The organism is Thermoplasma volcanium GSS1 (genome assembly GCF_000011185.1).
Classification (GTDB): domain Archaea; phylum Thermoplasmatota; class Thermoplasmata; order Thermoplasmatales; family Thermoplasmataceae; genus Thermoplasma; species Thermoplasma volcanium.
Window position 1 is genome coordinate 862,391 of sequence record NC_002689.2, and the last position, 115,343, is coordinate 977,733.

The window sequence follows — 115,343 nt, forward strand, 5'->3', positions numbered from 1 at the left end:
TTGCTAAGGAGATCGGCAAAGTACCTATAAAGGTAGCAGACGTACCTGGTTTCTACACTACAAGGTTTATAGAAGGGTGGCTTTTGTCTGCTATAAGATCCGCTGAACAGGGCGTAGCAACAAGAAAGGATATAGATGCTATGACAAAGATGGCATTCGGCTTCCCTATGGGGCCCTTTGAACTTATGGACATCATTGGGATAGATACTGTATACCATATTGCGACGTACCTTTACGAAGAAACAGGCGATCCGCAGTTCATCCCGCCAATAAGCTTGAAGCAAATGGTGCTAAATGGCTATATTGGAGACAAGAAGGTAAAATTCGGAAGCAAAGGCGGATGGTTCGATCTCTACGGACATGAGTGAAACGGTGAATTCCTAGATGGAAGATGTATGGAAAGACATAAGCGAAATGAATTCAGATCTCATTGGCTGTGAGAAATGCCCTAGGCTGGTTACTTTTAGGAAAGAGGTTGCTAAGAGGGACAAAAAGTTTCGTGGGCAGGAATATTGGTCTAGGCCGGTTCCAGGCTATGGGGATATCTCTGGCCGCCTATTAATTGTAGGGCTGGCCCCTGCAGCTACTGGCGGGAATAGAACCGGAAGGGTTTTTACAGGCGATAAGAGTTCTGATTTCCTTGTGTCTTGCCTATTCGAAGCAGGCATAACGAACCAGCCGACATCAGTTAGTAGGGGCGATGGCCTCGTTTACATTGATTCGTACATTACCGCAGCGGTTAAATGCGTACCTCCAGACAATAAGCCTACCATGGATGAAATAAAGAATTGTATGCCGTACCTCATTTTCGAGGTGAAGCAGATGAAGAACCTAAAGGTAGTCCTTGCACTTGGAAAGATTGCATTTGATTCGGTACTCGATGTGCTGAGAAGCTTTGGAACCAATACGAAGGGGATGAAGTTCGTGCATGGAAACGTATACGATACGGGTACTTTTAAGCTGGTTCCCTCTTACCATCCAAGCCCTCGGAATGTCAATACAGGGAAGTTAAAAAGGGAAGATTTTGTTTCATTGCTGCAAAAGGTCAAGGCTTTAATTTCAGAATGATGATTCGTTAAATTGAAGTTATTATGCTGTATAGCCCGGCTATCTCTATTATAGCGAGTGTAAACCAAAATAGTGCCATATAACGCTTCGATAGTCTGTGCCCGTTCATTATTTTTTGATCTGATACAAGCAAGCCTAGGAGTACACCGACCGGTGCCAGCACTAGAACAAAGACTATCATGAGATCTATGACCAGTGGAAGAAGATAGGCAGAAAACGAGAGTGCTATTGCTGCTGCGGGTATGCTCTCTCCCATGTATAAATAGATGAATTTTCTTCTATCGCAGTCCGATCTTTCTTCTGTTAGACCTTTCATTTGCGCCTTATGCATACCACGGCGCCTGCCCGAGTAAAGTTTCCAGCCGAGAGCTTCTGCAATCCCCCATGAGGATGCCAGTGATATGACAATGAGTGCGAGGAATCCTGCAGTTACGAAGCCAGCTGCAGTGATGTAATATGCATAGGTGCCGAAGGGGAGCAATGCAGCCGCAAGCATCTTTGGTTCAGTTGCGTATCCGCCTATGAATGTTCCAGCGATAACGATCATAACCATAAGCACCTCGCTTACGATTGAACCTATTGCGGTTTCATTCCTGCTTATTTTTATGTCTTGGTCCAACAATGATTTCTGTACGCTCGCCCCAGCTTGATAAAATATCATAAACGGCATTATTATGGCCCCTAGGTTCGCTATTATCATAATGTCAAAATCATGGTTTCCGTACGGTTGTATGGGATTTAACCCCGTAAGTATAACAGAATGCCATGACGGTTTCATAAGCGCAACGCTGACTATTATAAAAAGGACGAGGCCCACTGACACGATCATGAGTATACTCTCTATTCTTCCGTACCTCCTCATTAGCACTATCAAATTATGTATAACGAAAACAACAGGTACGGATATATAAGGGGAGACGCCCACCATGTATAGCCCGATAGCTATACCGCTATACTCGGCTATGTAAGAAAGTATGTCTGTCGAGGCCATAGGTATAGCAGCAAGCAGTGCAAGTCTCCGCCCGTACCTCTGCCTTATCGCTTCCCCGACGCCCATTCCCGAATATATGCCAAGGTAACCTGCGGCGTTCTGTACTATGAAAAGAGGCGGGATAAGGATAAGCATTACGAATATCATGTGGAATCCAAATTCTGCGCCAGATTGAAGTCCAGTTATTATGCTTGCTACATCTACATCAGCCATCATTACAATCCATGCGGGACCGATTTTAGATAAGACATGAAATACTTTGTGTGTGGTTCCAATATTTATATCCATTTGAACACCGTAAGGATATCCTTACATCAATACAAAGTACTTAAACAGTTGCTCTAAATATCGATAGTCCCAACCTTCTAAAGGAATAAATAGGTAGAAATATTAACGAAAGGAATGCAAGCTCAAAGGTATAGGCTTATCGAACAGGGTAACACTATAATGGATATCGACAACGAAATTCTTAGATATTGGAATGATCACGCAATAAATGAGAAGATTTTCAAAAAAGAAGGTACGAAGAAATTTGTCTTTCTTGAAGGGCCGCCAACAGCTAACGGAAGACCTCACATAGGGCACGCAATGACGAGAACGATCAAGGATATAGTCCTCCGGTATAATACCATGACTGGTCACAAGATATACAGGCGTTATGGAGGATGGGACTGCCACGGTCTACCCGTTGAACTCGAAGCTGAGAAGTATTTCGGATTTAAGACAAAATCCGATATAATAAACTATGGCGTCGAGAAGTTCAATAGCTATTGCAGGGATAGCGTATTTAGGTACATAGATGAGTGGAAAACCGTAGACCAGATCATCGGATTTTCAATAGACCATAGCGGCGACTACATAACGTTGAGGAATGAATACATAGAGAGTGAGTGGTATGTCCTCAAATATATATACGAAAATGGCCTACTCTACAAAGATTATACTGTTGTGCCTTACTGCCCACGTTGTGAAACGAGCCTCAGTTCTCATGAGGTTGCCCAAGGGTATAAGGATGTTAAAGATCCTTCGGTTTACGTAAGATTTAAGGAGAAGGGATCTGAGAATACTTACTTCGTGGCATGGACTACCACTCCATGGACGCTGCCGTCTAATGAATTCCTCGTTGTTAATCCTGACATTGAATATTCCTTAATAGAATACAATAATGCAAAGTATTACGTAGCGAGTTCCAGAGCTCAATACATATTTAAAGACTTCAAGGTCTTAAAGAAGATGAAGGGCTTCGAACTAGCAGGTAAGGGTTACGAACAGCTCCTGCCTTTCCTCGATCCACCTGCAGGTGCACTCCGCGTCGTAACTGGTGACTTCGTTACGGATATCGATGGATCTGGCATAGTGCATGCTGCGCCTGCTTTTGGTTCCGACGATTACCAGATAGGAAAAAGGGAAAACGTACCCATATTGAATCCAGTAGACAAGAACGGAAGGTTCTCCGATGAAAGGCTCCCATGGTATGGAAAGAAAGTTAGGGAGGCAAATGAAGACATAATAGTTTACCTTAAGAATAACGGTTTGCTTATCAAGAGCGAGAAGTACGAACACAGCTATCCGTTTTGCTACCGTTGCGATACTCCTTTACTTTATTATCCGCTGGATGCTTGGTTTATTAGGGTATCATCTGTAAGGGATAAACTAGTAGAAAATAACGAAAAGATAAGATGGAAGCCAGATTACTTGAAGCACGGAAGGTTTGGCAATTTCCTCGATGAAGCCAAAGACTGGAACCTGAGCAGAGATAGATTTTGGGGAACACCATTGCCAGTATGGCGTTGCCGCAACAACCATGTACGATTCATAGGAAGCAGAAAGGAAATAGAGGAGATGGGAGCTACTGTACCTCAGGATCTTCATCGGCCGTATATAGACGAAGTCAAATTCGTATGCCCTGATTGCGGAGAAGAGATGAGGAGAGAACCATACGTTATAGATACGTGGTTCGATTCAGGAAGCGCTACATACGCAGCTATGCACTATCCATTTGAAGATAACTTCGATCCATCCTCCGATCTGCCAGTATCATTCATAACTGAGGCCATCGACCAGACCAGGGGGTGGTTTTACGTTTTGCACGTAATTTCAACCATAATGTTCAACAAGAATGCGTATGACAGCGCATTGTCTATAAGCTTTATCCTGGATGAGCAAGGCAGAAAGATGAGCAAAAGCAAAGGCAACTCAGTTTTTGCTCTGGACTATTTGAAGCAAGTGGCACCAGATTCACTCAGACTCTTTTTCCTCTACGGAGCCCCGTGGAAATCTAAAAACCTTGACAGGAAGATTATAGATGAGGTCTCAAGGCGTGTGATATCTACATTATTGAACGTTTACTCATTCTTTGCATACAATGCAAATATTGATGGCTTTGAGTTCAAAGGCATCTTAGAAGCTAAGGATACTCTTGATAAATGGCTCATATCTAAGATCAACACATTCATAATCGAGTCTAGAAGAGCATACGATGACCTCGATTTCCACGAAGTTGTAAGGTTATCGATGGATTTCGTGGATAACCTCTCAAACTTTTACCTTAGGCTGTCGAGGAGGAGATTTTGGGCTGAAGATGTGACTGAAGATAAGTTAGCAGCTTATTCAACACTCTATACAGCTATAATGACATGTTCGAAGGTTCTAGCGCCCATTGTTCCTTTTGTTTCTGACTACTTATACCTTAGCCTCCACGGCCCTTACGAAAGCATACACCTGGATTCGTTCCCAGAGCCTGATACATCAAAGATAGACCATGATCTAGAAAAAAGAATGGATCAGGCATACTCTGTCATTGAAACTGTTAGGAGGATAAGACAGGAGATAAATATAAAGGGAAGACAGCCAGTGAAGGAAATACTGCTGTCCGGCAATATAGACCCTGAGATAATACCAGTAGTATCGCAGGAGGTTAACGCAAAGGAGATAAGGATCGTAAGTTCAGAGCAAAGGCCATTAAAGTATACCGTTGATCTTAAGATGGAGACAGCTGCTCCAATCCTTAGGTCTTCAGTAAACTCAGTGAGGGAGGCTTTAAAGTCCATAGATGGAAAGGCTGCATTTGATGCTGTGCAGAACGGGGGAAAGCTTAGGGTGCTGGACCACGAGCTAACTGGCGAAATGCTAAACATTTCGACAATACCAGACCCTGACTATGGATATTCTAGAGATGAAAAAAATGGCATAGATGTGTTCGTAAACAAAAGGATAGACAGGAACGAATACTTGGAAGGCCTCGCCAGAGAGATAGTAAGGAGAATACAATTAATGAGAAAGGAGATGAACCTTGACTACACAGACAGAATAAACGTATGGATAGATCCTGTTGGAGATTTTTCTGACGCTATCGACAAGTTCGAATCGTACATAAAAGCCGAGACTCAGTGCGATTCCCTCAATGTCGGCCATACAGATGATCTAAGAAAATGGGAAATAGGAGACGAAACGATTGGAATAAGAATAGAAAAAGTGGTTCCTAAGTAGTAATCATAAAAACTACATAATATCTTTAAATTATTATTTCATGTTTATGAGTGAAAGTGCTAAGGGAAGATGAGGAAAGCGAGATAGTAAAACAGTTTCTGGATGACAATAATTCGGTTATTGTGGATTTTGATCCTATTGATTTATATGAAGCTGTGCATCCTCCTTTCTCAATAAGACTATCGATTGATCGTATTTCTGCAATGCCCCTCTCCATATTAAGGAGGCGCGCAGCAGCTTTTGTTTCTGATCCCCAAACATTATCGAAGCTGCTGAATAATGATATCGCTGGAAAATTTGATTTCATATATGATAATTCCAACAGATCGTGGCAGAAATATTATCCTTTTAGCTATTACAGATCTATAAATGCCGCCGATCTGTATGAAAATATTAAGGCTTACACTGTTTTAGACGTTAGAGAGCCATTTGAGCTGATCTTTGGTTCTATTGCTAACTCCATAAATATACCTATATCTGAATTGCGCGAGAAGTGGAAGATACTCGAGCGCGATAAAAAGTACGCAGTGATTTGTGCGCACGGAAATAGAAGTGCAGCTGCGGTGGAATTCCTTAGCCAGCTTGGTCTTAACATCGTAGATGTTGAAGGTGGCATTCAGTCATGGATCGAAGAGGGATATCCCGTTGTGTATGGAAGGGAGAGTGCCGAAGATTGAAACCGTAGGGTTCAACATTTCTGCGGAAAAATAAAATTGGCAAAAACTCCATAATAACCTTGTTACGATCCCATAATCGAAACGGATAAATCACATCGTAATGAGAAACGCAAAGTAGAGGTATTTAAGCAAGAAAGCCATGATCCATGTATGGAAGATATTGATTCGTATTTGAATTACGTCAACAGCATATGGGTCAAGATCAATGAAAAGTTCAAGAACCAGGACGAGAACGTTAAAATAGCCATTCTACAGCTTGCTGCTAGACCTTACTATTATTGGATCCAGGAGAATTTATCACCGCCTCCAAAAAAAGAGGGCCAAGAGACAGGCAAACTCGAGAATATAGTTAGCAAGTACGGTGACTCCATACAGATAGAAAACGATACTGTAAAGATAGTTAAGAGGCTTGGTACCACAGAGTTTGCGGCTCTTCGTGACTCGCTAAGGGAGATTGGGTATCAGTACGATGCACAAAGCAGAGGATTTAAGAAGAAGCAGTGATATAATGAAGAAAGTGTACCTGGTCAGGCATGCAAAGACTATTATGAATTATACGAATAGATGGCAGGGAAGGAGCGATAGCGATATATTGCCGGGTGCCATAGAAAAACTTTTATCTTCGATCAAAAGCATCGAAAACGAAGGCATAAACAAAATTTATTCAAGCTGTATAGGGAGGGCTATAAAATCCGCGGCTGCCGCTGCAAATGTCTTAGGTCTAAATTCAATATTTTTAGATTGCAGGTTTAATGAGAGAGATCTAGGGTTACTGGAGGGTAAAACTGTGGATGAAATACGCACAAAATTTGGCATCGAGTTCTTATACATAACCTCTAGAGACATCGAAAAGCTGCCGTATGTTGAAAGCTGGCCTGACTTTGTTTCGAGGGTTTTCTCTGGCTTAGAGTCTTTGCCAGACGGCCGTACGCTTTTAATAACTCACGGTGGAGTCCTTAGGGCCGTTTACAATACCTTATCTCATTCAGACGAAAGGAGAGTGATATTCGACAACGGTGATATCCTAGTTTTGAATAAAACTGATTCATGGGATATAGAAAGGATAATCAAATAGGGCAGTTATCCTTAAATTTAGTTATTACTAAGCTATAAGTGGTATTCTTTATAGCAGTCTAATATTTAAAATGAACTATTGCTTCAATTATAATAAATAAACATTGATATAGATCAAAATAAAACTATTCAAATATAACCTATTTTTACGTTATTGGTAATTACTCATAGATCTGTTGATTTTTTCTGAATGGATATAATTAAATAACCGGGAAAAGGTATAGTTATTATCAGGAATAATTAAATATTAGCAGAGGAAATTCAGAATTGATAGCTATGTATGAAATAAGGTTCCATGGAAGAGGTGGTCAGGGGGCGGTTACAGCGAGCAGAATTCTTGCTGCGGCAGCCTTTCTGGAAGGTAAATACGCCGTATCGTTCCCATTCTTTGGTACTGAGAGGAGAGGCGCTCCTGTTACTGCCTTTACCAGGATAGACGAAAATGAGATATATGTCAAGTCGCAGATATATGATCCAGACATAATAGTTGTTCTGGATACATACGTACTGCGAACATCCAATGTTACCGATGGCCTCAAAAGTGGAGGTATAGCTGTAATAAATTCACCTTTGCCGCCTGAGAGTTTCAACCTAAATGCCAAGGTTGCAACCGTTGACGCTGTTGGAATAGCAGTAAAGCACGGCCTTGGGAGCAGGGCCAATCCAGTCATAAACACATCTATGATCGGTGCATTCGCCAAGGCAACTGGTCTTGTATCACTGGAGAGTGTATTGAAATCAACGGAAACCAACGTGCCAGGGAAGGTCAAGGAGAACCTTGATGCAGTAAAGGAAGCGTATGAAAGCGTAAAGGTGGGGTGGTAAAGACGGTGATGGTACCTGTTGCCGAGGTTTCTACAAGGAATCACCCAACGGATAGTTGGAGGATCCAGAAACCGACTATACAATACGATAAGTGCATTAGGTGCATGATTTGCTGGAAGTATTGTCCAGACAACGCTATAGAGATAAAGACTGGAGATGAGAAGGCCCCAAATGAAAGGGTAGCAAAGATGGAGTTTCCAGCCATAGACTACAAATTCTGCAAGGGATGCGGAATATGCGCTAATGAATGCCCGGAAAAATGCATAGACATGGAGTTTGAGGTGATACAATGAAGTCTATGCAGGATTATCGAACAATAATGACAGGAAACGACGCCGTTGCTTACGGTGCAAAGCTTGCAAGAGTCAAACTGATCTCTGCATATCCGATAACCCCGCAGACGACCATAGTCGAAAAGCTTGCCTCTATGATTGCTAATGACGAGCTCGATGCTAAGTATGTGAAGGTTGAAAGTGAACACAGCGCACTTGCAACTGTAGTTTCCTCCGAACTCGCCGGCGTAAGATCCTATACTGCCACTAGCTCTCACGGGCTTCTATACATGCACGAAATGCTGCACTGGGCATCCGGCCAAAGGCTTCCAATAGTTATGAGCGTAGTCAACAGGGCAATTGGCCCGCCTTGGAACATATGGGCGGATCAAAGTGATACCATGAACCAAAAGGATACAGGATGGATGCAGGTGTACTGCGAATCAAACCAGGAAGCCTTAGATACCATAATAATGGGATACAAGATCGCAGAGAACAAAGATGTACTGCTTCCGCTCATGAGTATGGAAGATGCTTTCATTCTCTCGCATACATCAGAGCCGGTAACGATTAGGGATCAGGAGTCTGTAAACGAATATCTCCCGGACCTCGATCTGCCATTTAAGATAAACGAGGAGCACCCAATGGGCTACGGTTCTTATGATACGCCAGATGGCAGCTTTATGGAGCTCAAAAAGGATATGGTAGATTCAATGCAAAAGGCAAAACGCATAATAGAGGATGAAACAAGGAAGTTCAACGAAATGTTTGGTACGGAATATGGCGGGTTGATTGAAAAGTATAGGATGGAGGACGCTGATTACGCTATCATCGCAACTGGAACTATAGCATCTACGGCAAGGTACGTCGTCGATATTCTAAGGAAAAAAGGGGAAAAAGTCGGTCTCATAAGGATACGATACTTCAGGCCGTTCCCCTATGAAGAGATCTTGTCATCTCTCAAGTATGTAAAAGCTGCAGGCGTGATCGACCGTTCAGTTTCATTCAGCAGTGGCGGCCCTACTTACGTCGAGATAGTCCAGGGCCTATACGGAAAGCTAAATGTGCCATTAAGCAGCTTCATAGCTGGAATTGGTGGCAGAGACGTAAGGATTCAAGACATAGAAAATATTTACGAAATGTTGAAGTCAGGCAATTCCGGCACATATTGGATAAACGTTAAGGAGGTGAGATAATGCCAATATCGATACCAAAGCAGGAGCTTATGGAGCCTGGCCATACAGCTTGTCATGGATGCGGTGCAACCCTTGCCATGCGATACGTGCTTAAGGCCCTGGGAACAAAAACTGTCGTGTCCGTTCCCGCTTCGTGTTGGGCAGTTATACCTGGCGCGATGCCCTACCGTACACTCGACGTACCTATGGTATATACCCCATTTGCAGCTACGGGAGCAAGCATATCTGGACTCCGGGAAGCCTTAGACATCCAGGGCAAGGAGGACTATAATGTAGTTGGCTTCGCTGGGGACGGAGGTACAGCAGACATAGGCCTCCAAGGGCTGAGCGGGGCCATGGAACGGGGGCATAACGTATTCTACATAATGTACGACAACGAAGGTTACATGAACACCGGAGTACAGAGGTCAGGGAGTACGCCTTACGGTGCCAAGACAACAACTACGCCAGTAGGTAAGGAAAGGGACTTCAAAAGGGAAAACAAAAAGGTAGTAGCTGATATGATGATTGCACAGAACGTTCCATACGTGGCCACAGCTACAGTCGCGTATCCGGAGGACATAATAAAGAAGATAGAAAGAGCTAGGGAGATCAATGGCCCGAAGTTCATCCAGATACTCGCCCCATGCCCGACAGGGTGGTACTATCCGCCTGAAAAGACTATAGAGATATCAAGGCTGGCTGTGCAATCGAGAATGTTCCCTCTCTACGAATTCGTAGAAGGAAAATTTTACCTAAATAAGAGCTTCAAACAGGTCGATGTTACCGATTACATAAAGGCACAGGACAGGTTCAGGCACCTTAATGACGAAGAAATAGAACAGCTCAGGCGGTATATTGAAGAGAGGTGGAATATGCTGCTTGAGTGGGAAAAACTTTATCGTTAATTTATATTATTTTTCAAATTTTCTTAAATATTAACCCGTAATGATGAGGGCCCGCTTCTATCTCGGATTCGATGTCAAAGTTATGCGATGCTATCTCTAGCATAGCTTCCTTTTTATCTATGCGTATATCAATCGGCGGGCCACGCGTGGTCTCTTCCTTTTTCCAATCTATATCTACCAAGAATCTACCAGCTCTTAATATTCTGTATATTTCCGAAAGCACTTCATCTCTATCATCAAAGTCATGATAGGCGTTTGCTATGAATACCAAATCGGCGGATAAATCAGGGAGAGGAATTTTCTCCGCTGGTGCCTTTATCGTTACTATGTTCGATCTCCCGTCTATTCTCTGTTTTAGGGCGTCTATCATCTCCTGCGATGCGTCTATGGCGTAAACCTTCCCATCCGTTGTCTCGGAGAGTGGAAGCGTAAAAAAACCAGGTCCGCAGCCAAGATCTACAATGTCGAAATTTGGCTGGATTGGTATCTGCGACACTATCTTTTCTGGATCTTCCCACTCCTTTCTTAATGAGGGCAGCATGAAATCTACGTTGTGCTTGCCAAAGTGCAAACAATCACCTTTATCCCTATCTTATTCATACTATTTATAAAAACGTTAGTGCTTTTGTGAAATTCAGGATGCTAACGATCCTTTAACTTTAGAATGTATTTTTGACGTTTCATTAACATCCAACTGTTATGCTTGTTCAAATACTTTTAGTGTTAAGTTGCTTAGCGAATTCCAGAACTTTAAAATTGATTAACGCCGTATATATGCTATTGGGTAATGCTATTAATCAGGTCGAGATACACAGTGCATGATGGGTTATAATTTCAATGAGAAGCCACTCCTCATCTTTTGGGAAACAACGAAGGCATGCGGTTTGAAATGTGAACACTGCCGGGCTTCTGCAATTCTCGAAGCTCTTCCAGATGAAATGAATTACGATGAGTCCATAGACTTCCTTTCACACATAAAGGAGTTTGGCAAGCCTTATCCAATAGTCATATTGACTGGCGGTGATATGCTCAGGAAGCGGCGAATAAACGATATAATGAAGTACCTAAAGGATGCCGAGATACCGTTTTCTGTCAGCCCTGCGGTCACTGAAATGCTTACTGATGAACGGATTAAGTCATTTCTGGAATTTGGCGTATCTTCAGTTTCAATAAGCCTCGACGGCATGAAGGATGTTCACGAGAAGGTCCGAGGCGTGCCCGGGGTCTTCGACGACACTGTCAGGGTAGTAGAAAAATTAATCAAAGAAGGCATACCTATGCAGATAAACACTGTCGTTATGAGATCAACAGTTAATGATCTTCCGAAGGTACTCAAGCTTATCCTTGATAAGTCGGTTAAAGTGTGGGAGGTATTCTTTTTGATAAAAACAGGCCGCGGCATCGACAGGGAAGATCTAAGCCCTGAGGAATACGAGGATGTAAACAAGTATCTGCTCTACGCAACGGGTTACGGTATTAGGATTCGGACTGTAGAATCGCCCATATTCAGGCGCATCACATTGCAGAGCGGATCAACGGGAAGAATTGAAGGCGGGCCTCTTTACCAAAAGCTCGTATCGGAGACGGAAAAAATAATAGGAAAAAAGCCGTCTGCTATTGCAAAGTCCGTTATTCCTACACGAGATGGCTACGGCATAATATTTGTTGGCCACAACGGAGACGTATACCCTAGCGGATTTTTACCATACAAAGTTGGGAACGTTAAGAATCAAAGCATCGTAGATATCTATAGGAAAAGCGAACTTCTGAGAAAGATAAGGGATCCTGACAACCTTGTTGGAAAGTGCGGCTTCTGCGAATACAGATCGGTTTGCGGCGGTTCACGGGCAAGGGCATTTGCCTATAGCTCGGATCCATTCGGAACAGATCCAAGCTGTTCATACATGCCCAAGTCCGTTGTTAGTGCATAGATATCTTTCCTCTTAAGCACTCTATACTTCTCTTTATATTTTCGTCCGTTACTTCTTTTATTTTTTCGCTCCCCATAGCCTTTAGTATAAGCCCGTAATCGATAGCTGCGCTCCATGTTACTTTAGCATGTTCGTTGCTGCCTTCAACGAAAACTTTGACGTTCATCGATACAGAAGAGCCTGCTATCCTTCCGCTTCCATTTACCGAAATACCATTGTCCCTCTCTGGCACAAATAGAAACTTCATCTTTCCTGAGATATGCTTCAAATACGAATTGGATAATGAAGAAATATCTAGCCTAATCCTGCACTCAAACTCGTTTCCATTGTTCGTATAGCTGTCAATGCCTGGCAGACACGCGACTACATTCTCAAAATTTGATATAAACTGCTTAACCTCCGCGGGATCTCGATCTACGTAAAATGAACCGGAATAATCCATTCAGCTCCCCTCTATTATTGTGGAAATAGCATAAGCTACGCTCCTCATTGCATTCTCTTCATCGATGGTGCCAATGCGGCTCATTGCCTTAGCTATGTACTTATCGTCTCTGCCGTACTTCTCTATAAACCTTTCATAAGTAGAATTCAGGTCAGGATTCTCTATCCTTATGGTAGCGCCTGTTTCTTTAGATATCTCCTTCGCAACATGCTCTCCTATCAGCCTCCCTGTTGTAAATTTCCCGCCAACCACAGTGAATACGCCTTCGCCATTTTTTATTATGCGGAAACTCCTGGATGCTTTCCTAGCATCGTCGCCTTCGTCTTCAAGGAGCGGCCTCACCGAATAATAAGTTCTGGAATAGTTCACATTCCGGATTAAAGGGATTAAAGAGGACATGTCCTCTATCATTGCTTCAACATCCTCGCTATCTATGGAAAAGTTTTCCGGATCATCAACGATAACGGCTGATGTCCCGAGTATCGAGAGGCCATCGTAAGGAACCATTATGTCAGCATCTGAAGGCTCCCTCATCCTATTTATTATTGATCTCACTATAGGTTTACTGAACACTACCATTATGCCGGCTGACGGCATAACTGGAGACCCGCCATAACCAGCAAGCTTAAGAAATTCGCCTGAAAATGGGCCTGTTGCGTTAACGATCAAATCAAAATGTTCGTAATGCAAAGATCCGTTTCTCTCAATACCTAGTACATATTTGCCTCCCTTCTCGCTTACTGAGGCTACTGGCGAATAGAGCCTGAACTTCGTTCCGTTCATGAAGGCTTCTGCTGCCACTGCAGCTGAAAATTCGTAGGCCCTAATGACCTTGTCTGGAACATGTATAACTCGATCCACATTCTTTACATTTGGTTCTATTTTCTTGAATTCATCTACATCGATATCATAGTTCGGGATGCCAGCATCATTGCATGCCTTAGTTAACGTATCTCCATAGTCTGACTCTTCACGATTAGAAGATACGAAGTATCCACCTGTGTCGTTGATGAACCATCTGGCGAAGCTGCTTATGGTATTATTCTCCGAAATACATTCCGATGCGGATACCTTGTCCGTAACTGCATACCTGGCACCACTATGAAGCATACCGTGGAACTTGCCAGACGTCCCCGAGGCGATGTCTCCTTTATCGAACACCTCCACATCGAAACCGCTTGCGGAGAGGTAGTATGCAGTAAATAATCCTGTTATGCCGGCGCCAACCACAGCTATTTTTTCCATATTTTTAAATCACCCGTGCAGTGTTAAACTTTTCTCGTGCCTCAAAGCGCATCATTTTATAGCACTAAGCATTCTGTCCCCCACATTCGTTATTATACCTTTGCATCCAAGCTTCTTCAGCTTATTCGCTAATTCGACATCGTCGACAGTCCAAGGAATAACCGGCTTTCGTAGATTCCTGCAGAAATCCTGGCTGATGAGGAAGTAGTGTGGAAGCAGTACACCATATTTACTTTGGGCGTCCTCAAGCAAGCCAGGATCATCAAAGTCTAGACCGGATCTAATGTCTGGATAATGCTCTGTAAGGTAATCTATGGCTTCTCCGCTAAAAGATATAACAATCGACCTGTCGATCAACCTTGATGCATAGATATTATTTGCAACCAAATCTACTAGTCTTGCTGCTTTGTTATCGAAGTGTTCTACTTTGATCTCGATAAAATAGTTCATGGAAGAATATCTTTCTAATACTTCCGAAAGGCTAGGTATGGGGCCTCCACTAATCAGTTTCACCTCCGATATATCGCTATACTTCATCTGACTGGGCCTGGCATTTAGACCTGCAAGCCTGATAAGATCAAACTGACCTCCTTCCCGCCCTAAAGGGTGAAGGTTCCCTTGTGGCGATTCATTGGTTTGCAGTTTACCGCCTTCATTTTCATCACTTCATAGCTAGTGGGTGAGGACACCCACCCCGCTCCATTCGTCCAGCGGTAGACCGCGGGCTGGGTCTTCAGCCCATTACCCCTATCCCTCACTGTGAGTTGCCCTCTGCTCCCAGCTCCTAGGGACTCGGGGATATGTAGGATATTTATTGCACCATTCAGGTCTGCGTTTATTACCTTCCCTATGCGGAGACACCTATAGAGACCACGCTTAATACGCCCATCATCATGGGCTTCCCCACATAGGGAGCAGGTCTTAGAAGTCCACGCCTCGTCTACCTTAACCACTTTAACACCTAACTCCTCACCAACCCCCTCAAAACGTCTAATGATGTAACCGTAGTTCCAGAAGTTAACCGTGAGTTTGTTTCCATGATCCTTGCTTATCTCTTTAGGATAGCCTATGGCGATCTCACCTACGCCTTTATTCTTAAACTCCTCCATTATCTTCCTTACCATACTGTTAAGGGCGTGCTTCAGAAACCTCTTCCTTTTTTCATGTAATAATTTCATCTCCCTACTCCTTCCCTGCTTATGCCTAGCCAGGGTTTTCTGTGCGACACTTATTCTTTTGCTATAATACTCGTACTGAGAGAGAACACTACCACCTTTGAAAATATACCAAGACCCGTCCTCAACGTAGACAGTTGCTAAGTTAATTATCCCTAGGTCTATGGAAGCCTTTAGTTTGTCTTCAGCTTTCACGTCATTCTGGACTTCCACTGGTATATATGCATACCAACTCCTCCTAGCCTCATTATAAATTATTTCCAGCCTACCTTGTTTCCCGCGCCACTTCAACTTTCCATTAAAACTCAGAGAGAGTTTGAAGTCCTTCAAATAGATGATCCTCTTTTCCTCATCAATTTCGTAGCGGTCGTTTCTAATGATTATTAACATCTTGTATTTTCCACTTTTATCCTTCCAGTACCCTGGGGGTCTAGGTTTAAACCATTTGGGCAATTTACCCTTCTTCTCTTCGATTAATGAGAAGAAGCTCCTCCAGCTCTCAGCGTTCTTCCTAGCAACCTGTTGTGTGTTAACCTTTAATATTTGCTTGTACTTCTCATACACCTCCTTTTCTGTTTTAGAGAAATCGACCCTCTCCCCTTCCTTAAACTGTTGCATTCTTAACCAGTTCACTTCGTTCCAGCATTTTGCAGCAACGATAGCGAGTTCTTTGAGCTTCTCGTGCGTCTCCTTACCTACGATTAGTTTAACCGCGTTAGCCCTCTTCACCTTCCTTCACCCACTGTTCCTCAATGTACTTCTTTATGGTCTCACTGGACACATTGCCAGCTGTCGATACAAAATAACTTCTAGACCAGAGCTTTTTGTACCTCCTTAGCTCTGGGGATTTCTTCAGTATTAGTCTAGCAGACTTCCCCTTGAAGTAGTTTGTTAGATATGATGGCGAATATCTTGGTGGGCAGTTTACGAAGAGGTGTATGTGGTCTGGCATGACTTCTAAGGCTATAATCTCACATCCCAGCTCCTTTGCTATTGATTTTAAAACCTCTTTAGTGTATTCAGCTACCTCGTTAGTTAGTATAGCTCTTCGATATTTTGGGATCCATAGGTAGTGGTAGTTGCACAGATATTTTACGTGTCTCGTCGATTTTAGCTCCACAACGCTTAGAGTATTCCAGAGTTTAAAAAACTTATCCCGCCCCTAGAAGGGGCGAGGCTTGTCTCTCGTTTTTGTCAAAGCGTGTATGTTGAATAGAGGGCCGATAAATAGCAGAGCGGGCCCGATAACTAGCAGATCGTATCCGTCTAGGAAGTAGCCCATGTCAGAAAGTATCGTAATAAAATAGTGGTACCTTCTGACATCTATATTATCTAGAGTCTTAAGCAATGCGTTCTGTTTCACATATACTTTTAAGATAATGGTCTTAAAAATTTTTTCGATGTAAAATATATATAAAAAATAAACGCGTTAATATCTATGGAACATCTTCATCGGTCGTAGAGAGCTGCCTTATCCTGGATATGCCATCTATCTCGCGTATTACTTCTACAACTGGCTCCGGCACATTTTGTTCCCAATTCTCTCCCTTTATCATCTTTTCTCTTATCTTTGTGCCTGTCCACTCGCTTCTATTGACCATGGGCAATGATCTAACTTCGTAGTGCTTCTCTGTGAAGAGACGCCGGACAAGCGGGTTGTTCGTATATACTACATCGAATTTAGGGGCTAGGGCCTCTACATGCGATACCCATAAGGAGTTTGCGTTTACATCTTCTATTGGCACAAGATAATAATTGTAAACGTGTTCCCGCTCAAGTGTGCGGGATATCATAAGATGCCTTTCACCTGCAGTAAAAGGATTTACAGTAGTGTGCGAATATTGGGCTGACCCAATTCCAATTATAATGGAATCATTTTCACGGAGTATCCTCTTTACTATCTCGAGGTGGCCGAGATGGAAAGGCTGGAATCTCCCTATCAGGAACGCTCTATGTTCCTTCGTACTCTGCATGACATGGTTTAGAATTAGGCGAGATATAATCTTAATGCGTACCATTGTATATTTGAGTTTAGAAATTAGATATATTTGCTAAAAATAACTGACAATATATGATCAGAAGCATTGACGGATTGCCTATAAACTTTACCTGTTTTCGTTGATTGATTTCGATATTCTGTCTACATTTTCGATCAAAAACATATTTTAATACGAAGGTAATAACCATAGTTGATAGAAAATGGACTTCAATATACTTATCGGCGGGCCGCAAGGTGGCGGTATTGATACAGCCGCAAACCTTGTAGGCAAAGCAGTTGCAACTTCTGGTTATGGTGTTCTCAGTGTGAGGGAATACCACTCCAACATTAAGGGAAGGCACAGTTACACACACATGCGTGTCAAGGAAGACCAGCCGAGGTCGTTAAAGTACCCGGTCAATATTTTTGTAGCACTCGACCCTGACACAATATTTGAGCACTTAGATGATGTCTCGGAAGCCTCAATCGTTATATACGATAAAACCACTGAAGATTACGATCTTCAGGCTGCAAGGATGATCATGAGGGATACATCCGCTAAAATCAGAAGCATCCTTCAAGAAAATGGTTTTGAAACAACTATTAGAGGCGCCCTGAAGTATATGCAAAAGCGCGGCGCCAAGTTGCTGCCTGTGCCATTTGCAGATATAGCCACCCAGGCTGTTCCAAATGGCACACCGAGCAGGTACTTCAACACAATAGGTGCCGCTATAGCGCTGGCAATCATTGGCATCGATGAGAAATTCGCCAAGGATAGCATATCTTATATATTTAGAGGAAAGCAGCAGGTAGTTGAAGAGAATGTTAAGGTTGTTGAACAATCCTATAAATTCGCCACGGATAGCGGAGTAGCTGGAAAGACGCTGCCAGCAAAGCCTACGCCCAGAAAACTTCTCTTAACTGGGAACGATGCCTCTGCTCTAGGCAAGCTTCTCGGCGGATTAAGGTTCCAGACGTACTATCCGATAACGCCAGCAAGCGATGAGAGTACAACTTTAGAGGAGCACCAGAACATAAAATGGCTTAAAAACGAAGCTGAAAGCCTAAAGAAAGGCGGTGTAGTTATAGTACAAACTGAAGATGAGCTTTCCGCCATAAATATGGCCATAGGTGGTGCACTAACTGGCGCCAGATCAGCGACTGCCACAAGCGGCCCTGGATTCTCATTAATGGCTGAAGGCTTATCGTTCGCAGGCATGGATGAAGTTCCCCTTGTCGTAACTTTCTACGAGCGAGGCGGTCCTAGCACCGGCCTACCGACTAGGAACGGTCAGTCTGATCTTCTCTTTGCATTGAACGCCGGCCACGGCGAGTATCCAAGGATTGTATTTTCGTCCGGAACCGTGGACGAATGCATATATGATGCCGTTAAGGCTTTAAACTATGCAGCAAAGTACCAAATGCCCGTAATACACCTTATCGATAAGAATCTTGCCAACACGCTTGACCTAATATCAAAGATCGATCTTGACAAGGTAAAGATTGAGAAGGTGGAATTAGCAAAGGAAGGAGACGATGTAAAGCGTTACGATCTCAACACCCAGAATGGCGTTTCTCCATACGCTGTTATGGGTCGCAACATATTCTGGATGACCGGTGATGAGCATGATGAGCTTGGCCATGTTACCGAAGATTCAGACATTAGGGACAGGATGATGGAGAAGAGATTCAAGAAACTGGAAACAGCTGACAAAGAAATACCGGTGGATGAGAAAGCCCAGCTTATCGGTCCAGAAGATGCTGACATAACATTTGTGACATGGGGAAGCCAGAAGGGCCCGATATTAGATGTGATCGAGGATCTGAAACAAGATGACATAACTGCCAACCTGCTCTACCTTAAGATGTTCTCTCCGTTCCCAACTGAGTTCGTGAAATCCATACTTTCAAAGGCGCACTTAGTGATAGATGTAGAGAGTAACTTTACAGCACAGGCCGCACAGATGATCAAGCTGTATACTGGCATAGAAATAGAGAATAAGATCCTAAAGTACAATGGTAGGCATATGACGGAGGACGAGATACTGAACTCCGCGAAGAATATATTGAATAAGAAAAGTTTAATGGTGGTGCTTGAAGATGGTTCATAACTTTAGAAACGACATAACTGTGGATTGGTGTCCAGGTTGTGGAGATTTTGGTATACTGACTGCTCTCACTTCAGCGTTGTCCGAGCTTAACCTCGGATCGCATGATGTTGCTATTATCTCTGGTATAGGGTGCTCAGGTAAGACTCCTCACTACGTTAACGCTGCTGGTGCTCACACGCTGCATGGCAGAGCGATACCTGTGGCTGTAGGAGTCAAGCTTACGAATCCGCACTTGAAGGTCATCGTCACCGGCGGTGATGGGGACCTAATGAGCATAGGTGCCGGCCACTTGGTAGCGGAAGGCAGGAGGAATAGCGGTATAACCGTTCTCATGTATGATAACGCCGTATATGGGCTAACTAAGGGGCAGGCTGCGCCTACTCTAAAGCTTGGCGTACAAACAAAGAGTCTTGCAAGGCCGAACATATACGATGCAATCAACCCGATAATGCTTGCTATTTCATCAGGCTATTCATTCGTGGCTAGAGGTTTCAGCTTTGAGATTGCACATTTAAAGAATATCATAAAGCAGGCGATAATGTTTCCAGGATCTTCATTTATAGACATACTGCAGCCATGCCCGACATACAACAACATAAACACCATGGACTGGTACAAGAAGCGTGTCTACAAACTAGACGATGACAAGTCATGGGATCCAGTTATAACGGAAAACGATCCGAAGGCTGAAGAGAAGTACAATAAGGCCATAGAGAAGAGCTTTGAGTGGGGAGATAAGATACCTATCGGCGTATTCTACGTTAACAAGAAGGTTCCGCCTTTCACAGAGCGTCTTAAGCAGTACGTCGACAACTATGAACAGATACCGCCGGCCGTCCAGGATGTATCAACGGAGGATGGCAAGCCTATACTAGATCCGTTCGAAACCTTCAAAGACAAGATAATAGTCTAAAATTTTTATATATTTTATTCAAATTTTTCAATTAATTCTGACGCTTCCCTTACATGTTCTGTGTCAGCACTGAATGCGAACCTTATATATCCGTCTCCTGCAGGCCCGAACACTGGTCCTGGAGATGATCCGACACCTGTCTTGTCGAGAAGATAGTACGTCATATCCCAGGAATCCTTTACTTCTTTCGGATATTCCTTTATCTTTGCCCAAAGATAAAAAGTCCCGCCAGGCTTTACGGGTTCGAGGTACCTGGATTTTGAAACGGCATTGAATATAATATCGCGCCTCTTCTGGTATTCGCTCCTCATTTGCCCTACAAATTCCTGCGGGCCTGTGAGAGCAGCTACAGCACCGTACTGTGTTGCTGAATTCACACCGTTTATAGTGCATCTCAGCAGTTTTTTCATCCTGTCATAAAGTATTTCACTGTTGGTATGGGCGTAGCCTATGCGCAGGCCGCTCATAGCGTACGTTTTTGACATTGAGAATAACGAAATTGTGTTGTCGTACTTTGAACCTGGGCTCACGTGTTCGCGACCATCGAATATGACATCCTCGTAAGCTTCATCGCTGACTATGAAAATGCCCTTTGATTCAGCAAATGAGATGATCCCATCTATCTGCTTGGGTGTGAAGACAAGGCCAGTAGGGTTATGCGGGCTATTTACGAATACAGCTTTCACTTTATCGTCATCCTCATATTTTTGCATTTCCTCTATATAATTTTCAACCGGCAATCTTATAGGTACGCCTTCAGCTAATTTTATTATCTCGGCGATCTCAGTCCACATTGGATCTGGTATTATTACTTCATCGCCGGGGCTAAGGAGTGAACGGAATGTAACGTAGAGTGCATTCATCCCGCCGTTTGAAACTATTACGTTCTCCGGCGTCGCATCTTTGATCTTGTTCTTTCTCACCAGCTTCTCTGCAATAGCCTTTCTAAGTTCTGGGATTCCTGTAGAATCCGTATAGTGAGTTTTATTATTCTCTATGGCCTGCTTTATGGCCTCCTTAACATGCGGTGGGAGCGAAAATGACGGGTCTCCGGATTCAAGCCTGTATACCTTTTTGCCTTGCCTCTGCATCTCGAGCAGTTGATCCCTTATCTTTACTATGGCGCCAAATGAAATCTCGTCTACTATGTTCCTTCCTATGGTTGATTGTTTCATACGGCAGTTCATTTATTATCATGATATAAAACATTACTTCAATCGTTTGACAATTTGACTTTTTTCAATACCTAGCTGAAGAAAATAACTTTGCGTGCTGAAGAGAACAATAAAATAATATTCTGCGATGGCCAATTAAAATGGAGTACAGTAAAGCCTGCTGCAAGCCAGTCTTGAAGTGGGCGGGCGGAAAGAGGCAGCTTATTCCATATATAATGCGCTACGTTCCTGAGAGGTTCAAAACGTACTACGAACCTTTCCTTGGAGGCGCAGCTGTACTAATCCACCTGTACTCTAAGGGAAGGATATCAAAGGCAGTCGTATCGGATGTCAACAGGGATCTCTACATGCTATACAAAGAAATAAAGGAAAGGCCCATAGAATTGATAAGTGTGATGAGAAGCCTAAATTTTCAAAATAAAAGAGAAGACTATTACCGTGCAAGGGACTTGTTCAACGAAACGTCGGATTATAAGTTGAGATCAGCACTTCTCATCTATCTTAACAAACACGGATACAACGGCTTATATCGGCTAAATTCACTCGGGCTTTTCAATGTTCCGTTTGGCAGGCACAGAAATACGTCATTCCCGTCGGATCAGGATATACTTTCATTGTCGAATATGCTGTCATCTTGTACTATCTTGAATGAAGACTTCGAAAAGGCAGTAGCAGGAGCGGAATCCGGCGATTTCGTCTATTTCGATCCGCCTTACGTTCCGTTGAGCAAGACTTCTAACTTCACTTCATACACGGAATCTGGATTCACGCACAAAGATCAGGTCAGGCTTAAGGACGTATTTATCGAACTATCCAACAGAGGTGTATTCGTAATGGAAACAAATTCTGACACGGAAAACGTGAGAGATCTTTACAAAGCCTTTGAAATAATAGGGGTGCCAGCGAGGAGGAACATAAATTCGAACGCATCAAGAAGAAATGGCGCAACAGAGCTTATAATAAGGAACTACTGATCCGCATTCAACAGAAATGTGATTTATACTTAGAAGGCGTTAATGCGGAAAAGGATTTTAAATTTTGAAGTCATAATCAGCTATGGATGTAAAAATTATTTGGCATGGGCATGCTTGTTTCTCTATAGAAGGAAAAAAGAATGTGTTGATAGATCCGTTTCTGACAGGAAACCCCATGGCTAAGGTAAAGGCAGAGGATCTAAACCCAGACATAATCTTGGTTACGCATGGGCATTACGACCACGCAGCCGATGCAGTCTCAATATCCAAAAGGACTGGAGCCCCGGTGCTTAGCGTATTCGAACTTTCAGAAATATTCAAGGAATCAGGGATCAATACGATTGACATAAACCCTGGCGGAACGGTTGAGTTCGAAGGCGTAAGCATTAAAGCTACAATAGCGACACATTCCTCAAGCTACGATGGCAGATATGCAGGCAACCCAGTTGGTTACGTGATCGACATAGGACGCAAAATATACCACGCCGGCGACACTGGATACTTTAAGGATATGGAGTTAATTGGATCTGTAGATAGGCCAGAGATCTCGCTCCTCCCCATAGGTGGCCACTATACTATGGACGTGGATGGAGCAGTAGAAGCCCTCAAGATGCTGAAATCGCCCATAGCAATACCTATGCACTACAACACCTTTGACGTTATAAAAGCAGATCCGTTAAGATTCAAGAACCTGGCAGCAGCCGTAGGCACGTATGTAATCGTACCTAAGGTAGAGGAGCCTGTAGAACTCTAAAACAATATTTTTCTGCCTGATATCATTGCAACCTTTATTCCGGTTTCTCTCAATCTCCGTGAAAGGCGCTCATCGTTGGTAAGAACCATCGCACCAGTCTTCATTGCGGCTTCTATTACGCCATCATCTCCGTATTTATCGGTTTCAATTATCTCAAGCTTCTTTGCGTATTGATAGGCAATTCGTGCCGTTACGTTTTTTTTAGCGAGTCCGTAGAGCTCACGGATTACGCAGTAAGGAACGGCAGGCCGCGAGACTCCAGGTATCTCGATAACAGCATCCTCGAGCCTAATCTTCTTTTCTATAGCGTAAATTATTGCATTTGTATCGAGCAATATGAAGTTAGGCGTATCTGCTTTCACCCTTAACGATCATTTCTAAAATTGTTCGCCTGGCCTCTTCATAGTTGGAAGTATCGATAATCTTTACATTGTATTCCGATGATCTCATCATACTATACTCCATAATATTCCTATACTCGTAGAGGTGTTCTGCCAGCCTTGTACCGGGTGAGTTCTTATGCGTATAATTTATTCTATCCACTAATCGATCTCTATGGAGTTTCTCATCACCTATGTATAAATAAAACATATGTACGTTATTTCTTGCCTTTTCCGATAGCATCTCTGGGAGAAAATACAGTGTTTCCAGTATTAGATTTTCACCGTTTTCTATGGCCCTAATGAGTATACGATCGATGCCGGCCATCATTATCTTTGCCTGATCGATATATCCCTTTACTATATTCTCGTCGGTCTTCTGCCCATAGGCCTGCCATGCATCGTATACACTCTTCTGAATCAAAGGGTTGTCTCCAAACAACGGCCTAAGGAACTCCCTTAAGTAGTCTCCGGACAGCATGATGTCTATGCCGAGTTCTCTTGCCAGGAATCCCGATATGCTCGTCTTTCCGACACCTGGCACGCCGCCTATGAGAATGATCTTAGAATGCATCAGCCCACGCTCCAATACCTGATGAGGTCCCTTGAATCTATGACTTCTACATGCTGCGAGAGCAGATCGAGCGCTTCAAAGTATGTCCTTTCCGATATAGTTGAAGTTGCGTCAGATATAACGAAGGTGTAGTAATCATGAAGCAGCGACTCGATGGCAGATATATAAATGTCAGATTCTGTATAAAATCCTGCAAGTACTACGGTAGTTTTCCCCGACCCTTCGATCATATTCCTAACGGTATTGTCAGAAAATATGTCTTCACTCCCTATACTCAAGCCTGGCGGAATAGCAAGTTCTCCGAACTGCCTTATATATTCTTCATCATAACTAGACGGTGACATTAAGCTAACCATCTTCTGGCTGTACTTTCTTGCGATATAATCCGAAAGCCTTGAGCTGCGGAAGTTCCTCTCGATGAATACAGCGGGTATATTGTAAAGTTTCATTGCATCCTCTATCACCTTCATTGAAGTGATGAACTCTAGCTTACTAAAGATGTGTTTGAAATTTTCCTCAGTTGCGTTCATGATAACCAATATAGAATGGCCTGGATCTAGATCAGCACCGTCATACCTTTCCATCCATCACACCTAACCGCTAACTGCATAGTTTGATGCTTAATTATTTTATCTGCAACTGAAAAATTTAAAGTATATCCTGAAAATTCTCACCATGGTAATCTGTTTGAGTACAGAAATCAGCCTCGTGGCAGCTACACTCAATGAGATTGGAAACATAGCAACTTTCCTTGACAAGGTTGAGAAAGAACTCATTTACTACAACTTCGAGATAATAATCGTGGACGACAACAGTTCAGACGGAACTAAAGAATACCTTGCTGAACGATCGTTAAAGGACAAGAATCTGCATGTAATAGAAAATCCCTATAGAGTAGGTATGCTGGGGTCGCTCAAAATGGGGATAAATTCGGCAAAGGGCAAGTACTGTATTGTCATGGATGCTGATCTACAGCACCCGCCCGAGGCAATACTATCCATAATAGAGCGGCTGAATCACGGCTGCGACATAGTTGTTGGGAGTAGATACGTAAATGGAGGATCTGCCGGCGATAGGAACAGTTATCGAGCTTTATTATCCATTGGTGCACAATATCTATCTTACCTTTTCCTGCGTTCGGCAAGGTCCACTACCGATCCAATGTCTGGCTTCTTCGGCTTCCAAACTTCAATGAACCATGACTTTAGCTACAAAAACAGATTTAAACTGACAGATATGGGGGCTAAGATACTGCTTCTGCTGCTCGCGGAAAACCAGAACTGCAATGTATGCGATGTAGGTTACGTCTTCAGAAGCAGAGAACGCGGAAAGTCTAAAATTGTAAGCGGCATGTCTTTTCTAGAAAGGTATATGTCCGAATTATTGGACGCAATGATAGTCGAAAGGCAGTGGAAGAATAGGGGGTGCTGATAGCTAATCCGGCTTCTTCTCCTGCATATCCTTCTTCTTACTAGATCCTTTGGGCCTGCCTCTTTTACGAGGCATAACACTGCCTTTTCTAAGGTTTTTCTCCAGATACGAAACCGCTTCTTGCACATCAGATATATACTTTAGACCGTCAGCAAGATCCCTTCTGCCTATATATTCAAGCCACATGGATATATGGCCTTCAACAAGGTGATAGTAAACTGCGGCGCTATCAAACTTCGAAAGGCATTTCATTTCCTGCAGGAGGCTTTCTTCATCGCATGCAACACCGATTAGTTTATCGTATGATTTAAAATAAAAAGGTTCCATGGTTTATCAATGCACTTATAATATTTAAAATTTTATAAAGAATAAGTAAACTCTATGTAAGATATGGAATAAAGTTATCTGCTTAATTTTCACTACCGAAGCAAGAAATTTCGATCTCTCCCATCACTGTGAATTTTTTAAGTATGACATTAATGCGTTCGCATCTAACGTATTTATTATTCTATTTTTTTCTATCCATGCCCTCCGCGTTATGCCTATGCCAAAGCGCATAGAACCTTCCAATGAAGGCTCGTCGGAAAACGATCCTATGGCAACTTTGAAATCATATTTCCGAAGTGAGTATAGGAAATCACTTGTCGGCCTCACGTCACTGGAATTTATTAACACGATTATCCCAGATTTGCTTAACTTCTCAATAAGATTTTGAACAGCAGCAGATTCTGGCAGCCCGAGAGAGTCTATGTTGTAAAGCATAATTACGCCACTTGCTGATTTTAATTCCGAGACAGCGTTAAGCTTGCTGCAGTCCAAAGCCTTAATACTGGCTCCTGTTTTCACTGCTCTTCCCCCATCGAAAGTATACATGTAAAGATCTGTTAATGGCCCGTCCCCGGAGTCTACGAACACGTAGCTTATTCCCGTAATATTTTTTATATTCGAAACGTCCATTTTGCTGAACATATCACCCTTTACTTCACCGTACTGCACGATTTCCGGCAGCCTTTTCTGGGCCGCTGCCTCTATCTCGCCTCTGTCCTCCCTTAGCTCAGGAGGTATGTAGGCTAAATCCAGGGTTTCATATACCTTTTCCTCAGGCATTCCAGAAACGATGTTTTTGTCTCCGGAAAAGAGGCCGTACTCGTTGAGTTTCATCCCCTTTCCAATAGCGAGGCGCCTGAGCTTTATGTTGTGGTCTTTGCTGCCCGTAAAGTACTGCATTGCAGCACCGAAGCTCTCCTTAGATACTATCCTTAAATCGCACGTAGTACCTATTTTTAGAGATACGGTCGATTTCTTATCACCTTTCGCAATAATGGAGGAGACGCCGTCCATCTCTACGAACTTATCCATGAGCGCGTTTGGATACTCTGAAGCAGCCAGTATGTCAATGTCTCCAATCGTCTCCTTCATTCTCCTTGTAGAACCAGCGATCTCTACAATGAGAGCATAGCCTGTCGATTCAAGATAATTTTTTATGCGTAATGCTTCGGGATAAGCCTTCCATATGGGTATTCTCTCCGATACCCTTTCAGCCATTTCAATGTTCTTGAGGAGTTGATTTTCACTTTTTTCACCAAATCCTGGAATGCCCCGCACTTTGTGGTTTAAGATTGCATTTCTTAACTCTTCCACATTTGTTATACCGAGCGCCTGATAAAGTACTGCTAACTTTTTTGGGCCTAGCCCCTCTATCTTCATTAGCGAAATAAAATCTATAGGATACTTTTTCTTTAGATCCTCGTACTTTTGTATGCTTCCGCTATTTATGTATTCAACTATCTTATCGGCGATGCCCTTTCCTATCCCTGGTATCGATAAAAGTGCATCTTTTCCGCCTTTTTCATATATTGTTTCTAGGTCTTCTTGCATAGACGATATAGCTCGTGATGCCTTAAGATAAGCGTTGGCCTCGAACTGGCTTTTCTGTTCGCCGGCGGCTTCTAGTAGATACGCGATCTCTGTAAATATTCTAGCGATGTCTTGATTTATCACATTGCAATATGTAATATCGAGGCTTTAATTTTCCCGATGTAAATGCTTAAAAGGAGAACTTCAGCAGCACGACTGCGATCGCTGCAATAAGTATTGCTGCACCAAGCGCATAGAAAATTATAGAGTCCCTTCGCCTTTTGCGTATGCCGAATTCATCGTAGTTTTCGTATTGGTAGGCGTAATCGTAATCATCCTTTTTTTCGTCACTACTCTCATCTTCAGCAGGTGCAGGTGCCTGCCTACCTCTATAACGCCTGCCGAACATAAAGAAGGGAAAGAAAAATATCAAGGGAAAATAGCTGAATGCACCAGCATAGGCCGGTAAAAAAATCGGGAACAGAAAGTCAACAAGGACTATTAATACTATATAGAACAACAATATGAATAAAATACGGTCCCTGTAAGACATCTACACTCAATTTTAATATTATATTTTAACGTATCTGCCTTATTCGGTCTCCGCAGCAACTACTCTGGCCATAGAGCCGCTTGTACCCTTTAAGCGGAGCGGCAAAGCTATTATTAAGTACGGCCGGCCTTCTTCCAGCGAATCAAGCCCGTAAAGATCCTCGATTATAGGTATTCCTGACCTTAGCAGTTTCTTGTGTACTCTAAAATCCGTATTTTCGTAAGGTTCTATACCCAGGGTGTCTATTCCGACGGCCTTCACATGTTTTTGTATTAAGAAATCTGCTGCGTCTTCGGATAGACCAGGAAAATCATACTGGAATTCACGTGTATAACCTCTCTTTTTGTACCATCCAGTCTCGATCAATAAGATCGAATTGTTGTAGATGCCCTGCCACTTCTCAGCCAAATGGGTTGATCGAATAGTATGGCCATCAGGGAGGACTTTCAGGCAATACCCTGTTCCAATCAGGGAAGCTAGATCGAGATCGTCCACCGTTGTCCCACCTTCGATCATGTGGGCCGGCGCGTCTATGTGAGTGCCTGTATGCGTTGAAGCCTCGATAATCTCCGCAAGGTAGCCGTCCTTTGGTACAGTTACGATTGGCTTCAACTCCACAGGTGGATTTGATGGCCATACGGGCATATAGGGATAAATCGGTGCGGTCAGATCAAAATAACGATCCACTTTAAACATATACTAAATCACTCTCTAACCTGCATTAGAGGATGTGATGCTTCTTTTCATTTTGCTCCGATCCTTCATCACTCCTCGGTTCGTAAAAATCGACTTTTCCACACTGTGGGCATCTGTATAGGCTGAATGTTTGAGTACTTTCCATCATATCGTTCCAACCTCCCAGAAACATGCCGCCTATTCCAGTGAATCCGCCTACCCTAAACTTCATATCGCCAACTGATTCCATTTCCGAACCACAATTGCTGCATTTCCTTTCCATAAAATTATATGCAAAATTATATTTTAAAACTTTCCCCTTTGACACAAAATTAGTTAATGGATGGATACATGACAACATATGGAACGAGGTTTAGAGATAGCCTTTCAGCCTGTCAATGGAGACGACGCAAAGCTTGCAAAGGCCTTGGCTGCGATCACAGCAAATTATTTCTCGGATACAATGAAGGTAAATTACCGCATATTTTTAGTTGAACTCGATGGCCAGCATTTCTTTCGCATACTATTCGAATCTAAAGAGCTCACAAAGTTTCATATGGAGATGAGGAAAAAATTCATGGAGCAATTCGATAGTGTATCGAAGTGGAGTTACGAAGATGTAATATCGTATTATGAGGAATTGCTTAAGGATGGCAGATGCAAAGACATTGAAATTAAGAGGGTAAAGGAAGAATACGATTTGTGGGAAGACCCAATATGGAAATATATTTAACTGATATCATTGCTTCATAACCGGCCCGATAGCTTTTCTATACTTTCCCAATATTTTTAGTGACACTGTTTTTTGAGAAATTTCGTCCATAGCTTGTTTGGAAAAACCGTTATCGATAAAATCTATATAGAATATGTACGAAAAAGGGTTGAATTTTATCGGCCTAGATTCAATTTTAGTCATGTCAATGCCATATTTTGCCAGCACGTCTACGATCGATGCGAGCGATCCTGGTTTGTTCAATAAGGTAAAAGCAATGGATATTTTATCGCCTTGAGGTTTTGCCAGCCCTTTCTTTGTTATTACAAAGAACCTGGTGAAATTATCATGTTCATTTCCAATATCCCTATCCAATATAGTTAACTTACACGCTGAGGCCGCTTCTTCACTGCATATTACGGCGTGGCCTTTGTTTTGCTCATTAAACAGCTTCTCTATTCCTGCAGTTGTACTAGTTTCTTCTATCACAGCGTATCCGTGTTTTTCTATATAATTTGAACACTGCATGAGAGCCTGGGGGTGAGAATGTACAATTTTGACATCCGCATTGTCGGTCGCTGCAATACAATGCACTACTCTAAGGTAATATTCTTCAATAATTGATACATCTTTAGAGAATAGAAGATCGAGTGTTTGGCCGACCTGGCCTTCCAGCGAATTCTCAACCGGTACAACGGCCCTATCTATTCCTCCTTTTTCTACGGCATCAAATAGATCAAATATGGTTTTAAATGGGACCCCATCGTTATATCCCATTTTCGAGGTAGCTAAGAAAGAATATGACATTTTAGGACCAAGGTATCCAGTACTCATGCGTTTCAGGATTTATTGAGAAATTAAATATTAAGTTTACTGGGTTGAATGATTATGTTAGAGGCTATTTGTGAAAAGAATACAATATTTAGTTTCTGTTATACTGATATAATAGATATATTATATCGGTATCTTTAAAACTAATAGGTCTCTCATAAATGAGCCTGACATAATCTCCTTACACAAAATAGATATCTAATCTCTATTATTTCGAATTCATAGATACTCTATATTGTACTTTTAGATTACAAGAAGCCTTGCGTAGAGGTATGTTGCAGGAGACTAACGTTTTAAAAAAGGAAAACAAGAACGCTCCGGTTTTAATAAGTTACATCAAATCAAACAATTTCCGCGTAATCAAAATCAGATAACGATTCGTAATTTTCTATTCGTTATCCTCTTTTATGGAATCTCTCATCAGGTACTTCTGGACTTTGTAAACGATTGGAACAGGGCCAAATAGTTCGAAAACCCGGATATACTTTAATGGATACGCAATGGGTGAGTCCCAATAATATAGTATGGACATCCACCTGAGGAATTGCGAAAAGCTTATTCTATATGGCTGATTTTTTCCAAGGAGCCGACTAGCAATATTAGCAATGATACTAACTTCCATTATGTGATTGAATATAGCTCGCCTTGTCCCTTTCTTCGAAAAATAATTATAAAGCTCTGTAAAATGAATGACGTCAATAGAGTATGATGATATAGTCTGCTCAAGCCTAACTCTATAAGGAGCAAAAGTGTGTGAACTGCTGGTATGATACCTATATAAGGTTAGTACTTTTTTTCCATTGATTATTTTACCCGATGATTCTAGCGCAAAATAAAACATCATATTGTCTACCGATACCTTTGAATTCTCAAGGAATTCGTGCATCACAACGCTTTTTCTGATGCTTATGGATGATGAATTGAAGCTCAGACCCCTATTTGTTCGGCCTAATTTTTTTCCGGATTCATCTATGTACTCAGCAACGTTATGGTAGTAAACTACATTTGTATTCCTCCTAAATATCTTGTAGACGGTTTCCAGCTTCTGTCGATCGAACATATCGTCATCTTCCAAAAATGATACTATTTCACCTTTTGACACATAAAGCGCTTCAGATATTTTTCCGCCCAGTGATTTGTTTTCACTTATTATTCCTTTAATATTATTTTCTTTAATGAAATTATCTATCGTATCATCCTGAAAATTTTTGATGACTATAATCTCATAATATTCTCTGTCTAATGTTTGATCCAATGCACTTTTTATGGCATCCAATAAAAATTCCTTTCTGTTGTATGCAATTATTATGACGCTTATAAATGGATCTCCCATTAGGTCATCATGACATAACCAATTAATAATGATTCGGAAGATAATAATTATGTTACGCTAATGTTGATTCCTCTGCATTGATATGTAAAGATTTTCTATATTTTTGTAAAGATCTCTTACTACTACAGAGTTATCGTATTTTTCAACAGCGTAGCTGTGCTCGGCATCCGAGATCGCCCTTAGTTCAGCTACTCTATCTATTGCCTTGAGAAGCCTATTGGATAGATCATCGAGAGATAAACTGCTATACTCTAAAAAGCCCTTTTCTGAGAGATCGTCGTAAGTGCCTCTAATTCTCTGAGAGGTAATTATATATTCGCCCGCAGATAAGGCCTCGGCTATAACTGATGGTTGAGCGTCCCATCTTGTGGGATATAAGAATATATCACACTTTCCGTAGAGATCTGCTAGTTCACCTTCACTTAATACTCCATGGTAAGTAAGATTGGGCAATTTATTGTCATTCAATATCTGGGAGTATTCCCCACCTCCAGAAACATTGAATTTTACACCAGTATTTCCTTCAAATTTCTTGCATACTTCAATAAATAGGTCGATGCCCTTTATATATTCTAGTCTTCCTACGAAAAGGACGTTAACAGTGTTGTCTCTAGCCTTTGGTTTAAATTGGGAAGTTTCTACACCAATTATCCCTGTAAAATAGCGCTTTCCCATCAATTTTCCGATACCTTTGGATTTAGGGAATAAATGGAATGCGTCTATTCCTCTGTATACTAGGCCGGATCGCACAAGCAATGCAAGTATTCTGTTATAGGTATTATCAAATGCAAACTGGGCGTGATTGCTTCCTATTATCAACTTCCCTTTGAAAAGTGGCCAGTACTCGTTTTTAAAGAGATAGACTACGTCAAGCTCTCCTATCGATCTTAACTTTTTAATGTTAAGCACTTTCGTTATTCTTATCAGCAAGGGAAGAATCAGAGCGTATATCGGCTTAGTTATCCGATGCATCCTTAAAAACGATATACAGTGCTCGTAATCTTTAATAGTTACGACATTCTTAATGCCGATACGATCCAGTACGTCGTTAGGCAAGCGCTGGACTTTATAAAACTGAGATTGGACTATTACTAATTGATGATCAGTATTGTATTTAACATAATTTAAAAGAGTTTTCTCTATGCCTGCACCAAGAGAAACGTTGGTATTCGTAAAGAGGGCAATTTTCATTCTGTTTTGAATGAAACCGTATTATTATAATATTTTTCTCCTTCTAAATTCACCGAAGAAAAACGATCTTCTAATTACGATTGGATCGGTTTACTCAATAATAATGTTGGAGATCATTTTTATAATATACAGCCATAAATCAGTTTAACGCTATTAACTACGACGTATTGACACGGACATCTAATATACGTAAGGGTATGTGCCATTTTAATTATAACAACTAATTCTATATTAAATCTATAGAGTTAATATCGATGTGATCATTAGTCTCGTACTATGCGATATTTAATATTGTAAGTTTTGATTTAAGAGTGATGAAATTCTTCAATAGTATACGAAAATGCTTTCATAGAAACTTTTGGAGGTCTTTTTCTAATCTTTCGCCTACATTTTCAGGAGAAAATCTGATAACGGAAGTTCTGCAAGATTCCTTGATTTCGTTGTCTTTTTCTCTTTCTAAGGCTTTTCTGCATGCATCCAATAACTCCTCATATGTGCTGATGAATGTAACGTTTTCATTGCCTGCTAGTTCTAGGCTGGGGCCCTGCTTATTGTAAGTTATTACAGGTGTTCCGCATGCAAGCGATTCAAAAGGTATTAGGCCTAAAGCTTCGTAATTGTATAGGAATAGAGTGGCTGAAGCGCCGCTGAGGACCTTAACCATTGTATTTTCATCAAGATAGCCGAGGTTTTTTACACCCTCGAGGTTAAGGGGCCCGTATGCCACTAGAGGTATGCCGTCCTTGGCTAGCCTCTTCACCATTTCTCTTCCGTTAATATCCGATGAAAGACTTACCGTTGGGACTGCTATGTATTTATCTGCTGTATACGGTTCTCCTGGTTTGAACAGATCCGTATCTATGACGTACAAAACGTCCTGAACGTATAGGCCGTAAAGATACTCAAACAATGTTTTAGTCCACGTTGAATTTGCAAAGAATCCGTCGAACTCCTCGAATCTCGATCGTTCAAAGAACTTGAGAAAGCCGTAAAATGGGGAAAAGACAATGTTCCTTAACATTGAGTTCTTCTCAGGGTATCGTTCCATTGAGACGACACCGTGATCGTGGAGTTCCATAACAAGCAGCAGTACCTTAGCCCTTGAATTTTTCTTTATGTACTGTGGCAGCCAGTGGCCCTCGTTGGCAATAACGAACACGATATCGTATTCCCCATTGTCCGTTATAAACTTTGCAAGTTCTTTCGCTTTTTTCCTAAGAAACTGGTAATTTAAGGAGAAACGTACACCGAAATGGCCTTGATCTATGATCTTGATATATTTTAGTTCAGCAGGCCTGATGTAATCTTCAACTGATTCCTTGGTCCTCTGCGTTATGGTATGAATGAACAATGTTACGCTATTTAGACGGGAGAGGGCCCGTGCAAGAGAAAAAGCCAAACGATTGCCTTCGATCTTATGGACATAAGGTACTACTATTGCTATCTTCACTTTAAAAGTATACCTTAACTTTATATTTCATTTTCCTCCCATTAATGCAGTATAACTATTGTTATACAGCATACTGTTATTGCATTACCTCCTATGAAATAAGAAATCCATAGGGATGAGTGATTAGAGTATGCAGGTCGATGACAAGAAGCAACGACATATACTTCACTTTGGTTAGTATAAGCAAAAAGATGTTATTCCTTCGTGTTCAAGGATCCAAGCATTCTATTGCGTAATCTCCAGATCAAATTTCATCAATTATTGCGGTTAAGAATGCCGAGGATCACATGAACAAGCGTTTAGGGCGAATTTACTTAAATTTACCTTTAAAATAGTTATTCTTAAGAACATTGGATGTAGATGAGGTGGATTGCAATGAGGATGCCTTGGGGCTATTAGATAAGATCTTAAGTTTGTTCCGCATAACTATCTCGAATCTTCACATCCCTTATTTTGCATAGATATAACCGGTACGCACGTTATATTCTGTTGCACGCTTATTACTAACTTTTTACCAGTTTTCATACACCAGGGTTGTGATAAACTCCTGCTTCTTTGACAATTCCATACTTTCACTCCATTCAATATTGGATTCTCTATCCTTCAAATAAACATTATACACGGTGTTCAATATGATCAATGCCTCTGTCCCTGATATTCCTATACTATTTATTTTACATTCCAGCATTGACAGTATTACATATGTAAATAGCATATTTTGTGAAATGTTTCACGCATCTCTGGACAAATCGTGAAATTAATTAAGATACACTTCGTTCCATGTCCATAAAATGCCAGAAAGAAAGGTATATAAACCGGAAGAGAAACTGAAAATTGTACTGCAAGGCCTGAGCGGAACCATCTCAGTTTCGGATCTGTGCAGAAAATATGATATCAAGTCTGCAAGGTTTTACTCGTGGAAGGAGAAACTAATGAGGAGTTCTGCTGATATATTCGAAGACAGGTAGAGAAAAGGTGTACCTGCAGATAAACGCATTGACGATCTGAAAGAGGAGAATGCAAGGCTAAAGGAGACCATTTCCGAGATTGTAGAGGAGAACCTTGAGATCAAAAAAGTATAGAAGCATCTTTCAGGGGAGGGGATGGACATGAGGTCACTGTTCCATGACATCCACCGGACTGTCATGAATGCCATGGAAAGGGCAGGATATTCAGGAAAAGCAACACTGAAGATCCTTCGCACACCAAGGTCCTGGTACTATGTACAGCTTGATTTCTCACCCCTCCTGGACGGAAGGTTCAACTCCTTCGCTGTCAGGGAGGATGATGAGTGGATCGTTATAGGATACAGGCGTAAACAACCGGAAATGTCATTCAGGGAGATTGCATACACACTCATTGATGAGGATCTTACATATCTCTCCCCTCAATCAGTTTACAGAATATTGAAGAAGCACGATCTCATAACAGAATGGCACATGAAGACCTGGCCATCCACAAGACCGTAAAAGGCGAAGAGACCTGACGAAAGATGGCAGACAGACATTATGTACATCAAGATAAATGGAAGATTCTTCTATCTTCTGATCTTCATAGACGAATATTCCAGGTACATAGTGCATCATTCACTGCTGATATCTATGGATGTCGATTCCATATCCATGGAGGCACAGAGAGCAATCGACACACTGAGAAAATCATCACTTGCAGAACCTGTTATACAGAGCGATAACGGTTCATCATTCATCGCAATGGAGTTCAAACATGTCCTGAGGGAGAATCATCTCACTCAAAAACTCATAAGGCCTCACACACAAGAAAACAACGCGATCGTTGAAAGAGCCAACAAGACCATGCGAGAGTCTTGGTACCTGTCATACAGACTGATTACGAACAGGCGAAATCCGAAATCTCCGGTATCGTTCAGCACTACAATAACGAAAGAAGACATTCCGCACTGCAGTATCTCACACCGATACAGTATTACAGGGGCGATCCTAAAATACTCCTGGCAGTGAGGGAGGCAAAGATAGAGAAGGCAAAAGTATTGAGGAGGGAAGCAAATATGAAAGAAAGGAAATGAGGTGAAGAGACAGGAACCGTTTCTTAATTATTTTCCTGATCTATCCAGAAGTGTGAGAAACAGTACACTTCTGGATAGTAGACCATTTTGTATACTGTATTCACGTCGTTTATGTTGCCCTCGAATACTTTGTTAACGACAGGTATTCCATACTTTCCGTTCATTATCATCGCGATGTTTATCTGGAGTTTGTTGAGTTTCCCATCCTTGTTGTGCCCAAAGAATGCAAGAGGACAGCATTTGCCTTCAAAATATATCGGGGTGATATCGTAGAAGTAGGTGTCGTCTTCTTTGCCGAACAGTTTCAGTGCGTTTCCGTATAGTTGTATCGAGATCCTGTACAGGTGGTCGGTGTTCTTTTCCTCATAGTAGAGTTTGTTCATTAGGTACTGCTGCGTGTTATCTGTTATGCGCTCGGGGTCAAAGTTCATGGATAATGGCAGATGGGTCTTCTTTACCCAATTTGTTGAGTTCGCAGATGTTGGTTTATAATCTAATAGTTTATGCGACGTTGTAAGAAAGAATTCAAGACCTAACGACAGTCCTTGCCTCCTTGGAACGTATGTGTTTACCACGTCAAACAGGTTGATGGCCTCCGCCGGCCTTATAAAGTAGTGCAGCACCTTCGAAATCGTATGCATGAAGAAGCAACTCCTTGGTTATCGGTTTGGCGTCAGGTTCCTTTCGTGGATCTGTCCGACCATAATACTTCAGCACACGTTGCCTTACTTTTCTTTCTTTTGTGCGATACCCTTCGACTTCCATCCATGTAATATTAAATGCCTCTGACCTCTTTTGATACAATGTAGCTCATAGTCTCCCTTTGTTATATTAAAGTTAATACAATAAGATTATTATGCCTTTCAGTATGGAAAGAGCAGTATATCGAGAGGAAGCGTGTGTTGTATTAAACTTTTATCTGAACTCAATTCAAAGACTCAGGTATGTAAGATAAGAACAACAGTTTTTAATATTTGTTATAGATAAAGATAACTACGAAATTGAATAATGATATTTCTATAGCTGCATTAATAGTGACATATAATCCAGATAAGAGACTGATAGAAAGTTTAACAAAATTGGAAAAACTTGTTGATTTTGTTGTTATTGTAGATAATAATTCCAATAAAAGTCCGGTTCTTGATTACATAAGTAATAATATCTTTAATGACCGATACCTAATTCAATTGGAAGATAATCTTGGTATAGCCTATGCATTAAATACCGGTATTAAATATATCTTGGAGAAAGGGCATTATGACTACATACTAACACTGGACCAGGATACAGTTCCTTTAATAGATGATATTAAAGAGTTAATAAAAAGAGCAAATTCTATTTACAGCAATATAGGGATTATTGCGCTAATATCGAAAATGGACCCTAAAATTCCAGAATTCACGGATGTTAAATTTCCAATGACAAGTGGAAACATTGTAAAATCAGAGATATTTAAGTATATTAAATACAGGGAAGAGTTCTTTATAGATTCCGTAGATTTCGACTTTGATTATAATGTAAGAATGCATGGATACCGTATTATACAATACAACTACAGGGCTATAGACCATAATGTAGGAATTACCAAAAATGGATTTCCATATGAATCAAGCGAAAGACTTTACTATATAATCAGGAATTCTACTGTGCTTTTCGGTGAGAATAAGATAACCTTTAGAATGTACATATTTCAAGCTTTTTACTGGATTACCATGGGTTTAATTCATTGGGAAATTTTAAAGACTGCTAAATCAAGTGTAAAAGGGTTTAAAGATGGTGTAAATAAAAAATTAGGTAAAAATAATGATATTTAATATTTTTAATGAATTTATATTTGGCAATATGAAAAATCTAGAAATATGGCAACTTAAGTGAAGGAATTAATACATATCTATTACACTTTTGTACGGAATCAACAATAAACGAATATAAAAAAATAAGCAAAGAACTAAACTCATTAAGATCCAAACTGATTTGTTTTTTAGCCTTGTGAATTACAGCAATAATCTCTATATTTCAAACAATCCTAAAAAATTAACGAATTCTATATTAGCTTTAAAAATAAGGAACGGATTATACAATGAATGAAAGAAACACTTAAAGCTATACTAAATACAGGTTAATTCAAACCACCGACCTCTTAGAAACAAAATTATATATATGTTTTTAATAAAAGGTTAATGAAAGCTATAATTGCTGGTATCTCCGGTCAAGATGGTTATTTTCTTTCACAACTTTTGTTGCCGAAAGGTTAGGAGGTACGCGGAATACTCAGACGTAACAGCTCAATGACATAGGGTACAGTCGATCTTCTTCCAGAAAATTTCCATACAAAATCAATAGAACCATACAATAGATCAATAGGAATAGAGGATCTTATAGTATAAATGTATTTCAATGGCATATCTACAAGGGGAATAGCGGTATAATAGAGGATATATTAGGAAATAAATACTCTAAATCCACTGTATCAAGAATAACAGATTTAACTATAGAAGAGGTTTATAAATTTGTTAACAGGTCATTAAATAAAAAGTATATAGCAATATTGTTAGATGGCTTATTCTTCTATTTAAGAAGGGGGATGTTGATAAGGAACCTGTAGTATTTGCATTAGGAATTAAAGAAACAGGAGAGTATGAAGTATTAGGATTCTATTTAACAGTAAAAGAATCACATAATACATACAAAGATGTATTGGAGGATCTTTATAGCAGGGGATTAAAGGAGCTATTATTGATTGTAGCAGATGGAATAAAGAATTTAGATGAGGAAGTCATGGAAATATATAATAGATCAGAATTCCAGTTATGCACTATACATTATTTAAGGGGATTAAAATCTGATGTAAGAAAAAAGGATGCTGATGATATTACTAATGATGGAGATAAAATGTTTAAATGTGATAATAAGGAAGAAGCTATAATAAAATTCAATGAATTTAAAAATAAATAGAAGAATAAATATCCAAAGTAATATCCAATACAGAGAAAAACCTTGAAAAGCTACTAAGGTTCTATAATTATTCTCCAAGCATAAGAAAATTACTGAAATCAACCAATGCTATAGAAAAATTAAGTGAAGAAATAAGAAAGAGGATAGATACTATATCATGATTCCATAATAAGGATTCAGCAATGAAGGAATTCCATTTTAAGTCAATATAATTTAATTCAAAGCATGCATTAGGGAAAATGAACGAATATTATAAATGCCAGTACGAAATAAAGGAAATGTACAATAAGAGGTATCCCCTATAAATAGACAAAATTCCCGATAGAATCAAATTATAAAAATATTAATAAGCTTATAATTAATGCATTCAGAAAAGGGTAATATGGTTATATCAGTAATAATAATAGCATATAACGGAAAAAAATATATATTAGATGCAGTAAAAAGCGCATTAAATCAGACGTTAGATAAAAAATATTATGAGATAATAGTTATAGAAAAATTACAATGATGATAAAATAGATTATTTTATAAATAAAAATAATATAAAAAATATGTTCAGCAATGATAACTCACTTTCGGGAAAGATATATGATACACTTAAAATAACAAATGGAAATGTAGTATCATTTTTAGAGGATGATGATTTATTTACAAGTAATAAACTTGAAATTGTATTTAACTTATTTAAAAACGAAAATGCTTGTTATTATCATAATGCTTCAGAAATAGTAGATAAATTTGGGCATTCTTTAAATATAAAAAATACTGATCCATATTTTAATTCATCATCAATATCTATACGAAAAGATATTATATATAGAGATATAATAAAGGAGATTCCGAAAGGCGTAAATACCGTATTATATATCAATGCGTTAGACTCTGGTAAAGAGATTGTAAACGGTTATGAGGCTTTAACATATTACAGGGCTCATAAAAGTGAAACGCATTTTACTGGATCATTAGAAGAAATTGCATCATCAGATTTAAATCTGGCTAAATTAGCAGTTGCATCATTCGAAATTTTATATAAAAGGTTGATAAATAAAAACAGAAAACAGTAGAGATAAGTTAATGTCATATACAATAGACGCTAAACTTAAGGCAAATTTGTTGAGCAGGTATTTAACGAAAAATAATATATATTTTATAGGGAATGAAGATATTAAATCTTGGTTATTTTATAATAATGAGAAATTTTTACGTGGAGTTAAATCATTTTTTATAAAATATCCATGCTAATTTTATTATCAATGCCCTCATTTATTATAAAATATGCAATAGAGCCTTTCATAAATCAAAAATATATTAAGAGCAAAATAGGCTTTAATTAATATCAAATTACTCTTATAAATTTTTATCTTTTTAACTTAATTTTCCTTTTGGGATATACCAAATTGATTTTTTTGTATAATACCGCATCATTTACCCGATTACATGTAATTGCAGTAGACCATAAAAATATTTAAAAACAAACAACCAATGAGTGTTTGTAAAAATATGAAAGATAATAAAATGAAGCTCAATATTTATGATGTGGTTTTTGTTTTGCCAAGACCTAGTATTACTTATCCATCAGGTGGCTATGATATTGTTTACAGGCTTGCTAAAGCACTTAACAAGGAAGGTATAAGAACCTCTATCATTTTTTTAGAGAAGCCAGAAATTTATATAGAGAATTATAATGTTAGTCAACATGTAAAGAATGAGAATAGATGGTATAGATTGATTGTATATTTATTTCGCTTATTATTTAACGTTAAGAGAATTGATTTGTTCTATAAATTACGACTATATAAACTCCTAGGAGTTGATTATAATTATTCTATTTTAGATGATATTGATTTATATTATTATGAAACTATTGAAGATGTTAAAATTAAAATAAATATCATTATAGCCACTTCATGGGAAACTGCTTATTTCGTTAGGGAATATGTTAAAAAGCATAAAATCGAAACGCTATACCTTGTCCAGCATAGTCAAGATGATGTCTCTTTTAGCGGAGAGAATTCCAACAATGCAAAATTTACATATACTTTTCCATTTAAAAAAATTGTCATAAACCAAAAAATGTATAACAGGTTTAAGGCGGAAAAACCATTGTTTTTCCATGTCGGTATTGATACTCAATTCTTTAAAAAGCTAACAAAAACTAATGATAGGGAATACATTATGTTTCCATTAAGAATAAGTGAATAGAAAGGCTCAATATATGCTATTGAATGCATTAGAAAATTATTGCAGAATAATGAAAGTATAAAAATCACGGCATTCGGAGATTATAAATTGGATGAAATACCGGCAGATATAAGGAACGAGATAATTTATTATTACAGGCTATCCAGAAAAGTTTTGCTTGGCCTGTATAACAAAAGTATTATTTTTGTCTTGCCTTCTATAGTCGAGGGAATGCCATCGCCACCTCTGGAAGCGATGGCATGTGGTTGTGCTGTAGTTGTAACTGACAACGGAGGAGTAAATGAATATATTAAAGATGGCTTAAATGGCATTGTGTGCCCTGTGAGAGATTCTTATTGTTTGTATCAAAAGGTTATATTGTTAATCAATAACAAAGCTTTAAGGGAGCAAATGATTCAAGACGGATTGGAAACAGCTAAAGAATTTAGCTATGATAACATGAATAAAAATTTTATTAGGTTAATTGAAGAAGTTCAAAGAAGAAAATCTTAAGATAAATAGTATTACTACTTGTATGAATTCTCTTTTCTATATTCCATATATAATTTTAATTTCTCCATTATTGCTATAATTCACTTTGTTGGACTATCTAAACGATCGTGATCTGTTCCCCTTTAATTCTGGACAGTTTTGTATAATGATTTTAACCATAACACCATTATGGCAATGATCAGGGGGCACTATTAGTTCCATGTGGCATGATCCACCCTATTAAGTATGTATTTCTTTTTTCATGTTCAAGTATAATAATATATATTGCACAAATGTACCGATAATAAGCAAGGCTGTTGGAACATAGAAAAAGATTGTATTAACTGTAGACCATATAATGTGGAATAGACATAGCTAAGAAGAAGTTTGATTACTGTATTATAGAGGAATTTTCTTATAATATTCAAGCTTTTTGTCTTACGATTTAGGATTAGACCATTACACTTATTATGTCCTGTAAATATGTTTATTCATACACCTGATTTTGCATAGATATAACCCATACGCATGTTATGTTCTGTTGCATCTTTATTAAATAGTTTTACAGGTTTAGTATAAGTTACAGTGAATCCGGCTTCTTCAAGTTTATCCTTTAATTTTTCATAACCGTAGTGGTACTCGATTTCTATTCTTTCAAATTTCTTTAACGTATCGTTATCCTCCTTGAGTAAATTATACTCACAGCCCTCGCAATCCATCTTTAGAACAGCCTTATCTATTTGGTAATCACTCAACAACGTTTTTAAAGACAATATTTTAATATCCATGCCATCGGTGAATGATCTTAAATTAATAGTACCGGGGTTTTTAAAATCAGGATCTACCTTTATAGTACCATCTTGACCGTAACCCGCATTTAATAATATTATTTTATCTTGTAGATCGTAGTTTTTGATATTTTTTAATGCTATGTTATAGGAGTACGGATATGGTTCCAAAGCGATAACTTTTTTTGCGTTATTTAATGCAAAATATATGGATGAATCGCCAATATTGGCACCTATATCAATGACAGTTTCATTTTCAACTCTGAGGAAAGCGTAAATTTCGAATCCAAAAACACCTGCAGCGTCACCGATGGGGTATTCGAACATTATGTTATGACCATTATAAGTGAATTTTATACTATTGCCTTCTAAATTCACATTATAAATGTGATCATTCCTAGTGGTAAATAGCACAGAATACGCGTATGCCAAATCGTGATTTAAATATGTTGAATTTCCATTTTGCAATATAACCTTAATTCTATCTCTTCCTCTCCAAACGTTCCACATAACGCCCATATAGTTCCTATATGCCTCTTTGTATCTTTTTATCGTACGCATCATATCTTTCATTCCCATTTTCAATCCTACCCTTTACCTTTTTATAAGATGTGACAAAGATCCTCTATTTATTTTTTTTCATAACACGATGTGTACTTGTTTATCGCTTGTTATTTCCTTTCCTTAGGTTCAATAGATGCTATTTTTTCTTACATTCACTGTATCTCTTCTTGAAATATATTTGCAGAGCTACCTTACGTCCTCAACCATTGTGTTGTCAAGAATATGCAGTTTGCTCTTAAGTACATAACGTATACTGAAATTTTTCCTAAAATTTACCAATTAATAGTTTAGCTGTATTGGGCTTCAATCTTATTTAATGATTCCTAATGGTTATAAAATCAGATCTTTTCATTCCTAATTCAAGCATCTCGATAATGGAATAATCTATCATATATCTAACTTGTTCTTAAAATCATAAATTAAGGGATGTTTCGTATCTGTAATTGAAAGCAGAAGTCAAATTGATTGGTTAAGACCTATTGTATTGATATCTTTCCTTATTAATGATTGAAGAATTGCATATCCGTAATTGAACCTTGCATTTATAGGATCAGTTACTCAATATTCCACTAATATTATTTATTCTTCCCAGATTGGAAATTGAATTCATGTGCCAATTCATTTAATATTTTTGGGATAATTGAGAAATAAGAAGATGCATCGCAACAATCATAAGTCGTTAGGTTTTTTGTCTTTATAATACGATCTCTCATACTCATTTTTAATCTCTATCGTATCTATATTGTAAAAATTTGAAGGAATAGCCAGTAAATTCATAGATGAATACACGACTGTATACGTGAATTGCGTTACACTATCATATGCAATGATTCAACAATTTGTTCTGAATCTCAACGGCTTTACATTTAAAAAAGGTGTAAACACAGTAAACAATACATTTGTCGATCCAGCAACAACGACGAGGTAAGCAACATAATCGTACAGTATGACATAAATATAACTAATAATGAATTCTACCCTTACAACGTAGGCGTATTTTGCAATATGTGATGCAGGAAGCTCGATGATAGTTCGCGCCGATTCCAATACTATCACGAATAATACCTTTGTAAAGGTTAACTCTACAGCGAACAATTCGCCCATAAAATATGGAGATCCTTCGTCTATCCCTAATATACTATGGCATTGAATTTAATTAGGTTGGTCTACCGGCAAATACGTCCTGAACGTTGTTAATGGAACTACATACAACACGAAAAATTCATCCGTTATATTTATAAAGGTTCCCAACGATCCTACAAAGCGACATAAATAGGATAAAACTTTATATCTAGCACAGATAACTTGATATCACCATACGTTGCGATTAATCTTCCCTTAGCCTTATCTCCAGGGTATACGGTACCATTTAAAGAAGATCGGTCTGCCCAAAAAATACAGATGTTTCGTCACATTAAATAGAATAACCAAAAACAGCACGAATCAATATGTAAACTTTACAGCATAAAATGTGGCTTACATATACTCCATTGAATTGGCTAAGGTTATTACACACGGGATCGATTGCTGTTAATTGTAATGCTGTAACGATACTGAAACTTGATATCATATCACGTACAAGATTACATTCACGGATCCGGCATCTTCCATGCTGGCTAGTACTCCTGAATCCTGGCCATGCTTATTGTATCGATTGTTTCCATGGATGCTTCTTTGGTTACTTCATCCATGTTACCTAATGTTACCATGAGTTCTAAAGAGGTAACATGGGCATGGTAACATTTCTTAACAGATCCGCTATTATAGGCATTTTCCTGAATGGAAACATGCAAAGGAAACACGTTGCCACATATTGTCCCATGCATATGTCCCATTTACTCCGAACACACCAGCAGAACCAAAATTATACGCAATTTCCTATGTTGCAATTAGTGTTGCAACGGTTGCAACATGGTCACCATGAAAAAGCCAGCGTTCGTTAGAAGACCCTCTATTTTAGGCATTTTCCGATGTTGCAACTGGTGTTGCAACAGTTGCAACATAGTGTTGCATATTCATTTTATCCTATATTATCCTAATTCCATATTTTAATTTTCATATCCATATTTTATTTTATTGCAACATGATCGGTTGCAACATGTTGCAATCGGCCTTAATTCATGATACCGATCATATGGATTTTTGATCCCATTTCCCCGATAATGACCTTTCAGTTTTTCTAAAATTTTTATTCTGTACGGTCTGTGATTCATGGTTGTCATGATAATTTTCTTCCACATCAATTAGTACATCTTAAACTTTAAAACCAACAGGATATGATTTTATGTAAAATAGTTGACTTTAATATAAATAGGTGTCTTTCGAACATGTTTAAAACCATTTTCCGATGGCATCGATATTAAAATATTGTCTTTGAAATGCAAGAATGATATATATTGAAATGGAATGCAAAGACCTAAAATTATCCTTCAAAAAATTTGTACCGTAATTAAAGTTATACGTAAAGAAGAGAAAAATTTAATTCATGATCAGTATGTTACGACTTAAAAATTTCTTATTACATATATTTGATATATACTCCATTGTATATTTTGCAACCAATTTGTAATACTATTAACAAGCTTCCATTAGATACATATCTTTTACTTTCCACAGTAAGCGGAAGCAAGGAATGCAACATTGCATTTTGTTGATGAAATCAAGATAACAGGCATAGCGGTGTTCAAGAAATTATTTTATTTGACAAAGGTAAGGGTTATTTACAGTAATTTGCAGGATATGTTCCTTAATCAGGAAAAATGATATTATAAAAATGCTATTGAATTTCAAGAAGAAATATATGGGTCCGACTTTTGTTGATTATGAAACCGTTATGAAAAGGTTTTATAAATGGTAATTTGGCACATTGCCAGATTATATTGAAAATTTAAAGGTCAGGAAGCCAAGCCGTGATAAGAAGATAAGTCTGATTACCAGGACAGGTGTCGATGAAATAATTAGAAACTGCAACAATGCCAGGGATAAGGCAATTATATCCATTTTATATTATTCAGGGTGCAGGGTAAGTGAAATATTATCTTTAAAAATATCCGATATTGTTTATGAAGAATATTGTGTGATATCGCATTTTCATGGCAAAACAGGTAATAGAATCTTGGGAATAATAGGCTATTCTACAGCATATTTAAGGGATTATATAAAAATAAAATATGATGGGGATTAATACCTTTTTACGTGGCAACAGGGAGATACAATGCATAAGCGATTACATTATTACGCAGTAAGAAAATTATTTTTTAATGTTAAAAAACGTGCAGGAATAGATAAAAGGATGTATCCACATTTGTTCAGGCATACAAGAGCTTCGTTGCTAGCTTCTAAAGTTACCGAAGTATCTTTGGAAAATCAGATGGTATGAATTAATGAAAGCTAGATGGCTGTAATATATGTGTATTTATCTGGAATGGATCAGGATGACGCAATTCTTAAAGCTTATGGAATTGTTGTAAAAGAAGATAAAATAATAGTAGAGAAATCCAATATAATACTGGATATGACAAAGAAGATAATGGAGAAATCACAGGATGCTTTTAAATCGCAATTAATAGAAAATATATTGGAGGAAATTTTAAAAAGATCCTGAATTGTTAGAAAAATTTAGAAATGAAATAAACAAATAAATATTCAGTAATATTTTAGCTCCTATTATTAATAGACTAAGACAACACATATCTATTAATGAATAGATTTATTGCAATAATGGTGTATTCCTTTAAAAACACAGAAAAACCAATGGTAATCATATATCTATGACATAGAAAAATACCTTAAAGCCTGACACAGATGCTTTAGATAAACAAAAACACAGTATAAAAAGAGAGATTCTAATGTAATTTCAAAAATAAAAATATCAAGTATATGATTCTATAAATATGACCATACTATTAGAAATAGCCTTCTCCACATTATTACCAGTGATGGTCAATTTATATTATTTCCCGAAAATGAATATACCTTTTTAATTTATCAATTATATTTATACGACAATATGCTAATCCGCATAGCATCTTTGATCCAGGGCATTTTATGCATAATTCCTGAGGTATTTTTATTATTTTATCCTCCATATATTTCCATGTGAAATGGGGCTGTATATAATAATTGCTATATTATTATTCTTGCAGTAATCATAAAGCCCTGACCTTTCTATATCCCTTGCAATTATACTATACTCAACCTGATCAAATGTAATTTCATATTTTTCGTAGAACTCTGTGCATTTTCAGCTTACTTTGCAGAGAAATTGTTAATACCTATATTCTTAATTTTGCCCTCGTCCATTAATTCCTCCGTTGCCTTCATTGTTTCTCCAATGAGTACATCTGGATTTGGCCAGTTAAACTGGTAAAGATCTAAATAATCGATACCCAGCTTGTTTAAGCTAGCTTCGCGCGCTTTCATCAAATCATCGTAGCGGAAATGGTTTGCCCATACCTTGCCTGCTATAAAAAGATCATCCCTTTTATAATCTCTTATTGCTTCCCTATTATTGGCTCTGTGCCATATATTTCAGCTTTATCAATAAAATTCACTCACCGGGGTCTAACATATTTGTTTCTAATACATCCGAAAGCAATAAAAATCATATTTTACGTTATTCGTATATATATTTCCTTGTCTCATGCTTTTTATTTGAATTGTTATTATTACTAACAGATATTATTTCATATAAATCGCAATCAGTATAATTTAAAATATTATTTAAATTTAGTGTGTCTTTTACAGATATAATTATAGAAATTCCTTCCATTAAATGTTTATCTTTTATAAAATAATAAATTTTTTTATTATTTTTATATGGTATTTAAAAGAAATGATATATACAAAAATATTTTTGTTGAAAGTTTTTTAGAAATAAATTTACCAAATAATACTAAAATAAACGCACCTGAAAGATAAATACTTTTTCTCATTGTTACAAACTTAAAGAATAATTTAATATCGTTTATATTAATTTCATATTCGTTTAATAAATATAATTGTGATTTCCGAGCTGATATTGTAAGTTTGAGATAATCACATAATGGTTGTTTATTATCATAGAAATTATATAAATTATTCTTAATACAAAATTCATTAAATATATATACAATAGCATTTAAAGTTTCTTTGGCAATAGTAAAATTTTTATTTTTGAAGTTTTTTATTTCTAAATCACAAGAGGTGTTGGACCATGAATTATGGATAAACCAAATTGATAAGGGTTTATCATATATCAAAATTTCTTTTGAGGTATCTGATTTGCCTGAAAGACAAAAAAAGAAACACATATCATGTGCTATTCTTATATTTTCCAAAATGTCTAAGCAATCATTAAAATATGATTTTCTTATTGTAATAGCTGACATATTGAAGGCTATTAATTTTTTACTTATAAGATAATTGATGGTTTTAATATTGTTCAATTCGATTAATTTTAGAAATATTTTTTTATTTTTCTTGTTTTCACTATAATCTATTTCAAATAATCTATTATTGGTTTTAATAAAATTATTATGATAATAAACAAGATTTGGATTACTAATAAAAATATCATAAACTTCCCTTAATTTATTTGGAAAAAATAAATCATCGTCTTCTAAAAATGATACTATTTCACCTTTTGACACATAAAGCGCTTCAGATATTTTTCCGCCCAGTGATTTGTTTTCACTTATTATTCCTTTAATATTATTTTCTTTAATGAAATTATCTATCGTATCATCCTGAAAATTTTTGATGACAATAATTTCATAATATTCTCTGTCTAATGTTTGATTCAATGCACTTTTTATGGCATCCAATAAAAATTCCTTTCTGTTGTATGCAATTATTATGACGCTTATGTATGGTAATTTTTCATTCTCCATTTAAATAGTTATATATTTTATACATATAAAATTTATTACTAGATACACATCACAAATTGAAAGGTAAGATGGGTATTACAATGTTATAAATTTTATAACATAAAAATTATTGAAATCATTGCTTATTTAAGAACATTCATTAAGATTCTACAGTGTCTTTCCCAAGTATATTCTCTGGTTATATTTAATAAGTTGTTCTGTAGTTTTTCATAATTGATTTCATTATTATTTTCCAATATAAAATTGGATATTTTGTTAATATCATTTTTATCTACAATATACCCACCACCATATTTTGTAATTATATCAGAAATTCCCAATGTGGAATCTATAATCACAGGTGTAAGATGCGAGATAGCGAATACTGTAGCGGTTCCCAGACCGTACTCCTTGGTACCACCAAATCTAATTACAAATTTTGAAGAAGCATATAATTCATCAAGTTCTTCATCAGGCATATTATCATTTATGATAACTTTTTCCTGTAAATTTCTTTTATATACATTATTTTTAAAATCTTCAAATTCAGATTTTAGATTCCATCTTCCAATAAAATAAAGTTTAAAATCAGGTATAGCTTCGATAATATCTAAATAAGTATCGGGTGATCTGTCCTTGCCCCAAGTAGACGTTGCAAGGATTATATTATCCCTTTCATGAAAGTTTTTAGTTTTTTGTAATGTCATTCCTACTAAATCTGGTTCACATTTAAATCCATATATAGATGTTACATTATTGGCAATTTTCTCGGTTACAGCAAAAATTTTATCTGCATTTTTTAAAACGTCTCTCTCCATTTTAGTAGCTATTTTACCTAATACAGGAACATTATACTTACCATTAACATGTTCGTGCATCATTACAGAGTATGGAATTCCCAGCTTTCTCTTAATTTTTAGACCAGCCAATCCAGCCCACTGGTCGTGACATATTATATAATCCGCGTCCCCCTTTTTAACAGATCTTGCAAATTTATTTATAAGGTTATAATCAACTGTGCCTTCTCCTCTTCTATCAAGCATAAATAGGCCTGTTATAAATGAGTATATGAGTTTCGGTTTATAGTTTTCACCTGAAAATATTTCATAATCTATATCCTCAAGTTTATTTAAAAGATTCCTGCCACTTTCCGTTGCTCTCAAAAAAACAAGTTTGACTTTATACCCCATTTTAGTTAATTGTTTTGCCTCAGCTATTGCTATTTTCTGTGCTCCTGCAGTCCATAGAATTCTAACCAAAATTATTATCTTCATTTTGGTGTGTATAAATATTTAATATAAAATTTTATGCATTTCGTTATTGGCTGTGTACATAATTCTGTGTAAATATAAACCCCGGTTATTAATGCAAGGATCATTAAGGAACATATGAAAGAGTCCCTTTTGAGTAAGAAGACAGTAAAACAGTGAACACAACCATACGAAATTACACTTTATACGTGTCTTACAATTATATTAAAATTTGATGACTTCATAGGCGGTGTTTTCAAGGATTTCGCAATTATCTGACATGAGGCGCCACTCCATCCCTATGTGGTTGAATTCATCCACTGTCTGAATCACTATTACATCTCCTGGAGATAATTTTACATTCATCAACTTTCCCTTATTGCATAGATGATTCTTATTGTTGAAATAACTATCCGTATAGAAGTAAAACAAAGTTCCGTGAATGACCTCAATTTCATTCTTATCAATGCAGGTATGGAGGCGTGCCATAAATGAGAAAACCTGGGAATTTTTATTTTCTGGTAGGTACAGCATTATAACGAACAAATACATATAGGAATTATTAACCGGAAGCAGTGTTCAGCCTGTCAGTTAAAGGTGTATTGTTAAAGTTCCCAAAAGTATACGTAAATAGCCCATTGAAGTAAGAAAACAATGAGCAAAATATATTCAATCGTTGAAAAGATAGACAAAAGACTCGGAATTAATATACCTCTTAAAAATCTGTGGAAACTGACAGTTTCGCACAAAAATCTGTTATTTAGCATATTATAACAACATCATAAAAATAAATGTGGTATCGTTTAATCTTATTCATTCAAATTTTATTTTTTCTATAGGTGTCCAACACAAAGTATGAAAGCACAGCTAAATAAATTATTATGCCTATATAAAATACATCCATTATTACTTTTCCCTTAGTTATTATCTTAATATCATTTAATGAAGCTATACTTTTATTTATGATAAAGATGCTGTTTCCATAAATTCCGGGTATGGAACTATAAAGTTTCCCCCCGTAACTCGCCCTATATTCCCTTAAGCTCGGGTATATTGAGACTATAATAGATGTATTTTTGTTATTTAATAAAGATGTGTTTTTAATCAAAATTAAGGCTGCAACTTTGGTATAGCCTTTCAAATATAATCCTTTGCTAAAATTAAACTTTACCCATTGGTAATTATTCATTGTACTATTTTCCATATAGATAAGGGCACTTCCATTGTTTCCATTCAATAAAGTATTATTCAATGTCACAAAGTTGCCAAAGGGCAATGTTGAATTTTCACTTATGTGCGGATATGGTATATATCTGCAACTTAAATTATTGATATAAAATGTGCCATTGGTAGAGTCGTATAGCCTAAAGTCAACATATTTTTCTATGGCGGGAAATGTATAGGAGAAAGTGTATTTTTTATATGAATTGGAGACATTGAAATTATACCCTGAATATACATTATCGGTATATATATTGCTTCTCGGTTCTCCCATGAATAGTACCGAACCAGTGCCATTGACAGATGCTTTAGCATAAAATGTAAGCTTTAATGAAACCACTGTTGAGTTGATGGAGTTGCTATTTACATAAAATCCTCCTGCACCACCATCAAATGAACCATTATACGAAACACTAACACCGTTACTATACGCATTGCCTGTAATTTTTATTGTTCGATTATAATAAGAATAGTATGCTTCATTATTTACCCATAACGTCAAAGTGAAATTGTCGGGCAATCCAGTAGCATAATTGTGTCCAGCACCTGAGATAGTTTTATTGGAACTTAAGTTGAAATAGGGGGACTCGGTTGAACCTACTAAGGTAGATAGATATCCGGGTGTGTCTATGGAAATATCTTTGCTATTATTGTCAAAATTCACAGGTAATCCATATTTATTGTCATAGGTGATTGCAACATTATAGCCCAAGGTCTTGAATAAATATGGGAGTGAAACTTCATAGATATTATTTCCTTCATAGTTTAACAGCAGGTTAGACGTATAAATTGAAGTAAAGTTATCTACCTCAAATATGTCTACTTGATATTTATTATATATCTCCTTCAATCCGGTGGTATTCTGTAGAAAACTCTGTGCTTGTGTAAAACTCTTAAAACCCGCGTTAGAAAATGTATATTCAAATATTGCCCCTGGATTCTTCTGTATGTCCTGATTTGAAATCACAACGTATTTTACACCAGAATATAATAAATTATAATATAAATCTACACTCAAATTATTTGATGTAATATAATCCAAGTTAGGTATGGATGCTTCTGGGTGTGGTGGTGCATATACCCTATTACTAAATGCAGGACCACCAATCCATAGTATGTTGAAATTGCTCTTCTGCGATGAAATAAAATCATAGGCATGGATAACACTGCTATTGATGTTTAATGGCGTATATCCACCTATATTGGCAACATGATTTCCATATGCAGTATCAGGAGCTCTTGCCGGATAAAATGTACCGTCGAATGCCTGCCAGCCAGAAAATATAACAATAAACATTATAAATATTATCACAAATACCTGAAATTTATTATTTTTAAAATATTTTTTATTTTTAATGTTTTCGATATAATTTTTTATAATTGATATGTTTATATTGAATTTATCCTTATCTGATTTTATATCTACATGAAAATGCATATTCATTAAATTTACAAGAGACATTGAAAATAATATATAGTACATTGATGCAATAACGTTAATTACGTGCCCGGGAAGAGACAGCGTTGTTCCTATTGAGCCTCCAATCAGTGGAATTTTACTTATATGCAACTCTAAGTAAAATAAAGGCTTTATATAATAAACAAGTGACATTGTATAGAATATTATAAATAATATTATAACTGGGAATACAATTTTTCTAGTTTTCCTGAAAACGATTGAAATTAATGATATAACAGGAACCATTATTACTGTTAATAGCCATATATATGTTATAAAGCCATCTGGCAATAACAGCTGCGATGGATACATTAAAGATTTCACTGAACTTATTTTGTTGCCATAGAATAATATATTTGGTGGTGCATAAACGATTGTTGACCATAAATGCCCTATTAATATCAACGGGTATAATGGCTTTATGTTTCCGCTGAAGAAAGATATCGTTCCATAGCTGTAAACTCTTAATGCACCAACAGCCGTTATCGTAGATCCAGAACTGGATGTCAACACAAGCCCGAGTATAACAAAAGCCACCGGAATTATTGTGGATATTATTGTTAATATAGCATATTTGAATCTATATATAAAATCTCTATTGATTAAACCTGCTATTATGCTGCCGATTATTATAGAAATAAAATAAAATGTAGTGTAATCCGGTTCTACAAGTATAGATATAGTTAATAATATGGTTGATACTAAAAATGCCATTTTCATATTTTTCCATGAGATAAAAGCTAATAGTATAATTGCTATAAATATTATATTTAAGTTGTCTGAATATGAACCACCATCGTTAATGAGGTTTAGTGAGGTAAAGTTTGAGAATATAAATAATACAATAATGAATTTTACCGCTATTATTTCATATTTATTTTTGGTTTGTAAAAATTTTGATGTTATCATCGTGGCAAAAATATAAGCAAAAAAAAGATATAAAACAAAGGTGTAATATATAAATACCCTTTCAGTTATCATAACACTATTTGTGAATAAAGTTATGACATAATATGGCCAATCTATTATCAACCTTGAAAAACTAAAACCACTTAACGAATTAAATGATAATATACCAACTGTGTAAATATAATTTGATAATGGCCATGCTTGATCGGCATAGAAATAATAGCCTGATTCAAACAAAAACCCCCTTAAAGCAATTAAAGGTATAATTAAAATCAATATCATATCTATGTAATGTTTTTTTAAACTGTGTTTTATTAAATACAAAAGATATTGAATTCTTATCATTTTTATACCTCCATCAATATATGATATATAAACTTAATCAAAGATGTTAATTAACGTTTCATAGAGATATTATTTAATGATTCTCCCGAGTTCATACATTAAGCCCCTCAAGATTTGTACAATATATCCTCTACCTATACCTAGATCTTTAATATGTAAGGCGTTTTTATTAATCTTGTTAATGAGCATCAATATCTCGTCTGGTGCTTCTAAATTCTGCAATATCTTCCTATATTTGCCGTATAAAAATGCCTTTTGCATCAATATCTTTAGAGGGGGATCATAATTTAAAATGTATTTTTTTGCAAAACCTATATTCTGGGTTTCTTTGAAAACTTCATAGTATAATATTGAATCTTCATGGCTCTCTATTTTATAAATATCTGGCGATAATTTGTTTATAACGTTTAATAACACTGATCTCCTATAATATCTGGGAACGACCGGGATATATGGATTCGGGTTTTTCATAGCATATTTTTCATTTCTATATCTCCAATCATCCAGACATTTCGTTGTGAAATTTTTATTTATAGATTTTTCCGGTATAATTACCATATCCTCACTTTTATCATCGAGTTCATGCAAAAGTCCTTTCTCAGGAATTTGGTCACTATCAAGCAATAAAATTCTATCATAATTAGCATTTTTAATTCCGGTTATTCTGGCTTGAAACATGTTTGAATTTTCAATAATCAAATTTATACCTTTAATATCATGATCATTTATTCGGCATACTGCTATTATTTCTTTTTCAACCTCTAAATTTGTATGAAGATTTGAAATTAAATTCTTTAGCTCTGATGTTTTATATGCTCTTGTAACTATGGATATAGGCATTAAACCGTTATTTAATTTATATATAAAAGTTTACGTATGATTTATATTTAAGCATTTAATTACGAAAACCAGTAAAAAATAGCATTGGAATATATTATGTATACATATTAAATTGCAGGCGATACATTAATAATATAGCAATATTTAATAAAATTAAACAGTATTTTTCAGGATGATGATCGTACATTATAGAATATTGTATTAAAGTTCCAAATATTCTTTGTAAATTAACCTGAAATTTTTATTTTAATTACCATTTAATAATTTGTACCACAGATCTGCAGTTTTTTCCCATGTAAAATTCTCTGCAAATTTTCTCGAATTTAATATAAATTTATCCTCATTTTTTATTATGTACAAAATTTTATCAGTAAATTCATTAATATTATTTACTAAAAATCCATTATAACCATCAATTATTGTATCGACTACGCCAGGAACTTTAAAAGCAACACTTGGCGTACCGGAAGCAGATGCTTCCAGAATAGAATAACCCCAACCCTCGGTAACAGAAAAATGCAAATTAACCCACGATTCCCTTATTATTTTAGCAAGTTCATCATATTCTAACTTACCTGTAAAAACAATATTATAATTTTTACCTTTAACTTTATCTTTGATTTCATTTAACAATATACCATCGCCAACAATTATTAATTTTAAATTATCTATTTTTTTGTATAAGTTTTCATAAATTGTTATTGCATATTCTGGCCTTTTATATTTCCTTAATCCCCCAAAATACAATAATTGAACATTGTCTGTTTTTTTACCTGTATGAAATAAATTTAAATCAACCCCAGGAGGTATCCTTACAATTCTATCTTTCTTAATTCCAAGATCAATTAAATCGTTTTCCGATGTATCGGATTCTGTTACAAATATATTATTTTTATATATGATTGGGTATAATTTTTCGACTAAAGTTATAATTTTTGCAAGAAAGAAATTAACCTGACCTGGTAACGACTTAGCGTGCAAATGCCTGAAAAATACTATCACTCTTTTATCAGTAAACCATGGAGAAAACCAGGGAACAGCATGGCCCATATCATCTATTATGACATCAGGATTTATTTTTTTAATCATTTTTCTTACATACAAATGAGTCCTTATGTTTCCTTTAATTCTATATATTATTATCCCATCAACATTTTCATATTCCAATAAATTTCCAGGATTTACGGTTACTAAATTAACTCCAATATTTAATTTGGATAACCTTTTACCAACTTCATATATTGTCCTTTCTGCACCACCAGCCTTAGGGTGTTTAATATCCCTATGGGCGAACCATAGAAGCTTCATTTTTGTTTATTGTATTGATTCTTAATAATATTTTTTTTTATATCATAAAAAATAATACTTACCATAATGTATGAATCATTCTTAATATCTATAATAAAAATAGTATCATGTTATGATTATAAAAATATATTTAAATTTTATTCCTGACTCAAAAACTATTTACATTTTTGCTTTCAGATACTAGTGTAGAAGAATATTCAAACTCGTTTCCCTACAAATATTTGAGCTTTTTAGTCTCTCCGCACCACTCTGTTAGGGCATAGAATGGTATTGATTCAATTCTAAAGAGCAAAATATAATATACAATTCATAACGGTTAATAATAAATAACAACTGAAACTGAATAAATTATTTCTAAAACTTAAATAGCTATATGTTCACCTCACGATTGCGTAATCTTCCAGTGATTCTAAGTTAAAAGCACGATAAAATACTATAAAATCGACTTTTATCCGATTTATTGCTATATAACACCTGAAAACTTACATGAAGAAACTAAGAGCTAAATATAGAAAACATATATATATGATATAATTAACTGAAGAAATATTAACGCAAATTCACAAGTTTGGAGAAATGAATATGGATAGAAACGGCAATTCACAAGAGACAGGTTATGAACAAACACATGCTGAAAGGCATAAATTAATGTTAAGGGATATAATTAAACTTGCAGGTTCCGATAAACTGGTTTGTAACATTGGTTTATCTAGTTTTGATAAACTAGCGGTTAATTATTTAGGCGATAGGTACTATTGTGCAGTGCCGAACGTGGAATTCCTTAAATCTGTTGATCAATTATATATATCTGAACAGAATATTATTTATTATGATATCACTAAGAATAATCCCGAGCCAAATTCTAAATTTGACCTTGTTATTATTTCAGAAACCTTAGAGCATATATTTGCAGATGATGAAATTGTGATGCGTTCTATTGCCAATTTATTGCGTCCTAATGGGATCATTTATTTGACAGTTCCTAATGCAGCGCGGCATATTAATAGAATAAAATTATTGTTTGGTAAAAACATTTTTTGGTCTAAATACGACATTTTAAATGGTGGGTATGGTCATATTCGCGAATATACCGTTATTGAGGTTAAATCAATGTTAGAGAAATACTTCGACGTAAGACAAATTTATGGCTTTAACCCTTATGGATCAAAATTAATTCGTATATCTTTAAATTTGCTACCCACATCTTGGCGGTCTACTATAGTCGCTATAGGAATGAAACGCTCTTAATTAATAGATAGTTGCTTATGGATACAACAAGATTGATGGCACCTAAATCCATAGCTTATTTAGGGAAAAATTGTATTATTTTTCAGTAGATTTCTATAGATTATTACTTTTTATGTGTCCCATATTTACCGAACATGACAATAGAAATTAAAACAATAGGAAATACACGTATAGATATGAAAGCTCTATGATATGGAAACATACAAAAAGGTATAAAGTATCAAAATATATGGACAAGGTAATGGATGATTCTGGTATTCTAAAGAGAACTATGAATATTATTTCTGTTAATGAAATATATAGGACAGGCAATATATAACTTGCATAGTCACTAGTGTAATATAGTAGAATTAAGAATTGGATACAATAATGATCTTCTAAAAATCATTATATTTAACAGAATATATACCACATGCTAATGAAGTCTATGAAACTAGATAAAATATACCTTTTCAGAACAATGCATGAACTATCATTTAAGTATAGTGGTTATTGCAGTAATTTACAGGGCTAAAAAACAAATCAGTTTAGGTCTTGATGATTTTTTTGCCTATTTGTTTTATAATCATTTATCGTTGGTTTCATATAAAAGTGTAATAGATGTGTATTGGTTGATTTATTCCATCACCTAAGTTGCCATATTTTTAGATAGTTCATATTGCCAAATATGGATTCATTCAAAATATTAAATATCATTATTTTTACCAAATTTTTTATTTACAAATACATCTACCAGATAGCCAATGAGTTTGCGATGTTGATGAACTCCTGGAATTGTTAAATATTCAATAACATAATATATTTCAATGATACCATAATTTTATGTAAATATAAATTTATCAACGAATTCAATCATTAAATAATAGGAAAGGATACATTTTTTTGAATGTAGATGTAATAAAATATGGAAAATGAGAAATATAAACATATCAGATATAGATAGAACATTAAGAGGAAACGATAAAGGAAAAATAGAAAAGTTAGTAGAATAAAGTTAAATACGTATTTAGAGGAAAATACAGGAATAAAAATGGGAAATACGAAAGGGATTTGAGGACAAAGTATGGTGATATAAAGGAGTTGAACATTCCCGAGATAGTAATTTCTATACAAAAGTAACAGATCCATAGTAGATCAATGGGAATAAAAGGTTTAATGGTATCAATACATTCTAATGATATGCCTACAAAAAAGATAGCAAATATACTTGAGTATATCTTAGGTAACAAATATTCCTAGAATTTTACATTAATTTTATTCTCTCACTGACAAATAATTCTTTCAGCTATAATGGTTATGAATATGCCGAACATTTGTCGGCCACACGGATATACCCATATATTCCAGCCACGACATTCTCAATGAACCAACAGGCGTTTCGAGGAGCTTGTCTCATCCTTTCAAACATCTCAAAAGAGGAGTGTGGCACACCTGAATTCCACCATCATTGCTCATGCGAACCAGTCAAGCATGAACAGATTCCTCTCTTCAAATATTGACACCGACCTAATGTTCATGAAAACTCTAGAAAACATAAATTCAGTTGAAGATGATGGAATACTTGCAATAGACGACATAATAAAAAAGACAGGAAAGAACATTGAGGCTGCGGGATGGATATTTGATCATTCCACCGGAAGGACTGTCTGGGGCATACAGTTTGCAACATCCGTCCTTTCGGGCAGATATGGTATATATCCCATATCTGCTGAGGTATACATGATAAAAGAGAGTCTTGACGATGAGAACGAATACCGCTCAAAGATCGATATACAGAAAGGAGTCATTGAGAAATGCTTCACCGATGGGCTTAATTTCTCAACAGTGACCGATGACGCATAGTACTTCACAAAGGATATCATATCGTTCCTGAATGGAAAGAAACTTAACTGGGTATTCCAGAGCAAGGGCAACAGGAAGATCAAGATTAAGGGGAGATAGATCGCCTTTGATTCCCTATTCCTGCCATACAGTAAGTCTCAGACCATAAAATTACCAGGGAATACATACTCTGTCTGGGAGGTTAAGGGAAAGATAATAGGCATGGGAGAGGTGAAGGTAATCATATCAGAAGGCATCAATTTTAAACGAAACTATGCAACAAACAGATAGGAATGGAACATGAAGCGAATCATGGAAACATATCTCAGGCGTAGCGATATCGAGGTTATGAACAGGGATATTAAGCAGGACGGATTAGGTCACATCTTTATGAGGAAGCTATGCAAGACAGAGCTGTACCTCCGTCTCATGGTTACAGGAAGGGTGATCCTCGAAATTGCTGCCATAATGTCAATGCGAAAATATCTCTACGCACATAAAAGGATAGGGAAACGGAAGAGATGGATCGGCTATGAATTCCTTGAATCACTGCTGGATGGGTTCAGTAAGTATGGTGATCGATTCGTTATGGCTGTGAAACAATCCAAGCTGAACCCGTATAAATCAGCAGGACATGTCATGAAAACCAGAGATAAATTAAATCATGGAGTTGCTATATAATTAACGCAAAACTTTAGTTCTCCAAAAATCGCTTAATATAGTATCCCTTTTACGTTAATCCTGTTCCTTGGTTTTTCCGCATAAAAATGCGTGTAAATAAGCAGAAAAGGCTTGTAGCGAGGCATATACAACACGAGCAAAGATCTAGACACAAAGGAAATTGCCGTCAGATCAAGCTATTGACGTAAAGTTTAACTATAAGTCTTTAGAAAAGATGACTATAGTGTATTAACAACTAGATCCAACGAAATTTCCGATAGTATAATGAAATTAGCTTCTCCGGCACGTACTTATAAAACCGTGAATTTCTAATTCGAAAAGCTATGAGGGATATGCCTTCCCCTAACACTAATTCGACGACATGGAATTTACTGTTTCTATCATAGTTATATTCAACAGGGATCTCAATATATTTCGCTCTTTCCTTTTTTAGGTAATAAAGAAGGGCTACATCAAAAAAGGCATTGCTAATAGTGATTTTGTTGAAGGCCCTCTGAGCATATTCTCGCTTAATAATTTTATAGCCACACTGCGTATCATTGATCTTTAGACCAAGAAATATCCGAACAAGCTTGTTAAATCCCCTACTTGGGAACCTTCTGATGAAAGGAATTCTATTTCCTCTATTAGAATACCTATCAAAAATAATTAAGTCATAATAATTAGTTAAGTCGAGCGCCTTTACTATTTCCTTTAAAGGAACGCTGCCATCTGCATCCATAAGTATGACGAATTCTCCAGTGGCTGAAGTAATAGCACGCTTTATTGCCGCACCCTTTCCCCCTCGACCTTTTCCCTTGCTATAGGAAAGAAAGGAATATTCCTGCATCATTATTTTGACATTAGATTCTGTTCCATCGTCACCATCGATAGATACCATTACTTTCCATTCCAAAGAATTTGATCTAATGTATTCGCATAGTTCGTATAATACTGGCATTAATCTTTTTTCCTCGTTATATGCTGGGATAATTACTGTTGAACGCTGATAAGCAATAGAATTAGCCTTAGTTGAGACCAAAGCGTCCATTTTGTCATTTATATTAAGATCATATTTAACGTTTCCCTTTTATTAGACCTAACAGGAAGAATCCAAAATTTGGTTTGAGAAGAACTAGTTGGTATGAATACATAGATCCTGGCATAATATTATTCATACGTTATGTATGATGCTAAAGTCAATATCACACTCTGAACTGCATATCTAACCTATTTTAATTACTCAACTTCTTCTTTAGCCTTAGAGATGTATTTTCGGCATCCTAACGGTAGAAAGGATTTCCCTATTCTTCCTTACTATCCAAAAAGATTCACCTATTATAAGTCCGGAGGCCAGGAAGAGTAACACTGTAAAAAGATCGCCATTAAAACTTGGAAAGAACAAAATTAGAGCGAGCCTAGTCAAAAAAGCCAAAGACCATATCGCGACGACCCATCCAGGTCTCTTATAATAGAGAATATTATTTTTAGAGAAGAATACAATACTTCTGGTTGTGTGGAATGAGATGTAGATACCAAAAACGAAGGCAATAAGAGACAAAACTATACCTAAGAGGGACGTACCGTAAGATACAGCTATAGAGAAGAGTATATAAAGGATAGGCGGGATGAATATTGAATATCTCCTAAAACGCCCTCCTTTTACTGTCCTTATAATCTTCCTAAATACAAGTATTACGGATATCAGCACAAATGATACGTATTTCAAGCTGACCAAATAACTCATCACAACACTGTATAGAAATTGATAGAGTGATTCAAGCTGCATTTATGTTCGCCATAAATAATGGATTTAAATAACTTCCATGCATGGGAACACCCTTACCAAGTTATCTGTGTAAACGAAAAAACGGAATTAGTACGAGCAGTAAAGGTGACGTTATAGAGGTAAACAGGTGTAGTAAAGAGAAAGTTTCCGTTGCTAACAGGAAGAGATAATTCATTATTGCCGTACAATACGTATACTCTAGTCACATTGCTGTTAACTTCAACACTGTATGTTCCTGGAGCTATGAAAAGTAAATTCGAACCAGACATTGAGGAAAATGACATTCCTACAAATTTTATTGGCAAACCGCTATAATTTTTTTTCAACAGGGCAATTCCATCACATTCGAAATAAATTCCATAACCAGAGAGGAGCCTTTCGTTTGTGAATTTCACGTAGTTTGTGTAAGATCCTGGCGATAGAGTCGTATTGTAGAACCAAACACTGTAAGGATCAGTGATAACATATTCTGGAGATCCGCTGTAATTATTTATAGGCAATACCCATCTGTAGTCCTGAGTAAATTGAGGCATATTATTTTGTATAGCCAGTGTAGAACCTTTTGGAACATAAGATACAGCCGAATATATGTACCTATCATACTTTGTCTCGGTAATCCGTTCTGAAGTTTGGTAATTTCCCCCAACGAAGTAATCAACGTAACTAAAATGATTATTATTATCGGTTAATAAATTGCCATAGGGTGTAAACAGTAAGAACGTTATTATCGATAACGAAATAATAACAATTAGTATACTCTTAACTTTTTTCCTACTTATCTTTTTCATACATTTAGATATGGAACTCAATGCTCCTAAGAATATCGGTGCAGAAGTTAGCGCAGGGTATTGATACAGTATAGGCATAAGATATGGAGTATAATTATGAACAATTGATAAACCGACGTATGGAATTATCATAAGTATATCTATAGAACCAAAGGGCAAAAGCGCTAAAGGAAGTGCTATCATTGGGTAATATATAATCTTCCTTACAAGCATAGATGCAATTATAGCCGGATCTTTTATTATCGCTGTATAATTTATTAAGCCTAAAGTATAAGAAGGCGAGGCTATATTAACTGCAACAAACACAGCAAAGAACGGTACAACTAGAGAAGCATAATAATACTTTGGCACTCGCTCTCGTTTCACTAAGAGTACAACAAGATACATCAATATTATTAGAGGGGCCATATAATCGGTTATGGCTGAGAGGAACATGAAAAGGAGAGAAAACCTATATTTTTTATAACTAAGAAATGCAACAGCAGTAAGAAAAAGAGTAGGAAACAAAGCCATAAAGTGGAAATCAAACCATTCAACTCCGTATATTGGATAATAAAGCAGCCAGAGAATACCAAAGATAAATCCAAAAAACTCTGAGTTTAATATCTTCTTTGATATAAAATAAATAGGAATCGATCCTAACGAAATAAAAAAATCCTGAAAAACAAGTAGATACTCTGGATTCGGATCAAGAGAATAAAAAGGATATAGCAAAAAATAGATGAGTTTCCAGTAGACGATTGGCCTTGTTGATAGCGCATGAGAAATCAAATATGATGAAACCCCCAAATCAAAGACATATGAATGGAATGATCGGTATTTTTCCACGTACACGAATGAAGAGATTGTTGAGATCACGATTGTTATTAAGAACAACAAAGCTAGGTAACGGAAGCGCATCGTTCTAGTAATGAAAAAGTTCTTTATATAAGTATGTCATGAAAGCCTATGGCTATAGAAAATAAAGAGATTCTAGTTACAGGTGGCGCAGGTTTCATAGGTTCAAATCTTGTTGCTAGATTATCTGAAAAGAACCACGTTTATGTTTTAGATTCTTTACAAACTGGTTCCCTACATAACATAGATGGGCTTTCGAACGTTGAATTTATTAAGGATTATGCCAAAAACGTATCAAACTACTGTATAAACCCAGATTATATATTTCACATCGGCGTGTATTCATCTTCACCAATGTATAGGTCTAATCCCTTTCTGGTCAGCGAAGCAATACACGACATGATAGCTATACTGGAACTCGCAAAGAAATCTAAAACACCAGTCGTGTTTGCATCTACATCCTCAATATATAACGGTGTAAAACCGCCCCATAGGGAAAATGTAACCCCACTTGTTTCAGATTATTATACTGAAGCAAGGATATCGATGGAAAGAATATCTGAACTTTATTCAAAACTTTATGATATAAATATATCCGCTATGCGCTTCTTTTCTATATACGGATACCGTGAAATGAAGAAAAGGATGTATGCAAATCTTGTCTCACAATTCCTCTGGGATATGCACAGCAAAAAATCCCCAATCATATACGGAGATGGGGAACAGAGACGTGATTTCGTGTTTGTTGATGATGTTGTAGACGCACTTATCCTAGCAGCTGAAAAATCGGATGGATTTCAAGTTTATAATGTCGGGACTGGCGTTAATTATTCCCTAAATGAACTCGTACAAAAGCTGAACAAATACCTCGGTTCTAACATTGAACCGAAGTACGTGGAGAACCCAATGGCCAAGACCTATGTCCACGAGACGCTTGCAGATACTAATAAAGCAGAGAAAATGATCGGGTTCAGGGCTAAGATCTCTCTCGATGAAGGAATTAAGAGATTAATATCATACTATGGATACGCATGATAATAACGAAGACACCTCTTAGGATAACCTTTGTTGGCGGAGGAACAGATATACCAGAATATTACAGGAAAAAAGGTGGTGCCGTTGTATCAGCAGCCATCAATAAGTACATATACGTTATTGTTAACAAAAAATTCGACAACAAAATTAGAATTTCTTATTCTAAGACAGAAATGGTAGATTCCGTTGAGGATATCGAACATCCATCTGTAAGGGAATCACTTAAGCTCCTTGGAATAGATGGAGGAATAGAAATACTGTCTATATCCGATATACCTTCGAAAGGGACTGGTCTGGGATCCAGCAGTACGTTCCTCGTGGGTTTGTTGAATGCACTTCACGCCTACAAAGGAGAACTTACGTCTAGGGAAGAACTCGCCAGGGAAGCTGTTTTAATCGAAAGAGAAATACTAAAAGAGCCAGGAGGAAAACAGGATCAATACATGGCTGCTTATGGCGGCATAAATCTCATGAATTTCAACCAAGACGAAAGTGTTTACGTGAGGCCTTTATCAATAAACGCAAAATCTCTGGAGGATTTCCGAAATCACCTTCTTCTCTTGTACACTGGAATACAACGAAATTCAACGGATATCCATAAAAAGCAAAGGGAAGAAGTAATTAAGAAAGAAGAGTACTATGATGAAATGAAAGAGCTTGCTTATACTTTCTTTGAAGCAGTATACAAGGCAGAATACCCCAGAATAGGTGCAATAATGGATGCAAATTGGAAAAACAAGAAAAAGCTCACCGATGGTATTAGCAACGATATCATAGACAATCTTTATGAACTTGCTATGAAGAAAGGAGCATATGGGGGCAAACTTATAGGTGCTGGCGGTGGTGGATTTCTGCTATTTGTGTGTGAACCTTCTGATTCGGATGATATAATTAAGGCCCTTTCACTTAGAAAAATAGATTTTGATTTTGATTTTGAAGGTTCTAGAATAATATATGTTTCAAAAGACTGAACGGGCCAAAACTTTAGCATATTTTTGCTTAATAAATATTGAATTGCACGTGTGTAATTTAACTTACCAATAACTATTATAGATTAATCGCGACAGTAATCAAAGTAACAATAATATTAATTATCCTCTTCGACAGGAGTTGTCGTTAAGGTATTAAATTAATAACCCTGAAATTGATATACGTGAACTCATATGATTTAAATCAGTCCATCTTCAGATATATTTATAGTAAAGATAGGGTAGTTTCAGAAAGAATAATTGGCATAAACGAATGTTTGCTTCGGCAGGAGATAAGTCATGAGCATAGATGAACAAAATAGGTTTATAATTTACAGAGGCGGATAAAAAGCAACAAACTAGTAAATTAATAAAAAACCTTGAAGAAGATGGTGGCGAGTTTCTAGTTTTCGCACTTAAATTGCAAAGTTAAATATATAAGAAACCATTCTATGCCTGTTATATGCCCCAGACATCTTCTTTGCTCGGTATTGATGCGTTATACCAATTTACCGGAGCTGGGGCACAGTTGTTTTCTGGAGCTCTTTTTTACACGGTTATTGTAAGGTTTTTTAGTGCGTCTCAGGTCGGAGCTGTTGCTCTTTTTATAGCAATCATAGGTCTATTCAATCTAATATTCTCCTTCGGGCTGGGTACAGCCGTACAACATTTCGCATCGTACCATCTTGGTAGGCAGGAATACGCCACTGCAAAAAGCATAGTTTTTAAAATACTAATACTCGGTATAATATTCTCCTCTATAGGTTTAATAACTATGTTTTACCTAGCTAAACCTATATCAATTACATTTATGCATACCGCTCAATACACCCCTATAGTAAAACTTCTCAGTATTGTGTTAGTTGGCGATGTATTATTCGGTCTGCTTAATGGAAGCGCACTTGGTTTACAGCTTTTCCGCGCATCTGGTTTAATGAACATTATAATTTGGATAACTTATTACTCTACCGCTCTTGTTCTAGCATTTCTTCTTAAATCACTATATTACGTTGTTGTTGGTTGGTCTGTTGGAATATTCCTTGGTGTCATCCTTTACCTATACCTTATAATAAAATCCACAAAAAATTACAAAGGTAGGCCTCGCCATTTAACCCCCTCTCTGCTTTTCCAGTTTTCGATACCTGTACTCCTATCGTCCATAATATCTTATGGGGCAACATACATAGATAGATTTATTGTAGCTGGTCTAATGACACTTTCTGCTCTAGGAGTTTATAATTTCGCTCTACTTGTAGCAAGTTCAATCGGTTTCATAGTCGCTCCTTTGAACAACATTATGCTGCCAAAATTTTCGGAATTCTACGGGGAAGGGAATAGGGAAAATATAAAAAATAGGACAGCCATAGCTACGACAGTAGTCGCTGGAGTATATGTTCCCGCAGCCCTTGGAGTAGCTGTACTCTCAAAGATGATAATAACTTTGCTCGCAGGCAAATATTACGAAGAAGGATCAGATGCAATTTCAATAATAATGGTTTTTTCAGCTCTATTCGTAACCAGCAACGTTATGACGCAGCTCATAGCAGCTGTAAGGGAGACAAGAGTTTTTATCTATTCTAGCGCCGCTTCCCTTGCAAGCAATGCAATACTTTCAATTATTCTTATACCACATTTCGGGATAGAAGGCGCTTCGATTGGATTCTCATCAATATATGCTGCATCGTTCTTCGTACTTTACAAGTATGCTAAAAAAACCGGTTTCTATCAGGCTAATGTATACGATTTAGCAAAGGTGTGGGGTTCTTCGCTGGTTATGGTTTTTGTCGTTTTGGCGTTCGAAGTACGTTTCGGCACATCTATAGATCTATTAGTGCCGTATATACTTCTCGGCGCTGTAGTTTACCTAGGTATGATTAAGTCAACTCGTCTGATACACAGGAATGAGGCATTATTCCTGTCTTCACTTTTTCCACAATCAATGCCATTTATAACGAAATTGATAAGGCTAATATCTTCAGAATAGACAGTTCTATATTAAAGAAGGTTTAGTTATGAGGAATTAATGGGTGTTTTACATACAATACGTATTATTCAGAATTTATTAATCTAACGAAAATATCGAACCACACAAAAAGAGACAATCTGTTTAATGTTGAAGGCAGTCACTTAATGAAGACCCTTCTGACTTGAGAAGATATGGAAAAGGGTAAATAACCTCAAGATAATTTAAGCGAACATGTAGTGATTAATAAAGCTTAAAAATTATTTGATAGTGGAATAACAAATAATAGTTGAGAGTCACTAATATCCTGACCATAGATCTCCTAAAAATGTAGATGAAAGCTAAATTAGATTAGATAATTTTCAGTGAATAATACCTGATATTGGTAAACGTCTTGGGATTAAATAAAATGCGAAAAAATGTGGTATAATGTATCTAAAAGAACAGCTCACTATATCTCATCCCAACCGTTTCAGTGGTATGTATACTGGACTGTGGGTAGTATCGCACAATTAAGCAAAATTTTTAACAGTGAAATAGACGTACTTATTTTATCGTGTAGTTGTTTATTGCACACTTTGATTAACTATTCCTTATATTGTTTCTAGTGGAAGGTCCTCTTGATTGTATATAGACTTTACAGACAAATAAGAAATAATATTTATTTTTTAGAGTTATATTGAGATCTCTTATTATGAGAAAAATTCAGAAAGAGTTTCATATTAATAGCCAAGGCAAATAATTTTTAAACTACATTCATTATTTCGTATCTATGGATGCACGCGAGGCTTATTCTCTAAAACTAATGTCACAGCCAACCATATATGATAAAAAGGCCTATTTCACGCTTACTTGGATAGATGGATCGGAATACAGATCGTCAATTTACTCGTTTGATGGCAAAAATTCAGAACGGATGACGTTCGGTGGCAGAGAATCTTCCCCTAAATTCATAAATGACGATCTGTACTACATAAGGTCGGATGAGAATACAGACCACCTAATGGTTTTGCGGAGATATTCTGAACCTACCGAAATCTTCAGCTATCATAAAATATTAAAGTATGTCCCTTATTTGGATGGGATAATAGCAATAGTCGAGGATGACCCTGGAAAAAGCACTATGTTCATTACCGATAGACTAAAATATAGATTCGATACAAGAGGACTCATTTGGAAAAAACGGAAGCTTGTATATTTCGATGGTACTTTTCATGATTTAGTTAGTGGAAATTTCGACGTGACCGATATAGAAACCGAGGGGAAGCGAATAATATTTTCTTCTACGCAAACAGATGATGATACCGGACTCGAAGACGTTTACGTTCTTCAGGACGGAAAGATAGAAAAGTTAACTGAAGGCCAGGGCTCCATTTCGGCTGTATCCATAGGGGATGGAAAGATAGCATATGCAGGTCATAGAAAAGGTTTATGGCCACCTGCTGTTTCAAATCTCATGTTCCCCGAGGAAGGCAAGGAGATACCAATTGGAAAAGGCATAGGCAATATCTTGTTGGATCATTTTGTAGAACCCCCAGTGAAGCTAAAATACTCAAAGAGGTTTTATACGATCGCCCTGGATGGGGGGAAAAGTGCAATTTATTCCTATACAAATGCAGTTAAAAAGGAAACAGACATTGAAGGGACGATAGTCGACTTTGACGTTTCTGAAAACGAAATGGCCTATATTTATACAAATTTTGAAAAACCATCAATTCTTAGTTTTCGAGGAGGCGAATTTGATCCTAACAATGTTAAAGGCATAACCGCTGATAAAAATGAAGTTGACGGACTTGATTATTGGTCAATAATAACAGATAAAAATAATCCGACGATACTCTTTGTGCACGGTGGGCCTCACGCCAGTTATGGGAATGCATACTACATAGAATTTAACTACCTGGCCAGCAATGGCTTCAACGTTATATTCGGAAATCCACATGGAAGTGGCGGTTATGGTGAAGATTTCGCTGCCTCTGTAATTGGAGATTGGGGTGGCAAGGATTACGAGGAACTTATATCATTTGTCAGAGATGCTAAGGATAAATATGGCCTATTCGACAATTTCCACGTTACCGGAGGTTCTTATGGCGGTTATATGACAAATCATATTGTAACTAAAACGGATTTATTTAGATCTGCCGTTTCGGAGAGAAGCATATCGAATTTTTTGAGCATGTGCGGTACTAGCGATATAGGGTTTTGGTTCAATGCCATAGAAAATGCCGTTAAGGATCCTTGGATATCTGAAAATCAAATTACACTGATGAAAATGTCACCAATTTATCACGTAAAGAGAGTTAAAACGCCAATATTGTTTATACACGGAGAGAACGATTCCAGATGTCCTATAGAACAGGCCGAACAATTTTACACGGCTTTGAAGATAAACGGAGTGGAAACAAAACTTGTCAGAAGTATCGGTGATTCACATGAACATGCCCGAAAAGGAAACCCAGAGAACATGAGAAAGAGGCTAGAACTCAAACTTGAATGGTTCAAATCACATTCTAAATAGTTTAGTATTACACGATCATCTTAATACTAAATTTACTATTAAGTACCTTTTTCTAACGTAGTGTCCCAAATCTTGTGTATTTACAAAGGATATCTCCTCTAGAGCATCTTAATTTCTCATATATGCATTTATAGTATTCCCTTAATGGCCTTCGATGATCTTTCATTTATTTCTATAGAACGAAGATAGATTATCCTCATCGTACTCTTCTGAAGGCAATGAACCAGAGATCTTTATTCTCCTACTTATCTTATGTTCGTTAATTCGATGAGATTAGTAGAATGTATCGATCTCCTTATTTATTAGACCAATAGTATTTTAGGAGTGAGTTTAAGTTCTTCTCCATATTGTATATTATTTCTCATTATTTGAGTAACATTTGTTTTTAGTTCCCTGGATATGTTCAATGCCTCTTTTAGTTTGTGATAGGAATCGATATGATCACGATCATAAAATCTTATATTTGATACTTCTTCGATATATTCCTATATTACGTATCGGCTATGAACAAAGTAGGCCCTTACATACCTCTGTTATAGAGATCAATAAGTACATTCCTGTAGGCGATGCGTTTCTCAACAGGATTCATGTAAAATTGTAGGATTTTTAATTGTCCGTTATATCGTATCACCATTGCAAATATTACATGTCCGTTTGTACTGTATCCCTTCTCAATGAAAAGAACATTGTATCTATGAATACTGTACGTACTTATACGATTTCCGTTGTAAACATCCCTCTATCTCCAGAGTTGTTATGACTGTTATTCGTGATGTTATTGATTTGCTGTATCTATTGTGAAATAATTATTCTAGGATATCAGCAATCTTCCCTGTTGGCATATCCTTTGTAGACATTGGTATTATTCTGTCCATAACAATATTCAATTGATACTTATCAAACAAAGCAGTATAGAATTAATTTTTACAATCCGTACGCACATGTATCATCGATCCTTCCATACCTTGCTCCAAAATACATCTCGTAAGAACCGTTTCTTTGCACTCCTTTTTGTTCAATGAATTTAGGGAAATAACCGTTTAGAGATTACGTGAATTATTTTAGAGCCGATCTAACATCTCATATGTCTCTTTATCCAGTTCTTCCACTATATCTTGCTTCCTCTTGGAAAAGGTATTTTTTTATGAAATTTTTATCATTATCGTACTAGAATCACACAAAATTTGGATACTATCCCATTTCTGTGACTGGTCAGATCAAAAGCTTTATAACTTGCGAATATACACGTTTCCATTATGATTAACTTTATTAATATTAACCCAGTTTATTCTGGGATATATAAAATAACAAGATCCTATTACGAATCACTTGAAGATAAAAATATAGAAGCTAAATGGATAAACATCAGATTCGACGCAAGACATAATTTTAGTGAATTTATTAATCCACCTCTATACCATTTTACTCAACTAGTAGGAAACGGATACTTTCTTAATCAACTGGTAAACAGGTTTCTGAAGCTGAACACTGGAAATATTTTTTCAATTTTAACATCTCCAGATATATATGTTAGCAATGTAAAAAATGTTCTATACGTTATTCATGATTTCTTCCCAGTCGATGACGAGCTCTCGGAGGAAAGAACTGAGAAAGTAAGGATTATTGATAAAATAGGAACTAAGAATGTTTTTAATTATATATTAAGGAACGACATCCCTGTTATAACGCCATCCATTTTCGTTGCTAATATCGCAAGGAATAAAGGATATAACGTTATCACTCCACTTTATTATAAAAAAAGGATGTCAGAAATAAAAAGGGTAAGAGAGACGGTGAAAACAATATTATCTATTGGAAGTAACGATCAAAGAAAAAGACCTGATTTGGTAATTGATTTTCTCAATTCGCTTCCTGCCGAATACACATTCATAAGAGTTGGTGGCGATCTCTCAACGCTGCATGGAAAGGAAATAAAACCAAAATGCAAATTTGAATACTACCATAATTTAAGCGAAGATCAACTCGATGCTTTATATAATAGGGCTGACATATTATTTTTCCCCTCTGAGAAAGAAGGGCTTGGTTTGCCGATTATAGAGGCATTAATTCATCGTATTCCAGTACTTATTAATTCAAAGCTTGAAACAGCGAAAGAACTAGACTACGGGATGGGGACTTTTATATATTTCGAGGATGTAAATGATATAGATCTAGAAACGGTTTATGATAAGAGACCGGATTTCGATGGATGGTACAAAAAATATTCAGAAATCAGCGAAGGTCAACTTAATAATTTGGTAGATTTTATAAAAGGAAGGTAGGAATAATGCAATACCTTCTTTAAAAAGTATATGCTGTTATTCGTACATGTTTCGTCTTCCAATACGCGCTTTATGATCTGTATAATCAAATGTTGCTTTTTCTTAGGGATACGTTTCATTACATTCCTCATGAAGTGTAGATGGCAGTATTGTCGATATATAAAAAACATCTCGATGATATTTCCGAGCAATTAGATAATTAATTACATTTCGTGTATATATGTATTATAGGTATTATTCCAGGATTATATAATCCAAAGCTTTCTCTTTTCTTCAATATATCCAGAATCCATTTGTTTCGAAAAACGAACATATCTGATATTCGTTTTATCCGGTTTTTCTTTAACTGCATTGAGCTTTATTTTTCGGTATCCTTTTCGATAAGATCTTTCTTTTCGTTGGGTCAGGAACGTACTTATGCTTCCTTCGCTATTTTCAATTTCTCTGCACATTCGCTCACCTAAATTTCCAAACATTGCTGGGCCTTTTCGATTTTACAACAGAATCTGTATACTATCAATTTGATGCACTTAAGATCTATATGTTAAGTAATTTAATCATAACCGTTTTAAACGGGGTGTTACAAAGATTAAATATTGTCAGATATAGGTATATGAATACCGTATATAGTTTGACCCATTTTCTTCTCCTTAAATTAAAAATATTAGGCTTAATTTTTTTGCTCTTTAGTATATAGATGAGCATTGAACGTTTAACTTCCGACTTAGCATAGGATTTACATGAGTAGAAATTTAGAAAAAGACATTCCATGTTATATCTAAAGTTTATGAGCTCCTTCAAAAATTTATTTTCGAAGATTTGTAACATAAAAAAAGAAGCTTCGCAATATCCTTTAAGAATGTTTGCTTTCAACAACGCGTATTGTTGGGTATCAATTTTGTCATTTATCCTTATTCCCATATTGCTTGCACTTGCATGATATCTATAATACGTTAAGAAGGCTTTATCTACATAAATGTATGTGCTTTCATTCAATGCACAAAATAACATGAAGTCGTCCAGATGGGTTATTAAGCTACTTAAATTATCAGCATACTTGGCATAATACGACCTTCTTATTGAGATAGAGCTCATATTAAATAACATCGGATTTATGTCAAGCGGACTCTTTCGTACTTCTGTAGAATTCAACTTTCTTTCGTTTAACACGCCGTTTTTCCTTATTTCCTTACCATTTTCATCTATGATTATTTGGTTATTGTGGTAATATACTATATCTGGGTTTTCTCTAAATTTTCTATATACAGTTTCCAGCTTCTGTCGATCGAACATATCATCGTCTTCCAAAAATGATACTATCTCACCCTCTGACGCCTTGAGTGCTTCAGATATTTTTCCGCCCAGTGATTTATTCTCGCTTATTATTCCTTTAATATTATTTTCTTTAATGAAATTATCTATCGTATCCTCCTGAAAATTTTTGATAACTATAATTTCATAATATTTTCTGTCTAATGTTTGATTCAATGCACTTTTTATAGCATCCAACAAAAATTCCTTTCTATTGTAGGCTGTTATAATGACTGAAATATACTTCATGCTGGATGAATATGGAACAAGTGTTTATTACTTTTTTTAGATTAATAAATAGACATTAAAAACTTAGTATACAAAACTTTCAAAAGTTACAGATTGTGGTGTAATTTCCCAGTTATGCGTTAATAAATACTATCTCCTTTAAAGCATTTCTATGATCTAATCCCTACATCCATACAATCATATTAGTACTGAGAGTTTAACCTTTGTTCATTTTGGTCCATCTAATGTATATTACTTCCATAGCACCATCATCTGGAGGTAAATAATTCATTGATCTTTATTCTATTTCCTATCTTATAGTTTATTTCAGCAGGTTGTCGAACTTATTGATCTTACTATTATTTCTAGATAATAGTTTTTTGAAGGTACATTCAAGTTTTTCTCAATACTGTACACAATTCCGTCTTATCTACGTACTATTTTTTTGAATACACTAAATATCTTCAAGAATTCCATTTATAGAAATAATAACGTGTATTTGGGGATCGAAGTCTACACGCCCATTATCCAGAACACAAATATTCTATCTGAAATGCCAGGACTAAGGCAGAATAGAGATCTTATGTATGTGATCTGTGCCATAGTACCTAGATTAAATGCCCATATTTGAATAATATCTACAAACAAATGTTAAGTATGAAATCAAATGCAAAGATCACATATGATATAGAAAGTGCATTAGCTTCGAATACCTTAACTCCATCATTAAATAAGGGTTTGGGTATTATGGGAAGTTAGGGGACTTAAGCCCATATCAAATAAGTTTTTCTTCAAGTACATGTATCGAATAAGAATTATAAAGCTAGCATTAATGAACTATAAAAAGGCAAAACAATCGCTTGAACATCCAATCGAAGGTACGATAAAGATCGCTTTTGGAAAAATTCCATTCAAGGTTAAGTACAAAGATGGTCACGTCTTCGAGAATTATGACCCCTTCAAATTTTACGATATTAGATCAGCTCCACAAAAGGATTTCGTATACTTCTTCAAAGGAAAGAAGATCCTGATAAAACACGCAGAAAGGGGAGAAGCAGAAGAAATCTTTGTTCACAATTCGTAAAAATGGCTTCCAGTGGAGGGTAGGAAAGTTTTAGACATCGGAGCCAACATAGGAGATTCAGCTATTTATTTCGCATTAAAAGGAGCAGCACATGTTTACGCGTTTGAGGTAGTTCCATCCACATCTGAGATATGTAAAGAAAATGTTAGGCTTAATAATTTAGATGGAAAAATTACTGTTTTTAATTATGGATTAACATAAGGAAGTTTGAGGTCTATGGATATCAACTCTATCTAATTACGTAATATTCAATACTTTTTGTGTTCCGAATGCTGTGCCCTAATAATGAAATGAACGGCATAATTCATAACTGTATCAACAAAGTAAATTCATCTGGCATAGTTTTCCATTATGCACTCTATATAGAAACAAGAATTATTTATCTGTTTATTCCTTTATTTAGTTCGAAAAACTATTCTAAGCACACACCCTCAAGGTTATGATGAGGCCAACCGTATTTTCAAGCAAGGCTGTTATATCAAGTTCATCCCTGAGCGCTTCATTGGCTGGCGCAAAAATAATTGAAAAAGGGGGCAATATATTTGATGCAGCTATTGCAGTCAGTTCTGTATTGTCCGTTACTCAGAACAACTTATGCGGATTAGGAGGGGATGCCTTTGCCCTGGTTAGATACAATGGAAGAGTTAAAGGATACAACGGCAGTGGGAAATCTTCAAGAAATGTGAATAGGGGATTATATTTTGAACTAGGGTACAGCAGGATACCTGAAAGGGGCATTTATTCCGCAATTACTGTACCTGGCTTGGTTGATCTATGGAATTCCTTATATTTAGAGTACGCAACGATGAGGTTTTCTGATCTTATTTCTGATGCAATAAAATATGCGGAAACCGGGTTTTACATAACAAGACATTATGAAGAATCTCTAATTGCTTCTTCGCCTATTCTTGGTCAATATAACTGGTCCAATCAATTCATGCCATATGGAAAAATACCAGCTGAAGGTGATCTATTTATACAAAAAGATCTTGCAGGTACGCTGAGAGAAATCGCAGAGGAAGGCCCCAGATCATTTTACGACGGCTACCTTTCAGATATAATATTCAAGGCTATGGAAAAAACAAATTTATTAATTGATTCTAAAGATCTATCCGATCACAAAACACTAGCTGCGAATCCAGTAAAGAGCACCTATATGGACTATGATGTATTCGAGACTGCACCAAACAGCCAAGGTGCTACAGTAAACTACTGGCTGGCTCTACTTGAACAAAAAATACAAAATAAAATACCTAGACCAGTGGATATAGTTGAGAGTGGCTTGGAAGCATACCGATGGCGTTCTATGTTCATTGGTGATCCAGAGAGAATGCCATTTAATGGCGATCTTCTAAGCAAAGGTGCGGGCCCATATTATAATAATCCTAGAGTTCCTGAAGACAAGGGGGATACTACCTACTTTTCGATTTCCGACGCAAATGGCAATTCTATATCGATGATACAGAGCAACTACATGGGCTTCGGTTCCGGAATAATACCGGAAGGCACGGGCTTCGTGCTTCAGAACAGGGGGTCCTACTTCACGCTTGACGACAAACACCACAACTCTTTGGAACCTAGGAAACGTACGTTCCATACATTAGCAGCTTGCATAATAGAAAAGGATGGCGAATTAGTTTACTCTTTAGGAACTATGGGCGGGGATATACAGCCACAGGTTCAGGTACAGATCATAACTGGTCTCATCAATCAAGACCTAATGCCACAGGAAGCCATTGAGAGACCGAGGTGGGCGTTCCCAGCAACAATATACGAACAGCCATCGGTGCTAAACGTAGAAGATACTTCCCTAATAAATGAAAATGAGACAAGGCTCAGGATTAACCCGATGAAATACTCTTCATCGTTTGGAACAGCACAGGTTACAGCACTACTTAATGGAAGAGTAGCTGGTGGTTCCGATCCAAGAGGAGATGGGTTTTCGATCCCTGTTTAATTAACAATATATAGAAAAACGTCAAATTAAAATATATATCTTATATTCGACATTGTATGCAGTCAACACGAAACATAGTATCAAATAACAAGATATGGATGTTGATCATTTTCGTAGTGGGTGCAATTCCCGCTCTAGTATCTGACTTCGATGGTTCAGCTTATACATACGCAGCACCATACATACTCTCAAGAATTAGCCTCCCCACATTTTATTTCGGCATATTGATAAGTGGATATGCCGCAGGGATCGCTATATTTAGTCTCGTAGGCGGCTTCATGTTCGATAGGTTTTCGCCTAAATCTACGGTAGTTTACTCAGTACTGCTTTTTTCAATATTCACAATATTAACGGGTTATTCAACGAATGCGATTGAACTTGTAATATCGAGGGTCTTGGTTGGATTCGGAGTTGGAATGTTCCAGTCTGCTTCAGTTTCATTCCTCGGAGACGCAAACCCCGAGACAAGAGGCGCCGGAGTAATGGTCTGGGGTGTCCTCGCAGGTCTCGGCACTTTTATTGCGCCATATATAATCTTGCCCTTTCTTCCAAACTACAGAATACCTTTCCTAATATCTGGAATACTTGGCTTTATAGTAGCAGCTGTGTTTTATTTCGTGGTGCCTCCTGTGTTCAAAAAGGAGGAAAAGCTGAAAAATCCATTTAGACACGTATTGAACAGGTATTCAGTATTCCCGATGGTATCGATGTTCTTCTTCGGTTTCACCTTGCTGGGCCTTCTTGGCTATTACTCGGATTTCCTCAGCAGTGTGGTCGGCTTCGGAAAGACAAGTGTCGCAATAATCATCTCTTTCCTAGGTGTAGGTGGTGTTATATTCGGAATACCAGCAGGCATATTCAGCGATATGGTGGGCAGGAAGATTGTACTAATAATAGCCATAACGCTCATCTCGATCTCCATGCTTGCAATAACTTACGCGCCAAGGGATTTAATTCTATTTCTGCTTGCGACACTGGCTTTCGGCACCGGCTGGAGCATATTTTCAATACTCAGCCCTGCAACTGGGCAGGATATGGTTCGTGACGAGGCTGTCGGTAGCGTTAGTGGTGCCATATTGATGACTTTTAATATAGGTGGCATCATAGGGCCGCTTATGATCGGTCTAATCCTGGCCAAAGGCTTCACGCTTAGGGCAGGCTTCCTCTACTTTATCGATATACCCGCTATCCTAGCACTGCTCCTTACAATTGCAATGAAATATCCTAAGAATATAAAGGAGATAGTAAAGCAGCAGCTTTTAGAAGATGCTTCAATTTCAAAATAAGTATATAAATTTATTTTTTAGGGAGCTCGATCTTATACTTCTCTAGATCCGCAAGTACCATCTCAATTGCTCTCTCAAGCTGGGGATCTACATTTACATTATACATCTCAGGCGGATACTCTATTACAACATCAGGATCTACGCCGTAATTTTCAACGGAAAATCCAGATCCTTTGAACCAAAACGCATACTCTGGCTGTGATAAAACAGTCCCATCTATTAGCTTTCTCCTTGGAGATATGCCAACCACGCCTCCCCACGTTCTTGTTCCAATGAGAGTCCCGAGATGGAGCGCCTTAAAGGAATAGCTGAATATATCTCCGTCAGAACCTGCATATTCATTTGTGATTGCTATCATTGGCCCTTCAATTGAATTCATAGGATATGGTTCCAAAGTCCCGCGTCTTGGGTTATCGTATCCTAGCCTCTTCATGTATAGCTTCTCGAGTATAAGCTGTGAAACAAAGCCACCACCGTTAAATCTAACATCTACGATCAGGCCATTCCTTGAAGCTTCCGTTACATATTGCCTGTAGAATTCGTTGAGGCCCATTATGCCCATGTCCGGAATGTGTATGTAACCGATTCTTCCATTTGTTCTTTCGTGTACAAATTTCTTGTTCTTCTCAACCCATGCCCTGTACCTTATATACCTGTCGTCCTGGAGTACATCCACAAATCCAGACCTAACTGAATTATCTTTTTTCCTTATTTTTACCAATACAGAACGATTCCCCTTGCCTACGAGTGCTTCGTATATACTCTTACCCTTGCCGATAGGAATGCCATCAATTTCTATCACGGCATCCCCTATATCCGCATCCAACGTAGATAAGAGAAAAGGCGACTTCTCGTTTTCGTTCGATGGATCTCCGTACAATATGTCTGATATGACATATTCTCCGTTGGAGTATTTGAAGTCGCATGCAATTCTTCCGGCCCTCGGCATATCAATATCTGTGAAGTATCCGCCCATCTCATAGGAGTGTGATGTTCTGTATTCTCCCTGTATCTCTGTTATCAAGTAGCTCAGATCCCAACGAGTAACGCATCTCTCAACAAGTTTCCTATATCTCTCGTATATCTTCTCTGATATCGTAAGGGCATGTTCCTTATCCCAATAATTGTCCCTTGCAAGCTTCCAGGCCTCATCGTACATTTCCGCAAAATCTTCCTTTACATTTGATACTATAGTAATTGCATCGATATTCAGGCTCTTCTCTTCCTCTGGTTTTTCCATTCTAAACGTGTACAGCTTTCCGTCCTGTTTAGAGAACATTATCTTCGAACCATCTGTTGATATTTTGAAATCCACTACCTCCTTCTTGATCTCTTTGACTTTTTTGTCCTTGAATTCGAATTTCACTATAATCCCCTTTTCAGGTTGGCCCGAATAATATGAGGAGAATTCTCCATGAATCGGTACGCTGAATAGCAAGACGCCATCCTTCAATGGTGTAATGGATCTATAGTCCGCTTGGTCAACTGGCAAAGGTTCGGAAATATACTTTAACCTTTCTAGGTCGTATTCACCCTTTTCCGGTTCTATATCCTGTGGCATATTCCTTGCAGGGCTTACGTATCCTTTTTTCAGCGGGACAACGAAAGGCCTTGTTATGTTTAAATACCCGAAATTGAAAGTGAACCTGTCAGTAGACGGATCTAGACTCCTATTCGAAAGATAATACAGATAATTTGTATCCGCATCAAAAGCGGGCGCAAAGTCGTTGGCAGTTTCTGTCGTTACATCATAATGCTTATCGTTCAACATGTCGAATAACTTGATGTGCCTTTGAACGTACGATGCCAAATCCGAAGACTTAACTGGAAAACTGTATGCTATGAATCTAGAATCCTTAGATATGGCAAAGTCGACTATCAAGCCTTCCCTGCTCTGGTCTATCTCCTTAACAGTACCGTTGCTTACGTCTATGAGAAGGATCTGGAAATTATCGTTTCCCACGACAAGATATTTTCCGTCTGCGGATGATTTCACCGAAAAGATATTTCCGAGAGGCCCTATCTTTCTCTTCATCTCACCTGTACCTGCGTCGAATACGCCTATACTATCTCCATCCTTATCGCCAATGACCAATGATATCTCATTTTTGCTTAGGAACCTTGAATACCGAACACGGCCATCTGACTTTACAGGAATGCTATAGTTTACGTTTTCATTAAAGATGAAGGCCTTACCTCTGGAAACTGTGGAGTACATATCGCCTGGAGACATTGAAAAATCTTCGAGAAACTTTGAAGGAGCATAGCTCTGGTTTAGGTCTGTGTCGAAAACAGGTCCAATGTCCAGAGACTTGACGTTATCGTTGGTAGGATCGAATGTGTAAATATCTCCTCCCATGGAAAATACTATGGTTTTTCCATCAGTATTCAAATGCCTTGGATAGTACTCATGAAAATCGGTATGTTTCTTCAAGTCATTGCCGTCAAGGTTTGTTGAATATATGTTGCCAGCCCCGTCTATATCAGTTATGAAATATATCCTGTCTTTTACTATCACCGGACACGATATGTGGTTCTCAAGATCTATGATCTTCTTGAAACCCTTCTCGATAGTGCCAGACCAGATCTTTCCCCTTGTGCCGCCCTTGTATTCTTTCCAATGAGGCAGATCATAAGTATCTCTGCCTATGTAAATACGTCCATTTTTTTCTATGTAATGAACAGCGGGGCCTAAATTTAAAGGATCGAGAGAGCCGTCATCTCCCAATTTGTATAGCATCGGTACAGAAAATGGTTGAAAAGCATCAGTGCTCACTATTATGCTTCCATCCTTAGAGAATCCCGCTACGTCGGTAAACTTTCTCCGGCCAACGCTCTTACCCGTAATGAATGTTAGCCTTTTCAATTCTCCGCTTTTCAGATCGATAGAGAATAGATCGGCTGCATCGAGGCTCTGGCCAAACATAACACGAAAAACAACCTTAGTACCATTATCGTAGTACCTTGCATTGTTAACTACACCAAGATGCGATGTTAGCCTTTTCTTTTCGCCTGTTGAGAGCGAATACTCCCAAAGTTCGTCACAGCAGGTAAAAAGTATCCTATCACCGTATATATCAGGGTTTTGGAGTAAATTAGCCATGTACGCGTATAGGAATCGATCTATGATAATGTTTTCTTCATCATTACTAGCAAAAGAAAATCTTTATTCTTTACGCAAGAATAAAAGGATATGTCAGACAATCCATTTTTTAAGAAGTTCGCTGAAGATTATGCAAAGAGCAAATCTCACGAAAAAGGCCAAGACCTAACAGAACTGCTAGGACTCATAAATACTCATAGGGATACATGCTTGGATGTAGCCACTGGCACAGGGTTCACTGCAGCGTCCATATCACAAATATGTGCGCATGTAACAGCTTTAGATGAAACACGTGCGATGATCGAACAGGCACAATCATTAATCGAATCAAGGGCAACCAAGAACGTAAAATTCGTTCTGTCTACCTTTGAGGATTTCGATGATGGAAAATTCGATTTGATAACCTGCAGAAGAGCTCTGCATCACTTTAAGGATAAGGAAGCCTTCTTTAAGAAAGCGAGGACTATGCTTAATCCAGGTGGTATTTTGGCCATAGCGGATATGGTCTCACCTGCCAATGATAGAAAAGACAACTTCAACGTATTGGAAAGGATTAGGGATCCTACACACATAGGCGCACTCAAAGTTGAAGAAATGATAAAACTGTTCGAAGAAAATAATTTCCAAGATATAAAATATAAGATCATAACTGAAGAATTGACCTTCGAAGAATGGCTATATCCTATCACAAAAGAATCAGAGGTAGGAAAGAAGTGTTTGGAGTTTTTAAATTCGCTCAGCACTGAAGAACTTAACCAAATCCGATTAGATGCGAATAGGCTAACGCTATCTAAACAAAGGATTGTAATAGCAGCTTCGGTGCAGTAATTAACCAAAAAAGTATATGTATGCTGCAGTAAGCAATAGGACGACAACTACTATTCTATCTACGGTAACAGGCTTAAGGGAACTAAGCTTTCTTAGGAGTCCGATGTTGACAAGGAACACTACGGCAAGTAGGGCTATTGTACTAGCTGCTACGTATATAAGGCCCGTGGATATCACGAAATATGTTCCGTACGTATAAGCTATTATGGCCATAGGCAGAAAGGCGGGATCAGGAAAAGCACTTACCAAAAGTGAAGTTTCCTCTATTTCCCTCGCTTCTCTGCTCTCCCGTATGCTGTTAATTAGTATGTAGAGTGATACGAGAACTAAGATTATGACGGATGCTACCCTTATATATTTCGAACCGATGAATGCTATTCCGATGTAAAGTATGGCCAAGGATAGTATAACTGACGATACGCCGTGTGCCATGCCTATGTATGCAGAAAGGGCTCTCACTTTGCTATCTGAGTATTTCTTTTTAAGTGTCAAGGCAGCGAGCGGCATCCAGTGATCTGGGGCGATCATGTGCATCGAGGCGATCAGTATTACGACAGCCATAACTGCTAGAGGAGAGATCACGGAACCTCATAACATATACTTTATTTAAGTGTAGGTAAGAGAAAAAGCTAATTTAATCTAAATAAGGTGCTTTGTGATGTTAGAATTCACATTTTAAGTATATCTTTCAATTCTTGTTCGTTAATAATACAATATTCTACATAATCGTTTAAAATTTATCAAAAATACTTAAATAGCGATAAATCACTTTCCCAGCTTGATTATGTCAAGCAACACGTACACTTTAAAAGAGGGAGTAATCGGAGAATTCAGACTTGTATGGCAGGCCATGGGAGCGCTTTCTATAGCTGCAGATGCTTCTTACCTTCTAACAGGAGTTGCATTGTTCGCTCTGGGAGCAACACCACTATCCATATTGCTTGGAGTTGTATTTTACCTCTTTATCATGAACTCAGGATATCAGTTTTCCAAATACATATCCTCAGCGGGAAGCTATTATACCTTTGCTGCGAAAAGCCTTGGCCCAAAAATTGGCATATTTCAAGCATGGAATATGATATTCTATTCCATTCTTGGGTATTCAAGCTTCGGATTTCTAGGATTGGCAGCGTTCATCTCGATGATTAATCCTTCATTGAATTCCACCGCCGTATGGGTAACAATCGCTGTTGCAGCTGCAACTATAGCCTTCCTCTTCACGTACTTTGGCATTAAAACATCAACAGATTACCAGATTCTTGGCGGAGTAATCGAAGTCTCTGTTTTAATAATTGGTTCTATACTGATAATAATTAGCGCTGGAAATTCAAACACACTATCGGTCTTTACTACAAAATATATTCCGGGCGGCCTTTCCCAGATATTTTATTCAATGATATACTCAGTTGTTTTATTCTTCGGTACAACACTTTCTATAACTTCGCTTGCCGAAGAAGCTAAGAACCCACACATAGCTGTAAGGAGGGCCCTCATATCTACAATTGTTGTAGCGGGCATAACTCTGATACTTGTGTCATATGCATTCACCATAGGCTACGGGCCTACCAACATGGGTGCTTTCATCAAGTCACCAGATCCAGGATTAGTAATGTTTAAACATGTAAGTTACATTCTATACATACTTCTAATCGCAGTTACAGTCAACAGCTTTATGGGATACAACGTTTCCGTTAGTAATGCGAACACAAGGATATACTACAGCTTTGCACGTTCAGGGATACTATTTCTGCCGAGATCTTTGAAAAAAATCCACGAAAGGTACGGATCACCCTACAATTCTGCAATATTTGTATTCATAGTTTCTCTCTCAGTAGGATTAGCATTCGGATTTGCTTTCGGACCTGAAATCGGCGGTCTTGTGATGCTATTCGCAAACGGATATGCAGCTTACACGGAGCACATAGTTGCATCAATCGGCTTGCCATTTTATGCGAAAAAAATGGGCGATTTCAAAGTGTTACAGCACTTGGTATTTCCTATAATTGCGGTAGGAGTACTTGCAGCAGTCATATTTTTTACCTTATATCCTGCCCCGCCAGCATATCCATACAATATAGCAGCATATGTTGGAATAGGGTGGATACCGTTCGCTGGGCTGATGACCCTTATAGAACTTAAGAAACGGGGAATTTCAAATACCTTAGAAACTGAGCCGGAAGTTGCAAAGACAGCAGAAAATGCTTAGACAATTTATCATCAATATGGTAAAATTCGGTCTTGTCAAAATATATTTACATTTTATACACAGATGAACAGACTTTACTTAATATTAACAGCTAAATTCCTACTCATTGCTGACAATACCATGAACAAATAAAACTATTTACTCAATTTTCAACGATTAAAACTACCCTAATATTGAAAGGCTATAATAATGTTATGTGGAAGAATAGACAAATGAAGATAATCGAAAAGGCTAATCTCATGGATCCGGAAACGTATCCATAAATTTATACACTCAATAGAAGAGAAATTCAAGATTATTGTGGAATCCTTAAAGTATAATGTTCTCATATAGGAGTACGCTATAAGTATGGCACATGCCCTTCTTTATTGATAATGTGAAGTGAGCCCTTTGTACGAGGGAGCAGATAAGTTTTTTATGGATTTTTAGAACATCCAAATTTTAATGTTATCCTTTTACTGAAGCCGCTGAGATTTTAAAATGAGAAAGAGCAAAGAAATATTAAATATTGAGGAAGGAATTATTATCATCAATAAGGAGATGTGTATATGAAGGGTATTATTTTGCATGGAGGGAGTGGTACTAGACTGCGCCCTCTCACTTATACTGATGTAAAACAATTGCTTCCAATAGCGGGAAAGCCTATAAGCGAGTACGCTCTTGAGAATTTAATAGAGATTGGGATTAAAAATATAAATATTGTAATAGGTTCGGTAGGAGGATTGGAAGTTAAAAAATTCTATGGCGACGGATCAAGATGGAATGTTAACATATCGTATACATATCAACCCGAGCCGCTTGGAATTGCCCATGCAATAGGGTTAACAAAAGCATTTGTTGGGAATGATGATTTTGTTGTATTTTTAGGAGACAATTATCTTCAAAATGGTATCTCTAATCTATATGAAGATTTTACAAATGCTGGATCGGATGGCCATCTAGGTTTAGTTCCAGTTGATAATCCTTCCCAATTCGGTATAGCTGAGGTCGACAATGGCAAGATTTCTAAGCTAGTAGAGAAACCAAAAACGCCTACATCAAACCTGGCTATTGTCGGGGTTTATTTTTTGACTCCAAAGGTATTTGAATCCATAGATAGACTCAAGCCTTCAAAGCGGGGGGAATACGAAATAACAGAAGCATACCAGGATATGATAGACAGAGGATTGAAAATAAGCTACTCCATTATTTCTGGCTGGTTTAAGGATACGGGCACAGTCGATGACTTTCTTGCATGCAATAGATTAATTTTAGACAAGTTAGGAGACAATGGTAGGAGGGATAACGTTTCTGGAAGGTTCGATATACATCCAACAGTAAAGATTTCTTCAGATTCAGAAGTAGTAGGCCCTTGCTTTATCGGTGAAGGTACAAGAATTGAGCACTCTTACATAGGGCCCTATACTAGCATAGGTTCAAACTGTATTATAAAGAATGCTGAGATTGAAGACTCAATTATAATGGATGGCTGCGAGATAGATTTGTTGAACGAAAACAGGATTAAAAAGTCACTTTTAGGCCCAAATGTAAGGGTTGTAAGCGGATCGAAATACGGAATGAGGCTTGTGCTGGGACGTGACTCAAAGTTGGAGCTGTGAGCGTTATTGCCAAACATACTTATATTTGGGCATACAGGGCAGTTAGGAAGAGAGCTCCTCAAACTTGTTCCTAACGCTATTTCTGGATCTATCAATGGAAAACGAGTAGATATTACGGATTATTCAGAGATAGCTTTGCTGTTCTCTCAAGCAAGCCCAGACATAGTAATAAATTCCGCTGCTTTTACTAATGTGGACAGATGCGAAAAAGAAAGAGAAAAGGCTTATTTGGTCAATGCAATAGGCGTTAGGAACATCGTAAAGCTCTGTGACAAGTATAATTCTAAATTAATTCAAATATCTACTGATTATGTATTCAATGGAGAGAGAGGAAATTACAAAGAAGACGATATACCCGACCCGATCAATTACTATGGTTATACAAAATCAATAGGAGATGCATATGCACTATCAAGTGACAATACAATTGTCGTAAGAACATCTGGAGTTTTCGGAAATGCCAATAATTTTCCTTTGTTTGTATACAATAGGCTTAAGGCTGGCCTCGAAGTCGATGTTATTAAGGGTTATTATTCTCCAATTCATGCCAATCTTCTTTCTAAGGCCTTATACGTATTAATATCCAAAGGAACGCATAGGGGCATTATCAACATTGCTGGACAGAGGATATCGCGATTTGACCTAGCGACTGCCATAGCAAACAGATTTGGATTTGATCAAAAGTTAATTAGGGAAGTTCCGGATCTAAAAGAAATGGTTGCAAGGAGGCCTTTTGATTCATCTCTCGATATATCTTATGCAAAAAAGTTGATCGACTTTGATTTCTACACACTCGAGAGTAATCTAAATAGTTTTGAAAGATCACTAAAGAAGGATGGTGAAGAATGACATTTATATTCGAGGAAACAGAGATACCCGATGTTATCCATATTGTGTGCAATAGATATGAAGATAACAGAGGGTATTTTGAAGAGCGTTACAAAGCTTCAGAATTTGATCGAATACTACATGTTAGATTTGTTCAGGATAATCATTCTTTTTCAAGAAGAGGTGTCATTCGAGGGTTGCATTTCCAAAGAGAACCCATGGCTCAAGGAAAGCTTGTTGGGGTTATAACTGGAAGGATATATGATGTTGCTGTTGATTTAAGGAAAGATTCTGTAACATTCGGCAAATGGGTATATAGGGTGTTGAGCAACAATGAGATGCTTTGGATACCCAGGGGTTTTGCACACGGTTTTCAAGCCTTAGAAGATTCGCATGTTGTTTACAAAGTAGACAATGAGTTTTCTCGCCAACACGAAGATGGCATAATCTTTAACGATCCAGACTTGGCTATAGACTGGCCAATCAAGGATCCAATTGTATCTGAGAAAGATATTAAGCTTGGGACGTTCAGAAACTTTAGGGGTAGTTCAAAATGAAATTGTTAGTAACTGGTGGTGCAGGCTTCATAGGGTCAAACTTCATAAATTATTGGTTAAAAAAGCACCAGAGAGACAGCATTGTCAACGTAGACAAATTAACGTATGCTGCAAATCCTGATTATGTTGATCATAAATCATTCTCGGACAGATACGAACTCATTAAAGCAGACATTGCAAATGCAAAACAAATAGAATCCATTATAAAGGATGTAGACTGTGTTGTCAATTTTGCAGCGGAATCCCATGTTGACAACTCCATAAAATCTCCCGAACCATTCATACGCTCAAATTACGTTGGCGTTTACAATATTCTTGAGGCAGTTAGAAAATATGACATAAGATTCCACCAGATTTCGACTGATGAAGTTTTTGGCTCTTTACCTCTGGATTCGTCTCAAAAATTCGATGAACATTCACCCTATGCTCCACGTAATCCGTACTCAGCTACCAAGGCGGCTGCTGATATGCTTGTAAGATCGTATATCAATACCTACGGAATCAAGGCAACCATATCAAATTGCAGCAACAATTATGGTCCAAACCAGCATCGTGAAAAACTAATTCCTAAGACTGTTTACAATGCAATTCACAATTTTAGAATACCTATTTACGGAAGTGGAAGGCAAATTAGAGACTGGATACATGTACTGGATCACTGTAGTGCGATCGAAGCTATACTGGAAAGAGGCAGAATTGGTGAAACGTACCTTGTGAGCGCCAGAAATGAACAACACAACATTGATGTTGTAAAAAAGATACTTGGTATTTTAGGCAAAGATGAATCGCTAATAGAATACGTATCAGATAGGCCAGGACACGACGTGAGGTATGCAATAGACCCCAAGAAAATCGAGAATGAACTTGACTGGAAACCTTCAATACCTTTTGATGAGGGCTTGAGAGATACGGTGAATCACTATGCGTCATTATTTTCTAATGAGCTAAGATAAAAACTGAAAAACTTTTACTAAGTCATATTGACATATTCTTCTTAATTTCATTCAATTTTTATCGCTAATTGCTATAGAATCGGTCTAAGGAGTTTATACGCAAGTAGTGGAACCCTCCTTTGAGGAATAAAATAGTTTGTGGATTATTGAAAAACCATTTGTTTCGGCAACGCGCCTTCTCCAAGGGAGGTAGGTATATTGTTATGCCCTCTTCAGTAATCATGCTGCAATGTTAAAAAAAGGCAAAAGATTATTTCCATCCTACCACTGCAGAATACGGAATAATCAACAATTCTGTAGAATAGAACTTTCCTTAAGACAGATAGTTTGCTAACAGCATGTTCCAGAGCTTTAGTGAAAAGTAATTGCCGTATTAGGGTAAAGCTCATACTTATGAGTAAGCTAGGGTTCTGGGAAGTAGTAAAACCTCTGTGCTTTAGCTTGAGGATACACGGACTCCCCAACAAAAGTTAAATAACTTCCTACCTGTACTATTAATAGATGTTCAGAACTATTAAACTGAAATTGCCATACCGTAGGGCTATTGCAGAAACTGCTATACAATTTAGAGATCCAGTGGAAATAGTTATGGACTAAGGGTGTGAGAATAAGACATTCAATAGAAACGGGCTCCAAAAAGGAATATAAAGGAAGGTGAGGGAGACAATACCAACACTGCCATACGCACTTGTACAAACAGGAAGGGATAAAGCATCTGAATCATTGAAAGCAACAAGGCCGGAGAAAAGGATTGAAAGGAAATCATTGACAGAAAGGTATGATAAAAGGACATTCAAGTTCTATTTAGATTCTTATACTATTTCAATAACCACAGTTCAAGATATGTTAGTATTCTAAGTATTTTAAACACAAATCATAGACAAGTACAGAGGCGAATACGCAAATGCGGAACCTGTAATAGACAAAAAGAATAGAATTTCTGTAATGGTTCAGGTGGATACGTCTGAAAAGAAGGCAATAAACAAAGGCCAAGAGACATCAAAATAATTTACATAGACAGAGAGATAAAGATAATAGCAGTTTTATCGAAAAATAAATTTCTCAACAGCAGGCACTTAAGGGAAGCGAAAGGCTGGTATCAATATCTAAAGAGGAAGTTACAGCACTTATGCCATCGTTCTCCGAAGAAGAAATTGAGGAAGATTGAAAGGAAAGAGAGGGTGTTCGTGCGCGATGTGAATCATTTAATATCAAAATAGGTCGTATCGCTTCCCTATGATGTAATAACTCTTGAGGTATTGGGACCTGCAAAAAAGAAGAAAAAAGGAAAAGAGAAGAAATTCAGGAGGGAGCTAGGATCGTGGTCAGCGGTAGAACTTGAGAAGTTCATAGAATACAAGGCAGAAGATGCAGGCAAGAAAGTAATATATATAAATCCAAAGTACTCTCCTCAGAAATGTTCAAGATGTGGATATGTAAGCAAAGAAAATAGGCATGACTCGGTGTTCAAGTGCAAAAACTGCGGCTTTGAATTAAACGCAGATCTGAATGCCTCAAGAAACATTGAAGTTATCCGCGTGTCTGAGTACTTCAGGCTGTTGTCAGCAAGCCAATCGTTGCTGTTCAATGAAACTCCACTTACGGGTGGAGCCGGAGACCAACGGCAAGCTCCAAAGCTTTAGCGTGGAGTAGCTGACTAATATTTGGGTGATCCATAAATGATGGCCAATGTAAGCGTTATAATCTCTGCCCACGATCGCAAAAAATATGTGATGAATGCCATTAAAAGTGTTCTGGATCAATCAGTCGGCAGAGATAAGATCGAAATAATACTCGTGAAGAACTTTTCTGATGTAGCCTTAGATAATTTCTGCGAAAAAAATAAGATCAAGAACGTTCTCTTCTTCGGCCCAACCCTTGGCGAAAAGATGGCTAGGGGTATTATGGAATCGAGCTCAGAAATTATATGCTTTCTGGACGATGATGACATGTTCGAGCCTAACAAAGTAGAAAATGTGCTAAAGGCTTTTAATGAGGACGATATTGTATACTACCACAATGGCGTAAGAATCATAGATGAAGATGGCCGGATTGTAGAGAAGAACTATACTGGCAGGATGCGCGTTAATGTCAGGCTAAATGATGCCAGAAGCATTAAGATGGCCAGAAAGTTAAACGGAGACTGGTACATGAGCTGTATAAGTGTGAGAAGGGACTTTGCGGTATCGATGATTGATACTTTGAAATCTCTACCAGCTAGCTTTGATAAGCTGATGTATTATTCTGCTCTTGCATCCAAAGGCGTATTAATAGTCGATAATGCTCCTTTAACTAGGTATAGATTGCACTCGAGCCTGACTACAGTTATTGGGGATCAGGATCACTTTCTGAAAAGGAAATTGATTTTCTTCAACAAGAGTGCGGATACAGCGAAATACCTTTTAAATAAATACGGAGATCCTAAAACTTCAAGCCCATACCGGCTATTTTACCTCCACGAACTTATGATGCTCTCTGCCCTAGGATCTGTAAACAAACTTTCGTATAGGGAAACGCTAAATGCATTGCAGGATATCTTTCATTACGGAAACCGAGCGGATCTAATTTGGCTTATCTTAAGCCTTTTCAGTAAAGTATCAGGCAAGATGACATCAACTATAGTTTATCGGTATATGATGAATTATTTTTTGCTATAATAGAATAGATTGCTTACTTTTTTATACATTTTAATTATGTATTGCTATGATGATTCTTGTTACAGGCCACAGGGGATTTATAGGTTCGCACATCTATTCCTATTTCAATGGAAACAGTGAGGTTTATGGCTTTGATATTGGGGATAAATTAGAAGATCGAAGGTATGATGTAATTATTCATATGGCTGCGAGAGGCCTTATCCGGAAATCTATAGAATTTCCATACGATTATTTCCAGGACGATTTATCTTTGGTTGTTAGATTTTTAGAATTAGCCAGGAAAAATGATAGTGTATTTATTTTTCCAAGTTCAGGTTCTACTGCAGAACCAACAAATCCATATTCTCTCGCCAAGAAAAATGCAGAGGAATGGATAAGGCTTTACGGAAAATTGTATGGTCTGAAATATTACATACTCAGGTTTTTCAACATATACGGAGATGGCGCAAAGAAAGGTGCCGTTTATTTATTCACTAAAGCTGCATTATCTGGAGAAGAGGCGATAGTATATGGTGATGGAAGTCACATTAGAGATTTCTTGTACGTTGGTGACGTACCAATAACAATCGAAAGGATACTAAATGAAAAATACAGAACTGGAGAGTACGAGGTAGGATCGGGGAAGGGAACATCAGTAAACGATTTGATATCGCTCATTGAAAAGGTTACTGGAAAAAAGATTAGAACTAGGCATGAAGATTACATTGTCCCAGAGGCAAGCGAACTTGTTGCAAAGAATACAATAGTCAAAAATCCAACACCGCTTGAAGTTGGGGTAGAAAGAGTAATGGAATTCATACTTAAAGATAATCAGTAACTTTATTGCTTTATAACCAATTCTAGATTTTAAATTAAATTGCTATAAAATTTAGCCCTTTACAGAAATTAATGTATTTCTAAATGTTATCCCGTTGACTTTAAATTTTTATATAATGCCTTTTGCTATTTGCGATAGTATATATTCAATAAACATTATTTACTTATATAATCTGAAAAACATATATACAGATATTGCTATACCTAATTGGAGGGGAAGATACGTCTTCTGAGCAAGAAGGATTATCAAAGAATGCTATGGGCCTCCCTGGACTGATCCTAGTATCATTAACCCTAGAGCGGTATCAGAGCATGGTTTATCAATTAGTATTGATAAAAACTATAAAATATCCAAAAAAATAATATCTTTTATCATTGAATAGGAAATCCGTTTATACTGATCTAATTATGAGGCTTCTGGTGCACTATCAAAATTTAAATTTCACATTCCAATAAGGTATTAGTGATTTATTATTTCCATATCTAGTGGGTCAGGAAGCCTGATTATGTTCGAAATCAACCATTACTGATGCAGAGGAATATACATTTATTCCAGGCATTGTCATAAGAATATGGGTATCATCCCTATTCTCAGCTATACGGGATATCTCATCACCGATTATATATTCGATATCCCATATTTACGATGGACTGTTCATCATGTCTGCTAGTACAATAGGATAGACCAGGTGCATAGATCCTTTCGTAAGATTCGTCGATTTAATTCAATCCGTGACTTCGGAATATATCCGTAACAACGATACTTATCCCATACCCTGAAAGCATTTCGTATACCCTGGTCTTTATAACCGCAACATCTTCACCCAACATCTTTCATCTCAGAAGTATATGACGATCATGATTCCAGTGATGGAAGATAAACTTCATGCATCTCATAAAGCCTAAAAAGTTTTATAAGCATTTACGGACACTCTTTTATCATTCTTCTTGAATTTATTAAATGTGAAGGCAAGCTTTGAATGTTCTGCAATATGTATGGAGAATCCCGTGCCCCTCAACACCCTGAATACGTACATTCCCGTTGTTTGCATTTCCAAGGCAATTTCACATCCCATACACAAATATCTAGATCAGAATTCATTCTATGCATCCTCATTGTTCGATATTTCTCACTGTTCACGGATTTCCCGTATTTTTCAATTTCCGTAACGAATACAGTATTTTATGAAAATTTAGCCATATATAGACATCGATCACTTCCTGTTGTGGTTAGAATTTAAAGTATAACGAAATGGCAGACTTCTATTCACCCTTGTCTTGCGGAAATATGTAAAAGCGAAGTGCAGTCAATCTTTTCTACGAAGTACTGGCCAAATATACGATAAACTACTTTTCCAACTCTCACGCTTGCAGCGCCCTACAAAGTCGGTAAAAAGAACTTTTTAATGACATATATCCCCTATGTTAATCTGGAAAAACGATATTGTCTATAATAATCACAATTGATGGAATTTGTTCCAATATATCATACTATCATTATCTTCTTAATAATTTTCTGAATTAACCAGATATTTAATAAAATCAGATATCTCTAATTGGAATAAATAAAAACTCATCACAAGATGCCAACTCGTGCATCAAAAATTTGATAATTTCCGTTTATCTACATTTTAAATTCGCTGTATTAGAAAAAAGATAAATACATCCTAGAGCATATATATATGATGTATTACCTCTCATTCTCAATATCTAGCAACTGCGGGTTATCCGCGGCTGCCGAACACTTACAAAATAAAATAGTAACTCTAAACGTTATAAATTCTACGGATTTTAATACCGTCATTGCTTTCACTCTTGCTAGAGATATAGACGCAATGAGAAATGATTTTGCTAAGGACTTCAAAACAGTCTATATAGCAAGAGGTAAAAAAGCAGCCTTCATCAACGGTACTAAAATATCCCATGGCATAGTGCCAGCAATGATCTCAGAACAGATAATACCTTTATACCCGATATTTGCAGAAAACGGATCGGAGTGGTTCAATGCCATTGTATTGGAGAAAGAACATATTGATAATTTTGTCGCTTTAATAGAAAAGAAGAATAACATTGAAACACTTGATTATGAAAGGATCAGGAACGGCGACTCAATGTTTTCTATCATTAAGAATGCGAACAGAGGGATATTCACTTTGGAGCTTACAGAAACTGAGCGCAGGATAGTAAATTCATCTTTGAGACAGGGGTTCTTTTCATGGCCGAGATCCTATGACTTAACGTCTATTTCACGGGAGTTTGGCCTAACTAAGCCCACTATACTCTATCACATTAGGAATGCAGAGCGAAAAGTTATGGAAGCTCTTTTCGGTTCTTGAATCATAGCTCTTGATGTATTCAATTATTATTTTTATTTAAGTATATCCGTAATCTTCTACTTTGATGCATGAATTTATAGCGTTTATTTCCACATTGAACATGATTTTTCAATATCTCCCAAATGGCTAAGCACCACCGGTCAATTTGAGCATATTTTTGAAAGAAAGATGGTACCAGAAAATCAAAACTGGCTGTTACGTTATTTGTTCCACATTAAGTATCAATCAGCGACTCTTATGCTTCTGTTTGCGTAATTCATTGATTCTACAAATCATCATACAACCATTATTGTTTACACTGTCCAATTTTTCTTATAACAGGTGTCAATTTACAGCAACCAGACTTTTTTCGTGCTTTATTCAATGGATAAACAATCTTTCCAGCTGCTCTATCATAAGTGATCTGAGAGTATCATACGAACAGATTAAGCTGGAAGATACCAATATATATTCTCCTTTTTTTTTAAGATGTTATTCATTGCTCATAGTCTTTTCTATTAGAATCATCAGAAATATATTTTTAGAAAAAATAAATTATTGGGCTATTGCCTCAACTCTTAATTTAGAAGTTTTAGGCCCTAATAGCGCAAGGTCAAAAACAACTATTGCTATGAACACCCATATTAGTCCAAAGGATGCCAGTAGCCCGTGCGGTAGGAAGAAGGCAGTTATAAATGGTACGAGTATTGATGTGGATATCCTGCTTACGCTGTATACTGTTCCTGCTGCGGTAGGCCTTACCCTCGTTGGAAAGATCTCAGCTTGGTAAGTATGATAGAAGTTTGAGAAGTTCCATAGTACGAATGTGGTGATGAAGCCGAATATTACTGTAGCTGTAACATTGGGTATAATACCGAACAAAGTTCCAAAAACGCCGGCGAGCACGGCGGATGCTATTATACCCCATTTCCTCTCAACCTTATCTATTATGAAAACGTTGAATATACTCCCGAAGAAGAATCCGGAATATATTATAAAGGAGAATTCTAGGGAATGTACCAGTGTTATCCCTTTATACAGAAGGAATGTAGGGGCTAAAGAAGTGAAGCCGTAGAATATACCAGTTTGGAAGAATTGGAATATAAGCATCATTATAGTCCTCCTCCTTAAGTCTGGTGCAAATATGTCCTTGTAACGGGACTTCCTCTCCGATACTTCCGTCTCTGACTTTGGTTCAGGGAGGCTCTGTAGGTGCTTTTCTTCTATTACCCTCTGCTCCCAATCCTTAACAATCGCATCAGCTTCCTTGTACCTCCCATGAACTTCGAGCCATCTTGGAGATTCTCTCAACTGTGTTCTAACAGCCCAAATGGCTATTCCAACTATTCCCATGAACCAGAACAGTATCCTCCATGATACGTAGGGAGGAGCAACTATCTTCATCTCGTAAGTCAGAAAGGCAATTACTGGACCGGCTGTTACGGCTATAGTGTAGACAGTTGCAAGCCTCTTTCCCCTTTCCTTGCCAGGCATCATTTCTGACGTAAAAGTATCGACAATAGGGAATTCACCGCCTACACCAATCCCACCGATGAAGACGAAGATAGCTATAAGTATGGCAGTAGACATTAATCCTGCAATTATCATGCCACCAGAGAAGACAAGCAAGTTGTATAAAAAGACTGTCCTCCTTCCTCTCTGGTCTCCAAGCCAGCCGAAGAATATACTTCCAACAAATTCGCCCAGGAAAAAAGCGGTTGGAACGACTAGCGTAGCCAGTACATGGGAAAAGTGCAGGACTGATGCCACAAGTGCTAGTATCACTCCGTTTCCAAGGAGCATAAGCGTCTCAGCCCATTCACCACCCGTTACCATCAGAAGGAAGTTCCGTTGCGGGCTCCCGAAAGGTATCCTTTCAAGCCTGTCCGATACACTTCCCTTGTAAGTTTTTTCATCTACCATACGTGACTGAAACAAACTAAATATAAGAATAAAGGTTCTAACGGGTTAAATAAAAATACGGTTTATCTTATGAACATTTATACGATACCGTTGTGCTCCATATAATCAATCTCATAATCAGAATATCCGAGTTCTCGCAATACTTCCCTAGTATAATCGCCTAATTTTGGAGGATCCGAGACATAGTTATAGCCGATTGGAGAATAAGGAACCATTATTTTCCTACCACAGTACTCTTCTGAGATCATTTTGGCCGAAGCATGCGGATCATTTAATAGATCCCATGGCTTATTGAGTACAGCGTAGCTAATGTTCGCACTCTCTAATCTTTCTACTAGTCCGGTTGAATCGAATTTACCCATTACATCTTGAAGCATGGGTATCAGCGTATCACGCTTGCTATAACGTATAGCATTTGTAGGAAACTCATCGCAAAAACTTAGCGAAAATACCTCGCAGAACTTTTTCCACTGATCTTCTGTAGTCACAGCTACGAATACCTTCTTGTTGTCTTTCGTTGTAAAGAAATCGTATATCCCCCAAGCAAACCCATCTTCGTTTATTGGTTTTAACTCTTTTCCTATCAATTGATAGGTTGTTATGTGCTGTCCCATAAAGAAAAGCGCTGTTTCGAACATACCGATAGTTACCTGCTTGCCTTTTCCTGTTTTCTCTCTTTCGATTATGGCATCTAGAACAGCTATGACTCCAAACATTGCAGCACTCATATCAATCATTGAGGCCCCAACGCGCATGGGCTTTTCCAGTGTTCCAGTCATGTAAGCAAGCCCGCTATGTATCTCTATTGGAAAATCGAGTGACTTCCTCTTCTCATATGGACCATTGCCGTAGCCCCTTATTGATAGGTATATGAGCCCTGGATTATGCTTCTTCATCTCATCATAAGATAAACCTGCAGATTCCAGGGCTCCATATCCGAGATTATCTATAAGAACATCGGATGTCCCTATGAGTTTCATCAGGACATCTCTACCTTCCTTCTGTTTGAAGTCTATAGTCACGCTTTTTTTATTCCTATTGTAGAATGCGAAAGCACCTGAGCTAGTTCCAGTTAGGGATCTTGCGATATCGCCAGATTTTGGACGTTCTACTTTTATGACTTCAAAGCCCAAATCTGATAGAAGGAGCCCAGCAGTAGGTCCTGCTACAATGTGTCCTATTTCGATAGCTCTCATAGTATACCACCATAAATCTTTAGCACTTCGTCCTCCCCAACTACCCGGCCTTCATTAGACGACAAGTCCTTGATTTTAGAGACAAGTAGTTTAACTTTTCTTTCATCTGGTTCTATTCCATTTTTCCTAAGGATACTTGCAACTAGGCGTGAGCCAGCATAAACATTCAACGAAACACGGGAATTTGGAAAAACCTTGGATGTTGAATGCGTACCAGCAGTTATTGATAGAACGTTCCTCCCAAAGATAGGCATGTTGTCTGCAAAAAATCTGTATCCAGCTTTTCTAAGGATGAGCTCACTCATTAAGTCGTATGTCTTTCTGAGCATTTCAAAGTTAATTTTGTCCTCGTATCCAGCTTTTTCAAGGTAACTTGCTATTGAAGCCGTATCAGCTATTCCGTTTCGTTCACCTATACCAAATATGGTAGTATCTACGTAATCACATCCAGCTTCTATGCCAGCTATACTGTTCGCAATCGCTAATCCATGATCGTTATGGCAATGTACCTCCACTTTAACTTTGAGATTCTGCTTAATGTAAGACACGACATCGTGTACCCGCTTGGGGGTTGCCCGGCCTGTCGTGTCCGGTATTTGCACAATTGAGGCACCGCATTCCCATAGCTTCTTCGCTAAATCGAATATCTTCTCTTTCTCATATTTTACCATGTCAACTATGGCTATTTCTACAGAATCAGAATGATCTGAAGCATACTTTACCACATCGCATATCTTATTTATATCATAATCACCGAACGGCAAGTGAAGTGTGACCTTCGAACCGGTAGAAATGATAGAATCAACGTCTTCTTTAATTGACCTGCCCAACGAATACGTATCATCAAATAAATGCAGATCAGTAATTTTTCTAGCTGCTTCCACTTCGCTTTCATGGGCGGATGGATATGAAACAAGCGCTCTCTTTATTCCGCTCTTGCTTATTGATTGGGCAATCCGTATTTTCTCATCCAAGGTGAAGGCAATTCCAGGAGCCTGCATGCCTTCACGCAAAGTATCGTCAGTTAGCATAACTGATTATCCACATTCCATATTTGAACTGGATATCTAACATATTTCAACGGTCAATTCTTTCTCTTATATTTAGTCAACTCTTCTTTTTGTATATTCCTGCTTAGCTTGATTATTATTAGAGATTCTACTTTTTCAAAGAATATTTGTCGAAACACTTCTAAAAGTTCACGATTGGCCATTTTTATATTCGCTGAATCCTGCACTTTAGTAACTCACCATCGATTTTTACTCAAAGTTTGTTAGCTGATTCCATAATCTAGCCAATATGCGAGAATAGTAGAAAGCTTAAATGGATCCATTATAAAAAAGAATATTAGCAATATTAAAACAACTGAAGGCTTTATTCAGGACTTAGAAACTACTATATATTTTTCTCTATGAATTGAAGTAAAATTCGATTATATTCATCGCGATCTTCCCACATAGTCAGATGAGAACAGGCCTTAAATACGATTAGTTGGGAGTTATCTATTTTGCTATGTATTACTTCAGCTACGTTTTGTGTGACCTCATCGAATTCCCCCACTGTTATCAATGTAGGCACAGATATAATCCCAATCTTATCTGTGATATCCCAGTCCCGTATAGTTCCAGTAATTGTAAATTCGTTTGGCCCATTCATTGTCCTGTACACATTTCGCTCTTCTGCGTACTCGAGAGACTTGAGCACCTCCGGAGGCCAGTCCTCAGAACGAAGGAGGTGTTGGTGATAAAAATAGTTTACAGCTTCCTGATATTCCGGATTTTGGTAATCTCCTACTTCTCCATACTTCCTTATTGCATTTCTGTATTTTTCTGGAAGCTCGTCAATTAGCCGCTGCATCTCCTTCACAGTCAAAGGTACGCTCGATAAGCCGCCTGAAATTATCAGCCCTTTAAGGTGCGCTTGGTATTTCACAGCGTATGCTAAAGCCAGCGCACCGCCATAAGAGGAACCCATGAGAAATACCTTATCGTCGCCGAAGATATTTTTCTTAACAGCCTCCGCTTCTTCTACCCCGTAGTCGATTGTAAACTTTTCTTTTTCTGGCTCTTCAGATCTGCCGCAGCCAAACTGATCATAAAAAAGTACAGTTATTCCCTTTTCGGCAAGATCAGTTAGAGAAAGCAAATAATCATGTGACATGCCTGGCCCGCCATGTAAAGTCATCAACTTTGCCTTCTCGTTCTCTGCTTTACACACCTTGTAATATATGTAAATTCCCTGTATTTTAACGTAGCCGTCTTCACATCTACTCAGCTTCCTCACCCACTTCATTTACTGATATATATTCTGATTCTAATATCTTGTTTCTCCTTACTACTGAGAATATAGCCGCGAATGTGGCCCAAGCTCCGAACGAAATTGAAGCAGCCACTACGGGTGTCGATATAGATACGAAGGTGCCATAGAATACATAAACAAGTATAGCAGTTACCGTAACTGGAAGCGCTACGTTTAGAACGCCTACCTTATTTGCTTTCTTCTTAATTATTACAGGAAGCGATAAGTTTGCAAGCATATGAACAAGAAGGGCAGCTAGTGTGGATAAAACACCTGTAAAGAGGAAACCGCCAAATGGCCCAAGGAATTCTACACTGAGGAGCCCGATTATCACTGAAGCTATAACCATCACTAAACCCGCAAAATGCGGCGTCTTCCTCTTTTCATGAACTTCGGACAAAAAGCGTGGAAGCACACCATCCCTGCTCATGGACAAGGTTATTCTAGCAACGCTGTTGCTGAAAGTTACGTTGTCTGTTAATATGCTATTGATGTAGAATATCGTTATCAAGATTGCAGCCCACAGACCAATGTCGACTTGCGCCAACTTTATGCCTGGAACTAAATTGTTTGCGTACGATTCCATACTGGATGGGCCCCATCCAACTGTAAAAGCGTAGGCCGCAAAGACAAAGAATACACCTAGTATGACGGAGGAAATTATAACAGCGTCCCCTATCAACTTCTTGGCGTTCTTTGCCTCTTCACCCAGTGGTGTCATTCCTCCGAATCCAGAGAAAGCAGTGTACATAAATAGAACACCAAGGGCTATACCGCTTACCCCAAATTTATCATATTTCAAGGTGAATACAGCAGGCGTATTTATTGCTGGATGCGATAGTATTATGAATAGCCCTATAAACACCACCACTGCTATTTCAAGGCTTCCCATAACTGATACATACCTCAAGGAACCTCTAATTCCTGAAAATGATACTAGGTATCCAAAAGCAGCTGCTCCTATCAATAAAGGTATCCATAGATTCCCCGGAACGCTGATCCCGTAAATATAACTAAGGAGGGCTGGTACGAATACCGCTATAGAGAGAGATATAAAGGCGAGTGCAGCTATCTGATACAGTATGTACACCCAGCCTGAGAATATACCCACTTCTTTGCCAAAGCCAGTCTTTATATAATCATAGTATCCACCAGGGCCTGCGACGTGCGTCGATATCCTCCTTATTATCAGTGCGTTAAGAAATACAATTACAAACGCAACCGCTGCAGCTAAAGGCAAAGATCCTAGAGCGAACGCCGCTGAACCTGTCATTGTCGCCACAGCCGCTCCTGCGGGTGCTGATGCAGCAACCCCCTGAAAAAGCACCTCCCTAAAATTTAATACATTCCTACGCAAGCTCCGTGCCATGTCAACACCTAGCGCACAATAAGAAACTCATATATTTAAACATTCTGCTAACATATATATCCGGTAGTAATTCTTTTTCGTACACCTCTAGACGAGAGAATGGAGTTAAAAATATTCTTTGGAATGATGAAATAATCATAGATTGAGTTATTTAAAAAATTTAACCATATGGCAATCGAAGCCCATAAACCTATTTTCTTCACATAGGTCTATTATAGGTAAATTGGCCATCCACTATTAGGGATGATAATTGATTTAGCGAATATAAGATAAAGAATTACAGCAAAATTAAAAACTGAGCATCGCAATAATTAAAGAAGGTAAAAAAAAAAGCACCTCTAATAATTTTGCCAAAATGCATATAAAATTACAAGGCTGATATCTTTCTGTAAAATGTCAATTAATCGCTATCGACGATTATCATAATTCCTATTATTTTTGAGGCCTGGCACAAACCGTTGTCTGATTTAGCATGATAACTTTAAATCAATACAATCATTGATATGCTATGAGAGGACAACAAATAGAAGATCTGCTGACACAGAAAAATATAGAAGAGGTAAAATTAGATAAGGATGGAAGGAGGCTAGCATATATAGCTTCTGAGCCTTTTCGAGAATATAAAAAAGATAAACCGAAAAAGTATCTATACGTAACAGATTGTAAGTTCAACACTTTGTTCAATGCTGAAGGCTATGGTATCAGCTCTATGGACTTTTCAAGTGATGGCAGGCTTCTTTACGTTGAGGAGAATGAAATACACCTGATCACACAAGATTATAGAGAAGAGAGAATACATTTCAAGGGCAATATAGAAGAGGCTAGATGGTACGGCAATGATATACTTTTCTCAGCTTCCATAGAAAGGGAGGATAATGAGGATGATGGGTACTTTTTTGAAGAATCTGACCCTTTCATCGATCTTTATCTTCTGCAGCCTGGCCATGGAATAAAAAAATTAACCGATAACCTAAATGTCTGGGAATTTTCCACCAACGGCAGAGAAATAGCATTTATCGGATCTAGATGCCAACAGGAGAGCTGTTGGTACAGGCCGTCTATTTACGTTATTGATGCTGGTGGCGATATAATAGAGAAACATAGGCCGAAAGATAGGCAACTAGGCAAGTTAACTATTGGGACGTCTGGAGAAATAGCATTTATTGAAAGCACGATGAGCGATAGGGGCGTCGTTTCAGGAGACGTTATTGTATTGTCCGATTCAGATAAGAAAAATCTTACTGAGGGTAACGAATCTAGCTATTCGCACATTGTATTCTATGATGGGGAAATATACGTACTTGAAAACCATGAAACACACTTTCGTGTGATTTCACTCTTAACCAGAAAAGTTCTCTGGAGTGGAGACGGTATTGTATATCCAGCCTATTCTCCATCTTTTCATATTTCGTCCGGAAAATTGGCGTTAGCCTTTTCATCTCCAGATCAACCGCAGGAAGTTATAGTCAAGAACATCGATACTGGCGTAGAGGAAAGATCGGCAATAAATTCTGGCCTTCTTGATCTAAAGGCTTATCCGTCAGAAATTGTTGAATGGAAGGCTTCGGACGGAAAAAAGATATATGGCATACTTCGTACATTGGATCCTAAAAATCCGCTTATCGTATATGTCCATGGAGGCCCGACATCGTTTTCATACGGTGCCTTCCTTGATCGAACAAGCGTATACCTCGGCTATGGTTTTTCTGTATTCATGCCTAACTACAGAGGAAGCGTTGGACTCGGCAGAGAGTATGCAGAATCGAACATAGGCGATCTAGGCGGCATGGATTTTGAAGATGTAATCAGCGGAATAAAGTATTTGCAGCAGAGTGGAAAGATAGATACAAAGAATATATTCATAACAGGCGGGTCATACGGCGGGTACATGTCAGCCTTGGCTGTGATGAAGACAGATATCTTCAACGCATCCGTATCTCTTTTCGGAATTTCCGATTGGATAAGCTTCCATGGAACAAGCAACCTATACGAATGGGACAGGATCCACTTGGACGCTGACCCATGGTCGTTTGAAAAATACGATCGCTACTCGCCAATAAGGATAAAGCGCAAACCAAAAACACCTGTACTGCTAATGCACGGCGTAAACGACAAGTACGTCCCAATAGGCCAGTACTACGAATTCTATAGATTTTTAAAGGAAAACGGGGACGAGGTAAAGATGATCGTATATCCAAGGGAAGGACACGGCTTTACTGAACGGGCCCATATTATCAGGCAGTACAAAGAAACTATCGACTTCTTCAAATCACATCTAAAGAAATAGAATAAAACGTTGTAAATCACGACTTCAATACACTTTTTTTATAAATTGCAAAAGCAATCTAATGCTATCCTAGATCATGATTTTTAAGAGGGAACGCTATTAACCTTCCATGAAGTTTGAGTTTGAGTACTTGAAGACGCCTGAGGACTTGATGATATCGCTATCTGGAAGTTTTGCAATGGCAATGCGAAATGTAGCCGAAATATACAGCTACAAAGGGTATCTCGCATACTACAGTCCATCTCTTTCGGACGGAGACGATTCGATGATCATAGTATCCCTAACAAGGGGAACACTAAATCCTGGACTCGTAGATTTCGATTCTGAAACGAAAAAGATAGAGTACGTTAAGAGATCGACAAATCCAGAGAGGTATCACTTCTTAATAATAGAGCCTGAATTATCCACGATCTTAGATAAGGCTATCTATGAATTCGAGAAGCTAGGCAAAAAATAATAATCAATTTGTATAAATTTTTCCGTTAATTATAGTTATTTCAGGCTTTGCTGCTTTTATTCCCCTTAAATCTTTAAGCAGCTTTTCATCAAAAACAGCCATGTCTGCGGAATACCCTACCCTTAACATGCCCATATAGCCTTCTGTACCGAGAAGATATGAGCCGCCTTCAGAGTAGCACCTTACTGCCTCCTCAAGCGTTATTTTCTGCCGCTGGTATTCTGAGTTGACAGCATAATATATTCCATACATTGGGCCGATGGGCATTGAATCCGATCCAAAAGCTAGGTGTATGCCCCTATCGATCATCCACCGAAACGGGTTATTCTTATAAAGCCATTCGCCCCCAACCCTGTCTTCATACATACCGCCTTTTCCAGCCCATTCTAGGAAATTGGGCTGTGAAGAAATTATTGTTGTTTTTGTAATATAATCTAGTACGTCATCGTCAACTAATTCAAAGTGTTCGATCGAGTTCCTATTCCTTCCGGCATTTCGGTAGAATACTTTCGCTGCAGTTTCGACAGCTACCTCTCCTATAGCATGGACTGCAAGCGGCAAATTATGCATCCATATCTGCTTAGCAAAATTCTCGAACTTACTTTCATCCATCTTTAAATTAGACGCATCCCAGCCCTTGTGCGCTGCAGTCCGTGAACCGAGAGATCCATCTAGGAAGGCCTTGATCCCCCAGTCGTTCTGCGATGAAGTTCCGAATTTGTCGAAAATAGAATCGGAATAAAGCACCTTGTATATTTTTAACGGTGTTTTTATGTTCTTATATTCGTTATACGTCGAAATATCAACCATATCCCTAACGGCTACGATGCCAAGGCTTATTGCCCTGTTCGCAGCTGTGTTAAGCGCATCCCGTATTTCGGCTTCGTTAGGTTTAACTAGAGGCTCTAAAAGTTCAATGTCATCTTCCTTGAATATGCCCTCCTTCCGGGTAGTTCCTATTACATCCATCGCTTTTTGATTTGCAACGGCCATATGTCCGTCTCTTCTAAATGCAACAACAGGTACTGGAATTCCATTTATGTCAGAAGATGTGAGGTAGCTCGATTGAGGTTTCCACATAGATTCATCCCATCTATATGCTATGACCTTTTCCTTGCCTTTCGAATATTCAGCGATTCTTTCAACAACCTCCTCCTTGCTCTTCGTATGATAAAGATTCAGACGAATATCTTCCAGCCCCGTTGAAAGCAGATGCGCGTGAGAATCTATGAAGCCAGGAAATACGATCTTGCCCGAGAGATCAATTCTCTTCTTTGCGCGAAGATCTCTATCAATCCCAATGAAAGCTATCCTTCCTTCGTTAATCCCAATTGCATCAGAACCTTCTCTACCGAAAACGGTACAGTTCGAGATCAATAGATCGAACATAGTTACTAGATTAAAACGAATGGTTTAATCTTCTGCAGCCTCAAGTGACATCGTATCGATGGTGTTATGATTAATACGCGGATGGATGGCAGAAATACCTATGCATAGAAAAGGCTTACGCAGAATTGAACATATGTAGAGGCCAAGCCTCCTTAGCCTACATAAAGGATATTTTCGCTTATTGCCCAACAAATGAAAAATCCTCACAACACCATGCCAATGCATTAACTAAGACTTGCAGATGCAAAATACGCCTATGTAAAAGCATCAGACATAATGAAAACAATGAAATCGTCAAGTTGCGTGCATTCTTTAGCAATGAAAAGGCAATGCATAACAATTTTGGACGTTGCGTCAAATATAGAAGGCTTAGATTAATCTGCGTTGCCTGTGGGATAATGTTAAGGCTGGGATTAGTTATGTATTGGAGATTAATGCTTTTTAAATATAAAACGCCACGTTAATATTTAACAAAAATTATTATGAAATCGTATACAAATGAATTAAGAAAGCATTTAAATTTTTAACGCATGGTTGAGAATTAGGTGCATAAAATGCCGCGTTGCGTCCTCGAAGAAGTGGATGATATAGCAATTCTTAAATTTACCAGAAGCGAAAAATTGAATGCGTTTGACTTTGATTCATGGAGAGAATTTAGTTCGAACGTTGATGAAGCATCGAATTACAAAGGCTTAATCATTACCGGAGAAGGGAGGGCGTTTTCATCTGGAGACGATATAAATGCAATGTATAAATTTGAGGATTATGCTGAGAGTAAGTCCTTCTTTAAAACTTTATTTGATGTTTTACAAAAACTTATGCACTATCCACATCCAATTATTGCCGCTGTAAACGGTCTGGCAGCTGGAGGAGGGGCAGAGATCCTTTTAACTTTAGATTATGTTGTATCTGTAAAAGATGCGTGGTTCTGGTTTCCAGAGGCCAGAATAGGGCTTTATCCTCCTATTTTAACTTCATTGGGCGTATACGTTTTTGGAATTAAGAACGTGAAGAAGCTGGCTATTAACATGCCAAGGCTCACCTCAGAAGAGGCACTAAACCTAGGCTTAGTCGACATGATCATCGAAGATAAGAATAAACTCACAGAGATCGCTGTTAATAAAGTCAGGGAATTGAACAGGGTTCCGACTGTTTCATATACGAGCATGAGAAAGGTCCTGGCGAGTATTGTGCTTCCACATCTAAAACAGTCACTAGATACGCTAGCAGAGACAGCAGTTGAGGAAGAAGCTAAGAGGAGTATGGAGCTTTTCATTAAATCCAGGAAAAAATAAAAAATAATGAGGGCAAAAGGCCAACATACCATCCTTGCCTAATTTCCCAATGCTTCCAGACATGATCTTACACAGATTTTTCTTTTGCGATCCGACCTTTTTTCGAAATACTGTGAATAAGCAATCATTGCTTAACTACTTTAAGACTCGGGAAGAAAATACCGAATCTAAATGGCACTATTAGGCGATTCGTTTGAATCATCCATGTAATAAATGTGGAGGAGCCGGAAGAGAACCATTATCGACCAAAATTTATCGCGAATAACTGAATAGATCAATTAATGCAGTAGTGAATTGCCGATTGCCATTATTGATATGTCTGAGAAGTCTTTATGTTTTATTTGCTCCAGCGTATTATGTGTTACCCTCTCGTTTTCTGAAGTTAAATACTCCATGACCGTAACCTCAGTGCTTCCGGATATTCCGTTTTCGATAAGATAATCTGCTATTTTAGAAGGCATGAAATCATATGGCCTCGGTATTACAAGCACCCTTCCATTTCTGCGAAGAGAATCAAGCATTTCCTTCTTTCTATCTTCGATGTATCCGGTAACATGAAAGGAAATGACAGGCGTAAGTTCTAAAGGCATACCGGATCTAGCCGATGCAGCCTGCACCGAACTTATGCCTGGTATTATCTCGTAATTTCTACAGCGCCCTATAAACCTCCTTATAAGTTCCGATTCTGAGAAACATGAGTCGCCGGTGAATAGGAAGGCTATCCTATAGCCTTTATCGTATAGATCTATTATCCTTTCCACATATTTCTGCTGATCCTTCCAGTGCAATACGATTTGTTCTTTTTTCCCAATTGCGTTCCTTGCAATACGCATAGGCATCTCGTATCCTGCTACAATGTCCGCCTTAGCAATTCGATCTATCGCTGCCAACGTCATCAGGCTTGGATCGGACGGCCCTACCCCAATGAACCATATTTTCCCTTCGAATAGCTTCCTTCGTGATGCAACAGATATTGTCATAGAATGGTCGAACTTTGTGAAGGGGTAAATAATCCTAGAACCTGGACCTAATGATAAAAGTGCAGACGGCTCTGCAGAACCAGGAATCCCTAATTTTTCCTCTGCTTCTTCGGATATATGGCTCAACAGCGAAACATCGACGGATTTTAGATCATCGGCAGAAAAAGTCCGGAATTCTGTTCCGTTATCCTTAATCAATTCCGATAGAAATTTGTTATACCGAAGTGAAGATACACAATTTACATCATCATATCCAAGTCCGAGGCTTAACAATACCTCTTCGATCCTTTTCTTTATATTATATGGGTCTGCTTTTCCCGTGAAACCAATGCCAACTGATATATCGTCCGGAACAAGATAGCATATCTCGCCTCCTTCTCCTGGCCTATCTGTTATTATTATCTTTGCATCATCTGATCTGCTGTAGGTTTTCCAAGGGTACTTTATCATTTCAAACGCGTGTTTTCTCTTCGAACTTTCATTCCTTGCAAAGACAGGATCACCGTTAGCTAGTGCAGTGTTGATCTTTAATACGCACTCAGGGTTAGCTATAGTGCAGTAGAGGCGCCTAGACATCTCCTCGACTGACATCAATCCATTCAGTTCTACAGCGTCCGTTATTATATACTCACTTCCGATGAGTTCTGAGATGAGCCGTGCGAAGACATTCGCTGATCCAGAATGGCCATTGACGATAGGAATTGCATATCTGCCGTAATCGTCTACTACGATCACTGCTATGCCTTCCTCTTTCAATATTGACGCTTTCTCTATTATTCTTACAGCACCGCCAAGAGACATTACAAGAACTAAAACATCGCTTTTTCGTACTTCACTCAAGACAAAGTTTTGCGTGCTTCCGATGTACGTATTGCACCCTTTCAAATTCGATCTGCTATAGCATTTAACAGCCAGGCCTTTTTCTGAGAGCTTTTCGCTTATTTCCAAGGCGGTCTCAGATCCTCGTTTTGATATTCCGGCAACGGTTATCTTTCTCCCATAGAACAGCGCCAATTCATTCAAGATGAGCCCCTCCTAAAAGAATGCGTATAGCTTGGATCGTAAAGTTTCGTGCTGTAAACCCTCTCAGGATTGACAACTTTACCTACAACAATTATTGCTGTTCGATATATCCTGTTGTCCTTCACCTTCTGAACTATATCTTCGAGTGTCCCGCGTATTACCTTTTCGTCCTTCCAGGTAGAGTGGTAAACTACACCCACTGGAGTATCTTTCGGGTATCCTCCTTTCAGGAGATCTTCAACTACCTTCTCGATTATGTGTATAGCTGTGAAGATAACCATGGTACTTTGATGGCTTGACAATGCTAATATAGACTGCTTTTCTGGTACTGGTATCCTCAGCGATCCTCTGGCTATTATAACAGACTGAGATATGTTGTCCATGGTAAGCTCTATTCCTAGTGAGGCCGCCGCAGACGTAAGCACACTGACACCGGGAATAACCTCGAAATCTATGCCCTTTTCCCTCAGAAGTGAGAGTTGCTCCATAAGTGCACCGTACAAGTGCGGGTCTCCAGAATGGAGCCTTACTACATCCTTCCCCTCTGCTATAGAATTATCGATATATCCATTATTTTGTTTATGTCCATTTCGGCGCTGTTGTATATCTCTGCACTCGGATTTGCGTATTTTAATATCTCAGGATTAACAAGGGATCCAGCGTATATTACTACGCCTGCCTTTCGAAGGATATTATATGCTTTTAGCGTCAAAAGTTCAGGATCTCCCGGCCCTGCCCCAACTATATACACCTTTGGCATCAGTATCGCCTCGCTATTACAAGTGAAAAGTAGTCGCCGTCCTCATTTCCAGCTTTTTCCGTTATAAATTCACTGTCCATTGTGCATCGTCTTGCATATATGTATTTCATCCCATCACCCATTAAATTCCTTATTCTTTCTAAAGAAAAAGATCCTGTCGGAACTTTCATTATAACTACTGTGTCATATTTTTCGAAACTGCCTATTTCCAATAATTTTCTGTACGTAGTTACGAGAACAGAATCATCACCGCTAGCTATGTTAATGGAGGATCTAGCTGAACACGCATCTACAGAATTTACGCCAGGCACGTACTCTATGCTGACTCCTTTTTCCTCCAGCATTTGCTTTATTTTTCCGAATGTACTGTAAAATGTAGGCGAACCTATTACAGCATATGATAGAATTTTATGTTTTGCCAAATCAGAAATTATCTCTGCTACATTTTTCTCCAGGAAGGATTTGTTGTAATTATGATCCCGTGTCATAGGAAACTCCAGATCTTTCACCTGTGGTAAAGATCCTTCATTTTTTCCTGCAAAGAGCTTCTCTAGAATTGACCTTGCGATCCTATGTTCACCGCCGGAACATGGTACGTAGATTATATCGCTTTTCAAAACTGTATCAAGGGCTTTTAATGTAACCAATGATGGATCTCCAGGGCCGAGCCCAACAACGTAAAGCTTCATATCTGCATTCAAGGCTGCTCACCTGAAACTACGAATATTGGGTTCCTTGCTATCATAGCGTAGCTCGAGCCTGTCTTCATCCCTACAGAAATTTGTACTTCTATCACTGATACGTTCCTGAAATTATTCAGCTCCAATGATTCAACTGCGTCATTCAAAGTCTTGACCTGAATTGCATTAATAACAACACGAGCACCACTCTTTAAGAAAGGCACATACTTGCTAACAAGATTTGGGAGATCGCCTGTCCCCCCTCCAATAAAGATAGCATCGAATGAATCGGCAGGCGAATAGGCATATGCATCCGCAAGAACTAATTGTATGTTCTTGTATGGAGATAAACGATCAAGATTTATCCGGGCTAGTTTGATAGCTTTTTCATCGCGATCCAAGGCTATTATTTTACCATTTGGACCTGCAAGCCTAGACATATCTACAGCAACTGAACCAGTACCCGTTCCTATATCAAGAAAATGGCCTCCATTACGGACTCCCAATCTGTTTAGAGAGATGAGGCGAATTTCTTCCTTGGTCATAGGTATGCCATCCACTCTTTCAAAAAGACTGTCTGGAGTTACGATATAATAATCGAATTTCGACTTTTCACTTTCCATATTTGAGAACCTCCTTTATATGCCCGTCTAAATGCGATCCTATAATCTTCCCATCATGATCTATAATCACAACTGAAAACCCGACGGATCTGGAAAAATCAGCCTTAAGCCTGTTAGATATTCTAGATGCTATTGTATTCAATACTTCAGCTACAATGCCTTCTTGTTCTATAATTGATATGGCCTCCCCAGTGTTGCTGGATTCCATTATTCTCTTTACAGCACCTTTGGAAATTCCGTACATAGCAGCCACAGCCGCAAGTGTCTCCATACGGCCATCTGCTACCTTGCTGTGTGTATTGTATATCCCTGCAGCGATCTTTACAAGCTTTCCTGGAAGCCCGAAGATTACGACATGATCGTATGCAGATTCGATCGAGGCGCTGACCGCTGCACCTACCTTATCGCCTATTAGTACGAAGGCTTTATCTGGAAGCGCAAAGTACTTTTTAGCGAACTTTAATGCAGTGTTTCCCGGACATAGCACGATAATTTTAGAGACGCACCTTCCGGCTGCAACTATATACTTCAAGTGCAACTCATACTCTTCAGTAGAAACAGGTTCTTCTATGCCAGTAGTGCCAAGTACAGATATGCCGCCGAAAACCCCTACCTTTTCATTCATAGTCAACTTTGCAAATTCTTCACCATTGGGAACGGAAATTGATAATTCCACATCATAGCCACCAGCAGCTTCTCTTACGGCATCTTCTATCATTTTTCGTGCTCCCTGGCTTATTGCTTTTTCGCCCGGCCTTATGCCCAATCCGTCTTTCTCGACTACGCCTATGCCTGCATTTCCGGATATGGTTATTTTACTTCGTCCATTTTCCTGTTTTTTCACGACCTTGCAGTGGCACCTGATCGTTATGCCATTCAACTGATCCGGATTGTCTCCTGAAAACTTCTCTGCTGAGGCGTATCCACTGCTTTCGTCTATTCGTACGCTCTCCACCACTTTAACTTCAATTCGTATGCCAATAGGCGTCGGGACTACAACCCTATTCTGTACGCCCTTCAATACGGTGAGCGTACAAGCCTTTGCGGCGGCAGCCGCAGTAAGGCCCGTAGTGATCCCGTACTGCTGAAACGGATTTACGCCAGAGCCATCAGAAGCGTACATCATACTTACCAGAATAGCCTCTCCTTGTAGCCATCCACCGGCCAGATACATACGTCTCGCTGTTCCCAATAATGACAGTGGTCAACATGTCTATCTCTGAGCATGAGAAGTCTTTCAATTGCACTATCTTTGCGCTTTGATCAGGCCTGTAGGCATTTCTTACTATACCTACAGGCGTATCGCCACTCCTATACTTCAAGAAATATTCCATTACTTTCTCGAGATTGTTTGGAAAGCGGGAGCCTCTTGGATTGTAGATGACGGTTACCAAATCAAGGATAGCAGCCGCCTCGGCTCTTTTCCTGATGACTTCCCAAGGCGTTAGGAGATCGCTGAGGCTAAGGACCATAAAGTCGTTGGATAGAGGGGAACCGAGAAGGGAAGCACAAGAAGAAAGTGCACTTATCCCTGGCACTACACTTACCTCAGGCATATTGTCTTCAAGAGTTGATAATATCTCGAATACAGCACCGGCAATTCCATATATCCCAGCATCGCCGCTGGATATTATGGATACGTTGTGCCCTGATCTCGCCAGTTCTATAGCTTTCTTAGCCCGTTCTATCTCACCCTGCATACCGTTTGAGATGTATATTTTGTTAGGAAACTTCTCCTTTATAAAGGAGACATAGAGGGAAAAGCCTATTACGTATTCCGATCTCTCAATAGCTAAGCTGGCTTGGGGAGTCATAAGATCATTCGATCCAGGCCCTATACCGACAACAAACAAAGAACTCACCAATCAAGCATCACCCCAAAAGCATTTATCACAGAAGCTGCTATAGGGCTTCCACCCCTTGACCCAAGAATGGTGAGGTAATCGATGCCAGAAGATACCAAGGAATACTTTGCCCTCGCTGCCTGCACGAAGCCAACCGGAACACCTATCACAGCAGGAGGCTTTTCTTTTGTATCTCGAACAATGTTCAATAATTCTATCAATGCTGTAGGGGCGTTTCCTATCACAAAAATCGCGTCTCTTACACCATCCTCTGAAGCGATGCGCATAGCAGAAGCAGATTTCGTTATTCCCATTTGTTTGGAGATGCGATCTACTCTTTCGTCGTCCCCATAATACATTATTCTGCATCGATCCAGTAAATTCTTGTTGTATATTCCTGCCTTGACCATCTTCGCATCTACGACTATCCTGCATCCATCCCTCAACTTCTCAGCTACTGTGTCAACGAAACCAGGAGACATCCTTATTAAATCAATCAGACGGAAGTCCCCGGCAGCATGAACTATTTTGGAAAATAGGTACCTCTCCCTGGCATTCTCTATGCTCTCCGTTACGGTCTCTATGATGTTTATGCTTTCCTCCTCAATTTTTTCTGGATCCGCCCACTCCTTTAAGTGTTCTGCCCAGGAATTTAGAATGTGCGATGATATCGAATTGTTTATAGATTTTGCATCGCCGGCTATTTTTCTAAAGAGGTCTGAATCCATATTTATTTTGTATTCCTTATTTATTATGAAAGATCCATTACGTACGCTCACACTTAGCAAACCCTCTTCACTTGTTATATCCAGCGTATACTCTATATTCATCAAAACCACCTCCCAAAGAAAGGATCTCATTGAGTTTTCGACCTAAAATAATTATAGATGGCTTAGAACAATAATGTTCATCCAAATTCTCGGCATCTTTTAATAACGAGATCTTTGCACTCGGTAATGTTCCATTTTCGACTATAAGCATATCGGAATGGCCTAAGATAGACTGGCTCAGCCTGGCTATTTGCTTTAGGAATCTAGATCCCATAAGCACGACTACAACATCAGCGTACTTTAATGCGTCCCCCAAAGATGATGCATTGAATTTGCCTTCCGATATGGAGGCCGTTACGATAGCTATATGTCTGGATACATCTTTGACAGATAGCGGTATACCATAAAATGTCGGGACGCCTATCGCTGATGTTATTCCAGGAACCACGATTACGTCAAAACCTAGGGTGGAGACCGCCCGTATTTCCTCAGAAAGCCTTGAAAATATACCTGGATCGCCTGACTTAAGGTGTACGGCTACATCGAAATTGTTTGCGTTTTCCTTGATATAGTTAAGGATGATCTTTAGGCCCACGTCTGAGGAAGTCCCTTGCCTGTGCCCTACGTTTACCTGTACTTTATTAGTACAGTATTTTTCTATAAGATCATCTGATACAAGGGCATCTTTAAACACTACCTGCGACTCTCTTATTGCTTCCAAACCCATGACCGTGATCAGGTCAGGTTCGCCAGGCCCAGCACCTACAATGTAGAATTTTTTCATCTTCCTGCTGCACCATTTAGTATCTTTGCAATGGCCTCATCAGCCATCACAGGGTTTAAAACAGAATATTCTCTAATCCGCCTATCAACAGCAATTCTGTACATCATTATGCGTCTCTTTTTTGGCTCCTTCACTGATGATATGATCTTTTCCCTGTTTCTGGCTATAGCTTCTACAACTGACTGATCCATATTATCGATCAAAGCGTATTTTTTGATAGAAGCTGCAATTCTTTTCTTCACCATAACGGTCATGGCTGGGCTCTTACCAGACGTGGACACCGCAATCTTAATAGGCCCATACTGAAGTATGGCGCATAGGTTGATATCATTTAAGTCGTTCCTGTCCGGCACATAAACAAGTTTCGAATGTCTCCTAGCGAAATAGGCTAATTTTGTGTCTAAATCACGATCTTCGGTTGATATAAAAGCAAGGAAAGGTTTCACAGACTCGATGGCATCGTAACTATCCTCAAAACTCGAAGACACACGAATAACGTTTGCATCCTCTAAAAGAACTTCGTCTGATATAACGTATACAGTGCCGAATTCAGAGTGATACAATTCGAATTTATCCCTGAACTCTTTTCCGTGGCCGATAAATAGTGAAGTACTCTTACTCAAACGTAAATCAACTATCATTAAACGGAAAATACTAAAGTATATTTAAACTTTAGTAAGTTTACTTAACATATAGTGAAATTTAGAGGGAATAATACCAACGATAAACTGAATCAGCGTTTATGTACTGAAGGAGGAGAGAAACTTTATAAGTACCATGAACAAGTACGAAACTGCCAGCCGCAGGAATTGGACCCGAGTAGACAACGGTTATGTTTTGACCGTATGCATACAGAACGAATATAGATCTGTTCGTACTTTGCAATTCATAGACTATTTCACCATATATATAGTACGAGTGGCCTTCTTTCATCTCTGAAACAGGTGTTGAGGAGATCGGCGGTATCATGCCGTATACTAGAAGCACAACTGCAACGAGTGCTAAGATTGAAAGAAATAGTGTTTTTTTATACATTGGTCAATGTATACGATAGCGTATATAAGAATTCGTTTTAGTGATTCAACACATTGGCCCTAGGCGAATTTACGGACAAGTTTAAGCATCCTTAGGGATTGATTTATGGCTGGTTGGCAAACAAAAGTGTCTCGAAGAATAAATTCGGATAATTTCCGGGATTTATCATTAGAGGTGTATCAGAAAAAGTCAGTAAGTGATTTATAAGCAGGAATTGAATCTTCTCTCTTCAATACGATCATTGTCTCGTTTGAGCATGATATGAGCTGTATAATGTTTATGCCCATAGAATATACACGCTCCACAACATTCAACGCAAACCCTGGGGTGCTAACTATCTCAGGAGGAGAAAAGATGTGGATTAAGCTCACGTCCCTCTGTACCTGAACGTCTTTTGGTACTGTTTTTGTTCTCGATTCATCGATAATGTATACCACAGAATCAGTTAAAAAAGTAGCCGATAAATAATCTACATCTACCTTATGCCTCGAGGTTATGACTGTTACCTTGTCCTGCAGAACAATTTTACTTTTTCTGAGAAGATCATCGGTATATTTTCGATAGTCTTTGAACCCGGCTTGCTGCAACAGCTTCTGAAGGGAGGCCCTGACAGATAGGGGAT

The 115,343-nt window shown here is 37.9% G+C and carries 113 protein-coding genes and 4 pseudogenes (2 of these 117 running past the window's edge); 56 read left to right on the top strand and 61 right to left on the bottom strand.

Features of this window, described 5'->3' with window-relative positions; genetic code table 11:
- Positions 1–368, top strand: the 3' end of a protein-coding gene (locus tag TVG_RS04460; RefSeq protein ID WP_010917084.1) for a 3-hydroxyacyl-CoA dehydrogenase NAD-binding domain-containing protein. It extends 517 nt beyond the left edge of the window; 368 of the gene's 885 nt are visible here — the last part of the coding sequence; its start codon lies beyond the left edge, outside the window; the stop codon is at positions 366–368.
- Positions 369–384: 16 nt separating this feature from the next.
- Positions 385–1,068, top strand: coding sequence for a uracil-DNA glycosylase (locus tag TVG_RS04465; RefSeq protein ID WP_010917085.1), 684 nt, complete (start codon positions 385–387; stop codon positions 1,066–1,068).
- A gap of 7 nt (positions 1,069–1,075) precedes the next feature.
- On the opposite strand, the gene TVG_RS04470 is transcribed toward TVG_RS04465, so the two are convergent.
- Positions 1,076–2,347 carry an NRAMP family divalent metal transporter gene (locus TVG_RS04470; protein ID WP_010917086.1) on the bottom strand — a complete coding sequence of 424 codons (1,272 nt, stop codon included), beginning with the start codon at positions 2,345–2,347 and terminating at the stop codon, positions 1,076–1,078.
- Positions 2,348–2,461: 114 nt separating this feature from the next.
- Between TVG_RS04470 and ileS the strand changes: the two genes are divergently transcribed.
- From ileS to TVG_RS04510, 8 genes are all read left to right on the top strand, one after another.
- Positions 2,462–5,548: an isoleucine--tRNA ligase gene (gene ileS / locus TVG_RS04475; RefSeq protein ID WP_010917087.1), complete on the top strand. Its 3,087-nt coding sequence runs from the start codon at positions 2,462–2,464 to the stop codon at positions 5,546–5,548.
- Between the two features lie 50 nt (positions 5,549–5,598).
- Positions 5,599–6,225, top strand: a complete 627-nt coding sequence (locus TVG_RS08345; RefSeq protein WP_052268467.1) for a rhodanese-like domain-containing protein — start codon at positions 5,599–5,601, stop codon at positions 6,223–6,225.
- Positions 6,226–6,375: 150 nt separating this feature from the next.
- Positions 6,376–6,729: a hypothetical protein gene (locus TVG_RS04485; RefSeq protein ID WP_010917089.1), complete on the top strand. Its 354-nt coding sequence runs from the start codon at positions 6,376–6,378 to the stop codon at positions 6,727–6,729.
- Between the two features lie 4 nt (positions 6,730–6,733).
- Entirely contained in the window at positions 6,734–7,300 is a 567-nt protein-coding gene (locus tag TVG_RS04490) for a histidine phosphatase family protein (RefSeq protein WP_010917090.1), read from the top strand.
- 275 nt (positions 7,301–7,575) lie between these two features.
- Entirely contained in the window at positions 7,576–8,124 is a 549-nt protein-coding gene (locus TVG_RS04495; RefSeq protein WP_010917091.1) for a 2-oxoacid:acceptor oxidoreductase family protein, read from the top strand.
- Positions 8,118–8,417, top strand: coding sequence for a 4Fe-4S binding protein (locus TVG_RS04500; protein ID WP_048053993.1), 300 nt, complete (start codon positions 8,118–8,120; stop codon positions 8,415–8,417). The genes TVG_RS04495 and TVG_RS04500 overlap by 7 nt, the downstream gene beginning before the upstream one ends.
- Positions 8,414–9,592, top strand: coding sequence for a 2-ketoisovalerate ferredoxin oxidoreductase subunit alpha (porA, locus tag TVG_RS04505; RefSeq protein ID WP_010917093.1), 1,179 nt, complete (start codon positions 8,414–8,416; stop codon positions 9,590–9,592). The genes TVG_RS04500 and porA overlap by 4 nt, the downstream gene beginning before the upstream one ends.
- Entirely contained in the window at positions 9,592–10,479 is an 888-nt protein-coding gene (locus TVG_RS04510; RefSeq protein ID WP_010917094.1) for a 3-methyl-2-oxobutanoate dehydrogenase subunit beta, read from the top strand. Before porA ends, TVG_RS04510 begins: the two co-directional genes overlap by 1 nt.
- A gap of 13 nt (positions 10,480–10,492) precedes the next feature.
- Here TVG_RS04510 and TVG_RS04515 read toward each other — a convergent pair whose 3' ends face one another.
- Complete coding sequence (locus TVG_RS04515) at positions 10,493–11,050, bottom strand: class I SAM-dependent methyltransferase (protein WP_010917095.1); 558 nt, start codon at positions 11,048–11,050, stop codon at positions 10,493–10,495.
- Between the two features lie 247 nt (positions 11,051–11,297).
- Here TVG_RS04515 and TVG_RS04520 point away from each other — a divergent pair, with 247 nt between their 5' ends.
- The gene (locus TVG_RS04520) at positions 11,298–12,410 is read left to right on the top strand and encodes a TIGR04053 family radical SAM/SPASM domain-containing protein (RefSeq protein ID WP_241760250.1); all 1,113 of its coding nucleotides are present in this window, start codon (positions 11,298–11,300) and stop codon (positions 12,408–12,410) included.
- Here TVG_RS04520 and TVG_RS04525 read toward each other — a convergent pair.
- The 7 genes from TVG_RS04525 to TVG_RS04555 form a co-directional block, all read right to left on the bottom strand.
- Positions 12,400–12,852 (bottom strand): SRPBCC family protein, encoded by a 453-nt coding sequence (locus tag TVG_RS04525; RefSeq protein WP_010917097.1) that lies wholly within the window; start codon positions 12,850–12,852, stop codon positions 12,400–12,402. The two genes, TVG_RS04520 and TVG_RS04525, sit on opposite strands and share 11 nt — an antisense overlap.
- Complete coding sequence (locus TVG_RS04530; RefSeq protein WP_010917098.1) at positions 12,853–14,097, bottom strand: FAD-dependent oxidoreductase; 1,245 nt, start codon at positions 14,095–14,097, stop codon at positions 12,853–12,855. It lies immediately after the preceding gene.
- 51 nt (positions 14,098–14,148) lie between these two features.
- Positions 14,149–14,634, bottom strand: a complete 486-nt coding sequence (locus tag TVG_RS04535) for a glycerophosphodiester phosphodiesterase (protein ID WP_048053994.1) — start codon at positions 14,632–14,634, stop codon at positions 14,149–14,151.
- 62 nt (positions 14,635–14,696) lie between these two features.
- A complete protein-coding gene (locus TVG_RS04540) occupies positions 14,697–16,001 on the bottom strand; it encodes an RNA-guided endonuclease InsQ/TnpB family protein (protein WP_010917100.1) in 1,305 nt (434 codons plus the stop codon).
- Positions 15,988–16,392 carry an IS200/IS605-like element ISTvo5 family transposase gene (gene tnpA / locus TVG_RS04545; RefSeq protein WP_010917101.1) on the bottom strand — a complete coding sequence of 135 codons (405 nt, stop codon included), beginning with the start codon at positions 16,390–16,392 and terminating at the stop codon, positions 15,988–15,990. The genes TVG_RS04540 and tnpA overlap by 14 nt, the downstream gene beginning before the upstream one ends.
- Positions 16,393–16,434: 42 nt before the next feature.
- On the bottom strand, positions 16,435–16,635 hold the full coding sequence (locus TVG_RS04550) for a hypothetical protein (protein ID WP_010917102.1): 201 nt from the start codon (positions 16,633–16,635) through the stop codon (positions 16,435–16,437).
- Between the two features lie 73 nt (positions 16,636–16,708).
- Positions 16,709–17,245 carry a nicotinamide-nucleotide adenylyltransferase gene (locus TVG_RS04555; protein ID WP_010917103.1) on the bottom strand — a complete coding sequence of 179 codons (537 nt, stop codon included), beginning with the start codon at positions 17,243–17,245 and terminating at the stop codon, positions 16,709–16,711.
- 226 nt (positions 17,246–17,471) lie between these two features.
- On the opposite strand from TVG_RS04555, the gene TVG_RS04560 reads away from it, so the two are divergent.
- On the top strand, positions 17,472–19,361 hold the full coding sequence (locus TVG_RS04560) for a 2-oxoacid:ferredoxin oxidoreductase subunit alpha (protein WP_010917104.1): 1,890 nt from the start codon (positions 17,472–17,474) through the stop codon (positions 19,359–19,361).
- Positions 19,351–20,274 (top strand): 2-oxoacid:ferredoxin oxidoreductase subunit beta, encoded by a 924-nt coding sequence (locus tag TVG_RS04565; protein WP_010917105.1) that lies wholly within the window; start codon positions 19,351–19,353, stop codon positions 20,272–20,274. Before TVG_RS04560 ends, TVG_RS04565 begins: the two co-directional genes overlap by 11 nt.
- A gap of 14 nt (positions 20,275–20,288) precedes the next feature.
- On the opposite strand, the gene TVG_RS04570 is transcribed toward TVG_RS04565, so the two are convergent.
- Positions 20,289–21,449 carry a pyridoxal phosphate-dependent aminotransferase gene (locus TVG_RS04570; protein ID WP_010917106.1) on the bottom strand — a complete coding sequence of 387 codons (1,161 nt, stop codon included), beginning with the start codon at positions 21,447–21,449 and terminating at the stop codon, positions 20,289–20,291.
- A gap of 140 nt (positions 21,450–21,589) precedes the next feature.
- On the opposite strand from TVG_RS04570, the gene TVG_RS04575 reads away from it, so the two are divergent.
- Positions 21,590–22,423 (top strand): DNA adenine methylase, encoded by an 834-nt coding sequence (locus TVG_RS04575; protein WP_010917107.1) that lies wholly within the window; start codon positions 21,590–21,592, stop codon positions 22,421–22,423.
- An 82-nt stretch (positions 22,424–22,505) separates the two neighbouring features.
- Positions 22,506–23,177 carry a metal-dependent hydrolase gene (locus TVG_RS04580; RefSeq protein WP_010917108.1) on the top strand — a complete coding sequence of 224 codons (672 nt, stop codon included), beginning with the start codon at positions 22,506–22,508 and terminating at the stop codon, positions 23,175–23,177.
- Here TVG_RS04580 and TVG_RS04585 read toward each other — a convergent pair.
- Genes TVG_RS04585 through TVG_RS04595 form a run of 3 tightly spaced genes read right to left on the bottom strand, consistent with a single transcriptional unit; the run spans position 23,174 to position 24,715 of the window.
- Entirely contained in the window at positions 23,174–23,539 is a 366-nt protein-coding gene (locus TVG_RS04585) for a PIN domain-containing protein (RefSeq protein ID WP_010917109.1), read from the bottom strand. The genes TVG_RS04580 and TVG_RS04585 overlap by 4 nt on opposite strands.
- Entirely contained in the window at positions 23,520–24,131 is a 612-nt protein-coding gene (locus TVG_RS04590) for a mevalonate-3-phosphate 5-kinase (protein WP_010917110.1), read from the bottom strand. The genes TVG_RS04585 and TVG_RS04590 overlap by 20 nt, the downstream gene beginning before the upstream one ends.
- Positions 24,131–24,715 (bottom strand): isochorismatase family protein, encoded by a 585-nt coding sequence (locus TVG_RS04595; protein WP_010917111.1) that lies wholly within the window; start codon positions 24,713–24,715, stop codon positions 24,131–24,133. The genes TVG_RS04590 and TVG_RS04595 overlap by 1 nt, the downstream gene beginning before the upstream one ends.
- Before the next feature lie 91 nt (positions 24,716–24,806).
- On the opposite strand from TVG_RS04595, the gene TVG_RS04600 reads away from it, so the two are divergent.
- Entirely contained in the window at positions 24,807–25,562 is a 756-nt protein-coding gene (locus TVG_RS04600) for a glycosyltransferase (RefSeq protein ID WP_241760251.1), read from the top strand.
- Between the two features lie 3 nt (positions 25,563–25,565).
- On the opposite strand, the gene TVG_RS04605 is transcribed toward TVG_RS04600, so the two are convergent.
- From TVG_RS04605 to TVG_RS04625, 5 genes are all read right to left on the bottom strand, one after another.
- Positions 25,566–25,889 carry a hypothetical protein gene (locus TVG_RS04605; protein WP_010917113.1) on the bottom strand — a complete coding sequence of 108 codons (324 nt, stop codon included), beginning with the start codon at positions 25,887–25,889 and terminating at the stop codon, positions 25,566–25,568.
- 123 nt (positions 25,890–26,012) lie between these two features.
- Positions 26,013–27,563, bottom strand: coding sequence for a helix-hairpin-helix domain-containing protein (locus tag TVG_RS04610; protein ID WP_010917114.1), 1,551 nt, complete (start codon positions 27,561–27,563; stop codon positions 26,013–26,015).
- A gap of 46 nt (positions 27,564–27,609) precedes the next feature.
- Positions 27,610–27,972: a hypothetical protein gene (locus TVG_RS04615; RefSeq protein ID WP_010917115.1), complete on the bottom strand. Its 363-nt coding sequence runs from the start codon at positions 27,970–27,972 to the stop codon at positions 27,610–27,612.
- Between the two features lie 39 nt (positions 27,973–28,011).
- Positions 28,012–28,668 (bottom strand): cyclase family protein, encoded by a 657-nt coding sequence (locus TVG_RS04620; protein WP_010917116.1) that lies wholly within the window; start codon positions 28,666–28,668, stop codon positions 28,012–28,014.
- Positions 28,669–28,693: 25 nt separating this feature from the next.
- A complete protein-coding gene (locus tag TVG_RS04625) occupies positions 28,694–28,930 on the bottom strand; it encodes a hypothetical protein (RefSeq protein WP_010917117.1) in 237 nt (78 codons plus the stop codon).
- 78 nt (positions 28,931–29,008) lie between these two features.
- Here TVG_RS04625 and TVG_RS04630 point away from each other — a divergent pair, with 78 nt between their 5' ends.
- On the top strand, positions 29,009–29,380 hold the full coding sequence (locus TVG_RS04630) for a DUF2004 domain-containing protein (protein ID WP_010917118.1): 372 nt from the start codon (positions 29,009–29,011) through the stop codon (positions 29,378–29,380).
- A gap of 6 nt (positions 29,381–29,386) precedes the next feature.
- Here the strand turns inward: TVG_RS04630 and pheA are convergent, their stop codons facing one another.
- From pheA to TVG_RS04650, 4 genes are all read right to left on the bottom strand, one after another.
- Complete coding sequence (pheA, locus tag TVG_RS04635; protein WP_010917119.1) at positions 29,387–30,193, bottom strand: prephenate dehydratase; 807 nt, start codon at positions 30,191–30,193, stop codon at positions 29,387–29,389.
- 385 nt (positions 30,194–30,578) lie between these two features.
- Positions 30,579–31,523, bottom strand: coding sequence for a glycosyltransferase family 2 protein (locus tag TVG_RS08140; RefSeq protein WP_010917120.1), 945 nt, complete (start codon positions 31,521–31,523; stop codon positions 30,579–30,581).
- Between the two features lie 57 nt (positions 31,524–31,580).
- The gene (locus TVG_RS04645) at positions 31,581–32,714 is read right to left on the bottom strand and encodes a glycosyltransferase family 4 protein (protein ID WP_010917121.1); all 1,134 of its coding nucleotides are present in this window, start codon (positions 32,712–32,714) and stop codon (positions 31,581–31,583) included.
- A 346-nt stretch (positions 32,715–33,060) separates the two neighbouring features.
- Positions 33,061–34,164, bottom strand: a complete 1,104-nt coding sequence (locus tag TVG_RS04650) for a glycosyltransferase (RefSeq protein WP_010917122.1) — start codon at positions 34,162–34,164, stop codon at positions 33,061–33,063.
- A 791-nt stretch (positions 34,165–34,955) separates the two neighbouring features.
- On the opposite strand from TVG_RS04650, the gene TVG_RS08350 reads away from it, so the two are divergent.
- The 4 genes and pseudogenes from TVG_RS08350 to TVG_RS08990 all read left to right on the top strand — a co-directional run bounded on the left by TVG_RS08350 (position 34,956) and on the right by TVG_RS08990 (position 36,208).
- On the top strand, positions 34,956–35,132 hold the full coding sequence (locus tag TVG_RS08350; protein ID WP_010917123.1) for a transposase: 177 nt from the start codon (positions 34,956–34,958) through the stop codon (positions 35,130–35,132).
- A 135-nt stretch (positions 35,133–35,267) separates the two neighbouring features.
- Entirely contained in the window at positions 35,268–35,633 is a 366-nt protein-coding gene (locus TVG_RS04655) for a hypothetical protein (protein WP_010917124.1), read from the top strand.
- An 18-nt stretch (positions 35,634–35,651) separates the two neighbouring features.
- Positions 35,652–35,924 (top strand): annotated as a pseudogene (locus tag TVG_RS08985) (DDE-type integrase/transposase/recombinase); the annotation flags it as partial.
- 65 nt (positions 35,925–35,989) lie between these two features.
- Positions 35,990–36,208, top strand: coding sequence for an integrase core domain-containing protein (locus tag TVG_RS08990; RefSeq protein ID WP_083755840.1), 219 nt, complete (start codon positions 35,990–35,992; stop codon positions 36,206–36,208).
- Between the two features lie 23 nt (positions 36,209–36,231).
- Here the strand turns inward: TVG_RS08990 and TVG_RS04665 are convergent, their stop codons facing one another.
- Positions 36,232–36,849: a hypothetical protein gene (locus tag TVG_RS04665; RefSeq protein ID WP_156769085.1), complete on the bottom strand. Its 618-nt coding sequence runs from the start codon at positions 36,847–36,849 to the stop codon at positions 36,232–36,234.
- A complete protein-coding gene (locus tag TVG_RS08640; protein ID WP_048053995.1) occupies positions 36,785–37,012 on the bottom strand; it encodes a hypothetical protein in 228 nt (75 codons plus the stop codon). Before TVG_RS08640 ends, TVG_RS04665 begins: the two co-directional genes overlap by 65 nt.
- Positions 37,013–37,209: 197 nt before the next feature.
- Here TVG_RS08640 and TVG_RS04675 point away from each other — a divergent pair, with 197 nt between their 5' ends.
- The 6 genes and pseudogenes from TVG_RS04675 to TVG_RS04695 all read left to right on the top strand — a co-directional run bounded on the left by TVG_RS04675 (position 37,210) and on the right by TVG_RS04695 (position 41,860).
- Positions 37,210–38,022 carry a glycosyltransferase family 2 protein gene (locus TVG_RS04675; protein WP_010917127.1) on the top strand — a complete coding sequence of 271 codons (813 nt, stop codon included), beginning with the start codon at positions 37,210–37,212 and terminating at the stop codon, positions 38,020–38,022.
- Between the two features lie 507 nt (positions 38,023–38,529).
- Positions 38,530–39,468, top strand: a pseudogene (locus tag TVG_RS08360) (IS256 family transposase); the annotation flags it as partial.
- A 56-nt stretch (positions 39,469–39,524) separates the two neighbouring features.
- Positions 39,525–39,674 carry a glycosyltransferase gene (locus TVG_RS08800; RefSeq protein WP_241760253.1) on the top strand — a complete coding sequence of 50 codons (150 nt, stop codon included), beginning with the start codon at positions 39,525–39,527 and terminating at the stop codon, positions 39,672–39,674.
- 43 nt (positions 39,675–39,717) lie between these two features.
- Positions 39,718–40,230, top strand: coding sequence for a hypothetical protein (locus tag TVG_RS08525; RefSeq protein ID WP_010917129.1), 513 nt, complete (start codon positions 39,718–39,720; stop codon positions 40,228–40,230).
- Positions 40,231–40,666: 436 nt separating this feature from the next.
- Positions 40,667–41,368: a hypothetical protein gene (locus tag TVG_RS04690; protein ID WP_048053997.1), complete on the top strand. Its 702-nt coding sequence runs from the start codon at positions 40,667–40,669 to the stop codon at positions 41,366–41,368.
- A gap of 9 nt (positions 41,369–41,377) precedes the next feature.
- Positions 41,378–41,860: a glycosyltransferase gene (locus TVG_RS04695; protein WP_083755842.1), complete on the top strand. Its 483-nt coding sequence runs from the start codon at positions 41,378–41,380 to the stop codon at positions 41,858–41,860.
- A gap of 470 nt (positions 41,861–42,330) precedes the next feature.
- Here TVG_RS04695 and TVG_RS04700 read toward each other — a convergent pair whose 3' ends face one another.
- The 4 genes from TVG_RS04700 to TVG_RS04710 form a co-directional block, all read right to left on the bottom strand.
- Complete coding sequence (locus tag TVG_RS04700) at positions 42,331–43,206, bottom strand: FkbM family methyltransferase (protein WP_010917131.1); 876 nt, start codon at positions 43,204–43,206, stop codon at positions 42,331–42,333.
- 441 nt (positions 43,207–43,647) lie between these two features.
- Positions 43,648–43,737 (bottom strand): hypothetical protein, encoded by a 90-nt coding sequence (locus TVG_RS08995; protein WP_156769171.1) that lies wholly within the window; start codon positions 43,735–43,737, stop codon positions 43,648–43,650.
- Positions 43,738–44,022: 285 nt separating this feature from the next.
- Positions 44,023–44,247 (bottom strand): hypothetical protein, encoded by a 225-nt coding sequence (locus TVG_RS04705; protein WP_156769086.1) that lies wholly within the window; start codon positions 44,245–44,247, stop codon positions 44,023–44,025.
- Positions 44,248–44,807: 560 nt separating this feature from the next.
- The gene (locus TVG_RS04710) at positions 44,808–44,984 is read right to left on the bottom strand and encodes a hypothetical protein (RefSeq protein ID WP_156769087.1); all 177 of its coding nucleotides are present in this window, start codon (positions 44,982–44,984) and stop codon (positions 44,808–44,810) included.
- Positions 44,985–46,057: 1,073 nt separating this feature from the next.
- On the opposite strand from TVG_RS04710, the gene TVG_RS08145 reads away from it, so the two are divergent.
- Positions 46,058–46,375: a site-specific integrase gene (locus TVG_RS08145; protein ID WP_010917132.1), complete on the top strand. Its 318-nt coding sequence runs from the start codon at positions 46,058–46,060 to the stop codon at positions 46,373–46,375.
- A gap of 210 nt (positions 46,376–46,585) precedes the next feature.
- Complete coding sequence (locus TVG_RS08150; RefSeq protein ID WP_052268468.1) at positions 46,586–46,795, top strand: hypothetical protein; 210 nt, start codon at positions 46,586–46,588, stop codon at positions 46,793–46,795.
- A 468-nt stretch (positions 46,796–47,263) separates the two neighbouring features.
- Here the strand turns inward: TVG_RS08150 and TVG_RS09000 are convergent, their stop codons facing one another.
- The 8 genes from TVG_RS09000 to TVG_RS04750 form a co-directional block, all read right to left on the bottom strand.
- A complete protein-coding gene (locus TVG_RS09000) occupies positions 47,264–47,404 on the bottom strand; it encodes an aldo/keto reductase (protein WP_156769172.1) in 141 nt (46 codons plus the stop codon).
- 35 nt (positions 47,405–47,439) lie between these two features.
- Positions 47,440–47,718, bottom strand: a complete 279-nt coding sequence (locus TVG_RS08905) for an aldo/keto reductase (protein ID WP_083755843.1) — start codon at positions 47,716–47,718, stop codon at positions 47,440–47,442.
- 287 nt (positions 47,719–48,005) lie between these two features.
- Positions 48,006–49,061 (bottom strand): glycosyltransferase family 2 protein, encoded by a 1,056-nt coding sequence (locus tag TVG_RS08155; protein WP_010917134.1) that lies wholly within the window; start codon positions 49,059–49,061, stop codon positions 48,006–48,008.
- A 122-nt stretch (positions 49,062–49,183) separates the two neighbouring features.
- Complete coding sequence (locus tag TVG_RS04730; RefSeq protein ID WP_010917135.1) at positions 49,184–50,314, bottom strand: glycosyltransferase family 4 protein; 1,131 nt, start codon at positions 50,312–50,314, stop codon at positions 49,184–49,186.
- Positions 50,315–50,515: 201 nt separating this feature from the next.
- On the bottom strand, positions 50,516–50,656 hold the full coding sequence (locus TVG_RS08545; protein WP_156769089.1) for a hypothetical protein: 141 nt from the start codon (positions 50,654–50,656) through the stop codon (positions 50,516–50,518).
- Between the two features lie 451 nt (positions 50,657–51,107).
- Positions 51,108–54,224 carry a hypothetical protein gene (locus TVG_RS04740; RefSeq protein ID WP_048054001.1) on the bottom strand — a complete coding sequence of 1,039 codons (3,117 nt, stop codon included), beginning with the start codon at positions 54,222–54,224 and terminating at the stop codon, positions 51,108–51,110.
- A 69-nt stretch (positions 54,225–54,293) separates the two neighbouring features.
- Complete coding sequence (locus TVG_RS04745) at positions 54,294–55,064, bottom strand: glycosyltransferase family 2 protein (protein WP_048054002.1); 771 nt, start codon at positions 55,062–55,064, stop codon at positions 54,294–54,296.
- Between the two features lie 246 nt (positions 55,065–55,310).
- Positions 55,311–56,372, bottom strand: coding sequence for a glycosyltransferase family 4 protein (locus tag TVG_RS04750; protein ID WP_010917138.1), 1,062 nt, complete (start codon positions 56,370–56,372; stop codon positions 55,311–55,313).
- A 582-nt stretch (positions 56,373–56,954) separates the two neighbouring features.
- Between TVG_RS04750 and TVG_RS04755 the strand changes: the two genes are divergently transcribed.
- The 4 genes and pseudogenes from TVG_RS04755 to TVG_RS04765 all read left to right on the top strand — a co-directional run bounded on the left by TVG_RS04755 (position 56,955) and on the right by TVG_RS04765 (position 60,122).
- Positions 56,955–57,620 carry a methyltransferase domain-containing protein gene (locus TVG_RS04755; protein WP_162009540.1) on the top strand — a complete coding sequence of 222 codons (666 nt, stop codon included), beginning with the start codon at positions 56,955–56,957 and terminating at the stop codon, positions 57,618–57,620.
- 911 nt (positions 57,621–58,531) lie between these two features.
- Positions 58,532–58,856: pseudogene (locus TVG_RS09005) on the top strand (transposase); the annotation flags it as partial.
- A gap of 186 nt (positions 58,857–59,042) precedes the next feature.
- Complete coding sequence (locus tag TVG_RS04760) at positions 59,043–59,462, top strand: hypothetical protein (RefSeq protein ID WP_010917140.1); 420 nt, start codon at positions 59,043–59,045, stop codon at positions 59,460–59,462.
- 291 nt (positions 59,463–59,753) lie between these two features.
- Positions 59,754–60,122: a hypothetical protein gene (locus TVG_RS04765; protein ID WP_241760254.1), complete on the top strand. Its 369-nt coding sequence runs from the start codon at positions 59,754–59,756 to the stop codon at positions 60,120–60,122.
- 235 nt (positions 60,123–60,357) lie between these two features.
- On the opposite strand, the gene TVG_RS04770 is transcribed toward TVG_RS04765, so the two are convergent.
- The 3 genes from TVG_RS04770 to TVG_RS04780 all read right to left on the bottom strand — a co-directional run bounded on the left by TVG_RS04770 (position 60,358) and on the right by TVG_RS04780 (position 63,506).
- Positions 60,358–61,152 carry a glycosyltransferase gene (locus tag TVG_RS04770; protein WP_010917142.1) on the bottom strand — a complete coding sequence of 265 codons (795 nt, stop codon included), beginning with the start codon at positions 61,150–61,152 and terminating at the stop codon, positions 60,358–60,360.
- 210 nt (positions 61,153–61,362) lie between these two features.
- Entirely contained in the window at positions 61,363–61,890 is a 528-nt protein-coding gene (locus TVG_RS04775) for a hypothetical protein (protein WP_010917143.1), read from the bottom strand.
- Positions 61,891–61,943: 53 nt separating this feature from the next.
- The gene (locus TVG_RS04780) at positions 61,944–63,506 is read right to left on the bottom strand and encodes a DUF2079 domain-containing protein (protein ID WP_162009541.1); all 1,563 of its coding nucleotides are present in this window, start codon (positions 63,504–63,506) and stop codon (positions 61,944–61,946) included.
- A gap of 120 nt (positions 63,507–63,626) precedes the next feature.
- Between TVG_RS04780 and TVG_RS04785 the strand changes: the two genes are divergently transcribed.
- From TVG_RS04785 to TVG_RS04805, 5 genes are all read left to right on the top strand, one after another.
- Positions 63,627–64,550 carry an NAD-dependent epimerase/dehydratase family protein gene (locus tag TVG_RS04785; protein ID WP_010917145.1) on the top strand — a complete coding sequence of 308 codons (924 nt, stop codon included), beginning with the start codon at positions 63,627–63,629 and terminating at the stop codon, positions 64,548–64,550.
- Positions 64,547–65,521: a kinase gene (locus TVG_RS04790; RefSeq protein ID WP_010917146.1), complete on the top strand. Its 975-nt coding sequence runs from the start codon at positions 64,547–64,549 to the stop codon at positions 65,519–65,521. The genes TVG_RS04785 and TVG_RS04790 overlap by 4 nt, the downstream gene beginning before the upstream one ends.
- 460 nt (positions 65,522–65,981) lie before the next feature.
- Complete coding sequence (locus TVG_RS04795; protein ID WP_010917147.1) at positions 65,982–67,502, top strand: flippase; 1,521 nt, start codon at positions 65,982–65,984, stop codon at positions 67,500–67,502.
- Positions 67,503–68,253: 751 nt separating this feature from the next.
- Positions 68,254–69,999 carry an alpha/beta hydrolase family protein gene (locus TVG_RS04800; RefSeq protein ID WP_010917148.1) on the top strand — a complete coding sequence of 582 codons (1,746 nt, stop codon included), beginning with the start codon at positions 68,254–68,256 and terminating at the stop codon, positions 69,997–69,999.
- Positions 70,000–71,255: 1,256 nt separating this feature from the next.
- A complete protein-coding gene (locus tag TVG_RS04805; RefSeq protein WP_010917149.1) occupies positions 71,256–72,281 on the top strand; it encodes a glycosyltransferase in 1,026 nt (341 codons plus the stop codon).
- Positions 72,282–72,526: 245 nt separating this feature from the next.
- Here the strand turns inward: TVG_RS04805 and TVG_RS04810 are convergent, their stop codons facing one another.
- Together TVG_RS04810 and TVG_RS08160 are read right to left on the bottom strand one after the other, a co-directional pair.
- Entirely contained in the window at positions 72,527–72,733 is a 207-nt protein-coding gene (locus TVG_RS04810; protein WP_156769091.1) for a hypothetical protein, read from the bottom strand.
- A gap of 85 nt (positions 72,734–72,818) precedes the next feature.
- On the bottom strand, positions 72,819–73,841 hold the full coding sequence (locus TVG_RS08160) for a glycosyltransferase family 2 protein (RefSeq protein ID WP_010917150.1): 1,023 nt from the start codon (positions 73,839–73,841) through the stop codon (positions 72,819–72,821).
- 811 nt (positions 73,842–74,652) lie between these two features.
- On the opposite strand from TVG_RS08160, the gene TVG_RS04820 reads away from it, so the two are divergent.
- From TVG_RS04820 to TVG_RS04835, 4 genes are all read left to right on the top strand, one after another.
- Complete coding sequence (locus TVG_RS04820) at positions 74,653–74,904, top strand: hypothetical protein (RefSeq protein WP_156769092.1); 252 nt, start codon at positions 74,653–74,655, stop codon at positions 74,902–74,904.
- 12 nt (positions 74,905–74,916) lie between these two features.
- A complete protein-coding gene (locus tag TVG_RS04825; protein WP_048054006.1) occupies positions 74,917–75,105 on the top strand; it encodes an FkbM family methyltransferase in 189 nt (62 codons plus the stop codon).
- Positions 75,106–75,346: 241 nt separating this feature from the next.
- On the top strand, positions 75,347–76,861 hold the full coding sequence (locus TVG_RS04830) for a gamma-glutamyltransferase family protein (RefSeq protein WP_010917151.1): 1,515 nt from the start codon (positions 75,347–75,349) through the stop codon (positions 76,859–76,861).
- A 56-nt stretch (positions 76,862–76,917) separates the two neighbouring features.
- Complete coding sequence (locus TVG_RS04835; RefSeq protein ID WP_010917152.1) at positions 76,918–78,147, top strand: MFS transporter; 1,230 nt, start codon at positions 76,918–76,920, stop codon at positions 78,145–78,147.
- Positions 78,148–78,157: 10 nt separating this feature from the next.
- Here TVG_RS04835 and TVG_RS04840 read toward each other — a convergent pair whose 3' ends face one another.
- Positions 78,158–81,250 carry a S41 family peptidase gene (locus tag TVG_RS04840; protein ID WP_010917153.1) on the bottom strand — a complete coding sequence of 1,031 codons (3,093 nt, stop codon included), beginning with the start codon at positions 81,248–81,250 and terminating at the stop codon, positions 78,158–78,160.
- Positions 81,251–81,340: 90 nt separating this feature from the next.
- On the opposite strand from TVG_RS04840, the gene TVG_RS04845 reads away from it, so the two are divergent.
- Positions 81,341–82,078, top strand: a complete 738-nt coding sequence (locus TVG_RS04845) for a class I SAM-dependent methyltransferase (protein WP_010917154.1) — start codon at positions 81,341–81,343, stop codon at positions 82,076–82,078.
- Here the strand turns inward: TVG_RS04845 and TVG_RS04850 are convergent, their stop codons facing one another.
- Positions 82,079–82,660: a hypothetical protein gene (locus tag TVG_RS04850; protein ID WP_156769093.1), complete on the bottom strand. Its 582-nt coding sequence runs from the start codon at positions 82,658–82,660 to the stop codon at positions 82,079–82,081.
- Positions 82,661–82,862: 202 nt separating this feature from the next.
- Here TVG_RS04850 and TVG_RS04855 point away from each other — a divergent pair, with 202 nt between their 5' ends.
- The 9 genes from TVG_RS04855 to TVG_RS04890 all read left to right on the top strand — a co-directional run bounded on the left by TVG_RS04855 (position 82,863) and on the right by TVG_RS04890 (position 91,694).
- Entirely contained in the window at positions 82,863–84,284 is a 1,422-nt protein-coding gene (locus tag TVG_RS04855) for an APC family permease (RefSeq protein ID WP_010917156.1), read from the top strand.
- A gap of 548 nt (positions 84,285–84,832) precedes the next feature.
- Positions 84,833–85,882: a glucose-1-phosphate thymidylyltransferase gene (locus TVG_RS04860; protein ID WP_010917157.1), complete on the top strand. Its 1,050-nt coding sequence runs from the start codon at positions 84,833–84,835 to the stop codon at positions 85,880–85,882.
- A gap of 6 nt (positions 85,883–85,888) precedes the next feature.
- Positions 85,889–86,731 carry an SDR family oxidoreductase gene (locus TVG_RS04865; protein WP_010917158.1) on the top strand — a complete coding sequence of 281 codons (843 nt, stop codon included), beginning with the start codon at positions 85,889–85,891 and terminating at the stop codon, positions 86,729–86,731.
- A complete protein-coding gene (rfbC, locus tag TVG_RS04870) occupies positions 86,728–87,267 on the top strand; it encodes a dTDP-4-dehydrorhamnose 3,5-epimerase (protein WP_010917159.1) in 540 nt (179 codons plus the stop codon). Before TVG_RS04865 ends, rfbC begins: the two co-directional genes overlap by 4 nt.
- A complete protein-coding gene (gene rfbB, locus TVG_RS04875; RefSeq protein WP_010917160.1) occupies positions 87,264–88,220 on the top strand; it encodes a dTDP-glucose 4,6-dehydratase in 957 nt (318 codons plus the stop codon). The genes rfbC and rfbB overlap by 4 nt, the downstream gene beginning before the upstream one ends.
- 654 nt (positions 88,221–88,874) lie before the next feature.
- Positions 88,875–89,078 carry a hypothetical protein gene (locus TVG_RS08810; protein ID WP_241760255.1) on the top strand — a complete coding sequence of 68 codons (204 nt, stop codon included), beginning with the start codon at positions 88,875–88,877 and terminating at the stop codon, positions 89,076–89,078.
- A gap of 401 nt (positions 89,079–89,479) precedes the next feature.
- On the top strand, positions 89,480–89,863 hold the full coding sequence (locus TVG_RS08815) for a zinc ribbon domain-containing protein (RefSeq protein WP_010917161.1): 384 nt from the start codon (positions 89,480–89,482) through the stop codon (positions 89,861–89,863).
- A 36-nt stretch (positions 89,864–89,899) separates the two neighbouring features.
- Positions 89,900–90,877: a glycosyltransferase family 2 protein gene (locus TVG_RS04885; protein ID WP_010917162.1), complete on the top strand. Its 978-nt coding sequence runs from the start codon at positions 89,900–89,902 to the stop codon at positions 90,875–90,877.
- Between the two features lie 46 nt (positions 90,878–90,923).
- Positions 90,924–91,694 (top strand): NAD-dependent epimerase/dehydratase family protein, encoded by a 771-nt coding sequence (locus TVG_RS04890; protein ID WP_010917163.1) that lies wholly within the window; start codon positions 90,924–90,926, stop codon positions 91,692–91,694.
- A gap of 901 nt (positions 91,695–92,595) precedes the next feature.
- On the opposite strand, the gene TVG_RS08555 is transcribed toward TVG_RS04890, so the two are convergent.
- Positions 92,596–92,745: a hypothetical protein gene (locus TVG_RS08555; protein WP_156769094.1), complete on the bottom strand. Its 150-nt coding sequence runs from the start codon at positions 92,743–92,745 to the stop codon at positions 92,596–92,598.
- A 630-nt stretch (positions 92,746–93,375) separates the two neighbouring features.
- On the opposite strand from TVG_RS08555, the gene TVG_RS04895 reads away from it, so the two are divergent.
- Positions 93,376–94,029, top strand: coding sequence for a helix-turn-helix domain-containing protein (locus TVG_RS04895; RefSeq protein WP_048054007.1), 654 nt, complete (start codon positions 93,376–93,378; stop codon positions 94,027–94,029).
- A 534-nt stretch (positions 94,030–94,563) separates the two neighbouring features.
- On the opposite strand, the gene TVG_RS04900 is transcribed toward TVG_RS04895, so the two are convergent.
- From TVG_RS04900 to TVG_RS04920, 5 genes are all read right to left on the bottom strand, one after another.
- Positions 94,564–95,931 (bottom strand): MFS transporter, encoded by a 1,368-nt coding sequence (locus TVG_RS04900; RefSeq protein ID WP_010917165.1) that lies wholly within the window; start codon positions 95,929–95,931, stop codon positions 94,564–94,566.
- 77 nt (positions 95,932–96,008) lie between these two features.
- A complete protein-coding gene (locus tag TVG_RS04905) occupies positions 96,009–97,127 on the bottom strand; it encodes a CaiB/BaiF CoA transferase family protein (protein ID WP_010917166.1) in 1,119 nt (372 codons plus the stop codon).
- The gene (locus TVG_RS04910) at positions 97,124–98,158 is read right to left on the bottom strand and encodes a LeuA family protein (RefSeq protein ID WP_010917167.1); all 1,035 of its coding nucleotides are present in this window, start codon (positions 98,156–98,158) and stop codon (positions 97,124–97,126) included. The genes TVG_RS04905 and TVG_RS04910 overlap by 4 nt, the downstream gene beginning before the upstream one ends.
- 364 nt (positions 98,159–98,522) lie before the next feature.
- On the bottom strand, positions 98,523–99,419 hold the full coding sequence (pip, locus tag TVG_RS04915; protein ID WP_010917168.1) for a proline iminopeptidase: 897 nt from the start codon (positions 99,417–99,419) through the stop codon (positions 98,523–98,525).
- Positions 99,394–100,794, bottom strand: coding sequence for an APC family permease (locus tag TVG_RS04920; RefSeq protein ID WP_010917169.1), 1,401 nt, complete (start codon positions 100,792–100,794; stop codon positions 99,394–99,396). Before TVG_RS04920 ends, pip begins: the two co-directional genes overlap by 26 nt.
- Before the next feature lie 508 nt (positions 100,795–101,302).
- Here TVG_RS04920 and TVG_RS04925 point away from each other — a divergent pair.
- Entirely contained in the window at positions 101,303–103,081 is a 1,779-nt protein-coding gene (locus TVG_RS04925) for an alpha/beta hydrolase family protein (protein ID WP_010917170.1), read from the top strand.
- 109 nt (positions 103,082–103,190) lie between these two features.
- Complete coding sequence (locus tag TVG_RS04930) at positions 103,191–103,538, top strand: hypothetical protein (protein ID WP_010917171.1); 348 nt, start codon at positions 103,191–103,193, stop codon at positions 103,536–103,538.
- 3 nt (positions 103,539–103,541) lie between these two features.
- On the opposite strand, the gene TVG_RS04935 is transcribed toward TVG_RS04930, so the two are convergent.
- Complete coding sequence (locus TVG_RS04935; protein ID WP_010917172.1) at positions 103,542–104,927, bottom strand: amidohydrolase; 1,386 nt, start codon at positions 104,925–104,927, stop codon at positions 103,542–103,544.
- A gap of 554 nt (positions 104,928–105,481) precedes the next feature.
- Between TVG_RS04935 and TVG_RS04940 the strand changes: the two genes are divergently transcribed.
- On the top strand, positions 105,482–106,222 hold the full coding sequence (locus TVG_RS04940; RefSeq protein WP_010917173.1) for an enoyl-CoA hydratase/isomerase family protein: 741 nt from the start codon (positions 105,482–105,484) through the stop codon (positions 106,220–106,222).
- 278 nt (positions 106,223–106,500) lie between these two features.
- Here the strand turns inward: TVG_RS04940 and cbiE are convergent, their stop codons facing one another.
- The 11 genes and pseudogenes from cbiE to TVG_RS04995 form a co-directional block, all read right to left on the bottom strand.
- On the bottom strand, positions 106,501–108,225 hold the full coding sequence (gene cbiE, locus TVG_RS04945) for a precorrin-6y C5,15-methyltransferase (decarboxylating) subunit CbiE (RefSeq protein WP_010917174.1): 1,725 nt from the start codon (positions 108,223–108,225) through the stop codon (positions 106,501–106,503).
- A pseudogene (gene cobM, locus TVG_RS04950) lies at positions 108,222–108,985 on the bottom strand (precorrin-4 C(11)-methyltransferase). The gene cbiE and the pseudogene cobM overlap by 4 nt, the downstream one beginning before the upstream one ends.
- Entirely contained in the window at positions 108,985–109,686 is a 702-nt protein-coding gene (gene cobI, locus TVG_RS04955) for a precorrin-2 C(20)-methyltransferase (RefSeq protein ID WP_048054008.1), read from the bottom strand. The pseudogene cobM and the gene cobI overlap by 1 nt, the downstream one beginning before the upstream one ends.
- Positions 109,683–110,288: a precorrin-6Y C5,15-methyltransferase (decarboxylating) subunit CbiT gene (cbiT, locus tag TVG_RS04960; protein ID WP_010917177.1), complete on the bottom strand. Its 606-nt coding sequence runs from the start codon at positions 110,286–110,288 to the stop codon at positions 109,683–109,685. Before cbiT ends, cobI begins: the two co-directional genes overlap by 4 nt.
- Positions 110,278–111,414: a cobalt-precorrin-5B (C(1))-methyltransferase CbiD gene (gene cbiD, locus TVG_RS04965; RefSeq protein ID WP_052268470.1), complete on the bottom strand. Its 1,137-nt coding sequence runs from the start codon at positions 111,412–111,414 to the stop codon at positions 110,278–110,280. Before cbiD ends, cbiT begins: the two co-directional genes overlap by 11 nt.
- A complete protein-coding gene (gene cobJ, locus TVG_RS04970; RefSeq protein ID WP_241760328.1) occupies positions 111,398–112,150 on the bottom strand; it encodes a precorrin-3B C(17)-methyltransferase in 753 nt (250 codons plus the stop codon). Before cobJ ends, cbiD begins: the two co-directional genes overlap by 17 nt.
- Positions 112,147–112,962: a precorrin-8X methylmutase gene (locus tag TVG_RS04975; RefSeq protein ID WP_052268471.1), complete on the bottom strand. Its 816-nt coding sequence runs from the start codon at positions 112,960–112,962 to the stop codon at positions 112,147–112,149. Before TVG_RS04975 ends, cobJ begins: the two co-directional genes overlap by 4 nt.
- Positions 112,928–113,686 (bottom strand): SAM-dependent methyltransferase, encoded by a 759-nt coding sequence (locus TVG_RS04980; RefSeq protein WP_010917181.1) that lies wholly within the window; start codon positions 113,684–113,686, stop codon positions 112,928–112,930. Before TVG_RS04980 ends, TVG_RS04975 begins: the two co-directional genes overlap by 35 nt.
- On the bottom strand, positions 113,683–114,327 hold the full coding sequence (locus tag TVG_RS04985) for a precorrin-2 dehydrogenase/sirohydrochlorin ferrochelatase family protein (protein WP_010917182.1): 645 nt from the start codon (positions 114,325–114,327) through the stop codon (positions 113,683–113,685). Before TVG_RS04985 ends, TVG_RS04980 begins: the two co-directional genes overlap by 4 nt.
- 61 nt (positions 114,328–114,388) lie before the next feature.
- Positions 114,389–114,721, bottom strand: coding sequence for a hypothetical protein (locus TVG_RS04990; RefSeq protein WP_010917183.1), 333 nt, complete (start codon positions 114,719–114,721; stop codon positions 114,389–114,391).
- A gap of 179 nt (positions 114,722–114,900) precedes the next feature.
- Positions 114,901–115,343: the 3' portion of a hypothetical protein gene (locus TVG_RS04995; protein WP_010917184.1), read on the bottom strand. It continues 145 nt past the right edge of the window; only the last 443 of its 588 coding nucleotides appear in the window; its start codon lies off the right edge, out of view — the gene reads right to left on this strand; it ends in the stop codon at positions 114,901–114,903.

Coding starts and splice junctions, on each gene's coding strand:
- TVG_RS04905 (WP_010917166.1), bottom strand. CDS start 97,127: ATGAGAGCTATCGAAATAGGACACATTGTAGCAGGACCTACTGCTGGG.
- TVG_RS04665 (WP_156769085.1), bottom strand. CDS start 36,849: ATGCATACGATTTCGAAGGTGCTGCACTACTTTATAAGGCCGGCGGAG.
- TVG_RS08150 (WP_052268468.1), top strand. CDS start 46,586: ATGGCTGTAATATATGTGTATTTATCTGGAATGGATCAGGATGACGCA.
- TVG_RS04630 (WP_010917118.1), top strand. CDS start 29,009: ATGGAACGAGGTTTAGAGATAGCCTTTCAGCCTGTCAATGGAGACGAC.
- TVG_RS04755 (WP_162009540.1), top strand. CDS start 56,955: ATGGATAGAAACGGCAATTCACAAGAGACAGGTTATGAACAAACACAT.
- TVG_RS04860 (WP_010917157.1), top strand. CDS start 84,833: ATGAAGGGTATTATTTTGCATGGAGGGAGTGGTACTAGACTGCGCCCT.
- TVG_RS04935 (WP_010917172.1), bottom strand. CDS start 104,927: ATGTTCGATCTATTGATCTCGAACTGTACCGTTTTCGGTAGAGAAGGT.
- TVG_RS04835 (WP_010917152.1), top strand. CDS start 76,918: ATGCAGTCAACACGAAACATAGTATCAAATAACAAGATATGGATGTTG.
- TVG_RS04625 (WP_010917117.1), bottom strand. CDS start 28,930: ATGGAAAGGAAATGCAGCAATTGTGGTTCGGAAATGGAATCAGTTGGC.
- TVG_RS04645 (WP_010917121.1), bottom strand. CDS start 32,714: ATGAAAATTGCCCTCTTTACGAATACCAACGTTTCTCTTGGTGCAGGC.
- TVG_RS04470 (WP_010917086.1), bottom strand. CDS start 2,347: ATGGATATAAATATTGGAACCACACACAAAGTATTTCATGTCTTATCT.
- TVG_RS04940 (WP_010917173.1), top strand. CDS start 105,482: ATGCCGCGTTGCGTCCTCGAAGAAGTGGATGATATAGCAATTCTTAAA.
- rfbB (WP_010917160.1), top strand. CDS start 87,264: ATGAAATTGTTAGTAACTGGTGGTGCAGGCTTCATAGGGTCAAACTTC.
- TVG_RS04740 (WP_048054001.1), bottom strand. CDS start 54,224: ATGATAAGAATTCAATATCTTTTGTATTTAATAAAACACAGTTTAAAA.
- TVG_RS04600 (WP_241760251.1), top strand. CDS start 24,807: ATGGTAATCTGTTTGAGTACAGAAATCAGCCTCGTGGCAGCTACACTC.
- cbiD (WP_052268470.1), bottom strand. CDS start 111,414: ATGATGTACGCTTCTGATGGCTCTGGCGTAAATCCGTTTCAGCAGTAC.
- TVG_RS04575 (WP_010917107.1), top strand. CDS start 21,590: ATGGAGTACAGTAAAGCCTGCTGCAAGCCAGTCTTGAAGTGGGCGGGC.
- TVG_RS04525 (WP_010917097.1), bottom strand. CDS start 12,852: ATGGATTATTCCGGTTCATTTTACGTAGATCGAGATCCCGCGGAGGTT.
- TVG_RS04855 (WP_010917156.1), top strand. CDS start 82,863: ATGTCAAGCAACACGTACACTTTAAAAGAGGGAGTAATCGGAGAATTC.
- TVG_RS04800 (WP_010917148.1), top strand. CDS start 68,254: ATGGATGCACGCGAGGCTTATTCTCTAAAACTAATGTCACAGCCAACC.
- TVG_RS04465 (WP_010917085.1), top strand. CDS start 385: ATGGAAGATGTATGGAAAGACATAAGCGAAATGAATTCAGATCTCATT.
- TVG_RS04805 (WP_010917149.1), top strand. CDS start 71,256: ATGATTAACTTTATTAATATTAACCCAGTTTATTCTGGGATATATAAA.
- TVG_RS04845 (WP_010917154.1), top strand. CDS start 81,341: ATGTCAGACAATCCATTTTTTAAGAAGTTCGCTGAAGATTATGCAAAG.
- TVG_RS08350 (WP_010917123.1), top strand. CDS start 34,956: ATGCCAGAAAGAAAGGTATATAAACCGGAAGAGAAACTGAAAATTGTA.
- TVG_RS04530 (WP_010917098.1), bottom strand. CDS start 14,097: ATGGAAAAAATAGCTGTGGTTGGCGCCGGCATAACAGGATTATTTACT.
- TVG_RS04910 (WP_010917167.1), bottom strand. CDS start 98,158: ATGCTAACTGACGATACTTTGCGTGAAGGCATGCAGGCTCCTGGAATT.
- TVG_RS04520 (WP_241760250.1), top strand. CDS start 11,298: ATGATGGGTTATAATTTCAATGAGAAGCCACTCCTCATCTTTTGGGAA.
- TVG_RS04655 (WP_010917124.1), top strand. CDS start 35,268: ATGGACATGAGGTCACTGTTCCATGACATCCACCGGACTGTCATGAAT.
- TVG_RS04930 (WP_010917171.1), top strand. CDS start 103,191: ATGAAGTTTGAGTTTGAGTACTTGAAGACGCCTGAGGACTTGATGATA.
- TVG_RS04770 (WP_010917142.1), bottom strand. CDS start 61,152: ATGGACGCTTTGGTCTCAACTAAGGCTAATTCTATTGCTTATCAGCGT.
- TVG_RS04565 (WP_010917105.1), top strand. CDS start 19,351: ATGGTTCATAACTTTAGAAACGACATAACTGTGGATTGGTGTCCAGGT.
- TVG_RS04535 (WP_048053994.1), bottom strand. CDS start 14,634: ATGAAGTATAGCGATATATCGGAGGTGAAACTGATTAGTGGAGGCCCC.
- TVG_RS08155 (WP_010917134.1), bottom strand. CDS start 49,061: ATGGAGAATGAAAAATTACCATACATAAGCGTCATAATAATTGCATAC.
- TVG_RS04990 (WP_010917183.1), bottom strand. CDS start 114,721: ATGTATAAAAAAACACTATTTCTTTCAATCTTAGCACTCGTTGCAGTT.
- TVG_RS04790 (WP_010917146.1), top strand. CDS start 64,547: ATGATAATAACGAAGACACCTCTTAGGATAACCTTTGTTGGCGGAGGA.
- TVG_RS04620 (WP_010917116.1), bottom strand. CDS start 28,668: ATGTTTAAAGTGGATCGTTATTTTGATCTGACCGCACCGATTTATCCC.
- TVG_RS04975 (WP_052268471.1), bottom strand. CDS start 112,962: ATGAATATAGAGTATACGCTGGATATAACAAGTGAAGAGGGTTTGCTA.
- TVG_RS08545 (WP_156769089.1), bottom strand. CDS start 50,656: ATGAATGTAAAATTATCTCCAGGAGATGTAATAGTGATTCAGACAGTG.
- TVG_RS08525 (WP_010917129.1), top strand. CDS start 39,718: ATGTTCAGCAATGATAACTCACTTTCGGGAAAGATATATGATACACTT.
- TVG_RS04590 (WP_010917110.1), bottom strand. CDS start 24,131: ATGCATTCTAAGATCATTCTCATAGGCGGCGTGCCAGGTGTCGGAAAG.
- TVG_RS04765 (WP_241760254.1), top strand. CDS start 59,754: ATGGAAACATATCTCAGGCGTAGCGATATCGAGGTTATGAACAGGGAT.
- ileS (WP_010917087.1), top strand. CDS start 2,462: ATGCAAGCTCAAAGGTATAGGCTTATCGAACAGGGTAACACTATAATG.
- TVG_RS04985 (WP_010917182.1), bottom strand. CDS start 114,327: ATGATAGTTGATTTACGTTTGAGTAAGAGTACTTCACTATTTATCGGC.
- TVG_RS04830 (WP_010917151.1), top strand. CDS start 75,347: ATGAGGCCAACCGTATTTTCAAGCAAGGCTGTTATATCAAGTTCATCC.
- TVG_RS08160 (WP_010917150.1), bottom strand. CDS start 73,841: ATGAAGTATATTTCAGTCATTATAACAGCCTACAATAGAAAGGAATTT.
- TVG_RS04775 (WP_010917143.1), bottom strand. CDS start 61,890: ATGCAGCTTGAATCACTCTATCAATTTCTATACAGTGTTGTGATGAGT.
- TVG_RS04570 (WP_010917106.1), bottom strand. CDS start 21,449: ATGAAACAATCAACCATAGGAAGGAACATAGTAGACGAGATTTCATTT.
- TVG_RS04810 (WP_156769091.1), bottom strand. CDS start 72,733: ATGTGCAGAGAAATTGAAAATAGCGAAGGAAGCATAAGTACGTTCCTG.
- TVG_RS04885 (WP_010917162.1), top strand. CDS start 89,900: ATGATGGCCAATGTAAGCGTTATAATCTCTGCCCACGATCGCAAAAAA.
- TVG_RS08140 (WP_010917120.1), bottom strand. CDS start 31,523: ATGGGAGATCCATTTATAAGCGTCATAATAATTGCATACAACAGAAAG.
- TVG_RS04920 (WP_010917169.1), bottom strand. CDS start 100,794: ATGGCACGGAGCTTGCGTAGGAATGTATTAAATTTTAGGGAGGTGCTT.
- TVG_RS04700 (WP_010917131.1), bottom strand. CDS start 43,206: ATGGGAATGAAAGATATGATGCGTACGATAAAAAGATACAAAGAGGCA.
- TVG_RS04615 (WP_010917115.1), bottom strand. CDS start 27,972: ATGTCTTACAGGGACCGTATTTTATTCATATTGTTGTTCTATATAGTA.
- TVG_RS04840 (WP_010917153.1), bottom strand. CDS start 81,250: ATGGCTAATTTACTCCAAAACCCTGATATATACGGTGATAGGATACTT.
- TVG_RS08555 (WP_156769094.1), bottom strand. CDS start 92,745: ATGCAAACAACGGGAATGTACGTATTCAGGGTGTTGAGGGGCACGGGA.
- TVG_RS04595 (WP_010917111.1), bottom strand. CDS start 24,715: ATGGAAAGGTATGACGGTGCTGATCTAGATCCAGGCCATTCTATATTG.
- TVG_RS04745 (WP_048054002.1), bottom strand. CDS start 55,064: ATGCCTATATCCATAGTTACAAGAGCATATAAAACATCAGAGCTAAAG.
- TVG_RS04890 (WP_010917163.1), top strand. CDS start 90,924: ATGATGATTCTTGTTACAGGCCACAGGGGATTTATAGGTTCGCACATC.
- TVG_RS04690 (WP_048053997.1), top strand. CDS start 40,667: ATGAAAGATAATAAAATGAAGCTCAATATTTATGATGTGGTTTTTGTT.
- TVG_RS04560 (WP_010917104.1), top strand. CDS start 17,472: ATGGACTTCAATATACTTATCGGCGGGCCGCAAGGTGGCGGTATTGAT.
- TVG_RS04925 (WP_010917170.1), top strand. CDS start 101,303: ATGAGAGGACAACAAATAGAAGATCTGCTGACACAGAAAAATATAGAA.
- TVG_RS04580 (WP_010917108.1), top strand. CDS start 22,506: ATGGATGTAAAAATTATTTGGCATGGGCATGCTTGTTTCTCTATAGAA.
- cbiT (WP_010917177.1), bottom strand. CDS start 110,288: ATGGAAAGTGAAAAGTCGAAATTCGATTATTATATCGTAACTCCAGAC.
- TVG_RS04730 (WP_010917135.1), bottom strand. CDS start 50,314: ATGAAGATAATAATTTTGGTTAGAATTCTATGGACTGCAGGAGCACAG.
- TVG_RS04605 (WP_010917113.1), bottom strand. CDS start 25,889: ATGGAACCTTTTTATTTTAAATCATACGATAAACTAATCGGTGTTGCA.
- rfbC (WP_010917159.1), top strand. CDS start 86,728: ATGACATTTATATTCGAGGAAACAGAGATACCCGATGTTATCCATATT.
- TVG_RS04485 (WP_010917089.1), top strand. CDS start 6,376: ATGGAAGATATTGATTCGTATTTGAATTACGTCAACAGCATATGGGTC.
- TVG_RS04510 (WP_010917094.1), top strand. CDS start 9,592: ATGCCAATATCGATACCAAAGCAGGAGCTTATGGAGCCTGGCCATACA.
- TVG_RS04490 (WP_010917090.1), top strand. CDS start 6,734: ATGAAGAAAGTGTACCTGGTCAGGCATGCAAAGACTATTATGAATTAT.
- TVG_RS04895 (WP_048054007.1), top strand. CDS start 93,376: ATGATGTATTACCTCTCATTCTCAATATCTAGCAACTGCGGGTTATCC.
- TVG_RS04820 (WP_156769092.1), top strand. CDS start 74,653: ATGAACTATAAAAAGGCAAAACAATCGCTTGAACATCCAATCGAAGGT.
- pheA (WP_010917119.1), bottom strand. CDS start 30,193: ATGAGTACTGGATACCTTGGTCCTAAAATGTCATATTCTTTCTTAGCT.
- TVG_RS04555 (WP_010917103.1), bottom strand. CDS start 17,245: ATGCAGAGTACGAAGGAACATAGAGCGTTCCTGATAGGGAGATTCCAG.
- TVG_RS08800 (WP_241760253.1), top strand. CDS start 39,525: ATGCATTCAGAAAAGGGTAATATGGTTATATCAGTAATAATAATAGCA.
- TVG_RS04980 (WP_010917181.1), bottom strand. CDS start 113,686: ATGAAAAAATTCTACATTGTAGGTGCTGGGCCTGGCGAACCTGACCTG.
- TVG_RS04495 (WP_010917091.1), top strand. CDS start 7,576: ATGTATGAAATAAGGTTCCATGGAAGAGGTGGTCAGGGGGCGGTTACA.
- TVG_RS04785 (WP_010917145.1), top strand. CDS start 63,627: ATGGCTATAGAAAATAAAGAGATTCTAGTTACAGGTGGCGCAGGTTTC.
- TVG_RS04795 (WP_010917147.1), top strand. CDS start 65,982: ATGCCCCAGACATCTTCTTTGCTCGGTATTGATGCGTTATACCAATTT.
- TVG_RS04750 (WP_010917138.1), bottom strand. CDS start 56,372: ATGAAGCTTCTATGGTTCGCCCATAGGGATATTAAACACCCTAAGGCT.
- TVG_RS04900 (WP_010917165.1), bottom strand. CDS start 95,931: ATGGTAGATGAAAAAACTTACAAGGGAAGTGTATCGGACAGGCTTGAA.
- porA (WP_010917093.1), top strand. CDS start 8,414: ATGAAGTCTATGCAGGATTATCGAACAATAATGACAGGAAACGACGCC.
- pip (WP_010917168.1), bottom strand. CDS start 99,419: ATGAAGTGGGTGAGGAAGCTGAGTAGATGTGAAGACGGCTACGTTAAA.